99 protein-coding genes, 1 tRNA gene and 1 pseudogene (2 of these 101 only partly in view) are annotated in these 115,343 nt (G+C 35.5%); 49 read left to right on the forward strand and 52 right to left on the reverse strand.

Features of this window, described 5'->3' with window-relative positions:
- A protein-coding gene (locus tag NLM59_RS03305) for a DUF6909 family protein (RefSeq protein ID WP_407986216.1) crosses the window boundary here: on the reverse strand, positions 1 to 1,125 show its 5' portion. It extends 483 nt beyond the left edge of the window; the window shows 1,125 of its 1,608 coding nt (coding positions 1-1,125); its start codon is at positions 1,123 to 1,125; its stop codon lies beyond the left edge, outside the window.
- Positions 1,126 to 1,189: 64 nt separating this feature from the next.
- Entirely contained in the window at positions 1,190 to 1,771 is a 582-nt protein-coding gene (locus NLM59_RS03310; RefSeq protein ID WP_304416323.1) for a DUF3109 family protein, read from the reverse strand.
- Positions 1,772 to 1,835: 64 nt separating this feature from the next.
- Between NLM59_RS03310 and NLM59_RS03315 the strand changes: the two genes are divergently transcribed.
- From NLM59_RS03315 to NLM59_RS03325, 3 genes are read left to right on the forward strand one after another with little or no spacing between them, the layout of a single operon-like run.
- Positions 1,836 to 3,563, forward strand: coding sequence for a 1-deoxy-D-xylulose-5-phosphate synthase (locus NLM59_RS03315; protein ID WP_304416324.1), 1,728 nt, complete (start codon positions 1,836 to 1,838; stop codon positions 3,561 to 3,563).
- A gap of 37 nt (positions 3,564 to 3,600) precedes the next feature.
- Positions 3,601 to 4,083 (forward strand): DUF4252 domain-containing protein, encoded by a 483-nt coding sequence (locus tag NLM59_RS03320; protein WP_304416325.1) that lies wholly within the window; start codon positions 3,601 to 3,603, stop codon positions 4,081 to 4,083.
- Positions 4,084 to 4,137: 54 nt separating this feature from the next.
- Positions 4,138 to 4,638, forward strand: coding sequence for a hypothetical protein (locus tag NLM59_RS03325; protein ID WP_304416326.1), 501 nt, complete (start codon positions 4,138 to 4,140; stop codon positions 4,636 to 4,638).
- A gap of 83 nt (positions 4,639 to 4,721) precedes the next feature.
- On the opposite strand, the gene NLM59_RS03330 is transcribed toward NLM59_RS03325, so the two are convergent.
- Entirely contained in the window at positions 4,722 to 6,053 is a 1,332-nt protein-coding gene (locus NLM59_RS03330; RefSeq protein WP_304416327.1) for a dihydrolipoamide acetyltransferase family protein, read from the reverse strand.
- Positions 6,054 to 6,188: 135 nt separating this feature from the next.
- On the opposite strand from NLM59_RS03330, the gene NLM59_RS03335 reads away from it, so the two are divergent.
- The 11 genes from NLM59_RS03335 (at position 6,189) to NLM59_RS03385 (ending at position 21,047) form a co-directional block, all read left to right on the forward strand.
- A complete protein-coding gene (locus NLM59_RS03335; RefSeq protein WP_304416328.1) occupies positions 6,189 to 8,105 on the forward strand; it encodes a glycoside hydrolase family 13 protein in 1,917 nt (638 codons plus the stop codon).
- Between the two features lie 23 nt (positions 8,106 to 8,128).
- Entirely contained in the window at positions 8,129 to 8,971 is an 843-nt protein-coding gene (locus NLM59_RS03340; RefSeq protein WP_304416329.1) for a mechanosensitive ion channel family protein, read from the forward strand.
- A 96-nt stretch (positions 8,972 to 9,067) separates the two neighbouring features.
- On the forward strand, positions 9,068 to 10,030 hold the full coding sequence (locus NLM59_RS03345; protein WP_304416330.1) for a hypothetical protein: 963 nt from the start codon (positions 9,068 to 9,070) through the stop codon (positions 10,028 to 10,030).
- Positions 10,031 to 10,452: 422 nt separating this feature from the next.
- A complete protein-coding gene (locus tag NLM59_RS03350; protein WP_304416331.1) occupies positions 10,453 to 11,481 on the forward strand; it encodes a threonine aldolase family protein in 1,029 nt (342 codons plus the stop codon).
- A 131-nt stretch (positions 11,482 to 11,612) separates the two neighbouring features.
- Positions 11,613 to 13,067, forward strand: a complete 1,455-nt coding sequence (locus NLM59_RS03355; protein ID WP_304416332.1) for a sugar MFS transporter — start codon at positions 11,613 to 11,615, stop codon at positions 13,065 to 13,067.
- A 754-nt stretch (positions 13,068 to 13,821) separates the two neighbouring features.
- The gene (gene tig, locus NLM59_RS03360) at positions 13,822 to 15,174 is read left to right on the forward strand and encodes a trigger factor (protein ID WP_304416333.1); all 1,353 of its coding nucleotides are present in this window, start codon (positions 13,822 to 13,824) and stop codon (positions 15,172 to 15,174) included.
- Complete coding sequence (locus NLM59_RS03365) at positions 15,174 to 15,845, forward strand: ATP-dependent Clp protease proteolytic subunit (protein ID WP_304416334.1); 672 nt, start codon at positions 15,174 to 15,176, stop codon at positions 15,843 to 15,845. Before tig ends, NLM59_RS03365 begins: the two co-directional genes overlap by 1 nt.
- 216 nt (positions 15,846 to 16,061) lie before the next feature.
- Positions 16,062 to 17,288 (forward strand): ATP-dependent Clp protease ATP-binding subunit ClpX, encoded by a 1,227-nt coding sequence (clpX, locus tag NLM59_RS03370; RefSeq protein WP_304416335.1) that lies wholly within the window; start codon positions 16,062 to 16,064, stop codon positions 17,286 to 17,288.
- A gap of 124 nt (positions 17,289 to 17,412) precedes the next feature.
- Positions 17,413 to 19,305, forward strand: coding sequence for a T9SS type A sorting domain-containing protein (locus NLM59_RS03375; RefSeq protein WP_304416336.1), 1,893 nt, complete (start codon positions 17,413 to 17,415; stop codon positions 19,303 to 19,305).
- A 22-nt stretch (positions 19,306 to 19,327) separates the two neighbouring features.
- Positions 19,328 to 19,660, forward strand: a complete 333-nt coding sequence (locus tag NLM59_RS03380) for a hypothetical protein (protein WP_304416337.1) — start codon at positions 19,328 to 19,330, stop codon at positions 19,658 to 19,660.
- A gap of 100 nt (positions 19,661 to 19,760) precedes the next feature.
- Positions 19,761 to 21,047 carry a TlpA family protein disulfide reductase gene (locus tag NLM59_RS03385; protein ID WP_304416338.1) on the forward strand — a complete coding sequence of 429 codons (1,287 nt, stop codon included), beginning with the start codon at positions 19,761 to 19,763 and terminating at the stop codon, positions 21,045 to 21,047.
- 299 nt (positions 21,048 to 21,346) lie between these two features.
- On the opposite strand, the gene rodA is transcribed toward NLM59_RS03385, so the two are convergent.
- The 10 genes from rodA to ychF all read right to left on the reverse strand — a co-directional run bounded on the left by rodA (position 21,347) and on the right by ychF (position 34,639).
- Positions 21,347 to 22,873, reverse strand: a complete 1,527-nt coding sequence (rodA, locus tag NLM59_RS03390; RefSeq protein ID WP_304416339.1) for a rod shape-determining protein RodA — start codon at positions 22,871 to 22,873, stop codon at positions 21,347 to 21,349.
- Entirely contained in the window at positions 22,851 to 24,770 is a 1,920-nt protein-coding gene (locus NLM59_RS03395; RefSeq protein ID WP_304416340.1) for a peptidoglycan D,D-transpeptidase FtsI family protein, read from the reverse strand. The genes rodA and NLM59_RS03395 overlap by 23 nt, the downstream gene beginning before the upstream one ends.
- A 3-nt stretch (positions 24,771 to 24,773) precedes the next feature.
- Positions 24,774 to 25,295, reverse strand: a complete 522-nt coding sequence (locus tag NLM59_RS03400; protein ID WP_304416341.1) for a rod shape-determining protein MreD — start codon at positions 25,293 to 25,295, stop codon at positions 24,774 to 24,776.
- A complete protein-coding gene (mreC, locus tag NLM59_RS03405; RefSeq protein WP_304416342.1) occupies positions 25,279 to 26,121 on the reverse strand; it encodes a rod shape-determining protein MreC in 843 nt (280 codons plus the stop codon). The genes NLM59_RS03400 and mreC overlap by 17 nt, the downstream gene beginning before the upstream one ends.
- 6 nt (positions 26,122 to 26,127) lie before the next feature.
- Positions 26,128 to 27,153 (reverse strand): rod shape-determining protein, encoded by a 1,026-nt coding sequence (locus NLM59_RS03410; RefSeq protein WP_304416343.1) that lies wholly within the window; start codon positions 27,151 to 27,153, stop codon positions 26,128 to 26,130.
- Positions 27,154 to 27,404: 251 nt separating this feature from the next.
- Positions 27,405 to 28,004: a rhomboid family intramembrane serine protease gene (locus tag NLM59_RS03415; RefSeq protein WP_304416344.1), complete on the reverse strand. Its 600-nt coding sequence runs from the start codon at positions 28,002 to 28,004 to the stop codon at positions 27,405 to 27,407.
- A 55-nt stretch (positions 28,005 to 28,059) separates the two neighbouring features.
- On the reverse strand, positions 28,060 to 30,642 hold the full coding sequence (locus NLM59_RS03420) for a DNA gyrase/topoisomerase IV subunit A (RefSeq protein WP_304416345.1): 2,583 nt from the start codon (positions 30,640 to 30,642) through the stop codon (positions 28,060 to 28,062).
- Positions 30,643 to 30,733: 91 nt separating this feature from the next.
- The gene (locus tag NLM59_RS03425; RefSeq protein WP_304416346.1) at positions 30,734 to 31,330 is read right to left on the reverse strand and encodes an LURP-one-related/scramblase family protein; all 597 of its coding nucleotides are present in this window, start codon (positions 31,328 to 31,330) and stop codon (positions 30,734 to 30,736) included.
- Positions 31,323 to 33,197, reverse strand: coding sequence for a DNA topoisomerase IV subunit B (locus NLM59_RS03430; protein ID WP_304416347.1), 1,875 nt, complete (start codon positions 33,195 to 33,197; stop codon positions 31,323 to 31,325). The genes NLM59_RS03425 and NLM59_RS03430 overlap by 8 nt, the downstream gene beginning before the upstream one ends.
- Positions 33,198 to 33,547: 350 nt before the next feature.
- Positions 33,548 to 34,639: a redox-regulated ATPase YchF gene (gene ychF, locus NLM59_RS03435; RefSeq protein ID WP_304416348.1), complete on the reverse strand. Its 1,092-nt coding sequence runs from the start codon at positions 34,637 to 34,639 to the stop codon at positions 33,548 to 33,550.
- A gap of 107 nt (positions 34,640 to 34,746) precedes the next feature.
- Here ychF and purE point away from each other — a divergent pair, with 107 nt between their 5' ends.
- Positions 34,747 to 35,265, forward strand: coding sequence for a 5-(carboxyamino)imidazole ribonucleotide mutase (purE, locus tag NLM59_RS03440; protein ID WP_304416349.1), 519 nt, complete (start codon positions 34,747 to 34,749; stop codon positions 35,263 to 35,265).
- Positions 35,266 to 35,342: 77 nt separating this feature from the next.
- Here purE and yajC read toward each other — a convergent pair whose 3' ends face one another.
- The 14 genes from yajC to NLM59_RS03510 form a co-directional block, all read right to left on the reverse strand.
- Positions 35,343 to 35,630 carry a preprotein translocase subunit YajC gene (gene yajC / locus NLM59_RS03445; protein ID WP_304416350.1) on the reverse strand — a complete coding sequence of 96 codons (288 nt, stop codon included), beginning with the start codon at positions 35,628 to 35,630 and terminating at the stop codon, positions 35,343 to 35,345.
- 32 nt (positions 35,631 to 35,662) lie between these two features.
- Positions 35,663 to 36,229: a DUF1573 domain-containing protein gene (locus tag NLM59_RS03450; RefSeq protein ID WP_304416351.1), complete on the reverse strand. Its 567-nt coding sequence runs from the start codon at positions 36,227 to 36,229 to the stop codon at positions 35,663 to 35,665.
- Positions 36,230 to 36,264: 35 nt separating this feature from the next.
- Positions 36,265 to 37,197, reverse strand: a complete 933-nt coding sequence (nusB, locus tag NLM59_RS03455) for a transcription antitermination factor NusB (RefSeq protein WP_304416352.1) — start codon at positions 37,195 to 37,197, stop codon at positions 36,265 to 36,267.
- 148 nt (positions 37,198 to 37,345) lie between these two features.
- Entirely contained in the window at positions 37,346 to 38,713 is a 1,368-nt protein-coding gene (gene accC / locus NLM59_RS03460) for an acetyl-CoA carboxylase biotin carboxylase subunit (RefSeq protein ID WP_304416353.1), read from the reverse strand.
- Positions 38,714 to 38,737: 24 nt separating this feature from the next.
- Positions 38,738 to 39,220 (reverse strand): acetyl-CoA carboxylase biotin carboxyl carrier protein, encoded by a 483-nt coding sequence (gene accB, locus NLM59_RS03465; protein ID WP_304416354.1) that lies wholly within the window; start codon positions 39,218 to 39,220, stop codon positions 38,738 to 38,740.
- A gap of 98 nt (positions 39,221 to 39,318) precedes the next feature.
- A complete protein-coding gene (gene rpmF, locus NLM59_RS03470) occupies positions 39,319 to 39,522 on the reverse strand; it encodes a 50S ribosomal protein L32 (RefSeq protein WP_304416355.1) in 204 nt (67 codons plus the stop codon).
- A gap of 13 nt (positions 39,523 to 39,535) precedes the next feature.
- Positions 39,536 to 40,081 (reverse strand): YceD family protein, encoded by a 546-nt coding sequence (locus tag NLM59_RS03475; protein ID WP_304416356.1) that lies wholly within the window; start codon positions 40,079 to 40,081, stop codon positions 39,536 to 39,538.
- Between the two features lie 59 nt (positions 40,082 to 40,140).
- On the reverse strand, positions 40,141 to 41,193 hold the full coding sequence (gene pdxA, locus NLM59_RS03480) for a 4-hydroxythreonine-4-phosphate dehydrogenase PdxA (protein ID WP_304416357.1): 1,053 nt from the start codon (positions 41,191 to 41,193) through the stop codon (positions 40,141 to 40,143).
- Positions 41,194 to 41,275: 82 nt separating this feature from the next.
- Positions 41,276 to 42,604: a quinol:cytochrome C oxidoreductase gene (locus NLM59_RS03485; protein WP_304416358.1), complete on the reverse strand. Its 1,329-nt coding sequence runs from the start codon at positions 42,602 to 42,604 to the stop codon at positions 41,276 to 41,278.
- Positions 42,605 to 42,627: 23 nt separating this feature from the next.
- Positions 42,628 to 43,224, reverse strand: coding sequence for a c-type cytochrome (locus tag NLM59_RS03490; RefSeq protein ID WP_304416359.1), 597 nt, complete (start codon positions 43,222 to 43,224; stop codon positions 42,628 to 42,630).
- Between the two features lie 10 nt (positions 43,225 to 43,234).
- The gene (locus NLM59_RS03495; RefSeq protein WP_304416360.1) at positions 43,235 to 43,750 is read right to left on the reverse strand and encodes a DUF3341 domain-containing protein; all 516 of its coding nucleotides are present in this window, start codon (positions 43,748 to 43,750) and stop codon (positions 43,235 to 43,237) included.
- Entirely contained in the window at positions 43,740 to 45,152 is a 1,413-nt protein-coding gene (nrfD, locus tag NLM59_RS03500) for an NrfD/PsrC family molybdoenzyme membrane anchor subunit (protein ID WP_304416361.1), read from the reverse strand. Before nrfD ends, NLM59_RS03495 begins: the two co-directional genes overlap by 11 nt.
- A gap of 22 nt (positions 45,153 to 45,174) precedes the next feature.
- Complete coding sequence (locus tag NLM59_RS03505; protein ID WP_304416362.1) at positions 45,175 to 48,366, reverse strand: TAT-variant-translocated molybdopterin oxidoreductase; 3,192 nt, start codon at positions 48,364 to 48,366, stop codon at positions 45,175 to 45,177.
- Between the two features lie 28 nt (positions 48,367 to 48,394).
- Complete coding sequence (locus NLM59_RS03510; RefSeq protein ID WP_407986209.1) at positions 48,395 to 49,729, reverse strand: c-type cytochrome; 1,335 nt, start codon at positions 49,727 to 49,729, stop codon at positions 48,395 to 48,397.
- Between the two features lie 267 nt (positions 49,730 to 49,996).
- On the opposite strand from NLM59_RS03510, the gene NLM59_RS03515 reads away from it, so the two are divergent.
- Positions 49,997 to 50,473, forward strand: coding sequence for an SPOR domain-containing protein (locus NLM59_RS03515; RefSeq protein WP_304416363.1), 477 nt, complete (start codon positions 49,997 to 49,999; stop codon positions 50,471 to 50,473).
- An 87-nt stretch (positions 50,474 to 50,560) separates the two neighbouring features.
- On the opposite strand, the gene dnaG is transcribed toward NLM59_RS03515, so the two are convergent.
- The 3 genes from dnaG to NLM59_RS03530 all read right to left on the reverse strand — a co-directional run bounded on the left by dnaG (position 50,561) and on the right by NLM59_RS03530 (position 54,691).
- Entirely contained in the window at positions 50,561 to 52,498 is a 1,938-nt protein-coding gene (gene dnaG, locus NLM59_RS03520) for a DNA primase (protein WP_304416364.1), read from the reverse strand.
- A 284-nt stretch (positions 52,499 to 52,782) separates the two neighbouring features.
- Entirely contained in the window at positions 52,783 to 53,760 is a 978-nt protein-coding gene (locus NLM59_RS03525) for a polyprenyl synthetase family protein (protein WP_304416365.1), read from the reverse strand.
- A gap of 4 nt (positions 53,761 to 53,764) precedes the next feature.
- On the reverse strand, positions 53,765 to 54,691 hold the full coding sequence (locus NLM59_RS03530; RefSeq protein ID WP_304416366.1) for a hypothetical protein: 927 nt from the start codon (positions 54,689 to 54,691) through the stop codon (positions 53,765 to 53,767).
- A 154-nt stretch (positions 54,692 to 54,845) separates the two neighbouring features.
- On the opposite strand from NLM59_RS03530, the gene NLM59_RS03535 reads away from it, so the two are divergent.
- On the forward strand, positions 54,846 to 55,007 hold the full coding sequence (locus tag NLM59_RS03535) for a hypothetical protein (protein WP_304416367.1): 162 nt from the start codon (positions 54,846 to 54,848) through the stop codon (positions 55,005 to 55,007).
- 94 nt (positions 55,008 to 55,101) lie between these two features.
- Here the strand turns inward: NLM59_RS03535 and rlmN are convergent, their stop codons facing one another.
- On the reverse strand, positions 55,102 to 56,157 hold the full coding sequence (gene rlmN / locus NLM59_RS03540) for a 23S rRNA (adenine(2503)-C(2))-methyltransferase RlmN (protein ID WP_407986218.1): 1,056 nt from the start codon (positions 56,155 to 56,157) through the stop codon (positions 55,102 to 55,104).
- Positions 56,158 to 56,254: 97 nt separating this feature from the next.
- Positions 56,255 to 57,304, reverse strand: a complete 1,050-nt coding sequence (queA, locus tag NLM59_RS03545) for a tRNA preQ1(34) S-adenosylmethionine ribosyltransferase-isomerase QueA (protein ID WP_304416523.1) — start codon at positions 57,302 to 57,304, stop codon at positions 56,255 to 56,257.
- 520 nt (positions 57,305 to 57,824) lie between these two features.
- Between queA and tgt the strand changes: the two genes are divergently transcribed.
- The 3 genes from tgt (at position 57,825) to NLM59_RS03560 (ending at position 60,356) form a co-directional block, all read left to right on the forward strand.
- Positions 57,825 to 58,955, forward strand: a complete 1,131-nt coding sequence (gene tgt / locus NLM59_RS03550) for a tRNA guanosine(34) transglycosylase Tgt (RefSeq protein ID WP_304416368.1) — start codon at positions 57,825 to 57,827, stop codon at positions 58,953 to 58,955.
- Between the two features lie 23 nt (positions 58,956 to 58,978).
- Positions 58,979 to 60,049 carry an LptF/LptG family permease gene (locus tag NLM59_RS03555; RefSeq protein ID WP_304416369.1) on the forward strand — a complete coding sequence of 357 codons (1,071 nt, stop codon included), beginning with the start codon at positions 58,979 to 58,981 and terminating at the stop codon, positions 60,047 to 60,049.
- 232 nt (positions 60,050 to 60,281) lie between these two features.
- A tRNA-Val gene (locus NLM59_RS03560) sits at positions 60,282 to 60,356 on the forward strand.
- 174 nt (positions 60,357 to 60,530) lie between these two features.
- Here the strand turns inward: NLM59_RS03560 and NLM59_RS03565 are convergent.
- Together NLM59_RS03565 and NLM59_RS03570 are read right to left on the reverse strand one after the other, a co-directional pair.
- Positions 60,531 to 61,994 (reverse strand): SLC13 family permease, encoded by a 1,464-nt coding sequence (locus NLM59_RS03565; protein WP_304416370.1) that lies wholly within the window; start codon positions 61,992 to 61,994, stop codon positions 60,531 to 60,533.
- 115 nt (positions 61,995 to 62,109) lie between these two features.
- Positions 62,110 to 62,739: a YiiX/YebB-like N1pC/P60 family cysteine hydrolase gene (locus tag NLM59_RS03570; protein ID WP_304416371.1), complete on the reverse strand. Its 630-nt coding sequence runs from the start codon at positions 62,737 to 62,739 to the stop codon at positions 62,110 to 62,112.
- A 145-nt stretch (positions 62,740 to 62,884) separates the two neighbouring features.
- Between NLM59_RS03570 and NLM59_RS03575 the strand changes: the two genes are divergently transcribed.
- The gene (locus tag NLM59_RS03575) at positions 62,885 to 64,639 is read left to right on the forward strand and encodes an ABC transporter ATP-binding protein (RefSeq protein WP_304416372.1); all 1,755 of its coding nucleotides are present in this window, start codon (positions 62,885 to 62,887) and stop codon (positions 64,637 to 64,639) included.
- A 48-nt stretch (positions 64,640 to 64,687) separates the two neighbouring features.
- Here NLM59_RS03575 and NLM59_RS03580 read toward each other — a convergent pair whose 3' ends face one another.
- From NLM59_RS03580 to NLM59_RS03600, 5 genes and pseudogenes are all read right to left on the reverse strand, one after another.
- Positions 64,688 to 65,311, reverse strand: coding sequence for a thiamine diphosphokinase (locus NLM59_RS03580; RefSeq protein ID WP_304416373.1), 624 nt, complete (start codon positions 65,309 to 65,311; stop codon positions 64,688 to 64,690).
- 2 nt (positions 65,312 to 65,313) lie between these two features.
- Entirely contained in the window at positions 65,314 to 65,883 is a 570-nt protein-coding gene (locus tag NLM59_RS03585; RefSeq protein WP_304416374.1) for a cob(I)yrinic acid a,c-diamide adenosyltransferase, read from the reverse strand.
- 120 nt (positions 65,884 to 66,003) lie between these two features.
- Entirely contained in the window at positions 66,004 to 66,348 is a 345-nt protein-coding gene (locus tag NLM59_RS03590) for a DUF1801 domain-containing protein (protein ID WP_304416375.1), read from the reverse strand.
- An 8-nt stretch (positions 66,349 to 66,356) separates the two neighbouring features.
- Positions 66,357 to 67,085: an LPS export ABC transporter ATP-binding protein gene (lptB, locus tag NLM59_RS03595; protein ID WP_304416524.1), complete on the reverse strand. Its 729-nt coding sequence runs from the start codon at positions 67,083 to 67,085 to the stop codon at positions 66,357 to 66,359.
- Between the two features lie 72 nt (positions 67,086 to 67,157).
- A pseudogene (locus NLM59_RS03600) lies at positions 67,158 to 68,138 on the reverse strand (PLP-dependent cysteine synthase family protein); the annotation flags it as partial.
- Between the two features lie 211 nt (positions 68,139 to 68,349).
- Here NLM59_RS03600 and NLM59_RS03605 point away from each other — a divergent pair.
- The 5 genes from NLM59_RS03605 to NLM59_RS03625 are packed head-to-tail and all read left to right on the forward strand — an operon-like array spanning position 68,350 to position 74,737.
- Entirely contained in the window at positions 68,350 to 69,216 is an 867-nt protein-coding gene (locus NLM59_RS03605; RefSeq protein WP_304416376.1) for a glycerophosphodiester phosphodiesterase family protein, read from the forward strand.
- A 4-nt stretch (positions 69,217 to 69,220) separates the two neighbouring features.
- Positions 69,221 to 70,813: a bacillithiol biosynthesis cysteine-adding enzyme BshC gene (gene bshC, locus NLM59_RS03610; protein ID WP_304416377.1), complete on the forward strand. Its 1,593-nt coding sequence runs from the start codon at positions 69,221 to 69,223 to the stop codon at positions 70,811 to 70,813.
- 30 nt (positions 70,814 to 70,843) lie between these two features.
- Positions 70,844 to 72,745 (forward strand): PBP1 and LysM peptidoglycan-binding domain-containing protein, encoded by a 1,902-nt coding sequence (locus NLM59_RS03615; RefSeq protein WP_304416378.1) that lies wholly within the window; start codon positions 70,844 to 70,846, stop codon positions 72,743 to 72,745.
- Between the two features lie 26 nt (positions 72,746 to 72,771).
- Entirely contained in the window at positions 72,772 to 74,280 is a 1,509-nt protein-coding gene (gene gltX, locus NLM59_RS03620) for a glutamate--tRNA ligase (protein WP_304416379.1), read from the forward strand.
- Positions 74,281 to 74,335: 55 nt separating this feature from the next.
- Complete coding sequence (locus NLM59_RS03625; RefSeq protein ID WP_304416380.1) at positions 74,336 to 74,737, forward strand: DUF6973 domain-containing protein; 402 nt, start codon at positions 74,336 to 74,338, stop codon at positions 74,735 to 74,737.
- Between the two features lies 1 nt (position 74,738).
- Here the strand turns inward: NLM59_RS03625 and NLM59_RS03630 are convergent, their stop codons facing one another.
- The 3 genes from NLM59_RS03630 to fbaA all read right to left on the reverse strand — a co-directional run bounded on the left by NLM59_RS03630 (position 74,739) and on the right by fbaA (position 77,527).
- Positions 74,739 to 75,446 carry a DUF4197 domain-containing protein gene (locus NLM59_RS03630; protein ID WP_304416381.1) on the reverse strand — a complete coding sequence of 236 codons (708 nt, stop codon included), beginning with the start codon at positions 75,444 to 75,446 and terminating at the stop codon, positions 74,739 to 74,741.
- Positions 75,447 to 75,498: 52 nt separating this feature from the next.
- Positions 75,499 to 76,350, reverse strand: coding sequence for an acetyl-CoA carboxylase, carboxyltransferase subunit beta (gene accD / locus NLM59_RS03635; protein ID WP_304416382.1), 852 nt, complete (start codon positions 76,348 to 76,350; stop codon positions 75,499 to 75,501).
- 109 nt (positions 76,351 to 76,459) lie between these two features.
- Positions 76,460 to 77,527, reverse strand: a complete 1,068-nt coding sequence (fbaA, locus tag NLM59_RS03640; protein ID WP_304416383.1) for a class II fructose-bisphosphate aldolase — start codon at positions 77,525 to 77,527, stop codon at positions 76,460 to 76,462.
- Between the two features lie 293 nt (positions 77,528 to 77,820).
- Between fbaA and nhaC the strand changes: the two genes are divergently transcribed.
- The 3 genes from nhaC to NLM59_RS03655 all read left to right on the forward strand — a co-directional run bounded on the left by nhaC (position 77,821) and on the right by NLM59_RS03655 (position 82,024).
- Positions 77,821 to 79,296, forward strand: coding sequence for a Na+/H+ antiporter NhaC (gene nhaC / locus NLM59_RS03645; protein ID WP_304416384.1), 1,476 nt, complete (start codon positions 77,821 to 77,823; stop codon positions 79,294 to 79,296).
- 177 nt (positions 79,297 to 79,473) lie between these two features.
- A complete protein-coding gene (locus NLM59_RS03650; RefSeq protein WP_304416385.1) occupies positions 79,474 to 80,337 on the forward strand; it encodes an MBL fold metallo-hydrolase in 864 nt (287 codons plus the stop codon).
- On the forward strand, positions 80,300 to 82,024 hold the full coding sequence (locus NLM59_RS03655; RefSeq protein ID WP_304416386.1) for an Ig-like domain-containing protein: 1,725 nt from the start codon (positions 80,300 to 80,302) through the stop codon (positions 82,022 to 82,024). Before NLM59_RS03650 ends, NLM59_RS03655 begins: the two co-directional genes overlap by 38 nt.
- A 387-nt stretch (positions 82,025 to 82,411) precedes the next feature.
- On the opposite strand, the gene porV is transcribed toward NLM59_RS03655, so the two are convergent.
- Together porV and porU are read right to left on the reverse strand one after the other, a co-directional pair.
- Positions 82,412 to 83,587 (reverse strand): type IX secretion system outer membrane channel protein PorV, encoded by a 1,176-nt coding sequence (gene porV / locus NLM59_RS03660; RefSeq protein WP_304416387.1) that lies wholly within the window; start codon positions 83,585 to 83,587, stop codon positions 82,412 to 82,414.
- 50 nt (positions 83,588 to 83,637) lie between these two features.
- Entirely contained in the window at positions 83,638 to 87,474 is a 3,837-nt protein-coding gene (porU, locus tag NLM59_RS03665; RefSeq protein WP_304416388.1) for a type IX secretion system sortase PorU, read from the reverse strand.
- 148 nt (positions 87,475 to 87,622) lie between these two features.
- On the opposite strand from porU, the gene gldJ reads away from it, so the two are divergent.
- The 9 genes from gldJ to NLM59_RS03710 all read left to right on the forward strand — a co-directional run bounded on the left by gldJ (position 87,623) and on the right by NLM59_RS03710 (position 93,499).
- Positions 87,623 to 89,257: a gliding motility lipoprotein GldJ gene (gene gldJ / locus NLM59_RS03670; protein WP_304416389.1), complete on the forward strand. Its 1,635-nt coding sequence runs from the start codon at positions 87,623 to 87,625 to the stop codon at positions 89,255 to 89,257.
- 75 nt (positions 89,258 to 89,332) lie between these two features.
- On the forward strand, positions 89,333 to 90,613 hold the full coding sequence (locus NLM59_RS03675; protein WP_304416390.1) for a UDP-N-acetylmuramoyl-tripeptide--D-alanyl-D-alanine ligase: 1,281 nt from the start codon (positions 89,333 to 89,335) through the stop codon (positions 90,611 to 90,613).
- A 99-nt stretch (positions 90,614 to 90,712) separates the two neighbouring features.
- Complete coding sequence (locus NLM59_RS03680) at positions 90,713 to 91,021, forward strand: hypothetical protein (RefSeq protein ID WP_304416391.1); 309 nt, start codon at positions 90,713 to 90,715, stop codon at positions 91,019 to 91,021.
- A 62-nt stretch (positions 91,022 to 91,083) separates the two neighbouring features.
- Positions 91,084 to 91,428 carry a hypothetical protein gene (locus tag NLM59_RS03685; RefSeq protein WP_304416392.1) on the forward strand — a complete coding sequence of 115 codons (345 nt, stop codon included), beginning with the start codon at positions 91,084 to 91,086 and terminating at the stop codon, positions 91,426 to 91,428.
- A gap of 217 nt (positions 91,429 to 91,645) precedes the next feature.
- Positions 91,646 to 91,780, forward strand: coding sequence for a hypothetical protein (locus tag NLM59_RS03690; protein ID WP_304416393.1), 135 nt, complete (start codon positions 91,646 to 91,648; stop codon positions 91,778 to 91,780).
- A gap of 13 nt (positions 91,781 to 91,793) precedes the next feature.
- The gene (locus tag NLM59_RS03695; protein WP_304416394.1) at positions 91,794 to 92,204 is read left to right on the forward strand and encodes a hypothetical protein; all 411 of its coding nucleotides are present in this window, start codon (positions 91,794 to 91,796) and stop codon (positions 92,202 to 92,204) included.
- 83 nt (positions 92,205 to 92,287) lie between these two features.
- A complete protein-coding gene (locus NLM59_RS03700; protein WP_304416395.1) occupies positions 92,288 to 92,503 on the forward strand; it encodes a hypothetical protein in 216 nt (71 codons plus the stop codon).
- A 3-nt stretch (positions 92,504 to 92,506) separates the two neighbouring features.
- A complete protein-coding gene (locus tag NLM59_RS03705) occupies positions 92,507 to 92,911 on the forward strand; it encodes a hypothetical protein (RefSeq protein ID WP_304416396.1) in 405 nt (134 codons plus the stop codon).
- A 348-nt stretch (positions 92,912 to 93,259) separates the two neighbouring features.
- Positions 93,260 to 93,499 carry a hypothetical protein gene (locus NLM59_RS03710; RefSeq protein ID WP_304416397.1) on the forward strand — a complete coding sequence of 80 codons (240 nt, stop codon included), beginning with the start codon at positions 93,260 to 93,262 and terminating at the stop codon, positions 93,497 to 93,499.
- On the opposite strand, the gene NLM59_RS03715 is transcribed toward NLM59_RS03710, so the two are convergent.
- The 5 genes from NLM59_RS03715 to NLM59_RS03735 form a co-directional block, all read right to left on the reverse strand.
- Positions 93,486 to 94,256 (reverse strand): TatD family hydrolase, encoded by a 771-nt coding sequence (locus tag NLM59_RS03715; RefSeq protein ID WP_304416398.1) that lies wholly within the window; start codon positions 94,254 to 94,256, stop codon positions 93,486 to 93,488. The two genes, NLM59_RS03710 and NLM59_RS03715, sit on opposite strands and share 14 nt — an antisense overlap.
- Positions 94,246 to 95,232 (reverse strand): GSCFA domain-containing protein, encoded by a 987-nt coding sequence (locus NLM59_RS03720; protein ID WP_304416399.1) that lies wholly within the window; start codon positions 95,230 to 95,232, stop codon positions 94,246 to 94,248. The genes NLM59_RS03715 and NLM59_RS03720 overlap by 11 nt, the downstream gene beginning before the upstream one ends.
- 3 nt (positions 95,233 to 95,235) lie before the next feature.
- The gene (locus NLM59_RS03725) at positions 95,236 to 96,204 is read right to left on the reverse strand and encodes a polyprenyl synthetase family protein (RefSeq protein WP_304416400.1); all 969 of its coding nucleotides are present in this window, start codon (positions 96,202 to 96,204) and stop codon (positions 95,236 to 95,238) included.
- Positions 96,205 to 96,365: 161 nt separating this feature from the next.
- A complete protein-coding gene (locus tag NLM59_RS03730) occupies positions 96,366 to 96,914 on the reverse strand; it encodes an RNA polymerase sigma factor (RefSeq protein WP_304416401.1) in 549 nt (182 codons plus the stop codon).
- Complete coding sequence (locus NLM59_RS03735) at positions 96,901 to 97,107, reverse strand: membrane or secreted protein (protein WP_304416402.1); 207 nt, start codon at positions 97,105 to 97,107, stop codon at positions 96,901 to 96,903. The genes NLM59_RS03730 and NLM59_RS03735 overlap by 14 nt, the downstream gene beginning before the upstream one ends.
- Positions 97,108 to 97,225: 118 nt before the next feature.
- On the opposite strand from NLM59_RS03735, the gene NLM59_RS03740 reads away from it, so the two are divergent.
- From NLM59_RS03740 to NLM59_RS03755, 4 genes are all read left to right on the forward strand, one after another.
- The gene (locus NLM59_RS03740; RefSeq protein ID WP_304416403.1) at positions 97,226 to 98,218 is read left to right on the forward strand and encodes an endonuclease/exonuclease/phosphatase family protein; all 993 of its coding nucleotides are present in this window, start codon (positions 97,226 to 97,228) and stop codon (positions 98,216 to 98,218) included.
- Positions 98,219 to 98,377: 159 nt separating this feature from the next.
- Complete coding sequence (locus NLM59_RS03745) at positions 98,378 to 99,925, forward strand: helicase HerA-like domain-containing protein (protein WP_304416404.1); 1,548 nt, start codon at positions 98,378 to 98,380, stop codon at positions 99,923 to 99,925.
- On the forward strand, positions 99,925 to 101,226 hold the full coding sequence (locus NLM59_RS03750) for an exonuclease domain-containing protein (protein WP_304416405.1): 1,302 nt from the start codon (positions 99,925 to 99,927) through the stop codon (positions 101,224 to 101,226). The genes NLM59_RS03745 and NLM59_RS03750 overlap by 1 nt, the downstream gene beginning before the upstream one ends.
- A complete protein-coding gene (locus tag NLM59_RS03755) occupies positions 101,223 to 101,930 on the forward strand; it encodes an LOG family protein (RefSeq protein WP_304416406.1) in 708 nt (235 codons plus the stop codon). The genes NLM59_RS03750 and NLM59_RS03755 overlap by 4 nt, the downstream gene beginning before the upstream one ends.
- Positions 101,931 to 102,012: 82 nt before the next feature.
- Here the strand turns inward: NLM59_RS03755 and NLM59_RS03760 are convergent, their stop codons facing one another.
- The gene (locus NLM59_RS03760) at positions 102,013 to 104,004 is read right to left on the reverse strand and encodes a heavy metal translocating P-type ATPase (protein WP_304416407.1); all 1,992 of its coding nucleotides are present in this window, start codon (positions 104,002 to 104,004) and stop codon (positions 102,013 to 102,015) included.
- A gap of 84 nt (positions 104,005 to 104,088) precedes the next feature.
- Between NLM59_RS03760 and hutH the strand changes: the two genes are divergently transcribed.
- The 6 genes from hutH (at position 104,089) to NLM59_RS03790 (ending at position 113,961) form a co-directional block, all read left to right on the forward strand.
- A complete protein-coding gene (gene hutH, locus NLM59_RS03765; RefSeq protein ID WP_304416408.1) occupies positions 104,089 to 105,600 on the forward strand; it encodes a histidine ammonia-lyase in 1,512 nt (503 codons plus the stop codon).
- Entirely contained in the window at positions 105,601 to 106,833 is a 1,233-nt protein-coding gene (gene hutI / locus NLM59_RS03770) for an imidazolonepropionase (protein ID WP_304416409.1), read from the forward strand. It begins immediately after the preceding gene.
- 36 nt (positions 106,834 to 106,869) lie between these two features.
- Positions 106,870 to 108,339, forward strand: a complete 1,470-nt coding sequence (locus tag NLM59_RS03775) for a polysaccharide deacetylase family protein (RefSeq protein ID WP_304416410.1) — start codon at positions 106,870 to 106,872, stop codon at positions 108,337 to 108,339.
- Between the two features lie 27 nt (positions 108,340 to 108,366).
- Positions 108,367 to 110,367, forward strand: coding sequence for a urocanate hydratase (locus NLM59_RS03780; RefSeq protein WP_304416411.1), 2,001 nt, complete (start codon positions 108,367 to 108,369; stop codon positions 110,365 to 110,367).
- Positions 110,368 to 110,500: 133 nt separating this feature from the next.
- Positions 110,501 to 111,307: a GLPGLI family protein gene (locus NLM59_RS03785; protein ID WP_304416412.1), complete on the forward strand. Its 807-nt coding sequence runs from the start codon at positions 110,501 to 110,503 to the stop codon at positions 111,305 to 111,307.
- A 56-nt stretch (positions 111,308 to 111,363) separates the two neighbouring features.
- Positions 111,364 to 113,961, forward strand: a complete 2,598-nt coding sequence (locus NLM59_RS03790) for a TonB-dependent receptor (RefSeq protein WP_304416413.1) — start codon at positions 111,364 to 111,366, stop codon at positions 113,959 to 113,961.
- Positions 113,962 to 113,963: 2 nt separating this feature from the next.
- Here the strand turns inward: NLM59_RS03790 and NLM59_RS03795 are convergent, their stop codons facing one another.
- Positions 113,964 to 114,350, reverse strand: a complete 387-nt coding sequence (locus NLM59_RS03795) for a hypothetical protein (protein WP_304416414.1) — start codon at positions 114,348 to 114,350, stop codon at positions 113,964 to 113,966.
- Between the two features lie 117 nt (positions 114,351 to 114,467).
- Between NLM59_RS03795 and NLM59_RS03800 the strand changes: the two genes are divergently transcribed.
- Positions 114,468 to 115,019: a hypothetical protein gene (locus tag NLM59_RS03800; RefSeq protein WP_304416415.1), complete on the forward strand. Its 552-nt coding sequence runs from the start codon at positions 114,468 to 114,470 to the stop codon at positions 115,017 to 115,019.
- A 7-nt stretch (positions 115,020 to 115,026) separates the two neighbouring features.
- Here the strand turns inward: NLM59_RS03800 and mutS are convergent, their stop codons facing one another.
- Positions 115,027 to 115,343, reverse strand: the end of a protein-coding gene (mutS, locus tag NLM59_RS03805) for a DNA mismatch repair protein MutS (protein WP_304416416.1). Its footprint extends 2,275 nt past the window's final position; the window shows 317 of its 2,592 coding nt (coding positions 2,276-2,592); the start codon falls outside the window, past its right edge; its stop codon occupies positions 115,027 to 115,029.

Below are 115,343 nucleotides of genomic sequence, written 5' to 3' on the forward strand. Positions count from 1 at the left end.
AGGTTGATTTATTTTGTATGGTTTTAATAACTCATCCATTAACTCAAATGCTTGCTCACCAAAAGCATAGTCCATGACAATAATTACATCATCACCCTTGAAATTATGCTTAGCAAAAGCTGTTTCATTTAAATCTAAATCCTTTAAATCAATGATTTGCGCATCGGTATTTGCTCCTGATCTATCTTTTATATAAATCAAACCATTCTCTATCGAATAGTTCTTAACACTACGTCTTAATTCCTTGTTCAAGCTAGAAGATAACTCCTCATATACCTGAAACTCTAAATCAGCATCGTATTTTTTGTCCAATCCTCTATGTGCAAAAAGCATATTCTGAACTGAGTGCATGTTAGCACTTATAATATGAACTGGTCTTTCGTGTAGATTGTTTGCTAATAATTGCTCTTTAATTTGGTTCGCCCATTTCTCACCAGTAATATGGTGTCCGATTTGTGAACGCAACGCCGAAGTAAAGGTTACCTCTCTATTCACTTGACCCGTGATGTCCATTTGACTTAATTTCCCCATCCAATAAATAATGTGGAATAATCTGTCTTTGTTTTTATCGAAACTAAAAGCATTATAAGCATTCAAAGTTTCCTGAAAAGATCTACCCAAAATATAAGAAAGATGCATTAAAGCCACTTCTCTCTCTTCTAAGGTTAAAGGTTTTTTAGCTTTAACAACGGCTTCAATTTTCTCCCAAACACGTGTTATTTTTTTAGGATTTCCATCATAAGCACGCTGCATAATTTTATCAGCTTCGTTATAGAAGAAAGTTAGGTGCGTCAAGATATCATACACATCCGAACGACCTCTCAAAACCTCAATATTCATTTGGTCTTGGTCAATTCTATAACAATTTCTACGTCTTTTTAACGGAATAATTGGCTCAAAGTGCGAAGCATCATATCCTTCATCAGCAGTCAAGTTAATGAATGGTGTCTGCTCTATACCTTCTGGCAATCTATCCAACACATACATTAAACCTTGTAGCTCAACTTTATTGGGATCTGCAATCGTTCCATAAATTTCTGGGTTTAATTTTAAAAGTAATTCTCTTAAAGCTAAACCTGAAGTTCCACTAATTTTGAATGAACCACGATAAAACAAGTGTCTCATCGTAATATATAATCTCTCTATAGACTCTGTAGATTGTCTTGCTAATGCTGAATTTCCTAACACGTTAAAATAATTTAAAATTTTTGACTTCGTCCTTTGCGATCATTAGCTGATCATACCATTCTTGTCCAAACTTCTTAATAAGAGGTTCTTTTAAGAATTCGGCTACGGTAACATTAAGTTCCTGACCTAGTGTACAAGCATCCGAACAAATGTCCCATTTATGATAATTCACCGCCGTAAAAGCTTTGTATTTATCAACTCTTACAGGATATAAATGACATGAAATAGGTTTCTGAAAATCGGTAGCACCTTCTTCATAAGCCTTTTCGATACCGCATTTGGTTATTCCCTTCTCATCGAAAATAACATATGCGCATTCGGCTCCGTCCACTAAAGGAGTTACCCAATCGCCGTCATCATCTTTCACATAAGTTCCCTGTTCCTCAATCGCCTTGATTCCCTCGGGACGTAGAAATGGTTTAATATCAGTAAAAATCTCTTCTAATATCGGTAATTCCTCTTCGTCTAGAGGAGCGCCTGAATCTCCTTCTACACAGCAAATGCCTTTACATTTTTGTATATTGCAGACAAATTCTTTCCTAAGAATGTCTGTACTAATTATGGTGTCGTCTATCTGAATCATATCAATAAAGTCACAAAGATAATTGTATTGCTACGAAATATCGTAATTTTAGCGCGAATAAGCAATGTATAAGTATTTAAACATTTTAGAAACCCCATCAGATTTACGTAAACTTAAACGTGAAGACCTTCCTATATTGGCAGAAGAAGCACGTGATTTTATCCTAGATATCGTTTCTACCAAAACTGGTCATCTCGGGGCTAGCCTTGGCGTCATCGAACTTACCATTGCTTTACATTATTATTATAACACGCCGTCCGACTTACTCATTTGGGATGTTGGCCACCAAGCTTATGGCCATAAATTATTTACCGGAAGAAAATCAGATTTTCAAAGTTTAAGACAACTAAACGGCATGTCGGGTTTTCCAGATCGAACCGAAAGTGAGTTTGATGCTTTTGGAGTAGGACATTCTTCCACTTCTATTTCTGCTATAACAGGAATGGCTCTAGCCAATCGCCTGAAAAATGACAATAGAAAACATTTGGCTGTCATCGGTGATGCATCGATTGTATCGGGTATGGCCTTCGAAGGATTAAATCATTTAGGTGATACGGATTTGAATGTAAATATCATCCTTAATGATAATAACATCGGAATTGATCCGGCTGTGGGAGCATTACAGAATCATTTTAATAATACTTCATCCGCTTCTAAAGTCGATTTCTTTGAGGCATTAGGTTTCAATTATATTGGTCCAATCGACGGACATAATTTTGATAATCTATTCAAGGCTTTTGATGAATTAGAGAATTTAAAAGGACCTAACCTACTTCATATCAAAACCATTAAAGGAAAAGGATATGAAAGCGCCGAAAAAGATCAAGTTTTATGGCATTCCCCCGGTAAATTCGATAAGAAAACTGGAATTATCAGCCCTAAAAAAGAAAAATTAAGCTATCAAAAAGTTGTTGGAGATAGTCTTATTGAATTATTTAAAGGCAATAACGAAGTAGCTGCTATAACGCCAGCTATGCCCACAGGAAGTGGTATGGTTGAGTTAATGCAACTTTATCCCAATCGTGTTTGGAATGTTGGTATTGCCGAACAACACGCTGTTACTTTAGCTGCAGGACTAGCAACACAAGGCATTACACCTTATTGCGTGATTTACTCCACCTTTTTGCAGCGCGCATATGACCAGGTGATTCATGATGTAGCTTTACAAAATCTCCCGGTAGTTTTCTTAATCGATAGAGCTGGTTTTGTAGGTAGCGATGGAGCAACTCACCACGGTTTATTTGATATTTCATTCTTAAATTCTATTCCAAATATGTCGGTAGCTTGTCCTGCTGATGATAAGGAGTTAAAAGAATTAATTGAAATAGGAGCTCATACCTCAACACCTTTAGCTATTCGCTATCCAAAGGGTGAGGTTCAATCATTGAATTTCCCTTTTCAAAACACAGAATTAGGTAAAGCCAAAACCTTAAAAAAAGGAGAAAAAGTTGCTATTTTATCCACCGGACATATAGCTAGTAACATTCAAAAAGCTATAGAAGGACTGAATTTAAGTTGGTATCACTTCCCATTTGTTAAGCCTTTAGATTTAGAAGCTTTAAAAAATATCTTCGAGAATTACAGTCATATCTTAACTTTTGAGAATGGAATTAAAAATGGTGGCTTTGGTGCTAGCATTTTAGATGTAGCCAATTCTAACAATTATAAAGGTAAAGTTGAAATTCACGCCTATCCAGATGAATTTATTGCGCATGGCACAATTGATGAACTAGAAAATTTGGCTGGCTTAGATAGCATATCGATCAGAAAAAGATTCGAAGAGCTAATCTAGGTTAAATATAGTTTAGTCAAATCAAAACCAAATCGCCATGAAAAAACTAATAATTTTATTTGTTTTAATATTCTCCATTAGCGCTTGTAAAACACAATACAACGTCAATAACTTCTACGATAGATATCAAAACACAGAAAACTCGATGAGTTTTAAGGCGCCTTTATTTCTAGCATCTCTTATGTTAGACGATGACCAAGAATTCAACACCTTTAAAGAAAAAGTAAAGTCAGTTCGCGTGCTTAGCCTACAGGATTTAGATGATGCTAAACACGACATGGTAAAAAAGGATATTCAATCTGCACTCACCAAAGATGGTTTCGAGAATTGGTTTAACGTCAACCAGGATGGAATGAACATTAATGTTAGTGCTCAAAACAAAGGAAAAGCTGTGAAAAATGTAGTAGTTTCTTTACAAGGTTCTGATAACCTCATCTTTGTTAATGCTAAAACACAACTCACCGAAAATGAATTGGTGGCATTTATCAGTAAGTTAATGAAAGCTGAAGATAAAAATTAACTCCTTTAAAAGATGCTAAAGCAAAGTACTTTCAATTTTTGTTATCTTCGTTTCATGAAAAAAGCATGGATTATAGTTTTGCTTATCTTTTGTTTCAACGCAAAAGCACAAGAATTAGAGTATCAGGATTTTACGGCTTATTATCTTTTTAATATTGGCTATACCTACCATAACATCAACTACTTAGAAGCTGGACTAAATAGCTATTTGGTTCGCCCAAACGATGACATCATCGATTTAGGCGCAACAGCAAATCTAGGCGTGAGCAATGGAAAGTTCATAGCTATTCCAGAAGCACAAGTTGGCTATTTATGGAATATTAAAGATTCTGCCATCGACCCTTATTCTAGCAATTTCAATTCTGCTTTTTGGGTGGTAAGAACTTCGGTTTCTCCTTGGCATGTTACTCCTGAAATTGGTATTTCCGTAGTTGATTTAATTGACCTAAGTGTAGGTTATGGTTTTGAATTCAATAAACATAATCATGTAGACTTAGATGGAATCAAGTTAGGCTTAAGCCTTAGATTACCCTTCTTACTATTCTGGCACGAATAAAGAATTCCTTCAACAAGATATAAATGAAAGAAGCCCTTTTCAATTGAAAAGGGCTTCTTTTATATCCTTAAAATATATTATTCTTAAACGTCTTGGTCTACGTCAAATTTCTCTAAATAATCAGACACGCGTTTCACGAACATTCCACCTAATGCACCGTCTACAACTCTATGGTCATAAGAATGTGATAAGTACATTTTCTGACGGATTCCAATCATATCACCTTCTGGTGTAGATACTACCGCAGGTTTTTTCTCAATCGCACCAATCGCCATAATAGCAACTTGTGGTTGATTAATAATTGGCGTCCCTAAAATATTTCCGAAACTACCGATATTAGAAATTGTATATGTACCACCTTGAATTTCATCTGGTTTCAAGTTATTTGTTCTAGCTCTTTCTGCTAAATCATTAATTTTCTTAGCCAATCCAGCTAAATTATATTGATCTGCATTTTTAATAACTGGAACAATCAAGTTACCATCTGGACGCGCTGTTGCGATACCAATATTAATATCTTTCTTAACAATAATATGATCTCCATCTACAGAAACATTAATCATTGGGAAATCTTTAATTGCCTTAACAATCGCTTCCACAATAATAGGCATAAAGGTCAACTTCTCTCCTTCTCTCTTCAAGAAATTATTTTTATGCTTATTTCTCCAGTTCCACACTTTAGTCATATCTGTTTCAACGAATGAAGAAACGTGAGGCGCAGTTTGTAAACTATGTACCATGTGATTGGCAATCAGTTTACGCATACGATCCATTTCAACGATTTCGTGGTTCTGACCTGGACTTACCACCGGTTGACTAACAGGCTGTGAAGTTTGCGGTGCAGATGTAGCTGCTTTAGGTTGAGATACTGCAGGAGTAGCTGCAGGAGCTGCTTTACGATTCTCTAAATACTTTTGAATATCGTCTTTATTCACTCTTCCACCTAATCCACTTCCTTGGATTTGACTTAATTCAGCTTGAGAAATACCTTCTTTCTCAGCAATTGATCTCACTAATGGAGAATAGAAATTAGCATCATCTGAAGTAATTTTCTCAGATTTAGCCGCTTCTAAAGGTGCTTCAAGTTCAGCAACTTCTTTTTGAACTTCTTCTGCTTCTGCAATTTGTTCGCTTGCTGGAGCTTCTACTTGTGCTGGTTCAGATGATCCTTCGCCTTCTACTTCTAGAATTGCTAAAGCCTCACCAACTTTGGCTACCTCATCTTTTTGAACTAAAATTTCTTTAATAACGCCAGAAACAGGTGTTGGAACATCACTATCCACCTTGTCGGTAGCAATTTCCACAACAGATTCATCCTCTTCTACTGTGTCTCCTACGTTTTTAAGCCAGTCCGTAACTGTAGCTTCCATTACACCTTCGCCCATGGCAGGCAACAATAATTTATATTCAGCCATCTTAAGAAATTTGATTAATTACAAATATAACAAAAGGTTAAAATAAAACTGACACTTAAGCTAATTTAATTTAATTCTGATTTATTTATTAAATCAATATTTTAGACCTAAATTAGTAAATTATAATTACGAATTATGAACTTCAAGTCCGTTTTAATCCTCATTATCGCAACATTTAGCGCCTGTGCTACACCCCAAAAACCGAATCAAAAAACACTTAAAATTGGTGAAGTTCCTACTTGGAGCAAAGAAGCAATTTGGTATCAAATTTTTGTAGAAAGGTTCAGAAATGGAGATCCAAGCAACGATCCTACACCAAAAGATATCGCTGGAGCTTATCCTGATTTTGTTCCGGAAGGTTGGAAAATTACAGACTGGGGACATGATTGGTATAAAGATGACGATTACATTCAAAGCATTACTGAAGAACAAAAAGCAGAACACAATGGCTTTGAAACTTTTGGACAGAAATCTCAACTGAGAAGATACGGCGGCGACCTACAAGGCGTGTTTGATAAATTAGATTACTTAGAAGAATTGGGCATTACTGCAATTTATTTTAATCCTTTAAATGATGCGCCTTCCCTACATAAATATGATGCGCGCTACTGGCGACATATCGATCGCAACTTTGGTCCAACCCCAGAAGAAGATTTAAAAATTATAGAAAGTGAAGATCCCTTAGACCCTTCGACTTGGAAAATGACAGGCGCGGATAAAATGTTCTTAAGACTCATCAAAGAATTACATAAAAGAGATATTAAAGTTATTTTAGATTATTCTTGGAATCACACCGGAAACACCTTTTGGGCATGGCAAGACATTCTTAAAAATCAAGAAAAATCAGCTTACAAAGATTGGTATTGGATAAATTCATTCGACGATCCGAACACCGAAACAGACGAGTTTGATTATGATGGTTGGTTAAACGTGAAGAGTTTACCTGAATTAAAAGAAACCCAAGCTCAAAATCATAAAAAAGGTATTAGCGCTTTTGAAGGAAACATCTCTAGTCAACAAGCTAAAGATTTAATTTTTAATATTACTAAAAGGTGGCTCGATCCCAATAATGATGGCAATACCGACGATGGTGTAGATGGCTTCAGATTGGATGTGGCCGCAGAAGTTCCACTTGGCTTTTGGCGAGAATATCGTGAAGTTGTGAAATCCGTTAATCCAGAGGCTTATTTAATCGGAGAAGTGTGGTGGGAAGATTATCCTGATAAACTTTTAGATCCTAAACCATTTCTAGAAGGCGACGTATTCGATGCGGTAATGAATTATCGTTGGTATCGTTCGGCTCGTCAATTTTTTAATGCTTCACCGAATAAGCTCGAGGCCTCTGAATTTGTTCAACAACTCGAATCTCAAAGAGAAAACTTAAATCCAGAAAATAATTATGCTATGATGAATTTAGTTTCAGGGCATGATTCTCCAAGAGTACTAACTTCCCTTTTCAATAAGAATAAGTATAAATACCAAGCAAAACCAGACGACAACAAGAATTATAAAATTCACAAACCAGACGCCGAGACCTATCAAACTTTAAAACTATTACTAGCACAACAATATACCTATATAGGTGCTCCGCATATTTGGGCTGGTGACGAAATGGGCATGTGGGGCGCAGATGATCCAAGTTGCCGAAAACCTTTATTATGGAAAGACATTGAATTCGAAGATGAAATAGCGCATCCGCTTAATCTAGAAAGACCACGAGATAAAGTAGCTTTTGACGATGAATTATTTAATTATTACAAAAAATTAATCCAAATCAGAAAAGACCAACCAGTATTATCTCATGGAGAGATTGAATTCTTAGTAGTAAACGACCAAAAAGATTTGATTGCTTATAGTAGACATGACGACCAAACCGAAGTTATTTCTGTTTTTAATAACTCAAATCAACCACAAACCATCAGAATTCCAGTAATTACATCTAGTGAAAATTACCAAGATGCATTAAGCAATAAGATCTATCAAGTGAAAGATTTATATATAGAAGTTAGCCTAGCACCACGCACAGCTATGATTCTAATCCCTCAAGCCTAAAATAAATTAACTACTTTTGGAAAATGATACAAGAGCAAGATGTAGACCTTCAAAAACCAAGTATCACCATCCTTGATTCGCTTCAAGAGGCATGGCATGATTTCTTGTCACAAATACCAGGAATTCTATTAGGTATTCTGATTGTTATAATTGGTTATGTATTGGCCAAGAAATTAAGCCAAATCACCTTAAAAGGAATCTCAAAAAGATCTGAAGATCCTTTAATGTCGCGATTTTTATCGAATTCGGTTAAAATTATCGTTTTCACCATTGCCATCATGTGGGCGCTTAAGGCTGCCGGCCTTGAGTCAATCACCAATTTCATTATTACAGGTCTAGGTGCTTCGGCGGTTATTTTTGGTTTTGCGTTCCGAGATATTGGAGAGAACTTTTTAGCGGGAATCATCTTAGCCTTCAATCGACCCTTTAATGTCAACGACACCGTAAAAGTGGGAAGTCTTTTTGGGAAAATTAAATCCTTAGAATTCCGCTATACCAAAATGAAAACCTTCGATGGTTGCGATGTTTATATCCCTAATAGTGATGTACTTAAAAACCCTGTTATTAACTATACCGAAGATGGATTTTTCCGTTGGAATTTCGCGCTTACTATTTCAAATGATGACGATATAATTGGTGCTAAAAAAATTATTAGTGATATTTTAGAAAAGCATCCAGATGTAGTTCACGATATAGAACACGAAAATTATGTCGCTGAAGACGAACTCATTGGGAATTCACTTAAACTGAAAGTCTACTTCTGGGTACACACCTACGAGTTTAAAAAAGAAGCTGTTATCGTTAAAGGTGAAATAATAAAACAAGTTAAATATGCGTTAGAAGAAGGAGGCTACTTCAAATCTTAATAAGATATCCTTATATATAATGTATAGTCTTAGCTTCACGCAACCTATAAAAACACTAATCGTCTAAACAAATAGAAACTTATAAAATTAAACCATATGAAATTTAGAAATCTTACACTTCTAGCCCTTATTTTCTTCACCCTACAATCTTGTGTAGACAATGAAGCATACTTTGGAAGTGGCGGAGGTGTTGACAATCCAGAGATATACACACGTTTAGCAGACATCATTAAACACGAAAATGTTCCAACAGACACCATCGCTTTTAACCCATTAGAGGACAGCAATATTTCAGGTACTTTTGGCGTGGAAATCAATATTCCAGCTAACTCATGTATTCTAGGGAGCAATGAATTACCCGATGAGTTATTTGTTGTTTTAAGAGAATATCCTACGCTTAGCAAAATGGCTTTGAGTAATGTTCAAACTGAAAGCAATCAAGAAATGCTGGTAACAGGTGGAAACTTTTGGTGGAAAATTATTGATGCCGATGGACGTGATTGGGATATCGTTCAACCAAGTCAAATTACGGCAACACAACCTGTAGTCTTAGACATGGGCGAATATGCTGATCAAGCTGCTTATTTTACTGGAGACATCATCAGTGGTGGTAGCCAACAAGTAATTAACTGGACACAAGTTAGAAACAACGAAAGCGGAATGGGTCCTAACAATGTTTTTGAATATAATGGACTTCAACTTAGATGGGCAAACGTTGATGCTTTATATCAATATCCAGGCGAGAGAACGCAATTTTCTGCGGTTTTAAATCCTAACGATGACATTCAACCCAACCAAGAAATGCTTCTATTAATCGTTGAAGACTTCCCAAGCGTAATCAACATTTACACAAAGCAAGGCGATAGCTTCGTAACACACAACAATGCAATACCAGTAGGTCTTTCAGGTACTTTGGTAGCGATTGCATTAGATAACAACGACGAACTTTTAATCGGCTCAACAGATATCACGGTTGCAGGTGATGACGAATTCAGCGTTGACGTAGCTCCTGGCTCAATGTCGCAATTAACTAGCTTAATTAATCAAATTACCAATTAATTCGCGCAACCTTATTTGCAACTTCACGTCTAACTTATGAAGTTGTCATAATATTATATTTTTGATGGAAACGCTGTGAGTCATTCACAGCGTTTTTTTATACCCTAATTTCTTAATTTTCTTTTGGGCGACTTTTGCTTTTTTCCCTTCGCTCCCACCCCACATTTGAATAATCAAAAACAACTCGCACACCTCAATACATCCTACATCCACATAAAAAAAAAAGCAAAACCAGGCTTTCGTTGCAATCTATGCCCATGGACAAGACAAAGCATCTCATACAAGGAGTTTACTCCGTTCCACTCTTGTATTTCGTGCTTTGTTGCTTGCCCACAAGCATAGGATTTCCACATCAATCCTTGCCGCAGCTCCGTTTGCACACCTCATCATTTGACATTAATTTTATACGCTCAATTCAACACATGAAATATTCATTTAAAGACGACTACAGCGAAGGCTGTCATCCTCATATCCTCAAAAAACTCATCGAAACCAATTTCGAGCAAACTGCCAACGCCAATTATGGTCAAGATGTTTTCACGAAAGAAGCCAAAGCTTTAATCCATAAAAAACTAAATCACCCCAAGGCCGAAATCCACTTAGTTTCTGGTGGAACCCAAGCTAATTTGGTGGTGATTTCGAGCTTACTAAAACCATATGAGGCGGTAATTTCTGCTGAATCCGGACATATAGAAGTTCACGAAACTGGCGCTATAGAAGCTACAGGACATAAAGTATTAACTATTCCCACAAAAGATGGAAAATTAAGCCCGAACTTGATTCAACCAACTTTAGATGCACATAAAGATGAGCATCAGGTTTTGCCAAGAATGGTCTATATCTCTAACGCGACAGAGTTAGGAACAATTTATTCTCAACAAGAATTACATGAACTTTCTAGCTTTTGTAAAGAAAAAGATCTACTTCTCTTCATGGACGGAGCAAGATTAGGAACAGCGCTAACTTCCTCTTCCAACGACTTAGACCTTGAATTAATTGCAAAATACATGGACGTATTTTATATCGGAGGAACCAAAAACGGTGCTTTATTAGGAGAAGCCATTGTGATTTGCAATCCAGAACTTCAAGCTAACTTTCGATTTGCTTTAAAACAAAAAGGTGCTTTATTAGCTAAAGGTAGATTGTTGGGAATTCAATTTTTAGAATTATTCACCGATGATTTATTTTTTGAATTGGGTAAATACGCCAATCGTCAAGCTGAAGTTTTATCTAAAGCGATTGAAGACAAAGGCTTTGAGTTTTTAGCTCCCACCGAATCCAATCAAGTCTTTCCGATTTTACCCAAAACTTTGATTCAAAAGCTACAAGAGAAATACGAATTCCATATTTGGCAAGCTTACAACGAAACACATAACGTTATTCGCTTGGTTACCTCCTGGGCAACACCTTTAGATAAGGTACAAGAATTCATTAATGATTTAGAGGATTAATTTTTAAACTAATATTCATTTCATCGATTGAATCGCTTGAAATTAAAGTTAAATTCATACAAGCTAAGACTTCTATTCCTTGTTTTTAAAATTAAATTGTACATTTAATTTTTCTAAATAAAATCAACTTTATGGCGACTAGTACAGTTTCAGCGAACCCAAGCAATAACTCAACCATTTGGGGACAGTTTTTTCCATTAGTTTCGGTATTCTTTTTCTGGGGATTCGTTGCAGCAAGTAATGATATTTTAATTCCAGTTTTCAGAAAGGAATTCGACCTAAGCAACACCCAAGGGCAGTTTGTAGCATTTGCTTTTTACATCGCCTACACCGTTGGTTCTTTAGCCTATATGGGATTATCGAAATTGAGAGGTAGAGATGTCATTAACTCATTAGGTTATAAAAACGCCTTAATCATTGGGCTCGTGGTCTCCGCTTTAGGAACTTTATTATTTATTCCAGCCGCCAATAATCGTTCGTTTGAGTTAATGTTATCTGGTTTATTTATTGTTGGTTTAGGTTTCTCTTTACAACAAACCGTTGCTAATCCATTAGCTATTCTTATGGGACCTAGAAAAACAGGTTCTCAACGACTTACACTAGCCGGAGGAATCAACAACTTAGGTACGACTATCGGTCCGTTGATTGTTAGTTTCGCCATTTTCGGGAGTGTACTTTCTGACAATACAGAAGCCAGCATTGAAAGTGTAAAGACGCCTTATTTAATACTTGGAGCAGCTTTCTTGGTAGTAGCCGTAGTTTTGAAATTCACCAAACTTCCAGACCAAGATACTACAGAAGAAATAGAAGAGGATAACGAAACCAATGACGGGAAGGAAAGATCATCGGCATTCAAATATCCACAATTGCTATTAGGTATGGTTGCCATCTTTGTCTATGTAGGTGTTGAGGTTTCTACAGCGAGTAACTTACCGGAATACATGGAAAAAGTGATGGGCTTCGAAACTAAAGACATTGCCCCTTATATATCATTGTATTGGGCGAGTTTAATGATTGGTCGTTGGTCTGGAGCGATTGAGGCATTTAATCCAAAAAAAGACATGCTTCAATTTCTTAAGTTCCTTGCGCCTTATTTAGCGTTTGGAGTTTTCTTAGCCGTAAATGCGATTATGAAACATGACTTAACACCTTTCTACTACTATGCGGCCTTGATTGTGGTCTTGATTTTAGCCGATATGGCTAGTAAAGGAAACCCAGTTAGAATGTTACTTATCTTCTCTTTGATGGGAATTTTATCCTTATTAATAGGAATATTCGGGACAGGCATGGTGAGTGTTTATGCGTTTACCAGCGTAGGGTTGTTCTGCAGTACGCTTTGGCCTTGTATTTTCACCATTGCGATTGCCGGTTTGGGTAAACACACCAACACAGGAAGTAGTTTATTGATTATGATGATTATGGGCGGGGCATTTATTCCACTTACACAAGGTTTTGTAGCTGATTACATTAATATTAATTATAGCTATTTCGTAGGAGTTGCTTGTTTTGCCTATTTAGCTTTTTATGCCGTTCGCGGTGGACAAATTCTTAAAAAACAAGGAATTGATTATGATGAGTTAACCTAAGACGGTTGACTGTTCTCAGTTTTCTGTTCACAATTCACTGTTTGGAGTTCGTAAATGAACGACTTTGCTCCTCTCGTGTCTAAATTTTCGATACATTTTTGTTGCACAAAAACACTCAAACTGACAAGAGGATTCATGTTTAAATTTATTTTAAGCAATATTAAACTACTTAAACCATCCTTAGACAATCTTCATCACTCTTCCTTATAAGATTCCGAATCAAGTTCGGAATGACACTTCGGGCTAGATTAGTTTAGCGTGTAAAGTGTAGGGTTTAGAGGTTTGTAGTGCTACAGCATGAGAATTATTTGTATTGAAATCTAAAAAATGTTTAACAACTTCGCTCCTCTCGTATCCAAGTTTTCGATACATTTTTGTTGCACAAAAACACTCAAACTGACAAGAGGATTCACGTTTAAATTTACTTTAAGTAATATTAAACTACATTTAAACCATCCTTAAACTACATTTAAACCATCCTTAAACCACCTTTATCCCACTTATCTATGAGATTCCGAATCAAGTTCGGAATGACGCTTCGAGCTAGATTAGTTTAGGGGGTAAGGTGTAGGGTTTAGAGGTTTGTTGTGCTACAGCATGAGAATTAATTCAAAATTTAGAATTTAAAATCCATCATTCACTATTCCAATCCTTCTTTTAAGTTTCTTTAACAAACTGTCAATGACTATTTACCAATCACTAAGTAGTAAATTTCCATAAAAGTCCTTACCTTTGCCAACCTAAATTACAATAGATGAATTTTACACAATCTCAGATAGATGATTTGAATGCCGTACTTACGGTTACTGTTGAAAAAGCAGATTATGCAGATAAAGTTGCAGCTGACTTAAAGAATTACCGCAAAAATGCTAACGTTCCTGGTTTCAGAAAGGGTCAGGTTCCTATGAGCATGATTAAAAAGCAATATGAAATGCCTTTGATTTACGAAGAGGTAAATAAATTATTGCAATCAGGAGTAGAAGATTATTTGAGAGAAAATAAAATCGACATTTTAGGTCAGCCTCTTCCAAAAGCTGATGAGAACTTTAGCTGGGAAGCAGATGAATTAAACTTTAGTTTCGACTTAGGTTTAGCTCCAAAATTTGAGGTTGATTTAGAAAAAGTTGAAATTCCTTACCACAAAATCGAAGTTAGCGAAGAAGACGTTGATAAATACGTTGATAATTTTGCTTTAAGATATGGTAAAATGTCTGCCGCTGACGAAGTGAAAGAAGGTGCTGTTTTAAAAGGTGTTTTCCACGAAGTTGGTGAAGACGGAGAAGTAGCAGAAGGTGGAGAACACTACCACTCTACTTTACGTTTCGATGATTTGAAAGCTAAAGATGCTTTTGAAGGTAAGAAAGTAGAAGATAAAATTACAGTTGCTTCTAAGGATTTATACGAAGACGAGAATTTATTAGCTGAAACACTTGGTTTAGAAGAAGCAGGTGATTTCGATAAGACTTTACAATTCAAAATCAATGAAATCGTAAATCAAGAGAAAGCAGCTATCGACCAAGATCTTTTTGATAAAGTATATGGTGAAGGCGAAGTTGATTCAGAAGAAGCTTTCCGTGCGAAAGTGAAAGAAGAGGCTGAGAAAATGTATGAAGGCGAAGCGGATAGAGTAATGTTAAGTGCAGTTTTAATGGACTTAGTAGAAAATTCTAGCTTTGACTTACCAGATGAGTTCTTGAAAAAATGGTTAAAATTCAACTCAGAGCAGCCTAAAACAGACGAAGAAGTAGAGAAAATCTACAACGAAGCTAAAAAAGGAATGCGTTACCAATTAATCGAAGGTAAGATTGCTGATAAATTTGAAATCGAGGTTAAACAAGATGATATCTTAGACCAAGCGGTTAAAATGATTAAGCAACAAATGCAGATGTATGGTATCAGCAACCCAGAAATGGACGATAACCAATTGAAGCAAATCGCTATGAGCAGCTTACAAAACGAAAACGAATACAAGCGTTTAGCTGATCAAGTTTTTGCTGAGAAAATGTTGGCTGTTGTTAAGGACAAAGTAAAATTAGTTGAGAAAACAGTTAGTTTTGATGAGTTTGTAGAAGAAGTTAAGAAACAAAACGAAAAAGCAGAAGCATAATGGATTACGGAAAAGAGTTCGAAAAGTTTGCAGTTAAAGATCAAAATATTAGCGGTCAAACTTTACACGATTTCATAAAAAACGTTACGCCTTATATTATAGAGGAACGTAAGATGAATGTGGCTCAAATGGATGTATTCTCTCGTCTGATGATGGATAGAATTATCTTTTTGGGAACAGGAATCGACGACCAAGTAGCTAATATTGTTACCGCTCAGTTGCTTTTCTTAGAGTCTGTAGACGCTAGCAAGGATATTCAGATTTACATCAACTCTCCAGGAGGAAGTGTTTATGCTGGATTGGGAATCTATGACACGATGCAAATCGTTAAGCCAGATGTAGCAACTATCTGTACGGGTATGGCAGCTTCTATGGGTGCTGTATTATTAGTAGCAGGTGAGAAAGGGAAACGTTCGGCACTTAAACATTCGCGTGTAATGATTCACCAACCATCGGGTGGCGCTAGAGGTGTTGCATCTGATATGGAGATCAACTTACGCGAGATGTTGAAATTAAAAGACGAATTATATAAGATTATTGCAGAGCATTCAGGAATGCCTTATGATTGGGTAGAGAAAAGCTCTGACCGTGATTATTGGATGACTTCTTCTGAAGCTAAAGAAAACGGAATGATCGATGAGGTTTTATTAAACTCTAAAGACAGAGCTTAATAGATTTCAAATAATAAATCAACAGCCTTTTGTTTGTGATTCACTTTCAAAAGGCTGTTTTTTTATGCTTAAAATTTAAAACCAAATTCTAACTCACAAGCTTGGTACGTGCATTGCACTTAAACTTCCTATAAAAAGTTGTAATTTTGCATTCTTATTTCTTCATAGAACTGAAGAGTGAATAATTTGACTACGCTTATAAAATTGAAATAATAAATGGCTAAAGAGAAAAAAACATGTTCTTTTTGTGGAAGAACCGAAGAGGAATCTGCATTATTAATTGCTGGACTACACGGACATATTTGTAATACCTGTGTGAGTCAGGCATATGATATCGTAGTACAAGAAGGAGCATTTTCTGATAAAAAACCAAAAAATCTAGAATTAGATCTTAAAAATCCTAAGGAGATTAAATCTTTCTTAGATGAATATGTGATTGGACAAGATGCAGCTAAGAAAGTTCTTTCTGTTGCAGTATATAATCACTATAAAAGAATCCTACAATCGATTAGTGACGACGAAGTTGAAATCGAAAAGTCGAATGTATTGATGGTGGGAGAAACAGGTACGGGTAAGACCTTATTAGCAAAAACTATTGCTAAAAAACTTAATGTTCCCTTTACCATTGTAGATGCTACCGTATTAACCGAGGCAGGTTATGTAGGAGAAGATGTAGAAAGTATCTTGAGTAGACTTTTGCAAGCAGCAGATTATGATGTAGCCAAGGCTGAGCGAGGTATTGTATTTATTGATGAAATTGATAAAGTTGCACGTAAAGGTGACAATCCATCGATTACTAGAGATGTTTCTGGTGAGGGTGTGCAACAAGCATTATTAAAAATCTTAGAAGGTTCGGTGGTGAATGTTCCACCACAAGGAGGAAGAAAACATCCAGATCAAAAATATATTCAGGTAGATACTAAGAATATTTTATTTATTGCCGGTGGAGCATTTGCAGGCATTGAAAAAGATATCGCCAAGAGATTAAATACCAATGCGATTGGATTTAAAGGCGAAACGGCCCAAAAGTTCGACGACAAAGGTATGTTGCAGTATATCAATGCACAAGATTTAAGAAGTTTTGGTCTTATCCCAGAGTTGCTAGGTAGATTACCTTTGGTTTCTCACCTAGATCCATTAGACGCAACGACTTTGAGAAGTATTTTAACCGAGCCAAAGAATGCTATCATCAAGCAATTCAAGAAACTTTTTGCTTTAGACAATGTCGATTTAGAGATTACCGACGAAGCATTAGATTATTTTGTAGAAAAAACTATGGAATTATCTTTAGGGGCAAGAGGATTGCGTGCGCTAACCGAGAAGGTTTTTACAGATTTAATGTTTGATATTGACGAAATGGATGCGGAATATGTTTTAACGAAAGACAAAGCTGAAGAAATTCTAAGCCAGAAGTACTTATTAGAAATCAGACGAGCTTCTTAATATTATCGACTTAACTCCTTGAGTTTTATAATAAAAATAGTGGATTTAATTATAAATTCACTATTTTTGTAGCATAAAGTTTAGTGTAAAAAACAACGTTAAGTTTAACTTAAAACTAATTGGTATGAAAAAAAATTTATTAATCGCCGCTATGGTGTTACCTCTTTTATCGGTATCAGCACAGTGGACACAGACCGGTGGAACCGTTTCGGTGAAACCTAACACGCTTCACTACATGAGTGGATCGTATGAAGTTAAAAATGGTGGAAAGGCCATCAACGAAGGAAATGTTAATGTTAGAGGTAGCTTTACTATTGACAATATAACTGAGCCGACTACGGAATTCAGAAATAAATATAATGGTGGAACTCAATATGGGCAATTAATCATTAATGAATCAAGCACAGCAACCGGTAAAATTGTAGGTGAGTTTCTAAATACAGCCCACACACAATTTTTCAACCAACCACTTGCAATTCCATATACGGATATGACCGCTCAAGAGATAGCTGAGCAATCAAACATTCAAAACCCAATTGAGGCTAATCACCCTCGTAACGGAATATTTGATCCTAATAGATGGAAAAACTCTGTTTACACATGGCTAAATGAAGACTACGCATTAGCAGATATGAGTTTAGCAGATAAAATTGAACCAAATTCTATCGATAAATATTTTCCTACTAATTACTATAGTATTAATTTAGGATTTGAGGAATTAACTTCTCAGTTAGCTGAATATAAAGGTACTCCAGCGAATATGGTGCATGATACTTGGTTGGATCCAGTAAATATTAATCCTGGTAGTGAAGCTCAAGTTAACAACTATTCTAAAAACATGTTTGGTGAAATGTTAGGTACTTATTTAAAAGATGCCTTTACAGCTATGCCGGATCATAGCGCTTGGTCAACGCCAGGAAGATATAACAGTCCAGATGGTTATGGTGATAACGTATATTACTTTGGAAACCCTTACACCTCAAATATTCGACTAGATAGTTTATTAGGTCACACGGGTATGATTGGTGTAACTCAATTTCAACAAAATAATTTTGATCCAAATGTAGATCAAGGAAATAGTAATATTGGACCTCTTATTCTTCCGTTGATTGCTACCTACAATGGTGGAGAGTGGCAAGGAGACCTAGAAGCATTAGAGGTTAGACCTTACCATACTTTCGCCTTTAAACAGGATCCGCATATGCAAATTATTAATTTTGGGGATAGGGAGAAGACATTTGGAGTTGATGTTGATGCTCCTCATTATAATACGGCTAGAAATCAATCTAGTACATCTTATCAAGTTAAATTAGAGTTGCTTAAAAATGATAACACTGTAGGTCGTACTTATGTTGTTGCATCTTCTAATTATGAAGCTGCTGCACAAGCAGGAAATGAAGCTTATTTAGAAATTCACAATTCTGACTTCGATCAAATTTATACATTGCAAGAAAATGCAGATGGTACAGTTAATCAAGAGTTAATGAATTCTAAAGTTTACATTAATGGTATTAATGCTGAAACCTATACGGCTAAGCCAGTTATGCTTGCTAATCAAGTAGCAAACCCAGGCCAATTCACTATTAAAGCTAATTTATCAAACAACGTATTAAACAGTGGTAATGAATTCTATTTTGAAGATGCTCAAGAAGGATTCATCCAGAATATTACAGAAGATTTTGAATACACATTCACAGCTAATGAAACAACTACGGATAGATTTAGAATCTACTGGAATGGTACTCCAGAAGTATTAAATGTTTCGGAAGTAGAAAGTGTTGCTAAAACATTGGTTTACAAAAACGTTGATGATACATTTAAAGTTAGATTTGCAGAAAATTGGAACAAAGCTGATATCTTTGTATATAATGTAATGGGACAATTAGTACATTCAGCAAAATCTGTGGATGCATCAATTGACTATACTTTACCATTGAAAGGTCATACTTCAGCTTATATTGTTAAAGCAGTAAGTGATAAAGGTGAAGTGGCTACGCAAAAAATTATCAAGAAATAATTAATTAAAAACCTTAGAACAAATGAAATTAATAAATAAATCAATCCTAACAATCATATTTTCCTTATTTACGATTGTTGCGTTTGCCCAAAGATCTGGTCTACAACAAGATTTGAGTAGAGATTTGAATAGAGATTTGAGTGGTCAACTCAATACAAGTCCGACTCTAACTCCCATTGCAGAAGGGCCAGCTGACAACGTTGGTGCTGCAGGTGCCTCAGGAGACGCTCCTGGTCCTGGAGGATGTTTTGAATGTGAAGTCCCTATCGACGACTATCAATTCTATTTAGTAGGTCTAGGAGTCTTATTAACTGGAATCGTTGTATACAGAAGAAATCAGTTACAAAAAGCTTAATTTAAATTTAAGTAGATAAATACAAGCCCTGTCCTATTGGATGGGGCTTTTTTGTTTTATCTTTGGTTCAGAATTTGCTAATTAAGACAAAAATTAATTCATGAAGAAACTTATCGCTGTTTCCTTTTTAGCTGTGACAAGTGCGCTCAACGCGCAATTTGACCTCAACGCTAAAATAAAAGGCTACGAAAACAAACCTGTATTGGTTAAAATTTATGAGAATGGTTCGGAGCGTTTGGTTAAACGTGTTGAAACAGACAAACAAGGTAATTTTAAATTAAATTTCCCAACGGCTTATATCGGTAAAATTACCTTTGAACTAAGTCATGGAGGATTTGAAGTGATTAGTGCGAATGAGAATATTTCACTAACCACAGATATTAATGATCCTTTACACAAAGTACATTTCGATGGTGGTATTAACCAACAAATTCAAGATGTATTTGAGTTAGATGATAAAAAGTCATTGAGAGATTTCACTTTGGTGGAGTTAGTTAAGCTATACATACCTCAAGATGCTTTCTATCAAGCTTTGCAAACAGAAATCAGACGTATTGATAACTTAGAAGCAAAACCTATCAATAACGAAGCGATTCAATATTATATTGATGCTAAAAATGAGTTAGGTGAATACAACGCGAATAAGTTCAATGCAGCTCAGATTCAAGACAAGGCAAAGAAACACTTGGTGATGGACAACATGAACCTAGAGAATTTTGGTTTGTTACAAGATTTCTTAAGCACATATATCTCCTACTCTATTGGCGATGCTAGAACTAAGCATGATGCTGCTAAGAACATTGAGTATGCTTTAGATGATTTATTAGAATTGGTGCAAACTGATACTTCGAGAGGTCAGGCGATTTTAACCAATATCATTCCAATGTTAGAAGGCAATGGATTTAATGAAATGTCTCAGAAATACTTAAGCCAAGCAGAATCATTGAATTGCGAAATCACACCCGACTTACAAGCTATTATTGACGGTAAAGGCAATATAGAAGTTGGAAAAGTGGCTCCTAATATTGTGTTTGACAAGAAAATCAAGAAAGCTAAATCATTATATGATGTTAAGGCTAATCAGAAACTGGTTGTATTCTGGGCTTCTTGGTGCCCACATTGTATCAATGAGCTTCCACATTTGAAAGAGTTTTACATAGACTTCCAAAAGAAAGGTGGAGAAATCGTTGCGATAGCACTGGATATGGACAGAGTACCTTATGAGCGTGCGATAGAAGGCACTGAATGGATTAACTATTCAGATTTGATGAAGTGGCAGAGTCCATACGTTAAGTCTTATGGTGTTACCGGAACGCCAACCATGATTTTATTAGATAAAAACAATAAAGTTGTGAAGATCGGAAGTAGAGTTTCTGAGTTTTTATAAACATATAAAACTTAATATAAAGTCCTCTGGATTAAAATATCTAGAGGGCTTTTCTTTTTTATGCGGATGATGAAGAAAAAAGCTCAAAAGCTTTTCTAAAAAAGCTCAAGAGGTTTTTCTAAAAAGTACAAGAGCTTTTTTCAAGAAGTTCAAGAGCTTTTTTTATGAACACTTGATGATGGAGCTAGAAGATGCGGATAAATTGCTTAGATCATATAGATAAACCAATTTAGGACCAAGTCAAATAACATCGACAGGCCTTACACTTTAGAACTCGTAAAGAAAGTAAAACTCAGCTTTTAGATAAAAGATTGTTCTTTTTCGTAGTTAAGCTTCAGCACAATAAAGATCATGAACATAAAGCCCCATAGCGAACTACCTCCATAGCTAAGGAAAGGTAATGGAATTCCTACTGTTGGGAAGACACCAATCACCATTCCGATGTTGATTAAGAAGTGTAAGAATAAAATAGATGCCGCTGTATAAGTGAAGTATCTAGCAAACACCTTACGTTGCTGCTCAGCGATATAAAATAAACGCATAATAAGCGCAGCATATAAAATAACCAAAAGTGTACTTCCTACGAATCCCCACTCTTCTCCTACTGTACAGAAGATATAGTCCGTCCATTGTTCAGGCACGAATCTACCATCGGTCACGGTTCCTTTATCCCATCCTGTTCCCCAGAATCTTCCCGAACCAATCGCCGTTTTAGAGTATAATAAGTTATAGCCCGAGGTGTCTCTATATTTTGCTTCTCCTTCGAACAATACCATGATGCGCTCTCTCTGGTGCTTAGGTAATTTCTCTAATAAAGAATTGGCATTATAACTTACCGCCAATACTATCGACATAAGTATTACCACCACACTTGCGCTAGACAATAACTCTCTAGAATTACTTGCTTTAAGCTTAGAGAAGTTCCTGAATGAACTGTAGTTTTCTAGATTGGATAAATAAATCCCTCCAGCCGTTAAAAATGAAATCAGTGCCATGGCTGCCGAAGTAATACTTATAAAGATTTCATCTTTTAAGCTAAAAACCTCATTGATGGTAAAAGAAAAACCAGAAGGTTTCGCTAATACCATAATGGCAAAGAAGAATATTCCCAAACCAATATACAAGCCCATGGTGGAATACATATTTTGTATGGAGAAATTCCGTTGACCAAATAAGAATAAGACGAGTGTAATGACTAACCAAACGATCATTCCAAAGCCAAGAATAAATAGTGGTGCATCCCAAAGCACACTTAACAAGAACACGACAGCTAATACAATCGGAATAACAATAATAATTGGGTTCATTCCTTCGCGATACATCGCCATTAAGAATGCGCCAAACACGAAAAGTGAGCCCACATCGGGCTGAAGTAAAATCAGCACCGCAGGAATAGCAATTAATCCTAAACAGGTCAATAAAACTGGTGGACGATTTAAATCATTCCCAGGTATATTGAGCACGTGGGCAATCATTAAACCTGTGGCTATTTTCATTAACTCCACTGGCTGAATCCCCACTCCACCAATGGAATACCAAGCTTTAGCCCCATTAATTTCCCGACCAAAAAATAAAACCCCGACCAGCGCGGCGACACCCACTATATAAAAGACGAAGGCATAGAGATCGAAGAAGTTCCGACTGATAGAAGTAATAATCGCAAAAACAGCAATCATTCCAAAACCTAATCCAATTCTAACGACCTGCTTAACTCCATAATCAGGGTCAACACTATAAATATTGGCCACGCCAAAGGCCATGATAATCATTACCATGATGACAATAGGCCAATCAATCCCTTTTTTATAGCGCGAAGTCGTGTACATATATGGTATCTCCCGTTAAACTATCAACTGTATATTTTGTTGGCTTGGTGTACCAACCTCTTTTCTTTAATCTTGTAATTTCTTGTTTGCGATACTCCGAACGTAAATCTCCCTTCAACATTCTATCATATAGATGTTTACGCTCGATGGTATCCAATAAATATTGTTCGGCAATCAGCGTAGCCATAGGTGCTGCCCATCGTGAACCCCAATAACCATTCTCAATCGTTACGGCAATAGCAATCTGTGGATCTTCTACTGGTGCAAATAATACAAATATCGAGTGATCCTGACCATGTGGATTTTGTGCTGTACCGGTCTTTCCTGCTTGGGTAAATGATTTAGTTAAAATTCCACGTCCAGTTCCGTTGGTAATTACATCTTTCATTCCCTGAATCATAATCGGGAAATGCTTAGGGTCGACCAAGGTGTTGTGTCTGGTGGTATAGGTTGAATCCTTAATTGGATTTCCATCAATTTCTTTCACCACATGTGGTGTGTAAAACCAACCTTGGTTAGCAATAGCTGCCGTATAATTCGCCATTTGTAATGGAGTCGTCAAAATCTCTCCCTGACCAATTCCCACTGAAACCACAGAGAATGGATTCCATTTACCTTTTCCTAAATAATAATTATAATATTCTGCATCTGGTATGTTTCCTTTACTTCCTACCGGCAAGTCAGTTCCTAAATATTGACCTAATCCGAAGCTCTTCATAATGGCACTCCACTCATTGATACTTTTCTCAATATTCATGGAGTCTTTTCTCAACATGGCTAACCATGCTTTAGAGAAATATGTGTTACAAGATCTTTCGATAGCAGATTTAATTTTGTGCGATGGTCTTCCACAGTGACAAGCCATTCGTGCTCTACCATATCTAAATCCATGTTGACAAGTATATACGGTTGCAGAATCAGTAACGCCCATTTCAAAGGCAGTTAATCCTGTTAAAACTTTATAAGGCGATCCTGGAGGATATTCAGCTTGTAAAGCTCTATCATACATAATTCTAGATACAGAATCCTTGGTCATACGATAGATTTCGCCGGGAACATTAAAACGATTCGGATCAATTACCGGACTCGAAGCCAAAACAAGAATTTCTCCTGTTTTAGGTTCAATAGCAACAATTCCTCCTCGCTTATTAACCAACATATCCTCTGCAAGTCTTTGAACTTTATAGTCAAGACTTAAGGTTAAAGTTTTTCCATTCTTAACAGGAATATCGTTAGCACCGTCTTTATACGCCCCAATAGTACGTTGACGAATATCTTTTTTAAGATAATTAAAACCCTTTTCACCTCTTAAGTGATGTTCATAAGATTTCTCTACACCTGCCATACCAGCTAAATCTCCTGGCATATAATACACAGAATCGGTAGCAATATAGGCGTTGTTAACCTCTTGAATATAACCCAAAACATTACCGGCAGAGTTAACGCGGTATTCACGTTTCGGACGTTTCACAATATCCACAGCGGGATAATTGTACATTTGCTCTTGGAACCTTGTAAAATCATCGCGATTGATACCTTGCAAAAAAGGGAAAGTTCCAACTTTGGAATATCCCTTCATGCTTTTGATTTTATCCATTTTTTCATTGAAATCTTCTAAAGTGATTCCAAGAATTTGGGTGAATCTTACTGTATCGAAACCTTGCTCTAAAAGTACAGGTGTAATTTGAATTTCGTAGTCGTAGCTATTGGTTACCAACAATCTACCATCTCTATCTAAGATATCTCCTCTTTTAGGATAAACAACCTCTTTTTTAATGGAAGTATTAAAAGCATTTAAAATATATTTATCGGTCATTAGCTGTAAATAAGCCAAACGACCGATAAAGATAAGCGCCACAACGGCCACTATCCAATAAAAAATATAGGACTTGTTCATGATTTAATATTCGCTTCTTTCCACTATTGGAAAAAACATTAAAAAAGCTGTCACCATTATAAGTGTTAAGCCTGAACCAATAAGTGATTTCTTAGCAATTGCACCTATCATTTCAAGTTTGAAACTTTCTGTGAAGTCTACCAAGAAATGATGAACAAAAATAAGTACTACCAAATAAATAAGCCATTGGATAAAACTAAAATTACCAAGCTTAATCTCTTCTGATTCATAGGCTTTTCCTGCCTGAATCACTTGAGCTACATAGTATCTAATATAGGCTACAAAGACGGATGCAAATGCATTCACTCCACCAGTATGTTCCAATAAATCAACACTTAAGCCTAAGATGAATGCTAAAAGCAAGAAAATATATCTATTCTTATCTAAGGGATATAAAAGAATAAAAATCACATAGAAAAATGGATTTGAATATCCCCAAAAGTTGATATTGTTGAAAAGTGCCACCTGAATTACAACCAAGAGCACGATCCACAGAACATATTTAAAATTATTCAGTAATAACATCCTCTCTTGATTTTGCTTTTTCTATGTCTAATTTATCTAAATTCTCCACTACATATACATTTCTCACTTTCGATAAATCGTCGAAGGTTTCTACTATAATTTCGTAGTCCCCTGTATCGTCATTAGGTTCTAAAGTCTTAACGCGTCCAATAAGTTCACCTTCTGGGTAAATAGCAGAGGCTCCCGCAGTCATCACTGTATCTCCTACTTTTACGTTGAGATATTTTGGGATTTCTGTTAAGGATAATTCTCTATGGTCTATACCTGGCCAAACAATAATTCCGAATCGATCACTTCCTTTAATTCTAGCTTTAATATTGGTTCTAGAGTGTAAAACCGAAAGCACAGAAGAATAATGATCAGAAGAATTTAGTACAGCTCCCACTACTCCATTAGAGGATAAAACCGCCATATTTTCGGAGACACCGTCCTTTTTACCTTTATTAATTAAGAAATAATTATCCTTACGTCTAAGATTATAATCTACAATCTCTGCTGTAAGGTAGGCGTATTTCTGATGGTATGCTGAATCTATTTTGGTTCGCAAGCTGTCATCCTCGGCATTAAACAAAGGATGTTTTGCCAACTTTTGTTTAAGCTGAGCATTTTCTTCTATCAAATTTCTATTCTCCTCTGGAAGGTTGATGAAATTAATAATATTCGAAGCCTTGGTCGATATATAAGCGTTCACCGCCATGGTTTTAACACCAATGGCATTTTTATGGAAATCACTTTTGGTCGCCATAAAATAGACCGCCGCAATTTCTAGCAATATAAAAAATACAAAAAGCCCAATTTTTGAAATTAGGTTCGTTAGAAATTGCATGTATTACTATCTCATTAAGAAATTAAACTTTTCTATGTTTTTCAAGGCAATACCCGTTCCTCTTACCACTGCTCGCAATGGATCATCTGCCAAGAACACAGGTAATCCTGTTTTCTTAGACACACGTTGGTCTAGACCACGTAGCATAGAACCACCACCGGCTAGGTAAACACCTGTATTATAAATATCGGCCGCCAACTCTGGAGGAGTTTGAGATAATGTTTCCATTACCGCATCTTCTATTCTAGAGATCGATTTATCTAAAGCACGGGAAACCTCTTTGTAATTAACAATAATTTCTTTTGGTTTACCTGTAATCAAGTCTCTACCTTGAACAGCTAAATCCTCTGGTGGATGCTCTAATTCCTCGATGGCAGAACCGATTTCGATTTTAATTCTCTCGGCAGTTCTTTCACCAATGTATAAGTTGTGGTGCGTACGCAAATGATAAGCGATATCATTTGTAAATACGTCACCTGCAATTTTAACTGATTTATCACACACGATACCACCTAAAGCAATAACAGCGATTTCGGTAGTACCACCCCCTATATCGATGATCATATTACCTTTTGGTTGTTGGATATCGATACCAACCCCAATAGCTGCCGCCATAGGTTCGTAAATTAAACGAATATCTTTTGCGTTAATATGTGCAGCAGAATCTTTAACCGCACGTTTCTCAACCTCTGTAATTCCAGAAGGAATACAAATCACCATTCTCAAAGCTGGAGCAAACATTCCACCTTTTAGACCAGGTACCAAGGAAATAAATTTGCGAATCATCTTTTCAGAAGCTTCGAAATCAGCAATTACACCATCTTTCAACGGACGAATTGTTTTGATATCATCATGCGTTTTACCCTGCATGCTCTTAGCCTCCTTTCCGACTGCAATCAATTTTCCAGTTTGCCTATTAATAGCTACAATCGATGGTTCATCGATTACAACCTTGTTGTTATGTATAATTAGGGTGTTCGCTGTCCCTAAGTCAATCGCAATATCTTTGGTGAAGAAATTAAATAATCCCATTAAATCTTTCTAGCGTGTTTTATTAATAAATCAGAATGCACAAAAATACGAGTTATATCACGTATTGCCATATTTAAACCTCTAACTTTAACATGATTTATCAAGAAAATAACAAAAGTTATTAACTATCTTGTTCTATTGAACGAGTCGATATCTTTTTTGGTATAAACTATCGGGATTTCTGCTGCTCCTTAACAAAAATTTATACTAAAAGATTTAACTTTTTTACTTTAAATAAAAGTTGGAGAATCTTAAAATAAGTTCATCAGTTGATTTATTAATTCTGGCTTCATGCCCAAGGTTATCGCAATTCCAGCAATACTTCCTCCTAAGTGCGCTGCGTGCCCCACATTATCATGACGAGATTTCATTCCAAACATAGAATATCCTAAGTAAACTAAAGCAAATGTCCAGCCCGGAAAGTCAAAAAATGGTAGAAAGATTAGCCTTAAGGGCATATCTGGATAAATCATAATAGCGGAAAACACTACACCAGAAACTCCTCCCGAAGCACCTACAGCTGAATACCACTTTTCTTTTCCGTGGAACAAAATGGTAACTAAACTTCCGGCTAAAATGGAAATTAAATAAATCAGCACAAAAGTCAATGATGAGAATAGAGACAATACAACCGGAGCAAAAACATAGAAGGCAAACATGTTGAAAAGCAAGTGCATAGAATCCGCGTGCAAAAATGCCGAGGTAATCATTCTATCGTATTGCTTTCCTTCTAAAATAGCATCCATCTGGAATTTTAATCTCTCGAATAATTCACGGTTTTGCCATCCTTGCCAACTTACCAATACTGTTATTCCAATGATAACCAGCATTGTTATATTCATTCCACCCATACAGTTAATTTTATCTTCTGTTTAATTTTTAGAACTTGATTCAATCCTAAGTTCATTACTCCTCTTCGTCATCGCCAAACAGGGAAGGTTGTTTTGCCTCACGCTCAAAAAACTCGTGATCATCATCAGAGAAATCAGCTTTTTCTTCTTCCTCATATGGTAAAGGATCTAAAATGTTGATTTCTTTAACCGGATATGTCGTCAATTGATTTCCAAGTGCGCTAATTCCTTTTACTGAAATAAACTCCTCTAATTCAATAGTTTCTGGATCTCGTTGTTGACCTTTAACCTTCTTGAATATAATTTCTACTACAGGAAGATAATCCGTAGAAACCATTTCTATAAACGAACTAGAATCTTCTAAATCATAGAACACTTGTGGATTCGCTAGGTCTTCTAGCATAAATCGCTTAACATAATATCGATCTCTTTCAGAATGATAATAGATACAAGAGATGGGCTTTTTAGGTTGCCATTTCTCAATCACCAAATATTCATCATCGAAGCGATTGCTCAAATCCGGTGCATGTAACTCGGCTTCTCCCTTGGTATTGATGGTTAAAATCTTATCACCTCCTTTGAAGGTTCCTAATAATTCACCACGTTCTTCTGCGTTTAATCGGCGAATAGTGCTGTCAAACCAAATCTTGCGAGGAGCCAATGTAGAAACACCTTCCTCTTTCATTTCGATTTTTTTTACATGGTTTTTAGTCACTAAATTACCCTTCGCTGAGCGTCCTTTCACATCTAAATCAGCGAAATCAATATCAAATCTTAATTTCTTAATCCTTGAATTCGCCTTTAATAAAACTTGAACCACCTCAGCCTCACCATTTGGATTGGCAGAGAAATAGAAAATCTCTGAATTCTTAGCATCCTTGGTTACGCTATATTCCTTATCTCGAATAACGCTAGTAACATTAAATCTCTTCTGATAATATGGACCTGTTTTTCCGAAGCGATAAATTAAATTATAGATCGTTCGTTTATCTTTTTTCTTCCAAACAGCACAATGGATAATGTTTTTACCCACAAAGGTTTTATCATCCACTTTGGTCACCATCATGACACCATCTTTTCTGAATATAATGATGTCATCTATATCCGAACACTCGAATAAGAATTCATCTTTACGAAGCGATGTCCCGATGAAACCTTCTTTTAAGTTTCCATAAAACTTAACGTTGGCAGCTGCCACCTTAGCCGCGTCGATGTTTTCGAATCTTCTAATCTCTGTTAGACGAGGTTTATCCTTACCGTATTTTTCTTTTAATTTCTTGTAATAACTAATCGCAAAAGGAATTAGCTCAGCTAAATTCGCTTTTACTTTTTCAATTTTTTCTTCTAGAGATTCTATGTATTGTTGCGCCTTATCTAAGTCGAATTTAGAAATACGCTTAATTCTAATTTCCGTTAAACGAACAATATCTTCCTCTATAACAGGACGTTTAAGATGAGAAATATGTGGTTTTAAACCTTCATCAATTGCCTTGATAACACCGTCCCAAGTTTCCTCTTCCTCGATGTCACGATAAATTCTATTTTCAATGAAAATTCTTTCTAAAGATGAATAATGCCATTGATTTTCAAGTTCATCTAACTCAATTTCCAACTCACGCTTTAGCAAAGCTACCGTATTGTCGGTATTGATTTTAAGAATATCAGTTACACTTAAGAACTCAGGTTTATTATTAACAATCACACAAGCGTTGGGCGAAGCCGAAACTTCACATTGTGTAAAGGCATAAAGTGCATCAATGGTTTTATCTGGAGAAACATTTGCATGTAAATCGATATTAATTTCCACATGTTGAGCCGTATTGTCCTCAATATGTTTCACCTTAATTTTCCCCTTGTCATTGGCTTTAATAATACTATCAATCAAGCTACTGGTATTGGTTCCGAATGGAATCTCAGTAATTTGAAGGGTATTTTTATCAATTTGGCTAATTTTAGCTCTAATCCTAACACGTCCACCACGCTCGCCATCGTTATAATCAGTAATATCGATTAAGCCACCCGTCTGAAAATCAGGATATAAAATAAATTTCTTATTTCTTAAATAAGCAATCGAAGCATCGATTAACTCGTTGAAGTTGTGTGGAAGAATCTTGGTAGACAAACCAACTGCAATACCTTCTACACCTTGTGCTAACAATAATGGAAACTTAACGGGAAGATTGATGGGCTCTCTGTTTCGGCCATCATAAGAAGGTTGCCAATGCGTAGTTTTTGGATTAAAGACTACTTCCTGACCAAATTTGGTAAGTCTGGCCTCAATATACCTTGCCGCTGCCGAACCATCACCTGTGAAGATATTACCCCAGTTACCTTGGGTATCAATCAATAAGTTTTTTTGTCCTAATTGAACTAAGGCATCAGAAATAGCAGCATCACCATGAGGGTGATATTTCATGGTATTTCCAACGATATTTGCCACCTTGTTATATCTACCATCCTCCATTTCTTTCATAGAGTGCATGATACGACGTTGCACAGGTTTCAAACCGTCTTCGATTGCAGGAATGGCACGTTCTAAGATTACGTAAGAAGCATAATCAAGAAACCAATCCTCATACATTTCTGATACTTTCTTTAACTCTTCGCCTTCGTGTTTGTCTGGTGTAAGTTCTGCCATTTATATTTTAAAAATTGAATAAGATTTGCCTTATTTCCTAGTTCAACTTTATTTCTTTTAATTTTTAATTAAGCTTCTCCAAATTTAAGAATTAACCTCTATTTCTCTCTAATAAAATCATCATCATAAAAGACATTACTAATAGAGATTCGTCTTCAGGAGAAATCTCGTTTATCTTATCTAAACTGAATTTTCGTCCAAAAAAGGAAGGATTTTTCTTCAGTCTTAAGATCACTTTTCCATTTTTATCTTTTGCGATATAACTTGGATTAAAAAAATATCCTGTGAAAAAACCTAGTATAGGAATCTCACCTAAGGTTTCGTCTATAAACTTAATAAAAGGATTTTCTTCGGTGATGATATAGTTATCATTCTTATCGGCATCGATTACATGATATCTAGCTCTCCACAAAGAGTGAATTCCCTTTCTGCTGACTTTACCTAAATCTCTACCATTCTTTTCAGAAATAGCATAAGACGTATTGAAATCCAACCAATTACTCGCTTTAATCTCAAAAAGAACATTCTTTCGATTGCTATTTTCATAGATTTCAACGTGTTCTTTTAATCGCCATTTCTTTTGACGCGTATATGCAATCACATTTCCATTCGCATCCTTTGCCGTGAAATCATTGGACAAAGTTGCAATATGAAATTTAAGTTGTAATGGGTAGGATAGGTTATTCATCTATTGGAACAGGTTCTGCTAAAACTTCTAATTCTTCGTCGCTCTCTACGACCAAGTTTTCTATAATAAACTCCTGTCTATCTGGCGTATTTCTTCCCATATAGAACTCTAGAAGTTCGCTGATGGTTGTGTTTTTGTCCATCATCACCGGTTCTAAGCGAATATCTTTCCCGATAAAGTTTTTGAACTCACCTGGAGAAATCTCACCTAATCCTTTGAATCGCGTAATCTCTGGGTTTTTACCAAGTTCTCTAATCGCTCTAACTCTCTCTTCGTCGGTGTAGCAATATCTTGTTTCCTTTTTATTACGAACCCTAAACAGTGGTGTCTGCAAGATATACAAGTGTCCCTCGCGAATTAATTCTGGGAAAAACTGCAAGAAGAACGTAATAATCAACAATCGAATGTGCATACCATCCACATCGGCATCGGTAGCAATCACCACATTGTTATATCTTAAGTCTTCTAAACTATCTTCTATATTTAAAGCGGCTTGTAGAAGGTTAAACTCCTCATTTTCGTAAACAATTTTCTTGGTTAAACCATAACTATTCAATGGTTTACCACGCAAACTGAATACAGCTTGAGTTTCTACGTCTCTACTACTTGTAATCGAACCACTTGCCGAATCACCCTCGGTAATAAAAATGGTTGTTTCTAGTTTTCTTAGGTTTTTCTGATTATTGTAATGCTGTTTACAATCCTTCAGTTTTTTATTGTGTAAGCTAACTTTCTTAGCTCGATCACGGGCTAATTTTCTAATCCCTGAAAGTTCTTTACGCTCTCTTTCAGACTGCGTAATTTTCTTTAAAAGTAATTCTGCAGCTTCTGGATTCTTATGTAAATAGTTATCTAAATTTCGTTTAACAAAGTCATTGATAAAGGTTCTCACCGTCGGCAAGTCCCCTCCCATATCGGTAGAACCAAGCTTTGTTTTAGTTTGAGATTCGAATACAGGTTCCATTACTTTAATTGCAATAGCTGTAATTATGGATTTTCTAACATCGGTAGAGTCGAAGTTTTTACCATAAAAATCTCTCACCGTTTTCACGATAGCCTCTTTATACGCACTTAGGTGAGTACCTCCCTGCGTAGTATTCTGACCATTCACGAATGAATAGTAAGTCTCTGAATAAGAAGTTGAACTGTGCGTTAATGCAATTTCTATATCATCTTCTTTCAAGTGGATGATTGGATATATGGTTTGCTCCTCAATCGTATCTTGAAGCAAATCCTTTAAACCATTCTCCGAATAATACTCCTCGCCATTGAATAAAATACGTAAACCTGGATTTAGGTAAACATAGTTTTTAAGCATCTTGGCGATATATTCATTTCTGAATTTATATTTGGTAAAGATGGCTTCATCCGGAACAAAAGAAATCCTTGTTCCTTTTCTAATGGTAGTATCTTTTTCGTCGTGTTCAATCTGCAATTCACCCTTAGAGAATTCTGCCTCACGAGTTCTTCCATCACGAATAGATTGAACCTTAAAGTAACTTGATAAAGCATTTACCGCCTTCGTACCAACTCCGTTCAAACCAACAGATTTCTTGAAGGCTCTGGTATCGTATTTACCACCGGTATTCATTTTAGAAACGGCATCAACCATTTTACCCAATGGAATACCACGACCGTAGTCACGCACTGTAACTTCTCGATCACGCACCACCACCTCGATGGTTTTTCCGCTTCCCATGACAAACTCGTCGATAGAGTTGTCTAAAATTTCTTTTAAAAGTATGTATATGCCATCATCTTGAGATGAACCATCGCCAAGTTTACCGATGTACATCCCAGGACGCATACGAATATGCTCACGCCAATCAAGCGTTTTAATATTATCTTCTGTATATTGAGTACTCATTTAATCTTTAAAGATTTTGGATTTAAATAGGGATGCAAATCACCCCGTACAACCATTATGCATAATACGAAATAATCTCTTTGCTTTATAAGGCTTTAGAGACTTTTTTCTAACGATTTTTGAACACTTAAAACCGATTTAAATCTAATTTTAATGTTCTCTAATTAAGATTAAAATTCAATTCCGAGTTTAAATTAAACTAGAAACATTCTTATCTTAATCAACATCATAATATAGCTCAAAATATTCAGATTTCAAAATCCTAATAGCTATATGAGTTACTCCAGAGAGAAAATACTAAAAACTAAGTCAGCTTGTTGAGATTAGCTGATGTAGAGGCCTAAGAAGATTTAGACATTGAATCTGAAATGCATGATATCACCGTCTTGCACAACATATTCTTTACCTTCAACACTTAGTTTACCTGCTTCTCTAGCTTTTGCTTCAGAGCCGTATTTTTCGTAATCCTCGAAGTGGATAACCTCTGCACGGATAAATCCTTTTTCGAAATCTGTGTGAATTACACCTGCTGCTTGTGGAGCTGTATCTCCTTTCTTGATGGTCCAAGCACGAACTTCCTTAACACCCGCCGTAAAGTAAGTTTGCAAGTCTAATAACTGATAAGCAGTTCTAATCAAACGGTTTACTCCAGGTTCTGTTAAACCTAATTCATCTAAGAACATTTGACGCTCTTCATAAGTTTCAAGCTCCATAATATCAGCTTCGATTTGAGCAGCTAATACTATAACCATAGCATCTTCGTCCTTGATAGCCTCTTCTACTGCTGTAACATGCTCATTTCCTGTTTTCACAGAAGCCTCATCTACATTACAAACATATAAAACAGGTTTAGCTGTCAATAATTGAAGTTCATCAAAGATTTCTTGCTCAGACTCGTCCCATTCTAGGGCACGTGTGTTTTTACCTTCTTCTAGGTGAGCAATCGTTTTTTCGTAAACAGTAACTGCCAATTGCATGGCTTTGTCTCCAGTTTTCGCGGCGCGTTTGATTTTCTCGAATCGCTTTTCAACTGTGTCTAAGTCTTTTAACTGAAGTTCGGTATCGATAATTTCTTTATCACGAATTGGGTTAATACTTCCTTCAACGTGTGAAATATTATCGTTATCAAAGCATCTCAAAACATGAATAATCGCTTGACACTCACGGATGTTAGCCAAGAACTGATTCCCTAGACCTTCTCCTTTACTTGCACCTTTAACAAGACCAGCAATATCAACGATTTCTACCACAGCTGCTTGCACACGTTGTGGTTGAACATATTTTTCTAATACTTCTAAACGTGGATCTGGAACCTGAACAGTTCCTAAGTTAGGTTCTATAGTACAGAACGGGTAATTAGCCGATTGTGCTTTGGCACTCGACAAACTATTAAATAAAGTTGATTTACCTACATTCGGTAATCCTACAATTCCACATTTCATATTTTCTGCTTTTGAGTTTGCAAATTTAGTGATTTCTTCAAACATTCGAGTATAGAAGTTCCTAGGTAAATTTCAATTTCGTAATTTAGGGTTCAAATTAAAAAATTATGCATATCGAAAATCCACTAGTAAGCATTGTAATGGGGAGTAAGAGCGATTTACCCATTATGAAAGAAGCTGAAGATATACTTCAAAGATTAGGTATTCCTTATGAGTTAACATTGGTTTCTGCTCATAGAACTCCTGATAGAATGTTTGACTTTGCTAAGAAAGCTCAATCCCGAGGAATAAAAGTAATTATTGCTGGAGCTGGCGGTGCTGCACACTTGCCAGGAATGGTAGCTTCTATGACTACTTTACCTGTAATTGGTGTTCCTATTCATTCAAGAAATTCTATCGACGGTTGGGATAGTGTTTTAAGTATATTACAAATGCCTGGTGGAATTCCAGTGGCTACGGTTGCTTTAGATGGTGCAAAAAATGCAGGGTTATTAGCCGGAAGAATGATTGCTAGCTTTGACGAAACTATTCAAGAGCGTATGCAAGAATATATTGATGAGCTAACTCAAAAAGTTGAGGATGACATTGCTGATGTAAGGTTACATCATCCCAATGCTTATGATTAATAAGATCAAAGTTCATTATATTAAAAACAAAAAAATCCCGAATAATTCGGGATTTTGTATTTTAAGGGAGCTTTTATTTACTCAGCTTTGCCATATCTAGCAGCGCTCAATTCTTGAGAAATAGCTGTTTTCTCGAATCTGATTTTACCCGCATTTGTTTCTACGGTAACTACATCATCTGTAACCTCGGTGATTTTACCATGGATTCCAGACGTAGTAACGACTCTTTCTCCAACTTTCATTGAATCTTGAAATGCTTTCTCTTTTTTCTGACGTTGCATTTGTGGACGAATCATGAAAAAATACATGATTACGAACATCAAACCTATAAACACAAAGCTCATCGCTCCTTCACCTCCAAACATATAATTGTATATTAATTAATTTTAATTTCTATTTACTGACCTAAAGCTGGTGCAGGTAATGGTTGAGGCTGTGGCATTGGTTGTGGTTGTGGCGCTCTAGTGCTACCTCCAACAACGTTTGCTTGAATTTTAAATGTCTCAATACTCTTAGGTGTGTTGGTAGTTAAAGTAACTGTTTTAGTTTGCTTACCATTATTACCTGGAGCTTTGAAAGAAACTTTTAAGCTTCCTTTCTCACCTGGAGCAATTGGAGTTTCTGAATACTCAGGAACTGTACATCCACATGAAGCTTTTGCACTCTTAATAATCAATGGACCTTCACCTGTATTTGTAAACTCAACAACTCTTTCTGTAGTAGAATTAGCCTGTACATCACCAAAGTCATAAGTATCTGACTCTAGAGAAAGAACTGGAGCCGCACTTGGATCAGCAGTTTCATCTAAAACAGGAGTTGCAGTTTCAACAGCATCATTTGACGCTAATGTTTCTGCGTTTTCAACATTATCAGTAGTCGCTTCTGTAGTATCAGCTGATTCTTTGTTACAAGAAATAACTAATAAAGTCGCTAACGAAAGTAGTGTGATTTTAATTGTTTTCATTTTTTTTAATTATGATAAGTTACAAAGTTAATAAATTACATCATACCTCTTGCACTCTTTCTAATTTTCCCGGCTTCTTTTAGATCTTTTAACGATTTATCAAGGATTCCGTTAACAAATGTTTTACTTTTTGGGGTAGAATAGTTTTTTGCCATTTCTACATATTCGTTTAAAGTAACCTTTGGTGGAATGCTCGGGAAGTATAAAAATTCAGCTAAAGCCATTTGAATAATCAAACGGTCTATTAATGCAATTCGTTCGAAATCCCAGTTTTGAGCTTTCTCTTCTATGATAAGGTTTAACTCGTCTTCGTATCGAACACTAACTCTGATTAATTCTTTTGTAAACTCTAAATGTTCTGGATCTAGCAAGAGCGCGAACAACTTATGTTCTTTTGGCTTGAATGATTTTATAGTATTCATTACCATTGTATTGGCAATGTGTAAATCGTCTGACCAACTTAGATTTAAATCTCCTACGAAGTTTAATACATCTTCATTAGGCGCAATGTAGTTTGCAAATAAATAAAGTAAAATTTCTTTATCCCCTTCAAAGCTTGAAGTTTCTGAGTCCATGTAGGCTAGATACTTTGGATCTTCAATAAACTCTTTGAAAATCTTATGTGGATAAATATCCTCTACTGCCCAATTAAGTTGTTGATTTTTGCTTGTAAAATCTTGTAGCGTTTCATTCTCTTCTAGAATGGTGAATATTTGGTTTTCTGCGAATTTTCTATTCGGATTTTTCTCTTCTTCAGTAGGGAAATTCTTTGATAAACCTATATCTATTTTCTTTTGCGCTTCGTCTCTAACAGCAAGCGTTAAAGTAAGCAGGGCGTAATATAGTTTTTGGATGTCATTGATCCCATTGACCATGTTTTTCTCAACCCATCTCATATCCTCATTTCCCCTGTAATAGGCATACAATGCTTGCATTGCCTTTGCTCGAAGCTGTCTTCTTCCTAACATTCAGAACTTATTTGATGCAAAAATAAGACTTTCTTATTAAAATGTAGTTGGTATTTTAGGATTTGTATGAAAGCATTAAAAATTGAGTCATTAAAAAAGCCACTTGGTTTCCCAAATGGCTTGATATAAATTATTCTAATAAAGACTATTAATCCTCATCTTCTTCTATCACATAGCTTTCGTCTAGTTCAAAAGATTCCATGAATTTAGTGGTATAATTTCCTGCAATAAAATCAGGATCATCCATTAATTGACGATGGAATGGAACTGTTGTTTTAACCCCTTCGATATAGAATTCATCTAATGCTCTACGCATTTTGTTGATGGCCTCTTCTCTGGTTTGTGCTGTAACAATCAACTTAGCTACCATTGAATCATAGTTTGGTGGAATCTGGTAACCTGAATAGATATGAGTATCTACACGAATTCCGTGTCCTCCTGGGATATTCAAGTTGGTAATTCTACCTGGACTTGGTCTAAAGTTATTGTATGGATCTTCTGCGTTAATACGGCATTCGATACTATGCATTTTAGGAAAGTAATTAACTCCAGAAAGTTTTTCTCCGGCAGCTAATTTAATTTGCTCTCTAATTAAGTCATAGTCGATAACTTGTTCCGTAATTGGGTGCTCTACTTGAATACGGGTATTCATTTCCATAAAGTAGAAGTTTCTATCCTTATCTACTAAGAATTCAACTGTACCTACTCCTTCGTATCCAATATATTCGGCAGCTTTAACCGCAGCATCTCCCATTCTCTTACGTAAATCATCCGTCATGAAAGGCGAAGGAGTTTCCTCCATCAATTTCTGGTGTCTACGTTGGATAGAACAATCTCTTTCAGATAAATGACAAGCGGTACCATATTGGTCTCCTGCAATTTGAATCTCAATGTGACGAGGTTCTTGGATAAGTTTCTCTAGGTACATTCCGCCATTTCCAAAAGCTGATTCAGCTTCATGTACAGCAGATTCGTATGCACTGATTAACTCTTCTCTATTCCAAACTGCGCGCATACCTTTACCACCACCACCGGCAGTAGCTTTTAGCATAACAGGGAATCCCATTTCGTCAGCTAATTCCAAAGCTTGTTCCGCTGATTCTAGAATCCCTTCTGAACCTGGAACTACTGGTACTCCAGCTGCAATCATGGTTGCTTTCGCACTAGCTTTATCTCCCATTTTTTCGATATGTTCTGGCAATGCTCCAATGAACTTAAAACCATGTTTTTGGCAGGTTCTAGAAAAGTGAGCATTTTCAGATAAAAACCCATATCCTGGGTGAATAGCGTCTGCATTGGTGATTTCAGCCGCTGCAATAATATTTGAAATCTTAAGGTAAGAATCTTTAGAAGCCGCTGGACCAATACATACTGCCTCATCAGCAAAACGTACCGGCAAACTAGTACTATCTGCAGTTGAGTGAACAACTACAGTTTTGATTCCCATCTCTCTTGCCGTACGAATAATACGCATCGCGATTTCTCCTCTGTTGGCAATAAGTATTTTCTTAAACATAAAGTTTGTTTCTATTAATATAGATTAAGCTGGGTCAACCAAGAATAATGGTTGATCGTACTCTACTGGTGTTGCATCATCTACCAATACTTTAACGATTTTACCAGAAACTTCTGATTCGATTTCGTTAAATAATTTCATTGCTTCAATAATACAAACAACATCACCTTGTTGAACACTATCCCCTACATTAACAAATAAATCTTTGTCTGGGCTAGGTCTACGGTAGAAAGTTCCAATCATTGGAGACTTAATAGTGATATAGTTTGCATCTTCTGCAGCCTCTTTTGGAGCTTCTTCAGCCTTAGCTTCAGTAGCTGGTGCAGCAACTGCTTGAGGAGCTTGAGCAACTACAGGTTGTTGAACAACTGGTGCAGGTGCAGATGAAACGATTTGTTCTGGAACATTTTTGATAGAGATAGCGAACTCGCCAGATTTAAGCTTAACTTCAGCTACTCCAGACTTTGCAACAAATTTTATAAGATTTTGGATTTCTTTATTATTCATAAAAGTGTCTTTAGAATTTCAAATGTAATAAATTTAAACAAAAAAAGTCGCATCCATAGGATGGAATGCAACTTTTAGATTTTTTAAAACAAGGTTTCTTATTCCTCGATAAATTCTTCTGTTTCTTTTTCTAGAACCACTTTACCTCTATAGTATAGTTTTCCTTCACTCCAGTGTGCATTGTGTCTCACATGCATTTCACCAGTTGTTGGATCTGTGGTTAGAGTTGGAGTCGCAGCTTTGTAGTGCGTTCTTCTCTTGTCTCTTCTTGTACTTGACTGACGTCGTTTAGGATGTGCCATCTCCTTGTGTTTTTTATTTTTTCTTAAACAATTCTTTTAACGAATCCCACCTTGGGTCTATCGATTTATCTTCTGATGTATTATCTTCAATTGATTCTTTTGGAGCATATTTCTCCAATAAGTCTAATGCCTCTTGTACCTTTTCCGATTCCGAATCAGGGTTCACTCTCTTTAACGGAATACTCAATAATATCATTTCATATATCAACTGAGCTACATTAATCTCGTGTTCTCCTTCTGGTATAATCCACACCTCGTCGTCTGAATCATCAAACTCGTGGCCGAATTTCACCACCATATCCATTGCCCCTTCTATGGGTTGTTTATAGGCTTCGTCGGTAAGATCACAATCAACAATTACACTTCCTTTGGTATCAAATTTTAATTCTAAAAACGTAGTACGCTTTTCTAACTCTAATTCTACTGATACTTTAGGATCCTGAAAATCTTGATCAAAATCAAATAAATCAAAGAACTCTTGTGAGATTTCAAACCTAAATATATGTTTTCCGAGAGGTAATCCCGAAAAAGATACATTGTAATCTTTTATCTTATCCATAATAATGGGAGGGCAAATTTACAATTATTATTTAATATAACAATTATATTTACAATGAATTATCGTCTTCTTTGGTTCGAAGAAATCTTTAAAGCATTATCTTCCAGCTCTGTATTCATTTTTCGCATGTTGAAAATATCTACAGCAGCGTATAAAGCCTCTACCATAGAGGTTTCGTCAGCCTTGTGTTCTTTAGCTATATCATAAGCTACACCATGATCTGGACTGGTTCTGACAAAGGGTAGACCTGCTGTAAAATTAACACCTTCCATTCCTGCTAGCGTTTTAAAAGGAATTAAACCTTGATCGTGGTACATGGCCAAGACAGCATCAAACTTTGAAAGTTTATCAAAAGTAAAGAAACTATCTGATGCATAAGGACCAAAAACTTTCATCCCTTTTTCCAATTTATTTTTCAACGTTGGAATAATAACATCTAATTCTTCTTTACCTAATAATCCGTTATCACCTGCGTGTGGGTTTAATCCCATCACCGCAATTTTAGGGTCTCTAATTCCAAAGTCTAATTTAAGACTGGTATAGATGGCATCTAACTTTTTAGATATGGCCTTACCCGTTAAGGTAGCGCTTACATCTTTTAGAGGTATATGCTGAGTTACTAATCCAACCTTGATGTTTTCATGCACCATAAACATAAGGTTCTCTCCACCCCATGCATTTTCTAAAAACTCGGTATGTCCTGGAAAGTTAAAATTCTTTGATTGAATATTGGCTTTGTTGATAGGTGCTGTAACTAATAAATCACAAAAACCATCTTTCACAGCATTTGTTGCCAAGGTTAAAGATTCGAAGGCTAAGTTTCCACCCTCTCGAGAAGATTCGCCAAACTCAACATTAAATTGATCTGTTTTAAAATTAAAGACATTCAATTTATTCGACTGTATGTCTTTTAAGTTTTCAATTTGGTTACTTGCTAATTTACTATCAAATCTCTTTCTATAAAAACTCCAAAGATTTCCTGGTACAAAAACAACATAAGTCGCCATACTTTGGATATCCTTTCGCTGAAGTGATTTAAATATTATTTCGGGACCGATTCCATTGGGATCTCCTAGAGAAATCGCAATGATTGGTTTGTTTTTATTGTCCATAAATTTGTTATAAAAAGAAAGATACAAAATTCAAAAATAATGAACTTTGTATCTTCTTAATTAATTTTAATAATAAACTTTCTTAGAAAGGATATTCGTAAATTTTACTTTCGTGGTAAAGTGGATTTCCTTTAGCTTGAAGTTTTAACTTAGTCATTGCATTCATTGTAATGAATAAGAATAAACCTCCTACAAAGAATAATGCTCCAAATTCAAGTAAACCGAATTGCCACCATGGACCAACTGTACCAGGCATCATTTGGTTGAAAATATCTAACCAGTGACCTAAGATGATAATCACAGCTGCAATTGATACCACTGTATAGTTTCTCTTAATTGAACTTGAGATTAACATTAAGAAAGGAATCACAACGTTAGGAATTAACATTTTATAATAAGTTAAATTATAAACATCTTCTCTTTGTTGGAAATAAACAGCTTCCTCTGGAATGTTAGCGTACCAAATTAACTCAAACTGACATAACCATAAGTAACCCCATAATAAACTAAATCCGAATAAGTATTTAGTTAAATCGTGTAAGTGGTTATCATTAAACTCAGGGAATACACCTTGATTCTTTAAGTGGATAGAAACTAAAATCATAATCGCGATTGCAGTTACTAAGTAACTCACCATTACATACCATCCAAATAGAGATGAATACCAGTGTGGATCGATAGACATTACCCAATCCCATCCTGATGACATAGAAGTCAATGAGAAGAAAACAATTGCCCAAACACTCCATTTATATAAAGACCAGTAGTTTTTATGGTTACTAACTGCATCTAATGTTTTTGATTTCTTTCTTAAGATCCAAGCAAATAAAGTCCATCCAACAATATAGATAACTGATCTAATTAACCAGAATGGCTCGTTTAACCAAGGCTCTTTTGTCTTTAAGAAATGGTCGAAGTTTTCACTACCGAAATCTCTTAAATCTTTAACCATCCAGTGAAATAAGTGGTTATAACCTAATACAGATCCTACTAAAACGATTAATAATAAAGCTCCTCCATAAGGTAAGAACACTGTCATTCCTTCCATTACTCTTGAAACAACCACTGACCATCCAGCTTGTGCAGCATGTTGGATTGCTAAGAAGAACATAGAAGCTAAAGCTACCCCAGTGAATAAAAACGCAGCAATCATTAAAGCTGACCAAGGTTTATTATGATATAAGTGCAATAAATGCTCCGCGTGCTCTTCTGCCGCCAACTCAGCCGCAGCTGCGCCTGCTGCATTAGCAGCATCTGGTGCATAATGATCGATTGCATTCGTTGCTATTTGATCCTTTACAAAATCAATCCCATTTCCGGCATTCATAAAGGCTCCTACTGCAAAAAGTATTAAACCTACCACCATAAAAGCTATGGCTGCCATCTTCAATTTAGGTGAAAAAGTATACATATTATTTCTTCTTTTTCCTTTAATTAATTATTCTTTAACTTCATCACATATTCAGCGACTCTCCATCTATCTCCTTCCGTTAATTGAGAAGCATAAGATCCCATGGCATTTCTACCATGCATAATCACGTGATATACTGAACCAACTGTGATTGCTCTGTCTTTATAGTTTGGAACTCCTACATAAGCACCTGTTACTACAATAGGTCCTTGTCCATCTCCTGCACCACCATGACAAGTAGCACATACTTGATTATATAACAATTCACCTCTCGCTAAATTCTTTTCGCTGTTAGCTGGATCTAAAGGAGATTCAACTGACATAGAGGCATTATATCCTTCATTAGTATCTGGTAATAGATAAGGTAAAGTTCCAATTTCGTTGTGAGGAACAGTTCCTTCTACAGGTTTCAATGCTGTCATATTATACTCTTCAGTAAATAAAGGTACAGCAGACTCATCACTATAACTAGGGTATCCAAATGTAGCTTTCTCGTATGGTTCGTATGGAACAGCATAGTACATATCAGGCATGAAAACCATGGCCGGAGTTCTTTGTGGTCCATCGCACGAAACAAATAGGCCAGCTATTACTATTAATGTTAAAACATATTTCATCATTCTTCCTAATTTAAGCTCTTTTTACAGTAACTTCTTCAGCACCTGTATCAATAAACATTTCTTTTAATCTATCTACATCATCCGACACAATTTCAACAAGAAACTTATCATCTGTTGTTCTAGGATCTGGGTTCTTAGTTGGTGCTCCTGGATATAAACCACTTCTTAATAAGTAAGTGATACACATAAAGTGAGCAGCAAAGAATACTGTCATCTCGAACATTGGTACCGCGAACGCTGTAACGTTCTCTCCCCATGTGAAACTTGGTTTACCACCAATATCTTGAGGCCAATCATAGATCATCATATACCATGTAACGATAGACATCAATATCAGTCCATAAGCTCCATAGATAAAAGCTAAATCAGAGATTCTTGTTTTCTTCAGTCCTAAAGCTTTATCCAAACCGTGTACTGGGAAAGGTGTATAAACTTCATTGATTTTTACTCCTTTCTTCTGTAGTGACTTTACGGCATCCATCAAAATGTCGTCGTCTCCGTATAATCCAAATATTTTAGTGCTCATTTTCTTCGTGCTCGTGTTCTGTATGATCTTTCTTATAGCTTTCGCCAGATGATTTCAAAATGGTCTTCAATTCCGCTTGTGCAAGTACAGGGAAAGTTCTTGCATACAATAAGAATAATACTGAGAAGAATCCCATTGTTCCCAAAAATATTCCTACATCAACAAATGACGGCATAAACATCGTCCATGAAGATGGTAGGTAGTCACGGCTCAAGTTCACAACAATAATGTCGAAACGCTCGAACCACATTCCAATATTAATTACAATAGATACAATGAACGTCCATAAGAAGTTACGTCTCCATGGTCTTACCCATAAAGTCATTGGAACAAGTACGTTACAAATAATTAGTAACCAGAATGCCCACCAATATGGTCCTGTTGCAGCACCTACTGTAAAGTATGTAAAGTCTTCAAATCTACTTCCTGAATACCAAGCAATAAAGAACTCAGTTAAATATGCTACAGTCACCATACCACCTGTTACAATGATAACGATGTTCATGTATTCAATATGCTTTCTAGTAATATAGTCCTCGAAACCATTTACTTTTCTCATAACGATCAATAGTGTTTGTACCATTGCGAATCCAGAGAAAATTGCACCTGCCACGAAATATGGCGGATAAATAGTCGAGTGCCATCCTTTTACAATCGAAGTTGCGAAGTCAAAGGATACAGTAGTGTGTACCGAGAATACTAATGGTGTTGCTAAACCAGCTAATACCAACGTAAGCTCCTCAAATCTTTGCCAGTGTTTGGCATTACCACCCCAACCAAAGGCAAGGATACTATAAATTCTTTTTGTTACCGGTTTTGTAGCTCTATCACGTATCATCGCAAAGTCAGGAATAAGTCCCATATACCAGAATACTACTGATACAGAGAAATAAGTTGAAATTGCAAACACGTCCCATAATAATGGAGAGTTAAAGTTTACCCAAAGTGATCCAAAATTGTTTGGAACTGGGAATACCCAATATCCTACCCAAGGACGACCCATGTGAATTAATGGGAAGATAGCTGCTTGAACTACCGCGAAGATCGTCATCGCCTCCGCTGATCTGTTGATCGACATTCTCCACTTCTGACGGAAAAGTAAAAGTACTGCAGAAATAAGTGTTCCTGCGTGACCGATACCTACCCACCATACGAAGTTGGTAATATCCCAAGCCCAGTTGATTGTTCTATTCAATCCCCAAACTCCAATACCAGTTCCAATGGTGTAAGCGATACAACCAAATCCATATATAAACGCAAGCATTGCAAAACTAAATGCTATCCACCAAAGCTTTCCGGCTTTGCTTTCCACTGGGCGCGCTACATCTACGGTGATGTCATGATAGGTCTTATGACCTAAAATAAGCGGTTCCCTAATTGGTGATTCGTAGTGACCTGACATAAATATTCTTTAAACCGTTTATTTAATTTTTTCTATTTCTAATTTTCACGTGGTAGAACACATTTGGCTGTGTGCCTACATCTTCTAACACGATATACTTTCTCTTGTCCTTCTCTAATTCTGTTACTTTAGAATTTGGATCATTGATATCACCAAATGCCATAGCACCAGTAGTACAAGCATTCACACATGCAGTAGAGAATTCTTCATCCTTAACTCTTCTACCTTCTTTCTTAGCTTCTAAGATAGCAGCTTGAGTCATTTGGATACACATAGAGCATTTCTCCATCACACCACGTTGACGAACTACTACGTCTGGGTTCAATACCATTCTTCCTAAGTCGTTGTTCATGTGGTAGTCGAACTTCTCGTTTTGAGCATAGTTGAACCAGTTGAATCTACGTACTTTATAAGGACAGTTATTTGCACAATATCTCGTTCCAACACATCTATTGTAGGCCATTTGGTTCTGACCTTGTTTACCATGTGATGTAGCTGCTACTGGACAAACCGCCTCACAAGGAGCGTGGTTACAGTGCTGACACATCATTGGCTGGAATATAACATCTGGATTAGTCTCGTTTGGTCTAACCAAGATTTTATATTGTGTTGGCTCTATATATTCTTCATCTTTTAAAGCTTCCGTTTGCGTATATGGATAACGCTCTGGATGCTTTTCTTGCATATGATCTGAGTAGTATCTATCGATTCGTAACCAGTGCATATCACGTGATCTACGAACTTCGTCTTTACCTACTACAGCTACGTTATTTTCTGCATGACATGCAATAACACAAGCTCCACAACCTGTACAAGAGTTTAAGTCAATAGATAATTTGAAGTGAGGTCCGTCTGTACGATCGAAACTTCTCCATAAATCTACTTCTTTAACTGGAGTACCTTTACCTTGGAAAGTATCCATGGTTGGTTGCTTATTCCACTCATCTGCAGGTTTAGTTAAGAAGTCTTCATTGTAAGCTTCTTTTGCGATTTCATATCTACCCATTAAGGTATTCATCATCTGAATATTCGCAAATTCATGGCTTCCACCTGCTGCTTCTAAACTTTCGATATTGGCTGTTTTTGCTCCATCTTTATAGATTGGATAAGCATTAACACCAATTTGATCTAAATTATTTGCTTCTGCAATTCTACCTTTAACACCATATCCAAGTGCTAAACCTAATGTTCCTTTTGCTTGTCCAGGTTGAACAAATACAGGAGCTGTTATTTTCTGACCGTTAACAGTTGCTGTATAGTAAGGACCATTAAACTGCATTCTACCATTTCTTTCTGGACCACTGTTCCACATAGAAATATCTAATGCATCAGCATCTTGAGGGTTCATGGTAAAGTAGTTATCCCAAACTGTTCTTGAAACAGGATCTGGGAACTCTTGTAACCATGGGTTTGTAGCATTTCTACCATCACCCATACCTACTTTAGTGTATAATTGAATTTCCCAATCAGAACTTGTAAGTTTAGATAACGCTGAAGCTGCACTTGCTACTCCTGTTGCATTAGCCGTCAAACTAGCTTCTGAATCTTTTTCAACAACACCATCGTATAAAGCTTGGTTGAAGGAAGTACCCCCTAACACATTGCTTTCCCAATATTTCTTTAAATAATTGTAGTAAGAATCAGCTTCACCAATACTTACCGAAGCCGCTACTTTTTGAATAGCTGCTGTTGCTGAATCTACAACCGCTGCTGCAGCTGCTGCTACTTCACCTTCCGTAGTTTCAGTTTCTACTAAATCAGATCCATCAGCTTTAGTCCATTTGATCAAACTATCTTGGAACTGTCTCGTATCAAAAATTGGCTGAATAGTTGGTTGTTGTAAAGCATAAACTCCAGTCATTGGATTGAAATCACCCCAAGACTCTAACCAGTGTGGTGTAGGAGCTACTACGTTTACATTCTTAGCTGTTTCGTTGTTCTGATCTGTTAATGCAACAGATACAGGAACTTTCTTAAGAATTTCTTTAAAGTTCTCTCCATAAGAAGAGTGCTCAATCGGATTTGAGTTGAAGATTAATAATAATCCAACATTTCCGGCATTAGCATCATTTAAGAAAGACTTAAATTTAGCGTGGTTACTTTCTTTTAAGAATACAGATTTACCTGTGATAGCAGTAGAACCAAGCATTTGGTTGATAGCATAGGCTAATGCATAAGCATCTTTGTTACCATCCGCTAAAACAACCGCTTTGTTTCCTTTAGCTTTTAACTCAGAAGCGATAGCTGCACCAACATCTGTGGTAGCTTTTGCTCCATTTAAAGCATTATAAACATCTGCTAAAACCTTATAGGTCATAGAAGGTTTTAATGGGAATCTCGAGTCAGAGTTAGCTCCCGTCATGCTCAAGTTAGATTCAACTTGAATATGTCTAAGCATTTTCTCTCCTGGTTTCTTAACTGTAGCATAAGATTTCTCAAGACTTAATCCATTAAAGTCGTTTAAGAAGTCAGCATTAAATCCAACCACCAACTCTGTGTTGCTTAAATCTACATGAGGAATTACTCTTTGTCCGAATACTTCTTCTGCAGCATCTAAGGCAGGTGTAGAATCAACTGCATCAAATACAACGTGTTCTACATTTCCATACTTAGATTGGAAATTCTGAATTAAACTTTTTGTTGATGGACTTGGTAAAGAAGGTGTAATTACAACTGCTTTCTTCCCACCTAGATTGGCTAATTGTTTTAGAACAACAGTATCAACTGCATCCCAAGTACTATCAGCACCACTAATTCTAGGCTTAGCGATTCTGTTGCTATCATATAATGATAATACAGACGCTTGAACTCTAGCATTTGTAGTTCCAAAGTTGTTTGCTCCTTTATTAGGCTCAATCTTGATAGGTCTACCCTCTCTCGTTTTCACGATTACACTAGCATAATCATACCCATCATACATTGTAGATGCATAATACGTAGGTACACCAGGTGTAATTTCGTCAGGTTTAACTACATAGGGCACAGATTTAACAATAGGTGCCTCACAAGCCGCAAGGGTTGCTGCTGCAGTACTGAATCCTAAAAATTTAAGGAAATCACGGCGAGACGTTTTAGAAGATTCTAAAGCTTCAGATTTCCCAAGAAATCCTTCCACTGGCAATTCTTCTGCAAATTCGTTTTTGGCCAATTCCTCGGTCAACGAACTGTCTTGCAATTCTTCAATACTTCTCCAATATCTTTTCTTCGAAGCCATTTAACTTCTTTTATTTATTTAAACTTAATTAATAGTGACATTTTCCACACTCAAGACCACCAATAGCATCTACTGTAATTTCAGCTTCTGAACCATATTGTTTCTTAAGTTTCTCGTGTAATTGTGCGTAGTATTCTTTGTTATACTCGTTCTCCATATCCACTTTGGTTTCACGGTGACATTCAATACACCATCCCATTGTGAAGTCATTCGCCATTTTCACCTCATCCATTTCATCAACTTGACCGTGACAAGCAAAACATACTTGCTCAACACCTTTAGCTGACTTGATTGCTTCTCCACCTGCAACAACGTGTTGTGCGTGGTTAAAGTAAACAAAATCTGGCATATTGTGAATTCTTACCCACTCGATAGGATCTTCTTCACCTGAATATGTCAAGTTACTAGGATCAAATCCAGCAGATGCGTAGATTTTCTGAATCTCCTCTGTATAGAATTCGGCAGATTTACCTTCTTCGATATAATCTCCAGTATATTCTTGGATTTGGTAGTGACAGTTCATACATACGTTGGTAGAAGGAATACCTGATACCTTACCATACTTAGCACTACTGTGACAGTACTGACAATCAATACCCTGCTCACCAGCGTGAATCTTGTGAGAGAAATAGATTGGTTGTTCTGGCTGATATCCTTTATCAACACCAATTCCAATCATGAATTGCCATGCACCGTATAAAACTAATAAAGTAATTAGTCCCATTCCAGCATAAGCAACATTCTTGTACTTCTCAAAAGTTTCAGCAAAGCTTTCTGCTTGTTCTGTCTCAAGAGCTCCACCTTCTTGTTTAGTTAAATTAACTAAGGTGTTAACTCTAAATAAGATCCAAACTAACAAACTCGCTAATACAGCAAAACCAATCAACAAAGCTCCTAATGGCAATGAGTTGTCAGTTGCTGACGTAGCAGGTGTTGCAGCTTTCTTTTCCTCTTTTGGAGCAGGCGGATTCGAAGTAAAGTAGATGATATCATCAATCTCTTGATCACTCAACTGCTCAAAAGGCAACATGACAACTTCATTATACTCCTCAAATACTTGATTTGCATACTCGTCGCCACTTGCTCTTAGCTCTTCGTTGTTTTTAATCCACTTACGTAACCAATCGACACCAAGACCTTGTTCGTCTTGTAATCTCTCGGCCACTCCACCCAAAGCTGGTCCAATCAACTTTGAGTCTAGCTTGTGACAAGCCGCACAATGTTGATTAAATAAGGCCTCTCCATTAGCTGCATCTCCACTCACAGCATCAGCTGGAGCGTCTTGCGCGTTCATCCATGAAAATGCGACGATGAAGAATAACGCCGCATAATGTTTCAATTTAATTTTTTCCCAATTCACCATATCTCCTTTATGTTGATATTCTGATATGCTATTTATATATCGAACAAAAATAAAATAGTCTGTTAAATTAAACCTAAAAAGTAACACATGAACTTTGGGAATAGGCTTAATTTAAATCTATTCTAAATTAACCAATGATGTAAGTCTCTACAATCAATGACCTTATAGAAATTTTAACATTTCAGAGCAAAGCGTTAAAAAAACATATTATTCGTTTTTTTTGACTGAATTCACGAATCTCGCTTATATTTGCAAAAATATTATTGAATGAGACACCTATTATTTCTATTCCTATTCGTTTTTGGATTACCCTTGGTAATGGGGCAAATTAGTGTAAAGGATAGCCTATCAGGTGGAAGTTATAATTTAAATGTTAACTCCGCTATAGATTCATTGGTTCAGAAAACAGTTAAAGCTAAATGCTACAAACCTGTTGTTGAAGTTAAGCCAGATGAAGATAGAGAGAATTTTGATCCTTGTGCTCAGAACCCTAAAGTAATGGGGTATAAGATTCAAATAATGTATACTAAAGATAGAAATGCAGCGAATAGAGCTCAGGCCGATTTTGCGAAAAATTTCCCTTCTTTAGTTCCTGAAATGGTTTATACTCGACCTGACTATCGTGTAATGGTAGGAGATTACTTTACTAAAAGATCAGCAGGTATGGATTTAGCTTCAGTCAAAAAGAAATATCCAGGAGCCTTCTTGGTTCAATGGAGAGTTTGGTGTCGTAAGGCGAAATAATTCCATTAAAAACATAAATGAAAAAGACAAAATACGCTTTGTATTTTGTCTTTTTTTTTGTGCTTTATTTAATCTAAATTTTAAATCTTAAACAGCTCTATTCAGTAGTTTATCTAATGAATTCTTAATCTGCGTTAAACGCATTATTTCTTTTAAAACTTCGGCTCTTTCTTCTAAATCTAATTCAGGTTGCTGTGTTTTATTGTGCTGATTTTTAATCATTTGAAGCAAAACATTGCGTTTATAATTCAGAACCATTTCCTGCACACGTTTTCCTAAATTAGAATCCGCACTTGGAACTGGTACACCATGTTTTCCCCAGTCAGAAAGTTGATATTTATCGAAAATCATCCCTGAAGCAAGCTTACTTAAATCTTCGTTTTCATGACGAACGAAATGATCACTTAAGCTCTGATTTTCATTTTCTATAAGCTCCTTTTTAATTTCAGCATACATCTCTTGATAATGTGGCGTCGTAAAACTAATTCCATCTTCTTCTAACTGTGATAAAATTTCTCCTGCTACGGTTGAAGTGTAAAATTCATTTTCGGACTCATTGATAGGCAGTTCTATTTCAACTTCACCATAGCGAATCATTAATTGAATCATATCCTCCTCTATCAGCGCAAATTGATTTACCTGGATTTCATCCTTAGGTGTAGTAGCAATTTTAAGTGGACTTTCTTCTGCTGGGCGGGCTTTACGCTTAACCTCTTTGTCCTTTTCTGCCAGTTTAATTTGCAATTGTCTGAAAAGAACTTCCTCTCCTATACCCAGAATAGATGAGGCATCACGAATATATAATTCTCTTTGAATTAGATTAGGAATCAAAGCGATACTGTCCACCACCGATTGAATCATATTAGAATTCCTAACTGGATCATCTCCGGCATCTTCTTTTAGAATTCCAACTTTGAAACGAATAAAGTCAGTGGCTCTGGTTTTAAAATACTCCTGAATTTCTTCTTCCTTGTGAGCTCTCGCAAAAGAATCCGGGTCTTCCCCTTCTGCTAATACCACCACGCGTACATTTAGCTCTTGCTCAAGAATTAAATCAATCCCTCGGAATGAAGCTTTAATCCCAGCAGCATCACCATCATAGACTAGTGTTAGATTATTGGTAAGCCTTTTAACTAAACGAATTTGTTCAGGAGTTAATGCAGTTCCAGAACTAGAAACCACATTTTCAACACCAGCTTGATGAAGAGAAATAACATCAGTATAACCTTCTACCAAAATACATTCATCTTCACGAAGAATTGCTTGTTTGGCTTGAAAAATACCATATAAGATTTTACTCTTATGGTAAATTTCGTTTTCAGGTGAATTTAAATATTTAGCGGTTTTCTTATTATTACCAAGAATTCTTCCTCCAAAACCTAAAGTTCTACCGGAGAAACTTTGAATCGGAAAAATAACTCTTTCCCTGAACCTATCAACCGGACGATCTTTGTTTCCTACCGTAAGACCCACAGATTGTAAGGCTTCAAAGGTGTAACCTTTGTCTAAGGCATATTGAGTAAATGCACTCCACTCTTTAGGCGAATACCCCAAATGGAACTTCTCCATGGTTTCTTTGGTGAAACCTCTTTCTTTGAAATAAGAATACCCAATTTGCTTTCCTTCCTCTGTCTCCCAAAGTTGAGCTTGCAACCACTTATTTGCAAACTCGGTAAGGGTAAATTGATTTTCGCGCTCTTTTGCTTCAGCAATTTGTTCATCACTTCGCTCACGATCTTCTTCAACCTCTATATTATATCGCTTGGCCAACCACCTTAAAGCTTCTGGATAGGTGAATTGCTCGTGTTCCATTAAGAAAGAAACAACACTTCCCCCTTTGCCACTCGAAAAATCTTTCCAGATTTGTTTGGCAGGTGACACCATAAACGAAGGAGACTTCTCCTGTGAGAATGGCGAAAGACCTTTGTAGTTACTACCCGACTTTTTAAGGTTTACAAAATCTCCAATTACCTCCTCTACACGAGCAGTTTGGAAAATCTTGTCAATGGTATTTCGGGTAATCATAGTAGAAAATTAATAGAATTAAAGTAATTGAATAGTTACTAATATAGCAAATTACTTTTTACAAAAATACGAGAAAAGACCTGAAGCTAAAAGTGGATATTTGGACTTTATTTTATAGTGAGCTGAGGATAAATATTTAAGGTTTAAAAGTTAATTTATCCCCTAACATTCCTTATTTAATACATATCAATAAAGCTTTCACTAAATCTTCTTTAACCTAAGAACGCAACTAACAAGTGTTCAATTAAAAAAGATTTCAAGTAAAATAAGCCCAGTATTCTAGATTAATGCTTTCTTTCTACCACATAATTTAAGAGTGTGGTAAGTGAAGTTTTAGCTTCCGAATCAGGGAATTCGTCTAAAATCCTTAGCGCCTTATCACGGTAATCATACATAGCTTGGCGTGCGTAATTCAATCCGCCATGTGACTTAACGTATTCAATTACTTCGTTTACTCGTTTCTTGTTATGATTATGTTTCTTAACGGAACGAATCAACCAACGCTTTTCCGACTTATTAGCTGTATTAATACTATAAATTAAAGGCAAAGTCATTTTTTGCTCTTTGATATCAATCCCGATTGGCTTGCCAATTATATTCGTGCTCGTATAATCGAATAAATCATCTTTAATTTGGAAGGCAATCCCCACCAATTCACCAAATCGGTTCATTTTGGCAGCCATTTCCTCAGAACAACCTACCGATCTAGCACCCGCTTCGCAACAAGCGGCAATTAAGGTTGCTGTTTTCTGACGAATAATCTCAAAATAAATTTCCTCGGTTATATCTAAATTTCTTGCCTTTTCGATTTGAAGTAATTCTCCTTCACTCATTTCTCGAATCGCAGTAGAAACCACGGTCAATAAATCGAAGTCTTTGTTTTCTGTAGCTAGCAGAACACTTTTGGAAAGCAAATAATCACCTACCAAAACAGCAATTTTATTTTGCCATAAGGCATTGATAGAGAAAAAACCTCTGCGCATATCACTATCATCTACCACGTCGTCATGCACCAAAGTCGCTGTATGAATCAACTCAATCATAGAAGCTCCTCGATAAGTTCGCTCGGTGGTTTCGCCTACAAGTTTTGCAGTTAGAAACACAAACATCGGACGCATCTGTTTTCCTTTTCTTCGAACGATGTACTGCATAATTCTGTCCAGCAAAGAAACATTGGTTTTCATTGCTCCATAGAACTTGCTCTCGAAGATTTTCATTTCTTCGGAAATAGGTGCTTTGATTTGATTTACAATTTTTGCCAAGGTCTTATTTTAGAGATATACAAGTTAAGTTTTGCTTTCTAGATTTATCCTCCCAAGTAATAGCTTCTGCAGAGTAACATACATTATCTTGATCGATAAAAGCGATTCCCTCTACCTGACCAACATCACCCGCTTCACCTAAATGAATAATTGTTTTGGGGTTGTTCAACCATTCTTTTGCCGAACTTTTGAAATCAGTTAACATCATATAGACATCGCCATCGGTAGTATAACCTACCATTCCCAAACGAGCGTATTTATCATTTAGTTCAATCACATCAGTTCCTGTTGCCAAAAACTTTAAATCATAATCCTCCACTAACCAAGCAGGCTGTTTACCTTTTACTAAATCAATGGTGTAATGTTTTGTTTTAAAACTACCCCATTCTTTGGTAAACAAATGTAATTTCTCATTAAAGTAAACCATGCTTTCTAAATCGAAATTATGATTATAAACTTGTTTAGAGTAATCTTCTTGCTCCGGGTAAAAGAATTCTATCGTATCGACAAAAACACTTTGTTCTTTTAAACTTGCATTAATATTTTTTCTAGGAAAATAATAAACCTTAAGGTCACTTCTCATTCCTAGGTTGTTACCAAAATCCCCCACAAACAAATGCTTATCACTGATCGCCATTTCTTCCCAATCTACATTGCTAGCATTACTTAGCTTAATAGTTTGAGTTATTTCAATGGGATTCTTTGATGTGAATTTATAGATTTCAGCAGCTCCACCACTATCATTAAAACCATAGAACTCATCTCCTATCTTCTCTAATCCAGAGATTTCCTCTAATTTATTGGGTAAATCATAAGAAACATAAGAATAATCAGACAGTTTTCTAGATTGTTCTTTCAGCAGAAAAGCTGGTTCACAAGAAGTGACTAGAACTAAAGCCAAAAGGGAGTAAATAAGATTTATTGTTTTCATATTTCTTTGAGAAGTACAAAAATAATCAAATTTGCGGTAGTTCAAGGCATCAAAGTTTGAGTTCTTAAAACTTGATTAAAATTAAACATGCTTTTCATAAAAAAGTCGATTAGGAATAAGAATTGCAGCGTCATTAAATAACTAATCGATTATCATGACCAAAACACTTATACTTATATTATATATACTCGGCCTAGGAATGATTTTATTAGGCTTTATGGCCGCTGATAAAATTCTACTTCCACCGATTGTAACTGGATTAGGGTTTTTCGTCATTGGATATACACAATGGCGCATTATAGAAGGAAAAGAATAATATTTAATAAAAAAAATATGCAGACTTAGTGCCTGCATATTTCTATTTTAAATTTAGACAAACGTCTTGTTTATACGTGATGATGACTTATAATTTATTCTGCTAATTTATTTTTATTAGCTAATTGCCCACAAGCAGCATCAATATCTTTACCTCTACTTCTTCTAACATTAACCACTATTCCTGCATTTTCTAAAGCAGCAATATATTTGTTAGTTGCAGATTCATGCGCTTGTTGATAGATTCCATCATCGATGGCGTTATATTCAATCAAGTTTACTTTAACAGGAACTTGCATACAGAATTTCACTAAGGCATCTATATCTTCCTTTCTATCATTGATTCCTTTCCAAATGATATATTCTAAAGTAATTCTACTTCTGGTTTTATCATACCAATATTTCAAGCTATCTAATAAATCACTCAATGGAAATTTATTACTGAAAGGCATGATTTGATTTCTTTTTTCCTCTATTGCAGAGTGTAAAGAAAGAGCCAAGCCGATTCTTAAATCTTCGTCGGCTAGTTTTTCAATCATTTTGGGCAGTCCAGATGTTGAAACTGTAATCCTCTTAGGCGACATCCCCAATCCATGTGGATGTGGAGTTGTAATTTTTCGAATTGCATCTACCACATTATTAAAGTTCAATAAAGGCTCGCCCATTCCCATAAAAACAATATTGCTCAATGGATGACCGAAATCCTCACGACTTTGTTGGTCGATTAAGGCTACTTGATCTACAATTTCTGCCGCAGTTAGGTTTCGCATTCGTTTCAATCTTGCTGTTGCACAGAAAGTACAATCCAAGCTACATCCTACTTGGGAAGAAACACATGCGGTAGTTCTAGATTCTGTTGGGATTAAAACAGACTCTACCACATTACCATCAAAGAGTTTAACGGCGTTTTTAATAGTTCCGTCCATACTCTTTTGATACTCTTCAATCGCAATTGGTTGAATCACGAAATGTTCAGACAATTTCTCGCGAAGTTCTTTAGACAAACTTGTCATTTCATCGAAGGAATGCGCGTTTTTTGTCCAAAGCCACTCATAAATCTGCTTCGCACGAAACTCTTTCTCACCTATGCTGGGCATAAATTCGATAAGTTGTTGCAAAGTCTGGGTTCGTATGTCTTTAGGTGTTTTAATCTTTATTATTTTTTAAAATTAAAAAAAGCAATCTGTGATACTTCAACAGATTGCTTTGTGATCTTTATTCAATTTGTCTCGCAATATTACAATCTGATTAGATAATCAACATTGCATCACCGTATGAGAAGAATTTATACTCTTCTTTAACAGCTTCTTTGTAAGCTTTTTTCACTAAATCGTGTCCTGCAAATGCTGAAACCATCATCATCAAGGTTGATCTTGGTGTATGGAAATTAGTAATCATGGCATTCGCAATACTAAAGTCATATGGTGGGTGAATATATTTATTCGTCCATCCGTCATATGCATTTAAATAACCGTTAGCAGAAACAGCTGTTTCAATAGCACGCATAGAAGTTGTACCTACAGCACAAATTCTCTTCTTGTCATCGATAGCGCGATTCACACGATCTGCAGTAGATTGTGGAACATTAGCACGCTCAGATTCCATTTTATGTTTGGTTAAGTCTTCTACTTCCACTGGAGCAAAAGTTCCTAAACCTACGTGTAAAGTAATTTCGGCGAAATCAACACCTTTAATTTCTAAACGTTTCATTAAATGTTTAGAGAAGTGTAAACCAGCAGTAGGTGCAGCAACAGCTCCTTCTTCTTTAGCATAAATCGTTTGGTATCTTTCGGCGTCCGTATCCTCTACTTCTCTTTTAATATATTTAGGTAAAGGAGTTGTTCCCAAAGCAGTTAGCTTAGCACGGAACTCTTCATAAGGCCCATCGTATAAAAAACGTAAAGTTCTACCACGAGAAGTTGTATTATCTACAACCTCAGCTACTAAATCATCATCGTCTCCGAAGAATAATTTATTACCAATTCTAATTTTTCTAGCTGGATCTACTAAAACATCCCAAAGGCGTGTTTCTGGATCTAGTTCTCTTAACAAGAAAACTTCAATTTTAGCTCCAGTTTTTTCTTTATTTCCGAAAAGCCTTGCTGGAAAAACCTTCGTATTATTCATGATCAACACATCTTCCTCATCGAAATAATCGATTAAATCTTTGAAAGTTTTGTGTTCAATTGTTCCAGCTTTTCGATCTAATACCATTAAACGAGCTTCGTCGCGGTATTCCGCAGGACGTTCAGCCAAAAGTTTTTCAGGTAACTTAAAATCGAAATCAGATGTTTTCATTTTCATATGCAGCTTCTTTTAAAGGCCTGCAAATATACGACTTGCAAACAGGCTTTGTCAAGTTTTTTAGGGTAAAATTTTGAAACTGTGGTATTTTAAGTCAACTTAAGGGCTTTTTTGTTGGTGATTTTAATGAATTTAGCTAAAATTTAAGGGAACCAAACCTTTTTACATTCTTTATTTCTACACACAAGTTTTTGGATTTAAGACAAATTCAATTGGAATGTTCCATCTTTTTAAATTCTAATATTCAGCCAATTGAAATATTGAGCATATTTATTTAGGTTTAAGAGAGACGAATTATATGATTAAAATGTTGTAGGCTAAGGTTCGGAGCGCGGCGCGGATTGGCAGCAGTAGCGCGCAAAGGGCGAGCTAGCAACAAAAAACGCAGTAAAAAAGCGACCTTAGAAGCTCTTTTTACAAGATTTTTTGTCTAGCTGGCACTGCGTACTACTGCAGAAAGCCGCAAATGCCGCCCTAGTAATTCTATCTAAAATTCTGTTTATATTTGCAGCCAATGAAATTCGAAATTCAAACCACAGATACGGCCTCCTCGGCAAGAGCAGGTACTTTTACAACGGCGCATGGCGATGTCCAAACGCCTATTTTTATGCCCGTAGGTACGGTGGCTAGCGTAAAAGCGGTTCATCAACATGAGCTAAAAGAGGATATTAAAGCGCAAATAATTTTAGGGAATACTTATCATTTATACTTGCGTCCGGGAACGGAGATTTTAGAAAAAGCTGGTGGACTGCATAAGTTTATGAATTGGGATCGACCGATTCTGACGGATAGTGGTGGTTTCCAGGTATATTCTTTGTCAGATATTCGCAAGGTTTCGGAAGAAGGGGTGCGTTTTCAATCGCATATTGATGGTTCTTATCATATGTTTTCGCCGGAATATTCCATGGAAATTCAGCGAAAAATTGGGGCTGATATCATTATGGCTTTTGATGAATTGACCGGAATTCCAGCGACTTATAGAGAAGCAAAAAGAGCTATGCATGTTACGCACAGATGGCTAGAGCGTTGTAGAACTTGGTTGAACGAGAATCCGCCTTTGTATGGTTATAATCAGACTTTGTTTCCGATTGTTCAAGGGAATTCTTTTGAAGATTTAAGAGTAGAATCGGCGAAATATGTTGCGGATTTTGGCGCAGATGGGAATGCTATTGGCGGATTGAGTGTTGGAGAGCCAGAGGATGTGATGTACAATATTGCTGGTTTGGTTTGTGAGATTTTGCCAAAAGATAAACCGAGATACTTGATGGGTGTTGGTACGCCATGGAATATTTTAGAGAATATTGCTTTGGGTGTTGATATGTTTGATTGTGTAATGCCAACAAGAAATGCTCGTAACGGAATGTTGTTTACGTGGAATGGCGTTATGAACATGAAAAACGCAAAGTGGAAGGATGATTTTTCGCCATTAGATGAGTCAGGAACTTCTTATGTGGATTCGGCTTACTCAAAGGCATATGTGCGACATTTATTTGTAGCTAAAGAATATTTAGGAAAACAAATTGCGTCTATTCACAATTTGGCGTTTTATTTGGACTTAGTGCGCGTAGCAAGACAGCATATTATAGCTGGAGATTTCAATCAATGGAAAGAACAAACGGTTCCTAAATTAAAGCAACGACTTTGATAAAATTACTCGATCGGTATATCATGAAGAACTTCATAGGCACTTTTGTGTTTATGACTACTCTATTGGCGTTGATTGTTTTGGTGATTGACTTGAGCCAAAAGGTGGGGAAAATTCAGGATAATGGCTCTACGATTGGAGCAGCATTGATTGATTATTATCCGTTTTTTGTTCTTTGGATTGTAAATACCTTCTTACCGATTGGAGTTTTTATTGCAGCGATTTACTTTACCTCTAGATTGACTAACAATACCGAGGTGGTAGCTATGACTTCGGGTGGAATGAGCTATTTTAGGCTTACTCGCCCATATTTGATAGTTGCTTTTGGGATTGGTGCGCTTTCTTTTGCGGTGAATCACTTTTTGTTACCCAAGGCGAACGTTTATAAAAACGACTATTACTATACTTATCTTCAACCTACGTCTAAAGAACAAGATTACTATAAAGGTCGGCCAATTTCGGCGCAGATTTCCCCTGATGAGTATATTTTCTTGCATAACTATAATCGTAGAACTTTAAACGGAAGTGGATTTATCTATCAGAAGTTTGACGGAAATGAATTAGTTTATTCGCTCCGTGCAAATGATTTAATTTGGAATCAAAAAGATTCTATCTATGCTTTGAATCATTTTTATGAGCGACACGTAAGAGCGGATGGAACAGATTCACTAACGAGTGGAAACCGAACCGAGAGAAAGTTTAGCGTCACTCCAGATGAGCTTTTGCCAGAAGGTTATGTAGCAGAAACGATGAATTCGATTGAATTAAGGAAATTCATTGAAAGAGAGAAATTCAAAGGATCTGCGAGTATTAGTGTTTATTTAAATGAGCTTTATCAACGAAGCAGTTTACCATTTTCATCGATCATTCTTACGCTTTTAGCTTTATCCTTATCATCTCAAAAGCGAAGAGGTGGAATTGGATTGAACTTAGCGATTGGAATCACGATGGCCTTTATTTACATTTTTGGTAACGAAGCCAGCAAGGTTTTATCCAATGTTGGTAACCTTACACCACTTTTAGCGGTTTGGTTATCTAATATCGTGTTTGGGTTTATCACGATTATTCTATATTTCAGAAGAGCTTTTCAATAAAATTTCTAGAATTTTAGATTTTGTAACTGATTTCAATGTTGGTTTTAGGGTCGAAAATATCTATGCAATCGATTTATTGAAAGTAAACACAGAAAAAAGTTAAAAAATTTTTCATCTCTAATTATCGACAAAATAGATAGTTACATTTTAAGGAGAAAAATAATTTAAAAATAATTTGAATTTTGTTTTGAGATTTGAAAATTGAATGTATATTTGCAATCGAATTACAAAAGGGATCATAGCTCAGTTGGTTCAGAGCATCTGCCTTACAAGCAGAGGGTCGGGGGTTCGAATCCCTCTGATCCCACAACAAGAAAGCATTTACAGACACTGTAGATGCTTTTTTTATTGGGGCTATTTTCATTGTAATAGATCAAGCTTTCCCAAAATCGAATTGCATTCTTTCTAAAACAAAAATGCGCATTGACTATATCAATACGCACTTTCAAATGAGTTATTTTTAAGTCTTTTTAAGGACTTTCTAGAAGTAACCTATCATATACAAGAAAACTACCCAAACGATTACTAGAATCGGACCTAATAAGCCAATAGTTAATCCTCCAAATCTAAAATCAGATTGTTTTAATAAACCTGTACTATATGCTATCGCATTCGGAGGTGTAGAAACTGGTAAGAATAAAGCACAAGATGCACTTACCCCAATCACCATCGCCATATAAGCTGGATTTACGCCAGGCAATATACTCGCCACCGGAATCAAGATAGTAGCAGTAGCTGTATTACTCATGATATTTGAGAAAAGTACGGTTGCAAAGGCGAAAATCGTCATCATTGCATATTCATTGAAGGTGAAGTTAGATAGCTTAGCCACAAAGAACTCAGCCAAACCACTCTCTTGAATAGCTAAACCAAGCGACAAACCACCAGCAACCAACATTAGAGTATCCCATGGAATCTCTCGAACATCGTCACCTGTGATAATTCCAATCATAGGAAAGAATATAATCGGAATCCCCGAAACGGCGGCAGATGGAATTCCATGCCAGCGCCCGGTTAACCATAACAGAACCGTAACCGCTAGTACGGCTAATACAATTCTCTTCTGAAAACGCTCCTCTAGATTGCTTGGCTCATTTTTGATTTCAACAACACTATCCACTCCCATTTCATTAAGTTTAAACTTACGCTTTAGTAGAAACCAAAATATAAGTACTAAAATCATCGCCACAGGTACACCTAAAACCATCCATTCCAAGAATCCAATTTGAATACCTCCACTTTTGGCTTTTGACATAGAATTAATCGCTTCCACTGCAATCGCGTTTGGTGGCGAACCAATAATAGTTCCCATTCCACCAATAGCAGCTGCCGAAGGGATTCCAAGCAATAAAGCTTTAGAAAGTCCATGTTCTTTTCCGAGCTTATTAATAAACGGTAAAATGGAGGCAACCATCATAGCTGTAGTCGCTGTGTTGGACATAACCATAGAAGCGACCGCGGTAGCGAGCATCATTCCAAAAAGTATTTGAGATGGCTTGCTACCTACTTTAGACATTGTTAAGGCAAATAAATCCGCATCTAAACCTGTTTTTCTTAGAGCAAGCGCCAAGAAAAACCCACCTAGCATTAACCAAATTACGGAATTAGACCAAGTTTGAATAAAGGTGGTGACATCTATATAACCTGGTTGTCCAGGAACATTGGTTTCTGCTTGACCAATGAGAAAAATCAAGAGGCCGACAATGAGAATTCCTACCGCGAAGGGCGGTATAGCTTCGGTTACCCAAAGCGTAACAGCAAAAATTAAAATAAAAAAGACATATTGCTGTATAACGCTAAATTGTTCCTCTTGGATGGTAACAAAATAAGTCAATAGAAACGCTCCAATTATACTCAGCAAAAAAAGTATAATTCTTTTTTGAGCATCTACCACACGTTGCATTCTGTTTACCAGTCTTTCCGCTGATCTTCTTGAGTCTGCCATCTTTTTAAATTCTTACACAAAGTTGGTTAATTTATTTTAAGAATTATATGAATTGTATCATTCACACTAAGCAATAAAGATAAGAAGAAGATTTATACAGCCACCTGATTTAGTGTTATTTAATCATAAATACTTTTTCAATTTTATCTGAATGAGATAAGCCATTAGGATTACAGCCTGGCAAACCTTCGGGGACTTCTACATTATGTTTATCGTAGAAAGATTTCCAATATGCATCGACTTCTTTCGTCGCTGGGTTCACAAATGTCATAGGCTCGAGCTTAAAAATATTGGATTCTCTAAAGGCGCGCTCTATAAAGTCCGAACAATAATAGGCAGTATCACTCGGAATGTATAAATAATTATAAGGTTTCCCCAACATTTGATTGGCTCTTACTAAAGCCGATGGAATTGCATTCTTATATTCGTCCTTTAATCGATAAACCACCAGTCTCCTATCCTTATGTGCTTGAATAAAATCGTTTAAACTTTGTTTAATTGAGCCTCCTTGGGTTGTTGCATGTAATACATTTACGCTACCCGCTACTTTTTCAACAATACCCATATGATCAAATGAGATATTATGTTCGTCAACCTTGGTTACTCTACTAATAGCACCCGAAAGATTTTGCTCATTAGATTCAACGAAAATCATATCACCCGACTCTAATTGTTTTACATAATGGGTTCTACAAGAAGTAATGCAAAACATTAACAACACTAAAATACCGATAATACGAATCATATATTCAGTCAATTTTAAATAGAAGGCTAATCTAAGATAAAAGAAAATTCTTAGCCAATTAGAAAGTAGATTGAAGGGTTATACCTTACTTAAAATTTCATTTCTTTGCGCAATTCTATATAATAGATGTATTTTTGCAGCTGCTATGAAAGAGTTGTTAAGTCTTAATAAGTTAATTTATAAATATAAGTGGTTACTTTTGTGGGGTGCTATTTTTGTTATTGCTACAAACTTCATCTCGGTTTATGCTATACGTTATATTGGTAAAGCGATTAACCTGATTGACGATGCATTCTCCAATACAGGCGAGCCTGCGGGCGTAAAACAACTTTTAATCTATGGTTCTATCATCATAGTTTTACCTATTATCAGTGGAATTTTAACTTTCTTTCAAAGACAAACCATTATTGTGGCATCGCGCCATATTGAGTTTGACTTGAAGAATGTTATTTACCAACACTATCAAGAACTAGATACATCATTTTATAAGAAAAATAGAACTGGAGACTTAATGAACCGTATCAGCGAGGATGTTGGATATGTTCGTATGTATTTAGGTCCTGGGATTATGTATCCAATTAACCTTATTTCATTGGCGATTATTTTGATTGTTGAAATGCTTTTCATCAATAAAACATTGACCTTATACACATTAGCTCCATTACCAATTCTTTCTGTTTTAATTTATTTTATTAGTAGTATTATTAATAGAAAAAGTAGAGAAGTTCAAGAGGAACAGTCGAATTTGTCTTCTTATGTACAAGATATTTTCTCTGGAATTCGCGTAATTAAGTCATTTAACAAGGAGGAGCAGATTAAAACTGCCTATGCTCAAAATGCTAATAATTATAAACGTAAATCGATTTCATTAGCTAATATCCAAGCATTTTTCTTTCCGATGATGCTTTTGGTGATTGGAATTAGTCAGATTTTAATTTTATATGCTGGAGGTGCAGCATATATTAATGGTGAAATTGAAGAAATTGGTACAGTTGCTCAATTCTTCATGTACTTAAATATGTTGATTTGGCCTTTTGCTTCATTAGGTTGGATTTCTATGGTGGTTCAAAGGGCTGAAGCATCGATGAAGCGAATCAATGAGTTCTTAAAAGCGACTCCAAGTGTGGTTAACACTGTTACCGAACATACACCGATTGAAGGTGCTATTAGCTTTAAGGATGTTAGCTTTACCTATGAAAATACGGGTATAAAAGCTTTAAGCAATATTACCTTTGACCTACCTGCTGGTAAGACATTAGCTATCTTGGGTAAAACTGGTTCTGGAAAAACTACTTTAGCTGAATTAATTGCCAGACTATATGATCCTACAGAAGGTGTGGTTTTAATGGATGGGAAACCTTTAGAAGAATTAAATTTAAATGATTTAAGAACACAAATTGGTTTTGTACCACAAGAAGCATTTTTATTCTCTGAAACATTAGCCTCTAATATTGCCTTTGCAGCAGATGATGCATCTAGAGAAGATATCATCAAGTTTGCTAAGAAAGCCGATGTTCACCACAATATTATTGAATTCCAAGAAGGGTATGACACCAAAGTTGGTGAGCGTGGAGTAACCTTATCTGGAGGTCAGAAACAAAGAATTTCTATCGCTCGCGCATTGATTAAAGATCCAAGAATCTTGATTTTTGATGATAGTTTATCGGCAGTGGATACAGAAACCGAAGAAAATATCCTTCAAAATATTCAGGAAGTTGCTAAACAGAAAACCATTGTGATTATTACCCACAGAGTTTCTTCTGCTAAGCATGCTGATAAAATTATTGTACTACGCGAAGGTAGAATTGCTCAAGAAGGAACCCACGAAAGTTTATTAGAACAAGGTGGAGAATATAAAGAGCTGTATGAGATGCAGCTAAATGAAGATGGTAATAATTAATACGAAGAGTAATTCGTTATTAATAATTATAATCCCATTATTTACATTTTAATGATCATCCTCTCGTTCGTAATTAGAAATAAATACTATCAGTTCACCTGATTCGTAATTAATTTCTACTACATCTTCATTGGCGTAATTACGTGTACCCATTCGTTTTCCTAATCTTAAATCTAAATCCTCAAGTGGAAATTTAAGCCCTTTAGAGTTTACTTTTATTGCTTTATGAAAAGGAACCAAGGAGATAACTCTATTTTTAACACCTTCTAATTCTATACTTTTATCAGCAAAAAAGAAAATAGAATAATCATCATAAAAAGTGATGTTCAATCTATTTTTAAAGTTAAGTGCTGTAGATAAATTTCCTAAAAAATGATCGCTCTCCTGCCCAGTAGATCCATAAACATCCACCGAATCATAACCGTGTTCTTCTATGATTTGTAAACTTTTCTCGAAGTCCGTAAAATCCTGATCAGGCCTTTCTAAAACCTCAACAAATGGAGAAATATCATCAATAGAAACTGAATCAAAATCACCAATCACATAATCTGGTCTGATTTGCTTTCCTAATAAAAAAGCATATGCACCATCGGTACAATATATCTTTTCGTAATTCGAAATATCAGGTAAGTCCTTTGGCGGCTGACCATTTATAATTAAAAGTGCTTTCATCTTTAATCTTTACTTGGAAGCCATAAAACCTCTGGTTCATTGTCCATTTTAGCCAATACTCTTGCCAAAACAAAAAAGTAATCCGACAAACGGTTCAAGTATTTTTGCAACTCCTGACGAATTTCTTCGTTCTCAGCCAATGCAACAACAATTCGCTCTGCTCTTCTACAAACCGTTCTAGCTAGGTGCGCCGAAGCTGAAGCCTTACCACCACCTGGTAGAATAAAATGAGTTAAAGGATCTAGTTGTTTCTCCCATTCATCAATCCAGCTTTCTAAGGTTTCAATATCAGACTCCTGAATCATTTGACCAATTCTCGACTTACCATTCGCTAAATATAATTTCTCTTTAGGTGTTGCTAATTCTGAACCTAAAACAAATATATTCTCCTGAATTTTAAGCAATTGTTCTTTGACTTGTTCATTGGAGTTATGAGAAGCAATGACACCGACATTCGAGTTTAATTCATCGGTAGTACCATAGGCGTCGATGCGAATGTGAGCTTTAGAAACCTTGACTCCACCGTATAAAGAAGTAGAACCTTTGTCTCCGGTTTTAGTATATATTTTCATAATTATTCAAATTTATGATAGCATAGATTTAGACTAAAATCTAATATCTAGTCTGCTAAAGTTTAAAAATAAGTAATTGAATCTAATTCGCCTAAGTTTTGGCTTTAATTAACCAGAGATTTATAGAGCATTTAATCTTTTCACGGCAGCGGAAACATGATTATGTATAAAGTCTGATTCTAATTCATCATCCTTTCTAAATCTAAGTAAATGAAAACCTTTGATATCTTTTGGAACTTTTAAAAGTTCATCCTCATTCAAATCATTCTTGAACCAAACTGAAAACATATCCTTATAAGCTCTAAATCCTAAGATTTGAGTATCGTTTAAACTATAAATTGGTTCGCCGTAATCCATATCGCCGTCTAAACCATAAGCTAAGAGAATTTGATGAAGCTGCGTAAGCTCCTCCTCCAAATAAGCATGAGTTTGGATATAATCCTCTATGGTGATTGGCGTAATCATTGGCGATTTTAATATTTTTCGAACCTAAAGTTCTCTCCTAAATAAACCTGACGAACCACTGGGTCATCTGCTAATTCTTCTGGCGTACCTTCTTTTAGTATCTTGCCTTCGAACATAATATAGGTCTTATCCGTAATCGCCAAAGTCTGCTGTACGTTGTGGTCGGTGATTAAAATCCCAATATTTCTTTTCACAAGAGAACGAACAATTTTCTGAATATCCTCCACAGCAATCGGGTCAACTCCTGCAAAAGGCTCATCTAGTAAAATGAATTTTGGATCAACGGCTAAAGCTCTCGCAATTTCGGTCCTACGTCTTTCTCCCCCCGAAAGTAAGTCACCTCGGTTGGTTCTTACATGTTCTAAACTAAATTCTTCTATAAGAGAGTCTCTTCGAATTCTACGTTCCTTTTTTGATAATTTAGTCATCTCGAGCACCGCCATAATATTATCTTCTACAGATAATTTTCTAAAAATAGATGCTTCTTGCGCTAAATATCCAATCCCTTTTTGCGCACGTTTGTACATGGCATTTTTGGTGATGTCATCTTTGTCTAGATAAACCTTACCAACTGTTGGCTTCACCAAACCTACAATCATATAGAATGTCGTCGTTTTCCCAGCTCCATTGGGCCCGAGAAGACCGATAATCTGACCTTGCTCTACCTCAATAGAAACGTCTTTTACAACACGTTTCTTTCCATACATTTTAACTAGGTTTTCACCTCTTAGAGTCAGTTTTTCTTGCGACATTCTATATGTGTTAATTGCTATTTAATTTTAATAATAAACTTAATAAAAGCTGATTTATTCTTCAATAAATCCTTGCTCTGCCATCCATTTATCATTAAAAAACTTACCTACATATCTTGTACCAGAATCATGGAATAATACTACCACAACATCGTCTGGACCAAATTCATCTTTTAATTGTAATAATCCTTTAATGGCTGCTCCAGCAGAATTACCCATAAACAGCCCTTCTTCAATCGCCAATTTTCTGGTATAAATTGCGGCATCCTTGTCCGTAACTTTTTCAAACCCGTCAATTACATCAAAATTTACGTTTTTAGGTAAGATATCCTCGCCAATTCCTTCTGTAATATAAGGATAAATTTCGTTTTCGTCGAAGATTCCTGTCTCGTGATATTTCTTAAAAACCGAGCCATAGGTATCAATTCCCCAAATCTTGATATTAGGATTTTGCTCTTTTAAATATTTTCCTACCCCTGAAATTGTTCCACCCGTTCCAACACCTACCACAAAATGGGTAATCTTTCCATCGGTTTGTTCCCAGATTTCTGGTCCTGTACTTTCGTAATGCGCTTTCGCATTCGAAGGATTATCATATTGATTTACATACCATGCATTCGGCGTTTCTTCGGCCAATCTTTTAGAAACAGAATAATAAGAACGTGGGTCTTCAGGTTCCACTGCCGTTGGACAAACTACCACCTCTGCCCCCACAGCACGCAAAATATCAATTTTCTCCTGCGATTGTTTGTCAGCGATGACACAAATTAATTTATATCCTTTCACAATGGCGGCCAATGCCAGCCCCATTCCCGTATTTCCGGAAGTACCTTCTATAATGGTTCCTCCAGGTTTTAACAAGCCTTGCGCTTCAGCATCTTCAATCATTTTAACGGCCATTCTATCTTTTACAGAATTTCCTGGATTAAAGGTTTCAACCTTAGCAAGACAAAGACTTGGTAAATCTTTAGTTATCTTATTTAGTTTAACCAAAGGCGTGTTACCAATAGTTTCTAATATATTTTCGGCGTATTGCATAATCTTAATTATGCTGCAAATTTAATTTAAATTAACAGACTGCAATAATTATAATTGAAATAGAGATTTGACCTTCTATCTTTTTTACATCTAATTCTAGATTAAAGGTATTTCCACTAAAATGAGCATAATTAATTTACAACAAAGCAAAATCTGATTATTTAGATTTAAAAATTTAATATTCTATCTTTGTTTGCTAAGTCAAAATGATATGAATTTTAAAGCTTTCCATCTCTTACTATTGATTTTCGTATTGTTTTCATGTAAAAATGCTCCAGAAAATTACTTAGAGACAAATACACAAACTGCTCAAGAAGATTATTTTCACACCACTACCGAAACATTGGTTTCAGCGCACCGTGGTGGAAGTGGCATTAAAAACTATCCTGAAAACGCTTTAGAAACGATTCAATATTTACACAAACAAGGTATAAGTGTTTTTGAAATTGATTTATTTCAAACCTCAGATAGAGAGATTATGTTATTTCATGATAATCACTTGGAAAGAACAACCACTGGAAATGGTTCTTTGAAAGGAAAATCTGCATCAGATTTATTAAAATTGAACTTAGTAGATGATTTTGGGAATGAAACTTCCTATAAAATTCCTTATTTAAAAGATGTTTTAGCTTGGGCAAAGGGGAAAAACGCCTATTTAATGCTGGATTTTAAAGATAGCGCCAAATATGAAGATGTCATTGATTTAGTTCGAGAGATGGATATGCAAGACCAATGTGTATTGATTAGTTACAGCACAGGCCAAGCGAAGAAACAACATCGATTAGCTCCAGAAATGATGATTTCGGTTTCGGCAAGAAACGAAAAAGAGTTAAATTGGATTTTAGAAACAGAAATACCGACGGACAAAATGATTGCCTTTACAGGTACTAAACTTTCTCCGCCAGCTTTATATAAGAGATTAAATGAATTAAAAATTCCTGCTATCTTGGGAACTTTAGGTAACTTAGACGGAAGAGCAGCAGCTAATAAAGAGCATTTATATAAAGAATGGGCAGATATGGGGGTTCAAATTATCGCCACCGATCGTCCGTTGGATGCTTACAAAGCCTTGAAGTAATTTTATGATAAAAATAGATTTCGAACATACGGGAGTTTCAGCTTTAATTAAGGATTATTTAAAGCAAAAAGAGGTTTTAAAACCTTTTTATTCCTTATTTCCAACGGAAGAAAACTATGCTATTCAAGCCGACAAAAAACTGAAAGAATATCAGCATAGAGATGTGCTTCATTCAGTATTAAGTCAACAAATGGATAGACTTGAATTAAGTGAAAAACAACAAGAAAATTTAGCTTTACTCAAGGACAGCAATACAGCAACTGTAACCACTGGGCATCAGTTGAATTTACTCACCGGGCCTTTATACTTTATTTATAAGATTCTTCATGTTGTCAAAATTTGTGAGGATTTAAATCAAAAAGATTCTAAAATCAATTATGTTCCCATTTATTGGATGGCGACAGAAGATCATGACTTTGATGAAATCAATCATTTTTATGATTATCGTGGCAAAGTTGAATATAATGCAGAAAACGGTGGTTTCGTAGGCGATATTTCAACTAAAAGCACAGAAGAAAGTTTACAGAAATTTATTGATTCATTCGGAGATTCAGCTTTTGAAAATAAATTAAAGGAAATCATTCAAACAGCTTATTTCCAACAGCACGACTTAGCGACAGCTACAAGAATTTTGGTGCATGAGCTATTAGGCGATTATGGAATCTTGATTTTAGATGCTAATGACGCTGAACTTAAAAAATGTATGATTCCTTATTTTGAAAAGGAATTATTTAACAATGAAGCTCAAAACTTTGTTCAACAGACCAATGAAGCTTTAAGTTCTTATAAAAATCAAGCCTACGCGAGAGAAATCAATCTCTTCTATTTAGAAAATAATCAGCGCGAACGCATCGAAAAAACAGCTCATGGTTTTACTTTGGTTGATTCACTAAAGGAATTTAGCCCAGAAGAATTTAAACAAGAATTACATTCGCATCCTGAGAAATTCAGTCCAAATGTAATTTTAAGACCCATGTATCAAGAAGTAATTTTACCAAATGTCGCCTATATTGGTGGCGGAGGTGAAATCGCTTATTGGCTACAATTAAAATCAGCATTTGAAAATTATGGAATTCTATTCCCGATGTTGGTAGTTAGAAATTCTATGCTTTTGGTTCCAAATGCGTACAAGCATAAGGCAGAAAAATATGATTTACTGTCAGAAAAAATGTTTGTTACCGCTTCTAGCTTTAAAAATAAATTCACTGAACATCAATCTGATTTATTTAAGGAATTAGAAGATGTGAAATTAAGTTTAGAAAAGAATTTCGAAAGCTTAGAGGAATTAGCAGAAAAAACAACTTCATCTTTTGGCTCGATGGTTGAAGCACAAATGAAAAAGCAAATGAAAGGCTATGATAGTATGCACAAGCGATTATTAAAAGCTGAGAAAAAGCGCTTTGAAACAGAAATCAAAAAAATCGATGAGGTTTATGACTTCTTCTTCCCAAGAAACAATTGGCAGGAACGCGTTATCAACTTTAGCGAATTTTATACAAAAAACGGACAAGATCTATTTTCGAAAATATACGATGGCTTAGATGCCTTCAATTCAAGCTTCAATATTGTAATTTTGGATAGTATAGCGAAAAAATAATTGTATTTTTGTCAAAAATCTAGACATCGCATGAAAAAAATATTCGTTTCCATAAGCTTGTTTATGACCTTTTTAGCCTATGCCCAAGTTACAAAGCATACGGTAGAGGCTCAAGAAACAGTATACGGGATTTCAACGCAATACGGCATTAGTCAAGAACAACTAAAGAATGCTAATCCTTTTTTAAAAGAAAGAGGATTGCAAATTGGTGATGTATTAACAATTCCTGGACAACAAGGCGCAGAAGAAAGTAGCCTCCCAGAAGGTACAGTGGCTGATTACGAGGATAAAGAGTTTTATTATCGTGTGATCCAACCGAAGCAAACTTTATATTCACTTTCTAAGGAATATGGAGTTTCTCAAGAGACGATTACTAGCTTAAACCCTTTTATTAAAGAAAGAGGTTTACAATATAAAGATGTCGTAAGGATACCTAAAAAACAAGCGCAGACCGAGCAAGCAGAACAAGAAGTTCAGGTTCCAGAAGGTATGCACTTAGTAAAAGCTGGAGAAACAGTTTATTCTATTTCTCAAGTCTACAATTTAGAGATGTCTGATATTTATGCTGCGAATAGAAACCTACAAACAGAAGGTTTAAAGAAAGGTGAATTCATTAAAATCCCTACTAAGAAATCAGTTTCAATCCCAGAAGGAAAAACTTATTTTGAGCACGAAGTTGTAAAAGATGAAACTGTATTTTCATTATTACGTAGATATGACGTAAGTCTAGACGAATTAATCGCCTTGAATCCAGACTTGGAAAATGGTTTACAGAAAGGAATGACGCTAAAAGTGCCATTAAAGAAAGGAGCTAAATTAGAAGAAGCACCAAAATTAGTGGAAACTTCAGGAGCCAACTTTTCAGACAATGAAATTAACATTGTATGGATGATGCCATTCTTTTTAGATACACCTAAATCAAATGCAGGCGAAAGACAAGTTGCACAAGACTTCTACATGGGTGCACAAGTAGCTTTAGAGCAGTTAATTAAATCTGGTAAGAAAGTAAACGTTGAGGTGATCGATATTCAAAGAGACAAAGACGCTTTAGATAAATTCCTTGACACCCCAGATTTCAGTAAATATGATGCGATTGTAGGACCATTCTTTGAAGAAATGATTGCGCATGTAGCTGTGAAATTAGAAAGAACAGATGTTCCAATTTTCTCTCCTTTAATCAATTCTGAAAGCTTAGAGGCTTATAAGAATGTTTACTTAGCAACTCCAAGAGATGAGTTTGCTGCTGATTTGATTGTTGAGGAAATGGCTAATGCTTATAATGGTAAACAAGAAGTTAAAATCTTGACCAATTCTAAGGATGAGAACATCGCTAATTATGTTAAAAGCAAGTTCACCCAAAGATTTGGTGATGCTAAAATTACGATTACTAAGAATCCAAACGACTTGAAATTAGTTGAACATAAAACTATTACTCAAGACGCAGAAGGAAACGATGTTGAGAATATTACATACGAACCTATCTTAGCTGTATTAGCAGCCGATAACAACAAATTAGGAGATCAGTTCGTAAAAGTAATTACAGAACAAGACGCAGCCTCAATCAATGGATATAGTCTTTATTTTGTTCCAGCATTAGATGTATTCGATGGAAATAATGTGAATAACATTAAAGCTTTAAAAGAAATGGGCTTTGCATACACAGCTACTCGATTGGTAAATACTTTCGGAGAGAATGAGAAGCAAATTATTGCTAATTTCCAAGATAAATATTGTTCTGTTCCAAATAAATATATGTCTATCGGATATGATATCGTTTATGATGTGGTAGATAGAATGGATAAGAGTGGTAAAATCTCTGCCTTTGATGCTAAGAGATCTGAAACACGTTTATCTACTAAATTTGGATACGACAAAGTTGATAATGGCGAAGCTAAAATCAACAAAGAATTAAGAATCATTAGATTAAATTAATAATCATCTTTTCATAAAAATATTATATGTCTGTACGTGTAAGATTTGCACCAAGTCCGACAGGACCGCTGCATATGGGTGGCGTTAGAACTGCTTTGTTTAACTATTTATTTGCTAAAAAACATAAAGGAACTTTTGTCTTAAGGATTGAAGACACTGACCAAAATAGGTATGTTGAAGGCGCAGAAGAGTACATAAAAGAAGCATTGGAATGGTGTGGACTTATCCCAGATGAAGGTCCGGGATATGGTGGAGATTATGCTCCCTATCGTCAGTCGGATAGAAAAGAAATCTATCAGAAATATGTTCAAGAATTAATTGATTCTGGAAACGCTTATTATGCTTTCGATACACAAGAGGATTTAGATAAATTAAGAAGCGAAGCTGAATCAGAAGGCAGAACTTTTATTTATAATTACACCAATAGACTTCATCTTAGAAACTCGCTTAACTTAAGCGCTGAAGAGACACAAGCTCTTTTGGACTCTGATACTCCACATGTTATTCGTTTTAAAATTCATGCGGGAGAAACTTTTAGATTACATGATATCATCAGAGGAAATATTAGCGTAGACACTTCTACGCTAGATGACAAAATCTTGATGAAAAACGACGGAATGCCAACCTATCACCTAGCAAATATTGTTGATGATCATGAGATGGCAATCACACATGTAATTCGTGGAGAGGAATGGTTACCAAGTTTACCATTACACTTATTGATGTATGATGCATTTGATTGGACTCCACCTCAGTTTGCTCACTTACCATTGATTTTAAAATCAGAAGGTAAAGGAAAATTAAGCAAAAGGGATGGAGATAAACACGGATTCCCTGTTTTCCCATTAGAATGGAAAACCGAGGACGGCGTAGCAAGAGGTTACCGAGAAGACGGTTACTTCCCTGATGCTTTTATTAATATGTTGGCATTATTAGGTTGGAACCCAGGTACTGAACAAGAAATCTTCAGTTTAGAAGAACTGTCACAAGCTTTTGATTTAAATAAAGTTAATAACTCTGGCGCGAGATTCAATCCAGATAAAACAACTTGGTTCAATCATCAATATCTACAGCAAAAGAGTGATGAGGAATTGACAGCATCTTTTCAAAGCATCTTAAAAGAAAAAGGTATTGAGACCAATACTGAATTCGATCAAAAGATTGTTAGCTTATTAAAAGAGCGTGCTAATTTTGTTTCGGATATGTGGACTGAAGGTGAGTTTTTCTATCAAGCCCCAAGCAGTTATGATGAGAAAAGCTTCAAAAAAGTTTGGAAAGAGGACACCAAAGATATTTTAAACAAATTCTTGTCTTTTGATATTCCAAATTATGATAGTGCGGAAGAAATTCAAGCCAAAGTAAAAGACTTTGTAAAGGATAACGAAATTGGTTTTGGTAAAATCATGATGCCATTGCGTGTTGCTTTGGTAGGTGGCTTACACGGACCTGATATTCCAGTTATTATGTCTTTATTAGGCAAAGAAGAAGTTAAAAATAGATTGGACTCACTGATTTCTTTTAGTGAAAACAAGTGATTTAAAACGACATTGGAAAACTTTTAAGAGCATCTCACTGAACTTATGTTCACAGATGCTCTTTCTGTTATTTTCAAGACCTCATCTAATTCCATTTATCGCATTTGCGACATTGGAAACTATGCACATCTCTGATAAGAAATTTGATGATCACAGCTTAGACACCAAGTCCAATGCCTATAAACACGCCCTTTGGAATATACTTATCGCTTACCATATTCAACTGTTTTATAGAACGCCACAAAAGGCCTTAAATAGAACTAAAAGGATTACAGATATGCACGAGGAATGCTTCAAGAATAAACCAGAAGCAGAAGCAATGGATTTGGCCAACAATGAGATTGGTAGGAATATTTATCTTAAAGCATACGAGGAGTTCAATAGAAAACCAAAAAAGAAAATCCTGCTCCAACATTTATCAGCGGAACAGGATTCTTTTATTTATTTAGAAGATTAAATTAATCTTGCATTGCAAACACTCTTTGTAATAAAGGAGTTGTTCTTGCTCCAAGATTGGTTCTAATATCTTTCTCTTTATTCGCTACTTTCACAAATAATCCATCAATCGTTTTTTGAGTCACATACTCAGTTAAGTTTGGATTAACTGGCTGAACCAAAGGCACTGAATTATATTTTTGAATAATCTGTGACCAAATTTCGTTGGCTCCAACTTTATCCAATGAATTTTGAATTTTTGGTTGAAAAGCTGAAGTTAATTGAGCCGTAGTTTTATTTTTTAAGTAAAATGTAGCGGCGTGATCATTTCCAGTTAAAATTCCCATTGCATCCTGAAAAGTTAAACCTGTAATAGCAGACACAAAAATAGGTTTTGCTTCTACCACAGCATCTTCAGCTGCACGGTTTAATACTTTTAAACCTTCATCAGCTAAAGCTCCTAGCCCAATCTGACGCAAAGTTTGATCAACTTTTTGAAGCTCATTAGGTAATAAAATCTTAACTGCTTGATCTCTGAAAAAACCGTCTTTTTCTCCTAGAATATCAACACCTTCAACAACTCCAAACTCTAGCGCTTGTTTTAATCCACTAGCTACTTCTAGGTTAGTCCCTCCCATTTCGGGCATATTGTCGACAATGGTTTGTAATTCAGCACAGCCATTTATAACAAACATGAAGGGAATCATACATATTAAGGCAAATTTTCTCATAATCAATGTTTTTATAGATTTATTCCTTGATTTAAATCAAATAACAATCCATTTATTTTTTTTCTTCAATAATGAAGTCAATCATTTGAGAAAGTTTGCTCTTCAAGTGCTTGCGATGAACGATAACATCCACAAATCCTTTTTCTTGTAAGAACTCTGCCGTTTGGAATCCTTCTGGTAAATCTTTACCAATGGTTTCTTTAATTACACGAGGTCCCGCAAATCCAATCAATGCACCTGGTTCTGCAAAAGTAACATCCCCCATCATCCCGAAAGATGCTGTAATTCCACCAAAAGTTGGGTCAGTAAGCAATGTTAAATAAGGTAATTTAGCTTCTGATAATTGAATCAATTTAGCCTCCACTTTCACCATTTGCATTAAAGACAATGCAGCTTCCATCATACGCGCACCTCCTGATTTACAAATCAGTATATAAGGCATCTTATTTTTAATAGCGTAATCAATAGCACGAACAATTTTCTCTCCCATCGCAGAGCCTAAAGACCCACCGATGAAATCAAAGTCCATACAACTGATCATCACTTCTCTTCCATTCATTTTACCAGAGGCATTACGAATAGAATCTTTTAACCCTGTTTTCTTTTGAGTATTCTTCAATCGATCCTCATAAGCTTGTGTATCGGTCCAGTTCAATGGGTCACGACTCTCTACTTTAGCGTCATGCTCCTTAAACTTGCCATCATCAAACAACATTTTAAAATATTCTTCAGAACCAATTCTCACATGGAAATCATCTTCTGGACTCACATAATAATTCTTAGCAAGATCCTCTGTATCAATGATTTTACCCGTTGGAGTTTTATACCATAATCCTTTTGGGGTATCTTTTTTCTCTTCTGTTGAGGTCTGAATATTTTTCTTTTTTCTTCTAAACCAAGCCATATATCAATTTCTATAGGGGTAAAAGTACAAATAATATTTAAAGCAGATAAAATAAGCTGATTTTTCACGGGTGAAAAATCAGCTTAAATTTTAAATTTCTAAGAGTTGATTACAATCTATCAATATTGTTTAAATCTTCGAAAGCTTTCTTCAATCTTTCGTTGAATGCTTTCTCTCCTTCTCTTAACCAAACTCTTGGGTCGTAGTATTTTTTGTTTGGAAGATCCTCTCCATCTGGGTTTCCAATTTGAGATTGGATGTAACCATGCTTATCTGCATAATAATCTCTAACACCGCTCATGAATGCATATTGCTGATCGGTATCAATGTTCATTTTAATTACACCATACCCAATAGCTTCTTGAATTTCAGCTTCAGAAGAACCTGAACCTCCGTGGAATACAAAGTTTACTGGTTTATCACCTGTTCCTCTTTCTTTTTGAATATGCTCTTGAGAATTCTTCAAGATTTTTGGAGTTAAAACAACGTTTCCTGGCTTATAAACCCCGTGAACATTACCAAAAGCTGCAGCAATTGTGAAATCATCTGAAACTTCTTTTAATCTATCATAAGCATATAAAACCTCTTCTGGCTGTGTATATAATTTAGAAGTATCTACGTCTGTGTTATCCACACCATCTTCTTCACCTCCAGTAATACCTAATTCGATTTCTAGAGTCATACCCATCTTTGCCATACGCTCGAAGTATTTAACAGAAATGTCAATATTTTCTTCGATTGGCTCTTCAGATAAGTCTAACATGTGCGAACTATAAAGCGAGTGTCCGTGTGTTTTGAAGTAAGCTTCGTTAGCTTCCATTAAACCATCAATCCAAGGCAATAATTTCTTAGCACAGTGGTCTGTATGCATAATGACAGTAGCTCCATAAGCTTTTGCCATTTCGTGAACGTGTTTTGCGCCTGAAACTGCACCTAAAATAGCTGCTTTCTGACCGTCGTTAGATAATCCTTTACCAGCATTAAAAGCTGCTCCTCCGTTAGAAAACTGAATAATAACTGGTGCATTTACGGCAGCAGCTGTTTCCATTACGGCGTTCATAGTATTACTACCAATTACGTTTACTGCAGGCAATGCATACTTGTTTTCTTTAGCGTCTGCAAAGATTTCAGAAACTAATTTTCCGGTAGCAACACCGGCAGGAAATTTTCTACTCATGGTTTTAATTTTTCGTTTCCCACAAATATAAGGAATTGAAAATACATTTGTTTAACATAATTCAATGATTTTTACTGCCTAATTCCAAGCCCTCAATACATAAATTTTCATCTCCTAATGATGTTGCACCTGCTTAGATTTATTTTTAACATTAAGCTCAAAGCACCAACAAAATCATAAAAGTCAATGCTTTACATTCCATTTAATTCATTTTTACAATTATTTCTTAAATTAAAATCAGAACAGACAATTTATTTTTAAGTATATTCAACGCTTCAAAGAAGATATTTAGCATGAAAAAGATTAGCCTAGGTCAATCCATGATTCCCATCGTCGTTTTAATCGCTCTTCTAGCATTAAATGTTTACGTTTTCGAATCAGATGCTACTTATGGCTCAAATCAATTTTCTTTATTACTAGCTGCGGCTGTTGCGGCCATCATTGGAATTAGGAATGGTGTTAAGTTTGAAGAAATTTTGGATAGAATTTCTTTAAACCTAAAAGCAACTACGCCAGCCATTTTAATTTTACTTTTTGTGGGATCCTTAGCAGGTACTTGGCTTTTAAGCGGAATTGTACCAGCTATGATTTATTATGGTTTAAATATCCTCACGCCCACCATCTTCTTTGTGGCTTGTATTTTAATATGTATTGTCGTTTCAATGGCTACAGGTAGTTCGTGGACAACGAGTGCTACGATTGGTATTGCTCTGATAGGAATAGGGAATGGATTGGGATTAGATTCAGCGATGACGGCAGGAGCTGTGCTTTCTGGAGCTTATTTTGGCGATAAAATGTCTCCACTTTCGGATACGACTAACCTTGCTCCGGCCATTGCAGGAACAGATTTGAATACGCACATTAAATACATGACCATTACAACCGTGCCTACGATTATCATAACACTTATCGTGTTTTTAATCTTAGGGTTTACAGCTTCCATTCATGGAAATATTGACAAAGAAATTGTTCAGAATTTAATTGCTGATAACTTCAATGTCAGCCCGTGGTTATTTACTGTTCCTTTATTGGTAATTATTTTAATTGTCATGAGGGTTCCACCTTTAATGGCGCTACTAGTTGGAACAGTTCTAGGTGGAGTAGCTGCGATTATATTTCAGCAAGATTTATTATTACAAATGTCGGGAGCTGAAAGCCTAAATTCTGTGGAAACCTATCGAATTGTAATGAATAGCATTACGGTAGACACCATCATTCCGGTGGAAGAAGTTAGGTTAGAAAATGGAACATTACTGAATCTTGGCGGTCTTTTCGAACAAGGTGGAATGGCCGGAATGTTAGGTACGGTTTGGTTAATTATCTGTGCCATGGCATTTGGTGGAGTTTTAGAAGCTATCGGAGCCTTGAAAAGAATTTCAGAGTTTTTCTTAGGATTATTTCAATCTGTTTTTGGATTATTTGCCAGTACCGTTGCAACTGCATTAGCACTAAACATTACCGCATCTGATCAATATTTAGCCATTGTAGTATCGGGTAAAATGTTCTCTGAGGCATATAAAGACAAAGGACTAGCTCCAGAAAACTTAAGTAGAACCTTAGAAGATTCAGCAACTGTTACCTCTGTATTAGTTCCGTGGAATACTTGTGGAGCTTATCATTCCAAAGTATTATTGGGTGAAGCTGGTAATATGTCGTTCATTCCTTATGCGATATTCAACTATTTAAGTCCATTTATGACTTTATTAGTGGCTGCAATTGGTTATAAAATCAGAATGCGTGGAGAAGAAAAAGAATCTATTTTTTCTTAAAAAACGCTTTTAATTTATCTGATTAAAAGCTTCTTCACATTCATTTTATTCCTGCTGCTAAATCTTTTATATTTGTACGAGAAGATTTTTTTTAAGGCATTTAATGCTCGATGATTTTGAGTTAAAATAATTTAAACTCATATCAGTTCTTATTGTTTAATTTTAAAAATATATCCAATGAAAATATATCCAATAGAATGCGGAAATCTTAAGTTAGATGGTGGTGCTATGTTTGGCGTAGTCCCTAAAACTATTTGGACAAGAACCAATCCTGCAGACGACAAAAACATGATTGACATTGCTACGCGCTCCCTTTTGATTGAAGACGGCGATCGTTTGATTTTAATCGATACGGGTATGGGTAACAAGCAAGACGAAAAGTTCTTTGGATATTATTATTTATGGGGAAATCACGATATCGATAGCTCCTTAGCTAAATATGGCTTTACACGTGACGATGTTACCGATGTGTTTTTAACTCATTTACATTTTGATCACTGTGGTGGAGCTATTCAATGGAATAAAGACAGAACTGGATATGAGCCAGCTTTCAAAAATGCTAAATTCTGGTCTAACAAAGATCATTGGCAGTGGGCTGTTGAACCAAACCCAAGAGAAAAAGCATCGTTTTTAACAGAAAACATTCAGCCGATTAAAGACAGTGGACAATTAAATTTCATTGATGTTCCTCAGGATAATTTCAATGGAACGACTCCCCTAGGATTTGATGTGATTTTTGTGGATGGTCATACCGACAAACAAATGCTTCCAAAAATTCAATACAAAGACAAAACGATTGTTTACACAGCTGATTTAATTGCAACGGCAGGGCATGTTCCTTTGGTTTATGTTATGGGATATGATACTAGACCTTTATTAACCATTAAAGAAAAGGAGATTTTCTTAGATAAGGCAGTTGATGAAAATTGGATTTTAGCTTTCGAGCACGATGCACATAATCAGTTAGCCACCCTAAAACGCACCGAAAGAGGTGTTAGAATTGATGAAACATTCACATTTAATGAAGTTTTTGGTGAGTAAGTATTACATTTTTACAATCGCATTAGTATATCTTCTTTTTTCTTGGTCTTGCGCCAGAAAAGGAAGACCCGATGGTGGTCCTAAGGATATTACGCCACCGGTTTTGTTGCAATCGATTCCAGATACATTTAGCACGAATGTAGATACCAAAATCAAAAAAATTGAACTTAATTTTGATGAATATGTGACTTTGAAGGATTACATGAAAAATGTAATTATTTCTCCGCCAGTTGACCCTCAGCCTATTTTCACGCCAACAGGAATGGCCGCAAAGAAAGTTACTGTTGAGTTTTCTGGAGAATTACAACCAGAAACCACTTATACCATCAATTTTGGTCAAAGTATTCAAGATAATAACGAGGGAAATCCACTCTCCTATTTTTCTTATATTTTCTCTACAGGCGATAAAATCGACTCATTAGAAATTATAGGTAAAGTGAATAACATGGGCGAAAGAAAGTTGCCAGAAAATGTGATTGCCGCCCTTTACCGAATTGATTCTACTTATAATGATAGTTTAATTTTTAAGCAAAAGCCTTATTACGTTGCTAAATTAGACACAGCGAATCAATTTTCGCTTAAATATTTGCGTTCAGGATCGTATAGATTAGTTGCGTTTAATGATGAGGTTGCGAATACAAGACTAGATCCTGCCAAAGAAAAGTTTGCTTTTTATCCTGAAATCGTAGAAGCTGGAAGCAGCCAAAATTATGATTTAAATTTATTTAAGTTAAATCAGCCTTATAGAGCTAAAGAAGTAAGCCAAGTAGATTATGGTAAATTAGAATTTTACTTTGAAGGAAAACCAGAAAAAGTAGACATTCAAGCTTTGGAACCTACTTTCACGACTTCTAAAATTTATCACAAAGCTTATTCAGATACAGCTACCTTATATTTTAATCCAAGCATAGATTCATTGACTGAAAAGCGCGTTCGCATGCATTTTGCCGTGAATTTCATGGATAAAATTGATTCTTTACCGCCTGTAATTTATCAAACAGAAAAATACACGCCTCTAAAGGTTTATGGAAGAAACTTGGATTATGTTCCAGGGAAGATGTATGAGATTGAGGCAAATTATCCGCTAGATACGTTGGATAAATCTTTTATATCTGTCGTTAAAGATTCTGTTGATTTAGACTTTGAAGTGAAACGATTGAAGCCTAATAAATTTGGTTTAGACTTTCCGATTGAATTTAATTCAAAATATAAAATTGCGGTTTTACCAGAAGCTGCTAAAGATTATATGCAGCGAACCAATGATACTTTAAACCTAAGTTTTGGGGTAAAAGAATCAAGAGACTTCGGTAACCTCATCTTGAACATTCAGAACAAGCCTGAAGCTCCTTTTTGGTTAAAGTTAATGAATGCGCAGGATAGAGAAGTTACTTCAGTGTATGGCACAAAGGCAAAGCATGAGTTTAAACATCTAAAGCCGGGAGAATATTATTTTAAACTCTTGGTAGATGAAAACGCTAATGAGCGATATGATACGGGAGATTGGTATGAACAAAAACAACCAGAACCGATTTATATTTATCAAGAAAATGTAACGGTTCGTGCGTATTGGGACATTGAGGAAACCTGGGTATTAGGTTCTTCTAATCAAAAATCTATAGAAGCACCAGAGAAAAAGGATATAGAGGAGTTGATGGATACACGTCCGAGAACCTTGGATAGACCCTAAAGTAATTTTTCTACCCTAGATATTTAGACCTCTAAATTAAAAGATTTAGTAAAGCCCAAGCTTGATAAAATAATTCAAGTTTGGGCTTTTTTAATTGATTCAAAGTATAACTTTCCTTTTCATTTAAACACGAAATAAATGACTCGGAGCGCGGCCTGGATTGTCGTGGAAATCCTTTCTTTGCTGGCAAGCAACAATTTGCGAAGCCAAAGAGCGACCAACGGAAGCTCCTTTGGCGAGATAAATTGTCTTGTTGGCTAAGAAAGATTGGAACAGAAAGCCAGTTAAGCCGCCCAAATAAAACTAAATCCCATGTTGATGAACTAATTATTAAAGCAAAAAAAAGAGGCCCTATAGACCTCTTTTATATTTTGTATTAACTGAATTTTAGTAATCGTAGCTATTGTAAGTTTCGCCACCGAAATCCCAAGTTAATCCGAATCTTAATGTATTTTCTAAAGCGTTGTTTACGTTGTTAGTTGGGATTAAATAAGAGAAGTCTAATCCGAATGCGTTAAATCTCATTCCAGCACCTAAAGTAGCGTATTGTCTAGCTCCTTTTTCCATGCTTTCGTGGAAATAACCTGTTCTGAACGCGAATGCATTGTTGTAAACATATTCAGCTGAAAGTGCCCAAGTGAACTCTTTTAATTCTTCTGAGAAACCACCTGGAGCATCGCTAAATGAGTTGAAAATTCCCGAAACAACTCCATCATTTGGAATCGCCCAATAATCTACATTTCCGTCGTTGTTAACGTCCACAGGAACACTTGGCGTAGGAACTAATAATTTGTTCACCTCTACTCCTGCTGTTACTTTGTTGTAATCATCTAATAAGAAATCAAACGCCCCTCCCAAACGCATATTCGTTGGCAAGAAAGATCCTGTTTCTTGATCATCTGTATAGCTAATTTTTGGTCCAATATTACTAATGTTGAAACCACCTCTAATTCTACCGTCGAAGCTATTGAAGTTCATTCTCTCGGTTTGGAAATAACCTGCTACGTCCACCGCGAAAGAGCTTCCCGCTTTGGTCAATGCGTCTTGGTCATTGTTGAATAAATCTGAGCGAATATATCTTGCGGCAACCGCCATACCATAATAGTCACTTAATTTCAAACCATAAGAAACGTCAATTGAAAACTCGTTTGGTTTTGCCTGACCTAAGCTAGTGATTTCACCTCCAACTAGCTCTGTTAAGTCAACTTGTCCTAAGTTGAAGTAATAAATACTTGCCGCTACCGTACTTCTTTCCTCCTCACCTAAATAAGTGTAGAATGTACCGTTTAATAAGAATACATCGTCTGTAATTTCACTTAAATAAGGTGTATATGAAATACCAACTCCTGAATAGTTTTTGGCGAAAACATATTTTGCAGGGTTCCAATATTGTGAGAAGGCATCTGGAGAAGTTGCAACTCCCATATCACCTAAACCACCCGCACGAGCATCTGGAGAAATTCTTAAGAAAGGTGCACCTGTTAGAACTGGTCTGTTGGCTTCTTGAGCCCAAATACATCCTGTTAATACAACCAACAGGATCAAGCTTAATTTATTTTTCATAGGTTTCGCAATATAATGTATTTTCATTTTTAAAGATTCAAAATTAAGATTTATTTTAATATTACAAGCTTCTCTGTTTCGGAAGCTGTGCCTTTACAACTTTCGGGGTTGGCTCCTTTTATAATTGTCTTATATATATAGACGCCTTTTCCGATTTTATTGCCAAAGTCATCTAAACCATCCCAAGGAATTCCGAATTTATCGGTTCTATATCCTTCTCTAAAGGGCGCTGAAGAAACTTGTTGGCGAATCGTTTTCACTAATTTACCTGCAATACTGAATATTTGAACTTGAACTTCTAGGGCTTCTGGGCAATTATGCTCAAAATGGAAATAAGTCTGATTGGTAAATGGATTGGGCCAATTCATCAATCGATTCATATGCAATTGTTGGTCACCGTTGTCCATAACTACAAAATCTAACGTTTCGGTTGTGGAATTATTGTTAATATCCCAAACTCTAAAAGTAACGGTATGCTCGCCTAGTTCTAAATCACTCAACTTATATAATACACGTCCTTTTTGGAAATCTCTAACATTTGGATTGATACATGGCGAAGCATCTCCTCCCTCGAAATATTCGTTCAATACGGTTGTTGTACTAATCTTCCCATCTAGTAAATAAGTTATATCATGTCCGATTCCGGCTCCTGTTGCATTAATTCCGGTACTATCTACAACACAGGCCAATAAATAAGGACTTCTATCGGTAATTCCACCGTTGGCAAAGTTTAAGTTGTTCATATATAAACCAACCACCGGACCTTCGTCGTCATTTACTCCATCTGGGTTAATGTCACCCACCAAGATATCATTCTTATACGTCATCCCGTCTACCTCGTTATTATGCGCATACAATGAAATCTTTCCTTCACCTACATCGAAGTTAATATCTTTAGGTACATAGAATTCTAATTTGTAGTTACCATTTTCCACTGAAGTGGTACCTCTATATATTGCGTCTACTTGTTCTGTGAATTCTAAAACATCAATATTTCCATCGTTGTTTAAAGTTGTTCTCTCTACTGCCTTATCGAATAAAGTTCCTGTGATTTCTCCATTAAAGTTAGCATCCACACCAGAATTGCTAGCGTTTAAAACTTTACCTTCAAAACTCACAAAATCTAAGGCGCGTAGAGTTCCTGTAAACGCATCTGCTGGCTCTCCATTAATTTTATCAATTGTAATTTCTCTTGGCGGGCGAGCTAAAGAAATTAGCGGATCACCAATTAAATTAATACTCAAACCTTCGTCTCCTAAATTATAATCAAGCTTTGCTAAACGTAATGCTTCTCCAATGGGTAAGAATTTATCACCATCCTCTTGAAATATTCTTCGAATAATTTTATCGTTAATTCCAAGTCCATAAACTACTGCAATCTCTCTACTGGTTGTCAACATGGCGACTGAACCACCATTTGGGTTTTTGATTAGCATTTCTCCACCAGAATCGATTTGAGGTATATCCCAAACTGTAAAATCACAAGTCACCGTTACGAAAACAGGCAAACGACTAAACTGCTGCTGAAAGTTGGTTAATTCTCTAATCTCATTTGGCGTAAAAACTCTTTCTTGCGCCCAACCATTTACACCACCATGACCAAAATAATTCACCAATAGTGTTCCCGTTTCGATTCCATTTACAATAGCATCGGTAACTGCTGGATAACGTAATCCACCTGAGCTACCTTCTTGTAAAAAAGCATCTATGTATAATTTCCTTAAAGTATAAGCTGGTTCATTTTGCTCTAAAAATTGAGCAGCATCTTGATCAACTGTATGATGGAAAGCGTTGTTTGGTCCTGGATTATCATCGTCTACCACAAACATGATTTTAGATCGCCAATCTCCGAATGGACTTCCTAAATTACTATCTGGACTAAAATAACTCAAAGTTTTATCGACCAATACTTTTGCTTCAGCGCGTGTGGCTGCGGGTAATCTCCCAATAGCAATATCGATTTGAAGCGGGTGTAAGCCTACATCGGTATCGTCTAACATTCCATAAAAATCATCCGAAACATAAGTTGTCCCTAGTCCTCTACTCGCCTCTGATTGATAAGTCGGAACCATATTGGTATTATTCGGAATTCTCTCTTTAAAATCATAAGACCCATCCCCAAAAAGTAAAGCATATTTAAGATTCCCATGTTCGTATAGCATTTTAAAGAAATCTCTAATCGCACTAATATCCTGCGACCCCGAACCAAATTCATTATATACTTGCTCAGTCGTCACAACAGCTGTGTTTACTCCACTATATAATTGGTGAGCGTTTGCCAACCTTTCAGCTTGGGCTTTATAGTCTGGATAGGTTACAATTACATAATCTACATTGGAAATTGTACTAATCGCTTGGTTGTCGATTTGTTCTACAAATTTTGGACTTAATGCTTGCTCTTTATTAAAGGCAATAAATTCGTTCTTATAATTTGAACTTGTTGTTCTAAACTTATAAGTTCCTCCTTCTGAAACTAGCATTTTAGCGTTTACTCTATCCGAAACATCCCAAACCATTTGAGGTGAGCCAGTTAAATTAAAGTCGTAAACCGTATTTTCATTCAAGTCTTCTAACCATCTAAACCCTAATTGTTGATTATTAAAAGCTAAGTTCTGCTTAAAGCTTAATCGCACATAATCTAAATAAACACTTGCTGCAGGATTCGAAGAATTATTGAGATTTAAATTTAAACTAAAAGGAAGGTTGCCCGTAAACTCGCTATTTCCCATTCTCACTTCAAAAAGCGCATTGGCTCCACCAGCAAAACTAGTTGTTCCAACAGTTGCTCCATTCAAATTTACATCTACACTGGTATTTCCTGCGTTTACCCCAACATAGCGGTATTCTATTCGGCCAGTCCCCACCATATTACCCATATGATTTAAATTGATATTAAAATCATTATCTCTGGCTAAGTTCTGTCCAAACCATTGTCGACCTACATTATATATATTGATATTATCTTTTTCGTAAAATAAGACTTGATCGAAATCTCCTTTGTTAGCAACTGCGTTTTCTTGAATATTTTCAAGCTGAACTCTTTTACCATTTCCTGGACTTTCAAAATTAATAAAGTAATATGCTTTATCCTCATACAAGTGCTTAGAATGTCTTGGGTAAATTGAATTAGAAATCCTATCGATCCCATTAGGTCCCTGCGCATAAAACAAGAAATAATCTGACTCGTCGAAACTACCATCCTCTAAACCTTCGGCATAGATCGCATTTTCTTGTAGTCCATTGTATCTAAAATCCCCTGGATTCTCTGGAAGCATCATTCCTCCATTACCATAAATTTTAAATTTACTGGGGTTAAAGTCTGTTGGTATTCCATTTTGCCTTAAAAAAGCCTTATCTATTTTATATATACCTGTGGTATCAACGCTGATTTTATAGAACCTTCCATTGCTTGCATTTAAAACGGCTGGCGGTGGCGTACGATTCGAATTAGAGTTGGTAGTAATAGTACGGTTTGAATTAACTACTTCAAAACTTGTAATCTGATAGGCTCTATTTTCGTCGCGATAAAGTCCTGTAATATCTAAAGCTTTATGAATAGCTTTACCACCTTTCATGGTTTTAATCCAAAATTCTGGCTCTTTGGGAAGGTCGGTAAACTGCACATCTCCCAATTCTTTTCTTGATATTTCTTTGGACTGAATATTTTGGATTTCAAAATTATCAAGACCACTTGCTACTTCCTGATAATAAAAGTGGGCTATATTTTTTGAATCTAAATAATTTCCAGTTGATTGGATACTTGGAACAAAAACCGTATTTTCGCCAAACGAATTTATTTCTGACTTAGCTTTCCAAGTTAATTGAAAGCTCTGTGCAGCGAGTGAATTCAGCGAAAAGAGGAGGAGGATATATAAATAGTATTTCATTTCAAATCTAAACGTTTAATAGAAATTTTTATTTCGATTACAATAAAAAAATTAAGTAATCGTTATGAAAGAGCAAAGTAAAATTGCAATATTCGTTGTAAATTTTTTTCTTTGCAAGATATATAAAAGTTGAAAACAAATAAATCAAATGAATAAAAGTAAGTTCATTTTAGTTCTTACCCTGATGACATCTCTTGTATTCCTAAGCTGTGGAGGCGGCGGAGGCAGCAAAGGTGGTGGGACTAAGAATTTTACCAGTCGTTCTGGATGGAAACCTAATGACCAAAAAGGTTGGATGTTTACCGGGAAAAAGAACAAAGAGAAAGCGTGGGTCGGAATGGTTTATATTGAAGGTGGTTCTTATACCATGGGTCAAGTTAAAACCGATGTAATGCGTGATTGGAACAATACGCCTAGACGTATGCAAGTTCGTTCTTTTTATTTAGGAGATGCAGAGGTTACAAACTACGAGTATCGTGAGTATATGGCGTGGATGGCTTATGTATTCCCATCAAGCGACCCAAATAACAAATTAATCAATCAAGGTATTCTACCTGATACATTGGTTTGGGGGAATAAATTATCTCGCAACGAATTATTTGTTAATGAATATTTAAGAAATCCTTCTTTCGACTATTATCCAGTTGTTGGTGTTTCTTGGCTACAAGCAGAAAGATACTGTGAGTGGTTGACAGACAGAGCTAACGAAAAAGCGATGATGGAGAAAGGCTATATCGACAAGGATTTATACTTAAATGAAGAGGTTAACTTAGGTTCTAATCACTTTAACACAGATAAATTCCAACAAAGTCCTGATCAAGTATTTGAGGGGGATAATGTAATCGATACGGCTAGAATCTTGAAAGAAGTTAAAGTTAAAACTCCTAACTCAAGAATCAACTATCGTGCAACCATGAACTCAAACTTGGTTTCTCAATTTAGACTTCCAACAGAAGCTGAGTGGGAATATGCAGCTTTAGCTTTACCTGCTGATCGTGTTTATAACGAATATAAAGGTAAAAACATTGCTGGATACTCATTAAGAGAGGAGCGCGGTAGAAAACGTGGTGATTTCATCGAGAACTTCAAACAAGGTCGTGGTGACTACTCCGGTATTGGAGGTTGGGGTAATGATGGTTCTGCCATTACCAATGATGTTAAGAAATTTAAAGCCAATCCATTTGGATTACACGGTATGTTAGGTAACGTTGCTGAGTGGACTGCGGATGTTTATCGTCCAATCATTGACGACGAAGCAAATGACTTCAACTACTTCCGTGGTAATATCTATACAAGAAGAATTGAAAATCCAGATGGTGGTTACGAAACTTACCAAGAAGGTGAAGTTCAATATGACACTTTAGACAATGGTCAGTTATTAGCAAGAGGTTTACCAGGACACTACAAAAAAGAAGTTATCGAAGATGCTAGAGATTACCGTGATGGTGACTACAGATCTTCTCTTGAGCTAGCTGGTGAGGATATCGATCCAGATGCGACCAACGATGCTATGTATAATTCGCCTGTAAGAAACTTCGTAGTTGCTGATGATGGTAGAGTTATCATGGAGAAAGATGGAAATCAAAGATTCACTGATATTAGCAAGTCGCTTAGAGTTGTTAAAGGTGGTTCTTGGAAAGATGACATCTATTGGTTAGATCCAGGTCAGAGAAGATACCTTAACGAAGGTTCTGCAGCTGCTTGGGTAGGATTCCGTGTCGCACAAGACTATACAGGAAACGAAGAAATGGGAGGCAAACGCAGCAAGAGAGGCGTTAAATAATCCAACAACATTTATATATTTAAAAAGAGAGCTTAATCGCTCTCTTTTTTTATGCTTTTATTTTATCTTTATATCATGAATGTAAAAGAATTTTATCCACTATTTCTTAAGTCAACAGGTGTATGTACCGATACTAGAAAAGTTGAAAAAGGAAACGTATTTATCGCTTTAAAAGGTGATAACTTTAATGGTAATGAATATGCTAGTCAAGCTTTAAAAGGAGGCGCCATGGCAGCTATAGTTGATGAAGCAGAATTTGCTAAACCAGAAGAAAATATTTATTTGGTTGAGGATGGATTGATTTTTTTACAAAACTTAGCACAATATCATCGTTTACAATTAGACATTCCCTTTATTGGATTGACGGGCAGTAATGGAAAAACCACCACCAAAGAGCTAATTGCTACTTGCCTTGAGCCAAAATATAAAGTTGCCTACACCCAAGGAAACTTTAATAATCATATTGGCGTTCCTCTTACTTTATTATCCATAGATGCTTCACATGAGATTGCAGTCATAGAAATGGGCGCAAATCATATGGGAGAGATTGCTGATTTGTGCGAAATTGCTCAACCTGATTTTGGCTATATCACCAATTTTGGAAAAGCGCACATAGAAGGCTTTGGAAGTAAGGAAGGAGTGATCAAGGCTAAATCTGAGTTATATCAATTTTTGAATAAAACCAATGGCACTGCATTTATAAATGTGGATGATCCAATTCAACTAGAAAAATCTACAGATTTAAAAACCATTAGGTTTGGTTTTGAACAAAATGCTACTTACAATTTTAATAGAACTTCTGAAAACGGTTTGGCAGCCATTCAATATAAAGACTCCTCATTACAAACTCATTTAAGCGGGAATTATAACGAACCGAATATTGCAGCTGCCGCCAGTATAGCTTTACATTTTGGTGTATCGGCTATTGAAATTCAGAAAGCACTGGCATCCTATCACCCTAATTTGAATCGCTCACAAGAAATCGAAAAAGACGAACGAAAAATCCTTTTAGATGCCTATAACGCGAATCCAACTTCTATGGAAGCTGCTCTGCGTAACTTTGCTACTTTAGAAGGTTCTAAGACGGTGGTATTAGGTGATATGTTTGAGTTGGGTGATATATCTGACCAAGAACATCATCAGATCGCCAAATTAGCGACAGAGTTGAAGTTTGATAACATCATTTTAATTGGTCATGAATTTCAAAAGGTGAAATTGGCGCATCCAAATATTCATCAATTCCCAAGTAGAGATGTATTTATGGAGCACATAAAGCAACATAAGATTGAAACAGATCGCATCTTAATTAAAGGCTCAAGAGGAATGGCGTTGGAGAAAGTGTTGGAGGTTATTTAAAGGATGATGGTGTTTTGGATAAAACTAATTTCTAAGAAAATATTTTTCCAATTAAAAATTATTCCCTATTTTTATGATATAAATCATAAATTCAAAGAGATGAAAAGACTATTTACCCCCCTATTTTTAGGCGGTGGTTTTTACACTCCTGGAGATAACGGACCTCCCGGACCTGGGTCTCCAGGCGGAACTTATAGTGGTCCTAGTGAAAGTGACGGCTCATCAGTTGGTTACACAAGATTTGTTATTGGTGATGGTGGTACAGGAAACCAAGATGATGTGGATGCTATAAATCAAATTACCCTCGAAATGGATGCTGCTTTTGGGGTTGGGAATTGGGTTTTGTTGAAAGTATGCCCGATGACGCGCCCAGCTTTGATAGTGCAACTGAATATTATAACTTTTTAATTAACTCATTAAACATTGCATATTTAGATGAAACTAGCACTGAGGATTTAGAAACTAATTCAATGCTAAAAAGTTATAGAATTGTTATTTTTGAAAACCTTTTGGGAAGCGAGAGAGGTTTAAATGTTAGGATTAAGTTTGATTTAAATTATAATCTACCTGATATTATTGGTGTTACAACGAATTGGTTTGGTGGCGAACTATTTAATGAGTGGTTTTATGATGATAATAATTGGTCAAGTACTATTAACAATAATCATATTCATTTAATAGGTTCGCTGGAACAGAGGGTTTTAATAAATGGCTATGGAATAAAAATTATTGAACATGAGATTCATGTAGATTTTAACGTGGATTCTCTTGGGAATATGGTTGGCTCACCAAATGTCGAACTAATAATTCAGTAACTATGCATCCAAAATATGGAGAATTTTTAGGTTTTATAATTAGTATATTAATAATCGTTTTCATTTTCTATTTAATTTACAAATTAATTTTCGTGAAAAATAAAAGAAATCGATATGATAAGTCAAATTATAAGAAATGAATAATGCCAATTGAAAAGGAATTGTATTTGTTCCACAAGGAACCCCTTTAAATTCTGATGCCCACGCAATAAGAATTATGGAGCCTACAACTACTGGCACATACCCACACCCAAAAGGATATGTGAAGTTTTATAATAGTAATGGTCATCCAATTAACCCTAATAATGGTCAAACCTTAGGAAATGCTAATAATCATTTTGACTTTCCTTAATGAAACAAAAATAATGAATGAAAATATTATCTTTCAAGGAGAATCGAAATTCGAAAAAATAATCTTTGACAAAAATTCAATGTTATTCTACTTTTATTTCGAAAAAATTCACTTAATTCCTACCGATTTTTGGAGGTTCTATAAGGAAAATAAAATAGAACATATTTCAAGAGATCATACTTTAAAATATCATTTTCAAAAACCTAAAATAGATTTAGTTCCTTATATGATAGAAGAACTTAAAAATGAATATTTAACTAGAATAGAAATATCAAAAAATAATGATTTAAATTTATTTTTTTCATCAAATAAAAGAATTGAAGTATACATTGTTTCTATGGCTTTTGAGAATTGGGAAATTATGATTAAAAGTAAAAAATATATTTGTCTTCAAGGAGGTTACGACATTGCTACTATTGGGTAAATTGTTAATGTTTTAGGATCATTCAATTCAATACAGATATGCTGGCTTAATTAGAGTTATGGAAGTTAAGATCTATCATCAAAGTGGGAGAAGATGTAAACGTTAGACCTTATACACCAATTAATCCCATGTATCCAGATGCTAATCTTATAAGAGTGACGCAACCAGGAGTTTCTGGAGGAGTGTTTTACCCTAAAGGTTACGTTAGGTTTTACAATAGTTATGGTCAACCCATGAATAATCCTCAAGTAAATACCAATCCAGGGTCAAACAATAATACTCATTTTGTATTTCAGTAAATTATGGAAAGACAACTAAAAACATTATCTGAAGGAAAAGCAAAACTTATTAGTTTAACTTGCACTAATACAAATTATTGGCAATTCGTATTTGAAGATAAAATAGCGTTTAGTACTTTCTGCTTTTGGCGATTACTTAAAGCAAATAAACCCTTTTATATATCCATAGATCATAAAGAAAAGTTTGGACTAAAAAAACCTTTAGATTTAGTTTATGAACTAAATATACTTTTAAAGAACATTTCTCTTATTCAAATTAAGAGAGATGTGAATTCAGGAGACTCTTTTTTTATTTTTGAAGAAAATATTAAAATTGAATTTTATACATCTTCTATGGGATACGAGAATTGGTCTTTGTATATTGATAAAAGACAATATGTATGCTTGGGAGGAGGTGAAATCGCATAATAGAATTAATCCTAATAATGGTCAAGCCTTAGGAAATGCTAATAATCATTTTGACTTTCCTTAATTTAACAAAAATAATGAATGAAAATATTATCTTTCAAGGAGATTCGAAATTCGAAAAAATAATCTTTGACAAAAATTCAATGTTATTCTACTTTTATTTCGAAAAAATTCACTTAATTCCTACGGATTTTTGGAGGTTCTATAAGGAAAATAGAATATATTTCAAGAGATCATACTTTAAAATATCATTTTCAAAAACCTAAAATAGATTTAGTTCCCTATCATATCAAATTAGATGAAAAGTTTATTTATAATAAAAATTTACCTGGATTTAACTTATCGGCCGTGTCAAAGAATATAAGATTTCCTCTATTTAAAAGTGGTTCAGATAATGCTGATAAGCTTTATAGTTCAAGTTATTTATCTGATGTGGAACATATTTATATTGTGGAAAGCTTAAATCAAGCCGAAGCAAAAATATCTAAAGTCAAAGCGCGCCGAAATGAATGTATAAATCTCGTAGATGATTCTTGGGAATTATTTGAGGTATATAGATTAAACTATAATCTTCTTAATAAGAATTAAATACCTCCCGAGCATTCTCACTCGTAATCGTCGCAATCTCTTGTGGCGTGGCATTATAAATATCACAAAGCTTTTCTACCACCAACGGAATATAACTAGGTTCATTTCGCTTACCTCTGTGAGGGACCGGTGCTAAATAAGGCGCATCTGTTTCTAAAACGATATGTTTCAAATCGATTTCATGCAAAAATTGATCGATCTTGCCATTTTTGAAAGTAACTACACCTCCAATTCCTAATTTAAAACCTAGATCTATAGCTCTCTGAGCGTCTTCTAATGTACCCGTAAAACAATGAAATATGCCAAATAATTCCGGCGATTTATTATCTTCTACCACCTCAAAAGTCTCAGGAAAACTATCTCGGGTGTGAATCACGATCGGCCAACCTTTTTCCTTGGCCCAACCAATTTGTGTAGCGAATGCTTCTTGCTGTTCTTTCAAATACGTTTTATCCCAGTACAAATCAATACCGATTTCTCCTATGGCAGCAAAATCCCGCTGATCAATCCATGTTTTAACTTTAGCTAATTCCTCTTGATAAGTCTCTTCCTTCACAGAGGTAGGATGCAACCCCATCATTAAATGCATCATTTTTGGATGCTTTGCTTCTACCGCAAACATGGCATCGGTATAGGAACTATCAATCGCAGGTAAATAAAATTCGATAACTCCAGCTTCTATAGCACGTTGAATCGCCTCTTCCCTATCTTCGTCAAAAAGCTCTGAATATATATGGTTGTGCGTATCAATATACATGAATTCTATTTTTAAGTTCGTTTATCTCTTCATTCAAACTATTCTTGGGCATCTGCATGGCAAGTCTTTCTAGTTTTTTCATCGTATCAAATAAAAACTTTCTATGTTCTACACCCTCTGGATTGATAGGTTTATGTGCTAAAGCCATCAACATTTTATCTACTTCTTGCATCATTCCTTGAGTTTCTCCCGAAAAATAAGTTGATTTAAACTTATCCCAGATATAGTCAACACCCAATTCATTAAGATGAACCAAATCTTTATCATAATAACGATAATCGCGTAATTCATCTAACACAATTTCATATGATGGAAAATAATTCACATCTTGATATTCTCTCAACAAAACATGAAGCGCTCTATGCAACACCCCTTTGCTCACATGGTTTTCTCTATATCCATCACGCACATGACGTACTGGACTCACCGTGAAAATGATTTTAGCATTAGGCTTCACATCCTTCACCATAAGAACCATATTGCGCAGAGCATCAAATACTTCTTTCTCCGAAAGCAATAATTTATTAAAATTATTTTGAGGTACTTTATGGCAATTACTTACCGAAAAACCACCATTTAGGTAATACGCCCAAGCAGTACCAAGCGTAAATACAAAAACCGAAGTTCTCGTTAAGAAATCATTTGCTTCTTCTATACTTTCGTTCACCAAGTCTAAGACTTGTTTTAGCTTGGATCTAGAAAACAAATGACTATGATCCCAGCTAAAAAACAGACCTTGGTAATTGTAAATTTCTTTTTCTGTATAGTAACTTCTCGTATATACCCTAGAAAGCACATTTTCCATCGCCAAAGGATGGAACTGTGTACCAAATGGATTGATGAGTGTCTGAAACTTAGCTTGTTTTAATCTTTCGCCTATTTCAGCTACAAAGCAAGACCCCAAACAAAAAATACCATCTTGATATTGAATATCAAAATTAGGTTTTTCGATAGGAACTTGAGAGAAAAGATTCATTTTTTAGAAACTTCTTCCAATCAAATCATCACAGAAATCTTTTAAAACTTTCTTGTTTTCGATTCCTTCGATTTTCTCTAAATATTGCTTAGCTAACTTGGTATGCTCAAGAATTTCGTGTTCTACCATGTGATCAACACGTAATTGCTTGAAAATATTTTCGACACTGTAAACCTTGTCTATGTTTTCTGTGTTTAGCTTATACCAATACCTCAGCTCAGTTGCTTGCTCTTCGCTTGCTTTTTCTAAAGCCTTAATGAACAAAATAGTCTTTTTATTCTCGAAGATATCTCCTGCGTGCATTTTCCCAACTTTCGATGAATCTCCATAAACATCTAGCAGGTCATCTTTCAATTGAAATGCAATCCCCAAATGTTTACCAAAATCAAAGATATGATTTGCATCCTCTGGACTAGCATCAGCGATAATAGCTCCAATTTTAAATGAAGCCGCCGTTAGAACACCGGTTTTGTAGTATATCATTTTCATATACTCTTCCTCGGTCACCTCCAATTGAGTTTCGAAGTTCATATCATATTGTTGACCTTCGCATAAATCCTGACCTGTTTTAGAAAATAAAGTCACGATTTCCTTGAATTTATTATCTGGAAGATCCTCAAAGTATTGATAAGCTTTAATTAATAAAGCATCACCTGAAAGAATGGCTCTATCAACATTATATTTTTCATGAACCGTAGTTTTTCCTCTTCTCAAAGGAGCTTTGTCCATGATATCATCATGCATTAAAGTGAAGTTATGGAAATATTCAATGGCCAGACTTGGTTTAATCGCTTGGCTCATATCACCCCCAAACAAATCAGTCGCCATCAGGGTAATAATGGGGCGCAATCTTTTACCGCCTAATGTTAGGATGTAATTGATTGGTTCATATAGCTCTTTTGGCTCATCTTTAAATTCATTCTGTTTCAGTGCTTCCTGAAAAGTCTCAACATATTGATTTAAATACTTCATGCATGTAGATTAAAGTGTAAAGATAGGTTTTGGTGTCCTAATTGGAAAATATGTAACTAGATAATTTATTCTTTCCATCAATACAGAAAAATTCAAACTATTAGTTTAGTAATTTAATGTTTTTAATGAGAGTAAATTAGACCTAAAATTACCGCTTAATACTAGTCTTTATTCATTTCAATCTCGAGAAGATTCCTTGCTCTCAAAATTCGAACTTTTACATTGCTCATAGTAAGGTTGAGCTCCTTAGCAATATCTTTATAAGTCTTCTCCTCCCAAAATCTTAATTTGATTACTTTCTGATAAATATCCGGAAGGTTTTCAATGGCTTTCATCAGTTTCTTATTATCCTGTTTAATAATAAGATGCTGCTCGGGAGAGGGCATCATAGCCTCTAAGTCTAAATGCGTAATTTCATTATCTAACGAAACATTCAATTCAGGCTTAGCCCTAATATGATCAATCATAGTATTGTAGGCAATCGCGCGCAGCCATGTCCCAAAATCAAAATCTTCGTTATAAAGTTTTAATTTTCTGAATGCCTTGGTAAAAGTAAGAATAGTAATATCCTCGGCATCCGTTTTATCATGAATTTTTGATAGGACAAAATAGTAGATTTTATCCCAAAAAAGATTCATCAAAGTCGTTTGTTCAAACTGCCTTCCTTTCTTAGCTTCTTCAATAAGTTCTAATAGCTCAGGCTTTTTCAACTCCAGGTGTATTGCTTTCACAAAATTCTGGCATTTTTCCACAGTAGCCACAAGACTCTCCTTCTTTATTTAGATGGGGATTCTGACTTGCACATGTACCTGCGAATTTACCGTCTTTTTTAGCCCATATTTTAATAGCAATTCCTGCGAATGCTAGTAATAATAAAGCTATTGTAATAAATATAAGTTTCATTTTTTAGTTTTTAAATGTCGAAAACTTGTAGGCAAAGATACGACTTTTACATCAATTTGAATCTTCTGAATCTTGATTTAAAATAATTTAACTTAGTTTTGCAATCCTTAATAGCACAATGAAATCCATTCTTATATTATTACACTTTGGACTTTTGGCTGCAGCCTATGCTGTGGTGCTTAACCAATGGATTCAACCCAGTATTTTTCCTTATTTTAATTTACTATCTCTAGGCTTTCCGGTGTTAATGGTTCTAAATTTAATTTTATTGGTTTTTTGGTGGTTTTATCGCTGGAAAATTGCTTTAGTATTTACCCTATTATCATTGTGTCTAGCTATTCCGCTTAATAAGATAGTTCATATTTATGGTGCACCAGAAACTACAGAAAGTAATTTAAAGCTTATATCTTATAATGTTCAATACTTTTTTCAAGATGCTGAAGGCATTATGAAAATCCTAAAAGATGAAAACGCAGATGTAATCTTCATTCAGGAAATGGGGCCTGGTCCCGAAGGTATTATTGAAAATTCAACGAATGATAAAGCTTATTTTTTTGAAAATTATAATTCTCTAGGAATTGCAAGCAAATATCCTATCATAGAAACTCAAAGTTTTAGGTTAGATCACTACCCCACAACCTATGCCTATGCCGATATTGCATTACCAAACGACACAGTGCGTTTTATTACTTTTTATTTAGAATCTTTACATATCGACCAAGAACAAATTAAGGATCCCAATGTTGACTCAGAAAGGATAAAAAATAACTTTAAAACTTTGTCTAGTAAAGTTTTAAAAACAGCAAAAATTCATCAGAAACAAATCGATGCCATTAGGGAAAACATAAAAAGCTCGCCTTATCCAGTAGTTTTAGCGGGTGATATGAATGCTGTTCCATCCTCTTATGAATATTATGCATTGAAAAGAGGCAAAAAAGATGCTTTCTTATATGGCGACAAAGTTCTAGGAACCACCTTTCCGAGCTTTGGAGTTCCTTTGAGACTAGATTTTGTATTTGTTCCGGAAGAGTTTAAAATTAAATCTCATAGAATCGAACCTGTGCCATACTCCGATCACTACCCTGTGATTGTTGAGATTCAAATTCCTTAAAATCAAAAATTTAAGACAAAGAATCAGCTCCCACTAAATAGATTCTTTTGGTTGATGAGATTTTAGTAAATTTACATTTTAAATAAAATTAATTATTATCTACTTGATTTTTAATCATAAATCAAGCGATACATTTTAATTTTTAAACCTTATACATTCATGATAGATTCACAAGAATTTGTAAAAACAATAAACGAAGGTTACACGCCAAAGGGTGAATACATTACTCTAGGTAAAGGTAAATTTAATAACGAGGTACTACCAGAAGCGGCAGTTAATATTCCCCTTAAAACCTTGAACCGTCATGGCTTGATTGCGGGCGCAACAGGTACAGGTAAAACCAAAACTTTACAGATTTTTTGTGAGCAACTATCTAATCACGGAATTCCATCTTTAGTAATGGACGTTAAAGGTGATTTGAGTGGTATTGCCAAACCAGGTGACCCAAGTAGCAAACACATCATCGAAAGGATGAATTTGCTTGATATTCCTTACCAAGCTACTGGATTTCCGGTTGAATTGATGAGTCTAAGTGAGGAAAAAGGTGTTCGCTTAAGAGCTACTGTTACAGAGTTTGGACCTATTTTATTAAGTAAAATTTTATCTCTGAACGACACGCAAGAAAGTGTAATTTCTGTAATTTTTAAATTCTGTGATGATCATGCCTTGCCTTTAGTAGACCTAGACGACCTTAAGAAAGTTTTATCTTACATTAAAGACCATGACGAGGGTAAAGAAACTTTCAAAAAAGAATACGGAAGTGTTTCGAGTGCCTCAGTTGGAGCTATTCTTAGAAAAATAGTTGCCTTAGAGCAACAAGGGGCTGAGAGATTCTTTGGTGAACCTTCTTTTGACGTAGAAGATTTATTACGCACCAAAGACGGAAAAGGGATTGTTAATATTGTGCGTTTAGTTGATATTCAAGATAAACCTGCATTATTCTCCACCTTTATGCTAAGCTTGTTAGCAGAGATTTATGCTACCTTGCCAGAAGAAGGTGATGCTGGAAAACCTAAACTATGTCTATTTATAGACGAAGCTCATCTTGTTTTCCAAGAGGCATCAAAAACATTGTTAAACCAAATTGAAACCGTTGTTAAACTAATCCGATCCAAAGGAGTTGGTGTGTATTTTATTACGCAAATTCCAGGTGATGTACCAGAGTCGGTTTTAAGTCAGTTAGGTTTAAAGATTCAACATGCTTTGCGTGGTTTCACTGCCAAAGACAGAAAAGAAATTAAAAAAGCAGTAGAGAATTACCCTATCACCAAATTCTATGATGCCGATCAGTTAATCACCCAACTAGGTATTGGAGAAGCTTTTATTACGGCCCTTAATGAAAAAGGTATTCCGACTCCTTTAGTTTATACACATTTGGTTGCTCCACAATCTAGAATGGATGTCTTGTCTCAAGCAGAAATTGATCAATTACTTAGAGATTCTGACTTAATGACCAAATATGAAAAAGACATCAACCGAGAGTCTGCCTATGAGTTACTCACTGAAAAAATTGAAAAATCAGCAGATTTAAAAGCTGAAGAAGAAAACAAACCAACACCAAGTAGACGAAGCAAAAAGGACGAGGAAGGTTTCTTTGAATCTGTGATCAACAGTCCTTTTGCTAGAGACATGGGAAGAACATTAACTCGAGAAATATCTAGAAGTATTTTAGGTGTTTTAGGAGTTAAAAAAACACGAAGAAGATAGTGGAGTACGCAATACTCGACATAGAAGCCACCGGCGGACAAGTAGGCACAGAAAAAATCATAGATATTTATATTTATAGATTTAATGGAGTTGAAGTAGAAGACCAATTTGGATCTATGGTTAATCCTCAAAGGTCAATAGATTTCTACGTTCAGAAACTAACTGGTATTACGGAAAAAATGGTAAGATCAGCTCCAAAGTTTCATGAACTAGCCAAACGTATTATTGAAATCACAGAAGACTGTGTTCTCGTTGGACATGGTGTTGATTTCGATTATAGAATGCTTAGACAGGAGTTTAAAGAACTTGGATATGATTATCAAAGAAAGACTCTAGATAGTTTAGATTTAAGTCAAAAACTTCTCCCCGAAATGGAATCTCATTCTTTGGGGAAACTTTGTAAAGCGCTCGGAATCCCAATGCGGTCTAGACACACAGCCGAAGGTGATACACGAGCTACTTTAGATTTGTTTAAACTTCTATTGGAAAAAGACAAGGATAAAAACATCATTAATTCTTTTGCAATTCACAACACCCATACGCGCCAACAAATTTCTAAACTGATTAAATTAGAAGAACAGTTACCAGCCAAAACGGGAGTTTATTATTGTTTAGACGAAAACAAAGAAATTATTCACCTCGCTGCGTCCAAAAACATTAAACAAGATGTAAACGAAGTATTTACATCTACCAAAAAGACGGAAAAGAGAATTCAAACCATGGTAGAACATGTGAATTTTGAATTAACCGGAAGTTTCTTAATCGCTTTATTTAAGGAATACAACGAAAGTGACGGGCTAAAGAATTTATTAAAACCTAAGCCTAAACATATGAGCTATGGTTTATATGCAGATTTAGAAAAGAATGAATTGCAGATTTTGCCAACTCATGTAACTAAAGACAAGGCTCTGCTTTTGTTTAATAATAAAAGAAAAGGATTCAAAACGATTGAACAGCTTTATAGAAAGCTTAAAATATCTAGTGAAACTCCTATCAAAGAACAACTTAAAAAGATTAGAGAAGGAATTAAGTTAAAGCATAAAAACTTAATCTTAATTGACAAAGGAAGAGAGAAAAACGAAAAGTCTTTTATAGAGATTATTGATGAAAAAACAGCTGGTTATGGTTACTATACATTCTATAATCAAATAGAAAATGACGAGATTCGTGAAAATATCCGAGTTGACTTAGTATCCAACGGCAGACACGATGTGCTATTGAAAACATTTCTTCAGTTTCATCACTTTGTACACGTGATTCCTTTTTCTGAAAATGAACCCATAAAATTACCTAAAAAATGAATAAACAAGATCCTAGATTAGTAGAGAAGTTCCAGCAAAAAGATTGGAATGAAGTTAAAATAAATGATTCTTGGGCCGTTTTTAAAATCATGAGCGAATTTGTCGCTGGTTTTGAAAGCATGGCTAGATTAGGTCCTTGCGTTTCTATTTTTGGCTCTGCTAGAACACAATCAAGCCACAAATACTATGAGTTAGCCGAAGAAATTGCTTACGGAATCACCAAAGTTGGTTTTGGTGTCATTACAGGTGGAGGTCCAGGCATCATGGAAGCAGCTAACAAAGGAGCCAATCGTGGTGGTGGAAAATCTGTTGGTTTAGGGATCACCCTACCTTTTGAAGCCGGAAACAATGATTATATCGACTTTAACTTAAGTCACACTTTCGATTATTTTTTCGTACGAAAAGTAATGTTAGTAAAATATGCTCAAGGATTTATCGCTTTACCAGGTGGATTTGGAACCTTAGATGAATTATTTGAGGCTTTAACCTTAATTCAAACAGACAAAATCGGTCGTTTCCCAATCGTATTAGTAGGCTCTGAATATTGGGGTGGACTTATCGATTGGATGAAAGCAACTTTACTAGAAGAAGGGAAAATCAAAGAAGAAGACTTAAAGTTATTTAGGTTGGTAGATACAGCTGAAGACGCAGTTGGTCACATTAAAGCCTTCTACGATAAATATGCTGTCAAACAGAATTTCTAAAACCGAAATTAGCACAAAATATAAATCCCGAAACTTAATGTTTCGGGATTTTTTATTCATAATTGAATCAGATAATACAATTTTATTTTTCTTTATAAGCTAATAATCTTAATGCATTCAACACCACCAAAAGTGTAGAACCTTCGTGAAAAATTACCGCTGGACCAATAGACGCAATTCCAAATAAAGTTAAAGGAACCAGAATCGCAACCATTCCCATACTTATCCAAATATTTTGATGGATAATTCGTTTGGATGCTCTACTCAAACCAATTAAGAAAGGTAAACGTTCAATTTTATCTGACATCAAAGCAACATCTGCAGTTTCCAAAGCCACATCACTACCAGCAGCTCCCATGGCTACGCCCACTGTAGCAGTAGCCATTGCAGGCGCATCGTTTACACCATCACCAATCATAGCTACTTTTTCATATTTCGCCATCAGTTCTTTAATCGCTGCTACTTTATCTTCAGGCATTAAGCCACCTTTGGCCTCCGTTAAACCAATTTGTTTTGCAATATTATCTCCAACATTTTGATGATCTCCTGTCAACATCACCATGTTTTCAATACCAATTTTCTTAAGTTCTTTTAAAGTTGATTTGGCTGTATCTCTTGGTAAGTCCATCACACTAATCAAACCAACCAAAAGATTATTATAAGCTACCAACATAGCTGTCTCCCCATTCGAAAGGAGTTCTTGCATTTTATCTTTGATTTGCGCCGAAACCATAATTCGGTTTTCCTGCATCAATCTTTCATTTCCAATAAATACCGTACGATTATCATATTGCGCGGTAATTCCCATTCCTTGAATTGACTCTAAATCTGCAACGCTTTTTTCATTTCTAACCTTATGCTCCTCTTCTAATGCTTTAGCAATTGACCTTGCCAAAGGGTGATTACTCAAACCTTCTACACCAAGAACCATTTGTTTTAACTCTGTTAAGTCAAAATTATTCAAGGCAACAATAGAAGTTAATTTCGGTTTTCCTTCAGTTAAAGTACCGGTCTTGTCAAAGGCTATAGTTCTCAGATTTCCTAAATTCTCTAAAGCTCTTCCGCCTTTAATCAGAACTCCTCCTCTAGCGGCTCGCGCTACTCCACTCAACACAGCACTTGGCGTAGAAATCGCTAACGCACAAGGACTTGCCGCAACCAATACCGTAATCGCTCTATATAAACTCTCCTCATAAGTTTCATCTAATACCAAGAAGGCAAAACATAATAAGAAGATAACAACAATTACAGATGGCACGTACCATTTCTCAAATTTCTTAGTTAATAATTGTGTTGGAGATTTATTCCCCTCTACTTCGCTCACTAATGAAATCATTCTAGCAATCGCACTGTCTGTACTTAGCTTCAAAACTTGAATCTCTAGCGCACGATCACCATTGATACTTCCAGTATAAACCCTATTTAAACTATCAAAATCTTCGAATTTCTTATTACCAACATCTCCAGTAAATGCTTCTTTATCCACTGGCATACTTTCACCCGTAATGTTAGCTTGATTCACACTTGAAGAACCTTCTATCACCACTCCATCAGCGGCAATTTTTGAGTTAGGTTTCACCAAAATTACATCACCAATTTTCAAATCCTCAATTGGCGTTTCTACCACATCACCATTTACTTTTAAGAAAGCTACCTTAGGACTTAATTCTCCTAAAGATTTAATATTCTTTCGTGCTCTATTCATGGCATAATGCTCTAAAGCATGCCCTAAACTGAATAAGAATAATAACAGTGCCGCTTCTCCCCATCTATCTATATAGACAGCTCCAACTGCGGCTGCAAGCATCAAGAAGTCAATTTCGAACTCACCTTTACTTGTTTTCTCTATGGCTTCTTTGGCAGTATAAAACCCTCCAAACAATAAGGAAATAATAAAACTTCCCTTGGCAAACCATTCATTTAGATCTAGTAAGTGCTCAAAGACCAATCCTGCAAAAAAGAAAACACCTGCAGCAATCGCAAAATACAATTCTGTGTTTTCGCCTAAAAACCCACCATGATTATGCTCATGACAGCAATCACTAACTTGCTGATTTTCGGTATGTTTTTCCATACTAACAAAACTACATTAAAAATATTCAATTTTAATAAATCTAATCAAAATTGTATCTTTCAAGACTTAATCAAATAAGAACATATGACATCAGAATTTCTCTTAGGTGAATCAAAATTGACGGTAGACAAATGCATGTCTATCATACAAAATAAAACAAAAGTAAGCTTATCCAAAAAAGCGATTAAAAATATTGAAGCGTCTACAGAACGCGTTAATAATATAGTTTCTTCAAATCAAACTGTTTATGGTGTAAACACAGGGTTTGGTCCTTTATGTACAGTTAAAATTTCAGCTGAAGAGACTAAAAAACTTCAAGAAAACATTCTAAAAAGTCATGCGGTAGGCGTTGGAAATTCACTTTCTGATGATTTAGTACGCTTAATGCTTCTAACCAAGATGCACGCATTATCTCGTGGTTATTCTGGAATTCAACTTGCAACCATAGAAAGAATTAAGTTTTTATTTGAAAACGACATCTTACCGGTTGTCCCAGAGCAAGGTTCTGTTGGAGCATCTGGAGATTTAGCTCCATTATCTCATTTATTTTTACCACTTATTGGTTTAGGAAATGTTAAATACAAAGGTGAAACACGCACGACTGAAGATGTTTATAAAGAATTAAATCTTGAGCCTATCGATTTAGGTGCAAAAGAAGGTTTAGCCCTAATCAATGGAACGCAATTCATTCTTGCTCATGCAGTTTTAGGTGTTTATAGAATGAAAAATGCTTTAGAAAATGCAGACTTAATCGGATCTTTAATGCTTGATGCTTTAAAAGGTTCTGTAAGTCCATTCAGAAAAGAATTACACACCATTCGTCCATTCAAAGGCACAAAAACTGTTGCTAAAAACATTAGAAAATATTTAAAAGGTTCTGAAATTCCAGCTTCACATGTCGATTGTGACAGAGTACAAGATCCATATTCATTGAGATGTATGCCTCAAGTACATGGTGCTAGCCGCAATGCTTGGAAACACTTAAAAGAATTAACAGAAATAGAATTAAACTCAGTTACCGATAATCCAATCATTACGCTAGATGGAGATGCTATTTCTGGAGGAAACTTCCACGGTCAGCCTCTTGCAATGGTGTTAGATTATGCTTCTATCGCTGTGGCAGAATTAGGAAATATCGCCGACAGAAGAGTTTATTTAAGTTTAGAAGGCGAAAAAGTTGGTTTACCTAAATTATTATTGAAAGAAACTGGATTAAATTCAGGTTTCATGATTCTTCAATATACAACCGCAGCTTTGGTAACGGAGAATAAATCATTGTTATTCCCTCCTTCTGGAGATTCTGTACCAACGAGTATGGGACAGGAAGACCACGTTAGTATGGGAAGTATTTCAGGTAGAAAATTAAATCAAATCTTAGATAATTTAGAGAAAATTCAAGCTATTGAATTACTAACAGCTTGTCAAGCTTTAGACTTTGCTAGACCACTTAAATCATCTGAAACAATAGAAAAAGTTCATGCTAAAGTGAGAGAAAGTATTCCATTCTTTACTCAAGATGAGATTTTCTCTGAGGCAATAAATAAAGCGATTGATATCATTAAGAAAGACGAATTAAAAGAATTTAGAATTAAATAAATGAAGATAGTAGGCCCATTTACACAATTATTGAGCATGCAAAACTTACCTCTAAAAGGAAGTTTGCAAGACGAGCAATTAGACATCATTAAAAATGCTGGAATTTGCATTAATGCGGATGGAAATATTGAGAAAGTTGGCGACTACGATCAATTGATTCAAGATTATCCTGATGCTAAAGTTGAAAAACTTGAAGGAAATAAAGTTGCCATTCCAGGTTTAATTGATAGCCACACCCACATCTGCTTTGGCGGTACGCGCGCCATGGATTTTGCGATGAGAAATGCTGGTAAATCTTATATGGATATCGCAAGAGAGGGCGGTGGAATTTGGAGTACGGTAGTTCAGACAAGAAAAGCGACTCAAGAAGAGTTAACTCAAGGAATCGTTGACAGAGCGAATGAATTATTAGCACTTGGGATTACGACTGTTGAGGTGAAAAGTGGCTATGGATTAACCGTCGAGGAAGAGCTGAAAATGCTAAGAGCTATAAAAGAAGCCAACAAGCGAACGAAACAAACTTTGATTCCTACTTGTTTGGCTGCCCATACGCTACCTAAGGATTTTGAAGGAAACCATGCGGAATATTTAAAATTAATGCAGGAAGAGTTATTCCCTGTTTTAATTGAAGAAAATTTAGCAAAACGAATGGACGCTTTTATAGAGGAAGAAGCTTTTGACGAAGCGGTTACAATTCCTTACTTCCAGAAGGCTAAAGAAATGGGATTTGATATTACGGTTCACGCCGATCAATTCTCTACGGGAGGTTCAGAAGTTGCCATTAAAATTGGTGCTGTAAGTGCAGACCACCTTGAAGCGAGTACTCAAAAAGAAGTTGAAATGTTAGCTAATTCAGATACCGTAGCAACAGCCTTACCTGGAGCTACATTAGGTCTTGGGTGTGCCTTCACCCCTGCTAGAGCTTTATTAGATGCTGGCGCTTGTGTTTCTATTGCCTCGGACTGGAATCCAGGTTCTGGACCTCAAGGAAATTTATTATCTCAAGCATCTATTATTGCAACTTTTCAAAAGTTAAGTAATGCGGAGGTTTTCGCTGGAATCACAAGTAGAGCAGCTTATGCCTTAAGAGAAGATAAAATTGGGCAAATAGATAAAGGATTCGAAGCTAATTTTGCCATTTTTGACACCGATAACTATCAAGAAATCACCTATCAGCAAGGGCGTCTTATACCTTCTGCAGTTTATGTGAAGGGCGAAAGTGTACTTAATTAAGTAGAATTAAAAAACCATTGAAACTTTCATAATTACATGAAAAAAACACTCATCACGCTTTTATTAATCGGATCCGTTATTGGCTGTAAAAATGCGAATAATCAGCAGGGAACTGAGAATTCAGTTGAAGAAACTTCTGTTATTCAATCATCAGAAAACCTAACCGATAGTATTCAAGTAAAAACGATACAGGTTGGTTCTGAAGGAGAGGAAATCAAGAATCGTTTTCATGGATCTTATCCAAATACGATTTATGATTTTATCAATAAGGAGGAAGAAAAGTTCATTCAAACTTATTATGATGAATTCAAGGAGGTTTCTAAAAATCATGGTGAAGACGCGGTTTCTAGAGTGAGTTTTGGACAACACTTTGAAGTTGTAGAGCAAAGTAATCGCTTTTTAGGCTTTTTAATTGAACGTTATACTTCTTATGGGAATAACTATGATGTTCAATACTTTACACACATCTACGATCTTGAGTCAAAGCAATTAATCAAATTTTCTAACTTATTTTCCTCAGAAAGTGAGTTTAAAAATGTTGTAAAACTTATTCGAAATAAAACTGAAGTGGTTTTAAAGGATCAACTAAAAACCATGGACTTGACAGAAGATGACCGAAAAGCCATGTGGTCTAATATGCAAGAACAAATTGAAGAAGGAACAGCCGCAGATGAGAAAAACTATCACGCTTTTTCTTGGGATGAATCTGGTAATTTAACTATTTACTTCGATAAGTATCAAGTTGCGTCAGGGAACTTTGGAAATATTGAGGTTACATTAACGCCAGAGGAATACAAGAACTTCGTTTCCAATAAATATCAAGAATTATTTCATATTAAAATAGAAGAATCTGTTCCTTCGGAAGATGATGATTTAACCCAGACTACACCTGTTAAAAGTGATGTAGACTGTGGAGAGGTTCCGTGTGTAGCATTAACATTTGATGATGGGCCTTCGGTTTACACTAATCAATTATTGGATATATTAAAAGAAAATGATGCGAAAGCAACTTTCTTTGTTTTAGGTAAATCAGCCAAAGTTCAAAAGAATACACTTTTACGAACCTTTCAAGAAGGTCATCAAATAGGGAATCACAGTTGGGATCACAAAGGTTTGAAGAAATTATCTAAAGCCGATATTGAAACACAAATCAATGAAACCAACCAAACCATAAAAAGCATAACAGGTAAAGCACCCAACGTGCTTCGTCCGCCCTATGGCTCTTTTAACAATTTGGTAAAAGAGGTAGCGAATATGCCTATCATTTTATGGAATTTAGATCCATTGGATTGGAAAGATCGTGATGCTACCTTAGTTGCCCAAAGAATGAGCGAGGCGCAACCCAACGGAATTGTCTTAGCGCATGACATTCATAAATCTACTGTAGAAGCTATGCCTAAAGTAATTTCAGCCTTAAAGAAAAAAGGTTATCATTTGGTAACCATAGACGAACTTTTTGCTGGAAAAAGTTTAAATAGCGGACAAACTTATAATAAAAGAAAATAATTTTCTCCTTTCTTAATTTAAAATAAAATGACTTTTAAAGATCAAATATTACAAGGAATTCCATCAGAATTACCACAACCACAACAAAGAAACGAACAGGTTCCACACGCACCGGTTCGTAAAAAAATATTAAATACAGCTGAACGCAAATTAGCCATAGAAAATGCTTTGCGATATTTCCCTAAGGAATGGCATGCTGAATTAGCACCAGAGTTTGCAGCAGAATTAGATAAATATGGTAGAATATACATGTATCGATTCCGTCCGGAATATGATATGTATGCTCGCCCTATTTCTGAATATCCTGGAAAATCAGAACAAGCTAAGTCTATCATGTTAATGATTCAGAACAACTTGGATCCTGCTGTGGCACAACATCCAGATGAGCTAATTACCTATGGTGGAAATGGTGCTGTATTCCAAAACTGGGCACAATACTTATTGACCATGAAGTATTTGGCGGAAATGACTGAAGATCAAACATTGCACATGTATTCTGGTCACCCAATGGGCTTATTTCCGTCTCATAAAGACGCACCAAGAGTGGTTGTTACTAATGGAATGATGATTCCTAATTACTCAGCTCCAGACGATTGGGAGAAGTTTAATGCATTAGGTGTTACTCAATATGGCCAAATGACAGCAGGTTCTTATATGTACATTGGCCCTCAAGGAATTGTGCACGGAACGACCATTACCGTAATGAACGCATTTAGAAAAATGTTGAAAAAAGGAGAATCTCCTAATGGGAAAATCTTTTTAACTGCTGGTTTAGGTGGAATGTCAGGAGCACAACCTAAAGCAGGAAACATTGCGGAGTGCATTACAGTTTGTGCCGAAGTGAATCCTGCAGCGGCAACAAAACGCCACGAACAAGGCTGGGTCGATGTTTTGATTGATGATATAGATGAGCTTGTAAAACGTGTTCGTGAAGCGCAAGAAAAACAAGAAGTTGTATCCATTGCCTTCATTGGGAATGTTGTAGATGTTTGGGAAAAGTTCTTGGAGGAAGATATTTTTGTTCATGTAGGTTCAGACCAAACTTCTCTTCATAATCCTTGGAGTGGTGGATATTATCCGGTGGGAGTTTCTTTTGATGAAGCGAATAGATTAATCGCAGAAGAGCCAGAAAAATTCAAAGAATTGGTTCAAGAATCACTGAGAAGACAAGCAGCATCTATTAATAAGCATGCAGAGAAAGGAACTTATTTCTTTGATTATGGAAATGCGTTTTTATTAGAAGCCTCTCGCGCAGGAGCAGACGTTAAAGGAGAAGATGGCAAGGAATTTAAATTCCCAAGCTATGTTCAAGATATTTTAGGCCCGATGTGTTTTGATTATGGTTTTGGACCGTTCAGATGGGTTTGTACGTCTGGAAATCCAGAAGACTTAAAGAAAACTGATGAAATTGCCCATGCTGTTATGAGCGAAATTAAGGCGACAGCTCCAGAAGAAATTCAGCAGCAAATGGCCGATAATATGAAGTGGATTGAAGAAGCGCTTCAAAATAAATTAGTTGTGGGATCTCAAGCGAGAATTCTGTATGCAGATGCAGAAGGAAGGTCTAAAATTGCCGAAGCATTCAACAACGCGATTAAGTCTGGTGAGATTTCAGCACCGGTGGTGTTAGGACGAGATCACCATGATGTGAGTGGAACTGATTCTCCATACCGTGAGACAAGTAACATTTATGATGGATCAAGGTTCACAGCGGATATGGCAATCCAGAACGTTATTGGCGACAGCTTTAGAGGTGCCACTTGGGTAAGTATTCACAATGGTGGTGGCGTTGGCTGGGGCGAAGTTATCAATGGCGGATTTGGAATGTTATTAGACGGATCCGAAGATGCTGATAGAAGATTAAAATCGATGTTATTTTATGATGTGAACAATGGAATTGCAAGAAGAGCTTGGGCAAGAAATGACGAAGCTTTGTTTGCCATTAAACGTGAAATGGAGCGCAGACCCGATTTGAAAGTGACGATGCCTAATTTGGTGGATGATGAGGTGTTAAAATCAATTTCTTAATATATTTTTAACATTAAATATTTTGTTAATTTTTTTTTTTGAATTTAGCGATATATTTAATACTAATAAAGATATGCAACTTCTAAAAGTAAATGATAAATACTTTAGAAGTTGTTTTTTTTAAATTAAATATATGAAAATCAAAGTTGTTATAATTATTATATTCTTATCGGTTTTTGGCTATTCCCAAACTACGAAGGCAATATATGATGTTCGAATAAATAGATTAAATTATGACCTTTCTATACAAGGAGATTATGAATTAATACTCTCTAATAATTTATCAATTTTTCAGCCTATTGAAAGGAAACCAGAACTGCGATTAATACATTACGATAAAGCCAAAATATTATGGGAGAAAGAAAATCTTGTAAATGTCAATATTAAAGCTGGTGTAAGTTCTGTTTTACTAAATGATCTTCAATACAAAAATTATAAAGAAGATACTATATTGAGTAGAGAATTACTTTTGTCAAATATTGCTATAGTTGGAGAAAAATTAAACAAATTTAAGTGGGAATTAGCTCAAGGTAATGATACAATTATTTTAGGATTCAATTGTCAAAAAGCCTATACCAATTATAGAGGCAGAACTTATAATGCCTATTTTACAACTGAATTAAACACGCTTGGTGGTCCATGGAAATTTGATGGTTTACCTGGATTTATATTATCTGTATCCAGTACAGATCAGTATTTCTCATTGAATGCTATCAAGATTGAGACTAAGAAAGAAAGCACCAAAATTCAAAATCCCTTTACTTCTGAAAGAGTTTTTTCTTTCGATGAGTATGTAAGCGAGATGAAGGCGAGATATGAAAAACAATTCAAGGCATTCCATAGTTTAAATAAGGAAAGTGATGAAGGAGGAACATTTAGATTAGAATTTTCTGATTTTATTGAAGATTTGGGTATTGGCGTTTTGGAGTTTAATTACTAATATAGATGGAAATAAAGCTTTGGCGCCTTTGTTCTTGTTTAGGGCTATTCATAACAATGCTTTCATATGTTAATGGGCAGGTTATAATGGGCTCAACATATAGTGATGACGGGTCAGACTTGTCAGCTACTATATTCATTAAAGATGCAAAGGAAAAGAATAAGATTGTTGAGTATACCTTTTCTAAAAATGGAAAGTTCAAAATTGAATTACAACATAGCTATGATAGTATTTTCATCGAGACTATGTTAAATGGATATAGTCCAGCGACTTATCTTATTAAATCTCCAAAAAAAAATAAAACCTATACTTTAGATTTAGTTTTAGTACAAACTCAAATATTGAAAGATGTTTTTGTGGAAGGCAAACGCCCCAAGTATACTACTTCCGAGGATACAATTTCATACAACGTTTCCAGATACCAGGACGGTAGTGAAAGAAAAATACAAGACGTTATTAAAAAGCTCCCTGGCATTCAACTTAATGATCAAACAGGAGAAATTAAATATAAAGGAAAATCCATAGAAACCGTTACTTTAGATGGAGATAATTTATTTGGCTTTAATTATACTTTAGGTACTAAAAACATAAATGTTGATATGGTGGAACAAATTGAAGCCATAGATAATTATTCAGAAAACCCACTTTTAAAAGGTATTGAACAAGGTGGGAAAGTATCCTTAAATTTAAAATTAAAAAAGGGGAAATTAGATTTTTCAGGAAGTATAGATATTGGAGGCGGTTCTTTTAATGATGGCACATTGGCTAAAGGGATAAGTACAAATATTGTGGGCGTTACGAAAAGCTATAAATCCTTTGCTTCCCTGTCTTATAATAACATTGGAATAAATAATTCGCCGTTCGACTATTTTGGATATAGTTATAATATAGAACAAAAGGAACAAAATTATTTTGCAGAAAAAATTATTCCAGAAAGTTTGTTCTCTAATTTATTAGAGGACCACAGGTCAAATATAAACAATCAATTTTTTGGAAATTACAATGCTATTTTTAAACTGAATCCGAAACTAAGTATTAAAACCAATTTGTATTATTTACAAGATAAAATAACTACTAATCAACTTCATGAAGCTCAATTTGATATAGAAACTGAAAGCTTCACCACCTCAGACAATACTTTCATCACCAAAAAGCCTCAACAATATAGGGGTGATTTGGAGATGAAATACAATACTTCTAAAACATCATTATTAGAATATAATTTTAAATTGAAGAATGAAAAAATAGAAACCCCAACAAGGGTAATTCAAAATAAAATAGAGGATTATTCATCATTCTTGCAAACTGATGATTTCTACATGAAACAAGATTTGCTTTGGACTAAAAAATTATCCGACAAAAAAGCTTTACAACTTTCTATTTTACAAACGTACAATGATACTCCTCAAAAATTAAAGATTTCACCCTCAATTTTATATGAAAACACCCAACATGATGTTCAAGAAAGTCAATTCAAGAAAACTTTTGTTGAAGGTAAAGCAACTTATTTAGGTTCTGGATCAAATGACAAATATACTTTTACTGTAGGTGCAAACTACAATAATTCTCCTTTTGAATCACGCCTGTTTAATGAAACTGACCTGATATCTGAAAATAAATTTAATTACACACAAACCAATATTTATAATACAGGAGTATATAATCTAAATCATGGAAAATGGCAAGTAACGCCTTCCTACTCTATTCGTTTCACACATCAAAAGTTACAATATCCTTTAGATAGTCACTACGAAAATAAAGGGGATTTAATCTTTGAACCAACTCTTAGTATTAAATACACCCTAAATCCTATTTCATTTTTATCTGGAAATGTTGGATTTAATCAAAATACAAGCTCAGAAAACTATTTTTTCTTGCATCGAGTTTTAACTGATAATAGAACTATTATTACCAATAGCCCCAAATTAGATTTTCAAAAAACTCAAAGATATAATCTGTTATATTTTAATAATGATTTAGATAATCAGTTTCAATTGTCTGCTAATCTGGGGTTTCAAAAATCGAAAGGTAACTTTTTTACCAATTCTATCATTACAGAAAACACAACGCAAATCAATTATTTCTATCTACCAACAAATAATAGCAGTTGGAATTTAGATACAAAAATTTCTAAATATATTTCACTTATAGAATCTACCTTAAAACTATCTAATAATGTTTCTATATCTAATTTTAAAAATATTATCAATAATTCTGATTTAAGAAGAAATAAGAATACATTTCTTCGTCATGAATTATTTTGGAAAACGGCATTTGACATTCCGATTAATTTTGAGAATTCTTTTTCTTTTAATCAATCTATATCCAAAAGTGAAAATCAGCGTTCTATTAACAACAATTCTTGGAAAAATACCTTTAAAATGATAGTAAGGCCCAACAAAAAATGGTTTTTCATTCTATCAGGAGATTACTATCTGCCCGATACTAAAGCAAAAAACGAACAGTTTCTGTTTATAGATACAAGTATAAGATACAAACCAAATAGCAAAAGATGGGATGCAAGTTTTAACATGCGTAACCTAACCAACGAATTAAATTTCGAGCAAGTACAAACCTCAGATTATGGTAAATTCGTCTATAGAAGCAACCTATTGCCAAGACGTTTTCTTTTAAACCTAACTTGGAATTTTTAAATTCACTCCCTCTCCGCCAAAATTACATCAGAAAAAGTAGGTGGATTTTCTACGATACTTCCCGCTTTCTTTTTATTGATTTTGAAAATGACGTCCTTTTCTGTTGTAAATAAAACGACCGAAAAGAATGGGTTTAATAAATGTTCTTGAATTACATTTTTTGTTTCAACTAGGCTTAATTCTAGTTCTTTATCTTCAACTTCGCGAGATCTATATCTATGTTTCACTAATAGCTTAGCATCACTATCTAAAGACATAGGTCTCACAAAAATATTCTTCAACTCTTGCTTACCAATAGTCTTGGCCATGGTTAGTTTAGCAAAATTCCCTTCCTGAACACTTTCTTCTACTTGTTTCCAGAATTCAGTAAATACTTCTTGATAGGACATAACATACATTTAGTTGATAAAAGTAAGACAATTAGGTTAATTCTGTATAAAAGCCAGCCTGAGAACTTTCTGATTAATGCAAAAAAATAGTATTTTTATAGAACGAAATCAATAATTATGAGAACTTTACTTTTATTTTTAATGATCAGCAGCTTTTCATTTAGTCAAGAAATATTAATTTCAGAAAACTTTAGCGAAGGATTACCAGAGGATTGGACAGTAGAGACAACAAATTCTCAAAGAAATTGGATGTTCAAAAACTTTAGGGACTTTAATTATATGCAAATGTCAGCTTTTGGTGGTCGAGGTAAACCAGGTTATAAAGTAAAAGCTATTCTACACACTCCTTTATTAGATATCTCCGACAAAGAATGTAAATTGAAGTTTTCATTTGCCGATGCATATAAAAACGGACAACCTTTATATGTTTCAATCACTAATGCTCAGAAAAAGCCTATAAAAAATCTCAACCCTAAGGATTGGGAGTCTTTGGTAAATAATGAAGCTAAATATGATAATAATGAGGAAAGCACGCCTTGGATTTCGTTACCTAAAATTCAACAAGCTTATCATATAAGCTTTATTTATGATAGCCAAAAAGGTGGTAAAAAATCAAAACCCTCTACCACTATTATACAATTAAGTGAAGTAGATGTTTGGTGTGAATAATAAATTCTTATCTTATTCTACTTTTAATTTCATTCAACTTCATTAAGGCTTCTACAGGTGTTAACGTATTGATATCCAATCCTTCTAAATCATCACGCATAGCTTCTAAGATGGGATCATCTAATTGAAAGAAAGACAGTTGCATGTTTTCTTGTGTGATTTTAGAAGTGGTGTTGGTTAAGTTCTCGTTGGCGTGAGATTTCTCTAATTGCTTTAATACATCTTCTGCTCTACGCACCACTTTATTAGGCATTCCGGCCATTTTTGCTACATGAATTCCAAAACTGTGTTCACTACCTCCGGGCTGTAACTTTCTTAAAAATA

Source organism: Profundicola chukchiensis (assembly GCF_029664245.1).
GTDB classification, from domain to species: Bacteria; Bacteroidota; Bacteroidia; order Flavobacteriales; family Weeksellaceae; genus Profundicola; species Profundicola chukchiensis.

What these genes read in the sequence shown, in the direction of transcription:
- NLM59_RS03310 (WP_304416323.1), bottom strand. Translation starts at nt 1,771, where the DNA reads ATGATTCAGATAGACGACACCATAATTAGTACAGACATTCTTAGGAAA.
- NLM59_RS03315 (WP_304416324.1), top strand. Translation starts at nt 1,836, where the DNA reads ATGTATAAGTATTTAAACATTTTAGAAACCCCATCAGATTTACGTAAA.
- NLM59_RS03320 (WP_304416325.1), top strand. Translation starts at nt 3,601, where the DNA reads ATGAAAAAACTAATAATTTTATTTGTTTTAATATTCTCCATTAGCGCT.
- NLM59_RS03325 (WP_304416326.1), top strand. Translation starts at nt 4,138, where the DNA reads ATGAAAAAAGCATGGATTATAGTTTTGCTTATCTTTTGTTTCAACGCA.
- NLM59_RS03330 (WP_304416327.1), bottom strand. Translation starts at nt 6,053, where the DNA reads ATGGCTGAATATAAATTATTGTTGCCTGCCATGGGCGAAGGTGTAATG.
- NLM59_RS03335 (WP_304416328.1), top strand. Translation starts at nt 6,189, where the DNA reads ATGAACTTCAAGTCCGTTTTAATCCTCATTATCGCAACATTTAGCGCC.
- NLM59_RS03340 (WP_304416329.1), top strand. Translation starts at nt 8,129, where the DNA reads ATGATACAAGAGCAAGATGTAGACCTTCAAAAACCAAGTATCACCATC.
- NLM59_RS03345 (WP_304416330.1), top strand. Translation starts at nt 9,068, where the DNA reads ATGAAATTTAGAAATCTTACACTTCTAGCCCTTATTTTCTTCACCCTA.
- NLM59_RS03350 (WP_304416331.1), top strand. Translation starts at nt 10,453, where the DNA reads ATGAAATATTCATTTAAAGACGACTACAGCGAAGGCTGTCATCCTCAT.
- NLM59_RS03355 (WP_304416332.1), top strand. Translation starts at nt 11,613, where the DNA reads ATGGCGACTAGTACAGTTTCAGCGAACCCAAGCAATAACTCAACCATT.
- tig (WP_304416333.1), top strand. Translation starts at nt 13,822, where the DNA reads ATGAATTTTACACAATCTCAGATAGATGATTTGAATGCCGTACTTACG.
- NLM59_RS03365 (WP_304416334.1), top strand. Translation starts at nt 15,174, where the DNA reads ATGGATTACGGAAAAGAGTTCGAAAAGTTTGCAGTTAAAGATCAAAAT.
- clpX (WP_304416335.1), top strand. Translation starts at nt 16,062, where the DNA reads ATGGCTAAAGAGAAAAAAACATGTTCTTTTTGTGGAAGAACCGAAGAG.
- NLM59_RS03375 (WP_304416336.1), top strand. Translation starts at nt 17,413, where the DNA reads ATGAAAAAAAATTTATTAATCGCCGCTATGGTGTTACCTCTTTTATCG.
- NLM59_RS03380 (WP_304416337.1), top strand. Translation starts at nt 19,328, where the DNA reads ATGAAATTAATAAATAAATCAATCCTAACAATCATATTTTCCTTATTT.
- NLM59_RS03385 (WP_304416338.1), top strand. Translation starts at nt 19,761, where the DNA reads ATGAAGAAACTTATCGCTGTTTCCTTTTTAGCTGTGACAAGTGCGCTC.
- rodA (WP_304416339.1), bottom strand. Translation starts at nt 22,873, where the DNA reads ATGTACACGACTTCGCGCTATAAAAAAGGGATTGATTGGCCTATTGTC.
- NLM59_RS03395 (WP_304416340.1), bottom strand. Translation starts at nt 24,770, where the DNA reads ATGAACAAGTCCTATATTTTTTATTGGATAGTGGCCGTTGTGGCGCTT.
- NLM59_RS03400 (WP_304416341.1), bottom strand. Translation starts at nt 25,295, where the DNA reads ATGTTATTACTGAATAATTTTAAATATGTTCTGTGGATCGTGCTCTTG.
- mreC (WP_304416342.1), bottom strand. Translation starts at nt 26,121, where the DNA reads ATGCAATTTCTAACGAACCTAATTTCAAAAATTGGGCTTTTTGTATTT.
- NLM59_RS03410 (WP_304416343.1), bottom strand. Translation starts at nt 27,153, where the DNA reads ATGGGATTATTTAATTTCTTCACCAAAGATATTGCGATTGACTTAGGG.
- NLM59_RS03415 (WP_304416344.1), bottom strand. Translation starts at nt 28,004, where the DNA reads ATGGGTGGAATGAATATAACAATGCTGGTTATCATTGGAATAACAGTA.
- NLM59_RS03420 (WP_304416345.1), bottom strand. Translation starts at nt 30,642, where the DNA reads ATGGCAGAACTTACACCAGACAAACACGAAGGCGAAGAGTTAAAGAAA.
- NLM59_RS03425 (WP_304416346.1), bottom strand. Translation starts at nt 31,330, where the DNA reads ATGAATAACCTATCCTACCCATTACAACTTAAATTTCATATTGCAACT.
- NLM59_RS03430 (WP_304416347.1), bottom strand. Translation starts at nt 33,197, where the DNA reads ATGAGTACTCAATATACAGAAGATAATATTAAAACGCTTGATTGGCGT.
- ychF (WP_304416348.1), bottom strand. Translation starts at nt 34,639, where the DNA reads ATGAAATGTGGAATTGTAGGATTACCGAATGTAGGTAAATCAACTTTA.
- purE (WP_304416349.1), top strand. Translation starts at nt 34,747, where the DNA reads ATGCATATCGAAAATCCACTAGTAAGCATTGTAATGGGGAGTAAGAGC.
- yajC (WP_304416350.1), bottom strand. Translation starts at nt 35,630, where the DNA reads ATGTTTGGAGGTGAAGGAGCGATGAGCTTTGTGTTTATAGGTTTGATG.
- NLM59_RS03450 (WP_304416351.1), bottom strand. Translation starts at nt 36,229, where the DNA reads ATGAAAACAATTAAAATCACACTACTTTCGTTAGCGACTTTATTAGTT.
- nusB (WP_304416352.1), bottom strand. Translation starts at nt 37,197, where the DNA reads ATGTTAGGAAGAAGACAGCTTCGAGCAAAGGCAATGCAAGCATTGTAT.
- accC (WP_304416353.1), bottom strand. Translation starts at nt 38,713, where the DNA reads ATGTTTAAGAAAATACTTATTGCCAACAGAGGAGAAATCGCGATGCGT.
- accB (WP_304416354.1), bottom strand. Translation starts at nt 39,220, where the DNA reads ATGAATAATAAAGAAATCCAAAATCTTATAAAATTTGTTGCAAAGTCT.
- rpmF (WP_304416355.1), bottom strand. Translation starts at nt 39,522, where the DNA reads ATGGCACATCCTAAACGACGTCAGTCAAGTACAAGAAGAGACAAGAGA.
- NLM59_RS03475 (WP_304416356.1), bottom strand. Translation starts at nt 40,081, where the DNA reads ATGGATAAGATAAAAGATTACAATGTATCTTTTTCGGGATTACCTCTC.
- pdxA (WP_304416357.1), bottom strand. Translation starts at nt 41,193, where the DNA reads ATGGACAATAAAAACAAACCAATCATTGCGATTTCTCTAGGAGATCCC.
- NLM59_RS03485 (WP_304416358.1), bottom strand. Translation starts at nt 42,604, where the DNA reads ATGTATACTTTTTCACCTAAATTGAAGATGGCAGCCATAGCTTTTATG.
- NLM59_RS03490 (WP_304416359.1), bottom strand. Translation starts at nt 43,224, where the DNA reads ATGATGAAATATGTTTTAACATTAATAGTAATAGCTGGCCTATTTGTT.
- NLM59_RS03495 (WP_304416360.1), bottom strand. Translation starts at nt 43,750, where the DNA reads ATGAGCACTAAAATATTTGGATTATACGGAGACGACGACATTTTGATG.
- nrfD (WP_304416361.1), bottom strand. Translation starts at nt 45,152, where the DNA reads ATGTCAGGTCACTACGAATCACCAATTAGGGAACCGCTTATTTTAGGT.
- NLM59_RS03505 (WP_304416362.1), bottom strand. Translation starts at nt 48,366, where the DNA reads ATGGCTTCGAAGAAAAGATATTGGAGAAGTATTGAAGAATTGCAAGAC.
- NLM59_RS03510 (WP_407986209.1), bottom strand. Translation starts at nt 49,729, where the DNA reads ATGGTGAATTGGGAAAAAATTAAATTGAAACATTATGCGGCGTTATTC.
- NLM59_RS03515 (WP_304416363.1), top strand. Translation starts at nt 49,997, where the DNA reads ATGAGACACCTATTATTTCTATTCCTATTCGTTTTTGGATTACCCTTG.
- dnaG (WP_304416364.1), bottom strand. Translation starts at nt 52,498, where the DNA reads ATGATTACCCGAAATACCATTGACAAGATTTTCCAAACTGCTCGTGTA.
- NLM59_RS03530 (WP_304416366.1), bottom strand. Translation starts at nt 54,691, where the DNA reads ATGAAAACAATAAATCTTATTTACTCCCTTTTGGCTTTAGTTCTAGTC.
- NLM59_RS03535 (WP_304416367.1), top strand. Translation starts at nt 54,846, where the DNA reads ATGACCAAAACACTTATACTTATATTATATATACTCGGCCTAGGAATG.
- queA (WP_304416523.1), bottom strand. Translation starts at nt 57,304, where the DNA reads ATGAAAACATCTGATTTCGATTTTAAGTTACCTGAAAAACTTTTGGCT.
- tgt (WP_304416368.1), top strand. Translation starts at nt 57,825, where the DNA reads ATGAAATTCGAAATTCAAACCACAGATACGGCCTCCTCGGCAAGAGCA.
- NLM59_RS03555 (WP_304416369.1), top strand. Translation starts at nt 58,979, where the DNA reads ATGAAGAACTTCATAGGCACTTTTGTGTTTATGACTACTCTATTGGCG.
- NLM59_RS03565 (WP_304416370.1), bottom strand. Translation starts at nt 61,994, where the DNA reads ATGGCAGACTCAAGAAGATCAGCGGAAAGACTGGTAAACAGAATGCAA.
- NLM59_RS03570 (WP_304416371.1), bottom strand. Translation starts at nt 62,739, where the DNA reads ATGATTCGTATTATCGGTATTTTAGTGTTGTTAATGTTTTGCATTACT.
- NLM59_RS03575 (WP_304416372.1), top strand. Translation starts at nt 62,885, where the DNA reads ATGAAAGAGTTGTTAAGTCTTAATAAGTTAATTTATAAATATAAGTGG.
- NLM59_RS03580 (WP_304416373.1), bottom strand. Translation starts at nt 65,311, where the DNA reads ATGAAAGCACTTTTAATTATAAATGGTCAGCCGCCAAAGGACTTACCT.
- NLM59_RS03585 (WP_304416374.1), bottom strand. Translation starts at nt 65,883, where the DNA reads ATGAAAATATATACTAAAACCGGAGACAAAGGTTCTACTTCTTTATAC.
- NLM59_RS03590 (WP_304416375.1), bottom strand. Translation starts at nt 66,348, where the DNA reads ATGATTACGCCAATCACCATAGAGGATTATATCCAAACTCATGCTTAT.
- NLM59_RS03605 (WP_304416376.1), top strand. Translation starts at nt 68,350, where the DNA reads ATGAATTTTAAAGCTTTCCATCTCTTACTATTGATTTTCGTATTGTTT.
- bshC (WP_304416377.1), top strand. Translation starts at nt 69,221, where the DNA reads ATGATAAAAATAGATTTCGAACATACGGGAGTTTCAGCTTTAATTAAG.
- NLM59_RS03615 (WP_304416378.1), top strand. Translation starts at nt 70,844, where the DNA reads ATGAAAAAAATATTCGTTTCCATAAGCTTGTTTATGACCTTTTTAGCC.
- gltX (WP_304416379.1), top strand. Translation starts at nt 72,772, where the DNA reads ATGTCTGTACGTGTAAGATTTGCACCAAGTCCGACAGGACCGCTGCAT.
- NLM59_RS03625 (WP_304416380.1), top strand. Translation starts at nt 74,336, where the DNA reads ATGCTCTTTCTGTTATTTTCAAGACCTCATCTAATTCCATTTATCGCA.
- NLM59_RS03630 (WP_304416381.1), bottom strand. Translation starts at nt 75,446, where the DNA reads ATGAGAAAATTTGCCTTAATATGTATGATTCCCTTCATGTTTGTTATA.
- accD (WP_304416382.1), bottom strand. Translation starts at nt 76,350, where the DNA reads ATGGCTTGGTTTAGAAGAAAAAAGAAAAATATTCAGACCTCAACAGAA.
- fbaA (WP_304416383.1), bottom strand. Translation starts at nt 77,527, where the DNA reads ATGAGTAGAAAATTTCCTGCCGGTGTTGCTACCGGAAAATTAGTTTCT.
- nhaC (WP_304416384.1), top strand. Translation starts at nt 77,821, where the DNA reads ATGAAAAAGATTAGCCTAGGTCAATCCATGATTCCCATCGTCGTTTTA.
- NLM59_RS03650 (WP_304416385.1), top strand. Translation starts at nt 79,474, where the DNA reads ATGAAAATATATCCAATAGAATGCGGAAATCTTAAGTTAGATGGTGGT.
- NLM59_RS03655 (WP_304416386.1), top strand. Translation starts at nt 80,300, where the DNA reads ATGAAACATTCACATTTAATGAAGTTTTTGGTGAGTAAGTATTACATT.
- porV (WP_304416387.1), bottom strand. Translation starts at nt 83,587, where the DNA reads ATGAAAAATAAATTAAGCTTGATCCTGTTGGTTGTATTAACAGGATGT.
- porU (WP_304416388.1), bottom strand. Translation starts at nt 87,474, where the DNA reads ATGAAATACTATTTATATATCCTCCTCCTCTTTTCGCTGAATTCACTC.
- gldJ (WP_304416389.1), top strand. Translation starts at nt 87,623, where the DNA reads ATGAATAAAAGTAAGTTCATTTTAGTTCTTACCCTGATGACATCTCTT.
- NLM59_RS03675 (WP_304416390.1), top strand. Translation starts at nt 89,333, where the DNA reads ATGAATGTAAAAGAATTTTATCCACTATTTCTTAAGTCAACAGGTGTA.
- NLM59_RS03680 (WP_304416391.1), top strand. Translation starts at nt 90,713, where the DNA reads ATGAAAAGACTATTTACCCCCCTATTTTTAGGCGGTGGTTTTTACACT.
- NLM59_RS03685 (WP_304416392.1), top strand. Translation starts at nt 91,084, where the DNA reads ATGCTAAAAAGTTATAGAATTGTTATTTTTGAAAACCTTTTGGGAAGC.
- NLM59_RS03690 (WP_304416393.1), top strand. Translation starts at nt 91,646, where the DNA reads ATGGAGCCTACAACTACTGGCACATACCCACACCCAAAAGGATATGTG.
- NLM59_RS03695 (WP_304416394.1), top strand. Translation starts at nt 91,794, where the DNA reads ATGAATGAAAATATTATCTTTCAAGGAGAATCGAAATTCGAAAAAATA.
- NLM59_RS03705 (WP_304416396.1), top strand. Translation starts at nt 92,507, where the DNA reads ATGGAAAGACAACTAAAAACATTATCTGAAGGAAAAGCAAAACTTATT.
- NLM59_RS03715 (WP_304416398.1), bottom strand. Translation starts at nt 94,256, where the DNA reads ATGTATATTGATACGCACAACCATATATATTCAGAGCTTTTTGACGAA.
- NLM59_RS03720 (WP_304416399.1), bottom strand. Translation starts at nt 95,232, where the DNA reads ATGAATCTTTTCTCTCAAGTTCCTATCGAAAAACCTAATTTTGATATT.
- NLM59_RS03725 (WP_304416400.1), bottom strand. Translation starts at nt 96,204, where the DNA reads ATGAAGTATTTAAATCAATATGTTGAGACTTTTCAGGAAGCACTGAAA.
- NLM59_RS03735 (WP_304416402.1), bottom strand. Translation starts at nt 97,107, where the DNA reads ATGAAACTTATATTTATTACAATAGCTTTATTATTACTAGCATTCGCA.
- NLM59_RS03740 (WP_304416403.1), top strand. Translation starts at nt 97,226, where the DNA reads ATGAAATCCATTCTTATATTATTACACTTTGGACTTTTGGCTGCAGCC.
- NLM59_RS03745 (WP_304416404.1), top strand. Translation starts at nt 98,378, where the DNA reads ATGATAGATTCACAAGAATTTGTAAAAACAATAAACGAAGGTTACACG.
- NLM59_RS03755 (WP_304416406.1), top strand. Translation starts at nt 101,223, where the DNA reads ATGAATAAACAAGATCCTAGATTAGTAGAGAAGTTCCAGCAAAAAGAT.
- NLM59_RS03760 (WP_304416407.1), bottom strand. Translation starts at nt 104,004, where the DNA reads ATGGAAAAACATACCGAAAATCAGCAAGTTAGTGATTGCTGTCATGAG.
- hutH (WP_304416408.1), top strand. Translation starts at nt 104,089, where the DNA reads ATGACATCAGAATTTCTCTTAGGTGAATCAAAATTGACGGTAGACAAA.
- hutI (WP_304416409.1), top strand. Translation starts at nt 105,601, where the DNA reads ATGAAGATAGTAGGCCCATTTACACAATTATTGAGCATGCAAAACTTA.
- NLM59_RS03775 (WP_304416410.1), top strand. Translation starts at nt 106,870, where the DNA reads ATGAAAAAAACACTCATCACGCTTTTATTAATCGGATCCGTTATTGGC.
- NLM59_RS03780 (WP_304416411.1), top strand. Translation starts at nt 108,367, where the DNA reads ATGACTTTTAAAGATCAAATATTACAAGGAATTCCATCAGAATTACCA.
- NLM59_RS03785 (WP_304416412.1), top strand. Translation starts at nt 110,501, where the DNA reads ATGAAAATCAAAGTTGTTATAATTATTATATTCTTATCGGTTTTTGGC.
- NLM59_RS03790 (WP_304416413.1), top strand. Translation starts at nt 111,364, where the DNA reads ATGCTTTCATATGTTAATGGGCAGGTTATAATGGGCTCAACATATAGT.
- NLM59_RS03795 (WP_304416414.1), bottom strand. Translation starts at nt 114,350, where the DNA reads ATGTCCTATCAAGAAGTATTTACTGAATTCTGGAAACAAGTAGAAGAA.
- NLM59_RS03800 (WP_304416415.1), top strand. Translation starts at nt 114,468, where the DNA reads ATGAGAACTTTACTTTTATTTTTAATGATCAGCAGCTTTTCATTTAGT.